The sequence below is a fragment of the Ruania rhizosphaerae genome (assembly GCF_009805705.1).
In the GTDB taxonomy this organism is placed as follows: Bacteria; Actinomycetota; Actinomycetes; order Actinomycetales; family Beutenbergiaceae; genus Ruania; species Ruania rhizosphaerae.
Map to the genome: position 1 here is coordinate 1 of NZ_VSMB01000007.1, position 112,976 is coordinate 112,976.

Sequence of the window (112,976 nt, forward strand, 5' to 3'; positions counted from 1 at the left end):
GCCATCACGACCTCCCACGATCACCACTTGTCGCAACGACCGTATGAATCCACCGGCGTGGTTTCGACACCCAGGCCACCCTCGTGGGTGCTGGCTGGGGCGTCGTCACCCTCCGCGGGCCGTCGTCCTGAGCCGTTCGCTGCCTGCTCTCCAGGGGCCGCCCAGCCTCCAGGGGCCGAACTTTCGACCCCTGAACCGTTCAAGGGTCGAATGTTCGGCCCCCGAGGCGGTCAATCACCCACCGAGGTGCGGCCCCACGATCACTCCACCTCGAGCACCACGGGCACGTGATCGGAGGGGCCCTTGCCCTTGCGCTCGTCCCGGTCGATCCTCACGCCCCGCACCCGGTCGGCGAACGCCTCGGACGCCCAGGCGAAGTCGATCCGCATCCCCTCGTTCTTCGGGAACCGCAGCCGCTGGTAGTCCCAGTAGGTGTAGGCCTGCGGCACGTGCTCGCGCGTGACCTCGCGATACCCCGCGCTCTCGAAGGCCGCGAAGGCCTCGCGCTCGGCGGACGAGACGTGTGTGGCGCCGTCGAAGACGTCGATGTCCCAGACGTCGGTGTCCTGGGGTGCCACATTCCAGTCACCGAGCAGCCCGACCGGTGACCCGTCGCCGGCCCATGCACCCGCAGCCTCGCGCAGTGCCGCCAACCACTGGAGCTTGTAGGCGTAGTGGGGATCGTCCAGCGTGCGCCCGTTCGGCACGTACACACTCCAGAGCCGGATCCCGGCGCACGTGGCTCCGATGGCGCGAGCCTCGACATGGTCCTTCCACTCGGGCTGGCCCGCGAAGGAACGCTCGACGTCCTCCAGGCCCACCCGTGAGCAGATCCCGACGCCGTTCCACTGGTTCACGCCATGGTGGGCCACCTCGTAGCCCGCCGCCTCGAACGGCAGGTACGGGAACGCCTCGTCCTTGACCTTCGTCTCCTGCATGAGCAGGACGTCGACATCAGCGCGTTCCAGCCAGGCGACGACCCGCTCGGCTCGGGCACGGATGGAGTTCACGTTCCAGCTGGCGATACGCACGCCGGATACCGTAACCCGTCGCGAGGGGTCTGCTCCCACCGGACCGCCCACAGGCCCTTGGGCCTTTGCCGAGCGCTGAGTTGTTCGGCGTTGAGGCGCCGGACGCCGAACAACTCAGCGCTCGCCGGCGAAGCCCCCGGCGGTCTCGGCCGAGCAGCCGGGATGAGGGCGCTACCCTGACGGCCGTGACCACCAACGCATCCAGCCCCGCCCAGCGTCTCGCCGAACTCGTCAACACCCACGCCGTCGTCCACGGGCGTGTCACTCTCAGCAGCGGCAAGGAGGCCGACTACTACGTCGACATGCGGCGGGTGACCTTGCAGCACGAAGCGGCCCCGCTCATCGGGCACCTCCTGCTGGACCGGCTCGAAGAGGCGGGCTATGGCCCGGGGGAGATCGACGCCGTCGGGGGACTCACCCTCGGTGCGGACCCCGTGGTGTGCGCTGTGCAGCATGCCGCCGCCAGCCGCGGCCTGGACCTCGATGCCTTTCTCGTGCGCAAGGAAGCCAAGGGCCACGGGATGAAGCGACAGGTCGAGGGCCCCGACGTCGCCGGCAAGCGCGTGGTGATTCTCGAAGACACCTCCACCACCGGCGGCAGTGCGCTCACTGCGGTCGAGGCGGTACGCAACGCTGGTGCCGAGGTGGCCGCCGTGGCCTCGGTCGTGGACCGGGACACCGGCGCACGTGAAGCAGTGGAAGGGGCAGAACTCCCCTACCTGTGGGTGCTCTCCGCTGCTGACCTGGGCCTGGCTCCCCAGTAGGCTCGAACCGGACCGGGGCCACGCATGCCCCACCCGGGGAGGGAGACACCCGCCCGGAACGAGGAAGAACGGAGGTGCGCGATGGATGTCGGCATCGTGATCCTGCTCATCGTCCTGGCGCTCGTGGTGATCGTCCTGATCTGGGCGGTGGCAACGTACAACGGCTTCGTGAAGCTGCGGAACCTGGTGCAGGAGGCGTGGCGTCAGATCGACGTCGAGCTGCACCGGCGCTATGACCTGATCCCCAACCTGATCGAGACCGTCAAGGGGTATGCCGCGCATGAGCGGGCCGTCTTCGACGAGGTCACCCGGGCGCGTGCCCAGGCCGCCCAACCGGGATCCACACCGGCTCAGCAGGCGGCGCAGGAGGACGCGCTCTCCGGTGCGATCGGCCGGTTGTTCGCCGTCGCGGAGAACTATCCGCAGCTGCGGTCGGTGCAGAGCTTCACCCAACTGCAGGCAGAGCTGACGAACACCGAGGACCGGATCGCCGCCGGACGCCGGTTCTACAACGCCAACGTGCGCTCACTCAACACCAAGGTGGAGACGTTCCCGCCGAGCATCATCGCCGGGATGTTCAACTTCTCCCGGGCCGAGTACTTCGAGGTCACCGACCCGGCGGTGCGCACAGCGCCGCAGGTGTCGTTCCAGGATCAGGCCGGCCACGTGGGGGTCTACAACCAGCAGCAGCCCACCCGTGCACCGATGCCGACCGACTCGCCGGTGCAGCCGGGCACGCAGCCGCAGGGGTACCAGCCGCCACCGAGCGGGTACGGTCAGCAGCCACCGCAGCAGCCCTGAGAGTTCCGCTTCGCGGAGCCCATGGACGGCGCAGGGCCGGGTTCGTTGTGAACGAACCCGGCCCTTGGCGCGTCTGGGTCTGCGTGAGTGGGGATCTGGGCGAGCATGGCGTCGGCGGCTCGCAGGTGATCAGCCGTCGAGAAGGTCCAGCAGGTCGCCGATCCCGTCGACCACGTAGGAGGGCCGGTACGGGTAGTCCTCGACCTGATCGGCCTTGGTGGAGCCGCTGAGCACGAGGTAGGTGCGCAGCCCGGCTTCCATCCCGGCGACGACGTCGGTGTCCATCCGGTCGCCGATCATGGCGGTGTTCTCGGAGTGGGCATCGATCCGGTTCAGGGCGGTGCGGATCATCACCGGGTTCGGCTTGCCGACGAAGTAGGGTTTGCGGCCTGTGGCGGCGGTGATCATCGCCGCGACCGCGCCTGTGGCTGGTAGTGGCCCGTCGGAGGAGGGGCCCGTGACGTCCGGGTTGGTGGCGATGAAGCGTGCCCCACCGGCCACGAACCGGATGGCCTTCGTGATCGCGGAGAAGGAGTAGGTGCGGGTCTCGCCGAGCACCACGTAGTCCGGGTCGGAACTGGTGAGGGTGTAGCCCTGCTCGTACAGCGCCGTCGTCAACCCTGCCTCGCCAATCACGAAGGCACTGCCCTGGGGCACCTGGTCGGAGAGGAAGGTGGCCGTGGCCAGGGCCGAGGTCCAGATGAAGGACTCGTCCACGTCGATGCCGGAGCCGCGCAGTCGGGCGGCGAGATCGCGCGGAGTGAAGATGGAGTTGTTCGTGAGGATCTGGAACGGGATCTCCTTCTCACGCAACGCCGCGACGAACTCGGCCGCGCCCGGGAGTGCCTCTTCCTCGTGCACCAGCACGCCGTCCATATCGGTGAGCCAGTTCGTGATCTCGGGCATCGTGTTCTCCGGCACTGGTGGTGGGTGAGAGGGGTCTATGGCTCCAGTATGGCGCCCGGGTGTGATCAGCTCACCGCTGTTCTCGGGTCTGAAACTCGGGGTCAACCCGGAGATGGGGCCGAACTTTCGGCCCCTGAGGGGTTCAGGGGTCGATTATTCGGCCCGCGAAGGCGCCTGACAGGACCGGCGATACTGGTCCGATGGAACCCGAGGTGGGCGTCGGCCCGTGGCCAGGCGGGCCGGATCACTGGCCCGACGATCCCCGGCTGGACCCAGAGTTGTTGGCCACCGGCGACCGGCGCAACGTTGCCGACCAGTACCGGTACTGGCGGCTGGAGGCGATCGTGGCCGACCTCGACGCGCGCCGGCACCCGCTGCACGTGGCGATCGAGAACTGGGGCCGTGACTTCAACATCGGGTCGGTGGTGCGTACTGCCAACGCGTTCAACGTCACCCGGGTGCACATCATCGGCCGACGGCGCTGGAACCGGCGCGGTGCCATGGTCACCGACCGCTACCTTCACGTCGAGCATTGGGACGACGTCGCCACCTTCTCCGACTGGTGCGCCGAGTCGGGGCTGCCGTTGCTCGGTGTGGACAACGTGCCCGGCTCGGTGCCGATCGAGGGGCGGGCTCTCCCGGCCGAGTGCGCGATGCTGTTCGGTGAGGAGTCCCAGGGGCTGACCGCCGAGGCCCGGCAGGCGAGTGCGGAGATTCTGCACATCAGCCAGTTCGGCTCAACCCGCTCGATCAACGCCGGCGCTGCGGCGGCGATCGCCATGCATGCCTGGGTGGTCCAGCATGCGTCCATCCGGGGTACCGGAGCGCCGCGGGCCTGATCCGCTGACGAGCCCAGGCTGTAGGTGCCAATCGTCGTCGCCCCGGTCGTGCGGTACCGACGAGCGGTGGCACCTACAGCCGGCCCGATGCGCGGTGGGTGCCACTGGTTGTCGCTCCAATGCCCGGGAACCGACATCTCTCGGCACCTACCGGTGCCGTATCAGGCGGTCGATCGCTCTGGGACCTGCACGTGCGTCGGCTGCTCTCTCCGGTGGGCCAGGACCGTTCGGACGCCCGCCGCCACGCACGCCCCGGCGGCTGCGGCATACGCGGCCCAACGGACGCCGTCGGGAATCGGGACCGCGCCCGCGAGCGAGTGCAGATTCGTGAGCACGATCAGCCCGCCTGCCGCGGTGCCGAGCACGCGCGCCGGGATCAGGCGCACGAGCCAGGCCGCCAGGGGAGCGGCCACCACGCCGCCCGCGAGCAGGGCGAGCGCCCAAGCCGGGTTGATGCCGGCGGTGCCGATGCCGAGCAGGAAGCCGGCGCTGGCAGCGACCGCCACGAAGAATTCGCTTGCGGAGATCGAGCCGACGACCCGGCGTGGCTCGAGTCGGCCGCTCGCGAGCAGCGCCGGGGTGCCGACCGGGCCCCAGCCGCCTCCACCGACGGCGCTGACCGTCCCGGCCACGAATCCGAGTGGCGTGAGGAAGCGGCGCTGCAGCGGAGTGCCGATCCGGTCGGCCCGCATTCCACGCACTGAGAAGCGCACGAGCACGTAGCAACCCAGCGTCAGCAGCAGGCCGGCCATCACCGGGGCCGCGATCGCCACAGGAAGGCGGGAGAGCGCGGTGGCGCCGAGGAACGCGCCGAGGGCGCCCGGTAGCGCCAGCCGGCGCACCACCGTCCAGTCGACATTCCCGAAGCGTCGATGGGCCAGTCCAGAGGCCAACGTGGTGCCGATCTGTGCCAGGTGCACCGTGGCCGAGGCCGACGCCGGCTGCAGGCCGATCGCGAGCAGCAGCGTGGTTGACGTGATCCCGTGCCCCATCCCGAGGCTGCCGTCCACGAGCTGGGCTCCGAGCCCGATGAGGGCGAGCAGCACGAGCGTGATCACGAGGCTCCTCGGATGGGTGGACGGACGATCGCGACGATATCCGAGTGATCCAGTCGGATTAGATGGGTATTCGGAAGTGTCCAGATGGCGGTCATGCGGAGGGACTGCCCCGACCTGTCTGACACGGCAGCGTCGGTGCGGGGCAGCATTGCCCCGCACTCCACGTATCTGTGTCGCTCCTGTCACGGTCCCAGCCCGGCCTGACCCCCAACCGGTCCCGAATCCAGCAGAGGTCGAACCCAGTCGAGCCCGAACCTAGCCGCGACGTTGCCTGTGCTCAGGGGTTGCGCCAGGCGTCCTCGTCTGCGGTCAACTCCGCCACGAGCGCCGGTATGTGCCCGGCAGCCAGGTCTGCCAGCGTGACCTGCTCGAGCACAGCCCGCACGTTCGCCCGCAGTGCCACCCATACCTGCGGTAGCAGTGCAGCGGCACCCTGGTACGCGATCTCGCCGGGCCGTTCGTCCCGGACGAACACGAGCGGACCCTCGACCGCGCGGATCACGTCGGCGATCGTCACCCGCTCCGCCGGCCGGGCCAGCAGGTGGCCGCCGCCTGCGCCGCGACGACTGAGCACGAGCCCCTCACGCCGCAGATCCGTGAGGATTCCCTCGAGGAAGCGGTGTGGCACACCGGCCGCACGCGCCAACGCCTCGGCCGGCATCGGGGTCTCGCCTCCGGTGGCGAGCTCGGCTGCCGCCCTGACGGCGTACTCCGCCTTCGCCGAGATCCTCATCCGCCTACCTCATCGTTGCCGTGCGTGATCGTCTCCTCGCCTGCGTAGGGGCCGGACCCGAGCCATGGCCGGCCCGGTCGGGCTCGCTAGTGCCCGCTCACCCCGAACCCTATCGACGGCGCCCGCCGCCTCGGCCGCGCCCCATCCCTTCGGCGGAGTGACAGTGGTCCCTGATCCGCCCTGCGGCCGATGTGCCAGCAGCCGGTCGCGGGCTAGTGTCGCCGGACCGCACCCATCTCCCGAGAGGTTCCCGTGGCGTCCACGACCGCCCCACCCGAGCAAACGCCTTCGCCGGAGCAGGCCCCGAGCGACCCCGCCGAGCGCCCTGCCTCCATCCGTCGCCTGTGGTTCTATGCCCGCAGCCATCTGCGGATCCTCCTCGTCGGTGGGGTCCTCACGTTCCTCGGGGGCATCGTCGGCCTGGTCCAGCCGCTGATCGCGATGTCGATCATCGAGGCGCTCGGCGCCGGTGACTCGCTCGGTGACCTGTTGTGGATCCTCAGCGGCGCCGTCCTGGTCGGGGCCGTGCTGGAGGCGTTCGGGCCCTACCTGATGCAGCGCACCGGGCAGAACATCATCCTCACGGTGCGCCGCCGCCTGGTCAGCCAGCTCGTTCATCTCACGGTGGCCGAGGTCGACCGGCTCAAGTCCGGTGACCTCGTCTCGCGTCTGACGTCCGACACCAACCTGCTGCGCACCGTCGCCTCCACCACGGTGATCGGTGGATTCACGGCGGTCTTCATGCTCATCGGCGGCCTTGCTGTGATGGCGTGGATCGACATCGTGCTCTTCGGGGTCACGCTCGCGATGGCAGCGGTGGTCACCGTGGTGATGCTGGTGGTGATGCCCCGGATCGGTGCGGCCACGCGGGAGTCGCAGACCGCCCTCGGTGACATGGGCGCCATCCTCGAGCGGGCGCTCGGCGCATTCCGCACCGTCAAAGCCTCCGGTGCCGAGGACGCCGAGATCGCCTCGCTGGACCGGGCGGCCGTCGAAGCCCGTGACAAGGGCGTGACCGTCGCCGTCTGGGAGGCGCTCGCAGGCGTGCTGGCGTTCCTGCCGGTGAACATCGCTTTCCTCGTGGTCCTCGGACTCGGCGGGGCGCGGGTGGCTGACGAGGCGATGACGATCGGATCGCTCATCGGGTTCCTGCTGATGCTCTTCTATCTCATGGGCCCGATCGGTTCGCTCGTGCAGGCACTCTCCCAACTGCAGACCGGCCTGGCCGCCGTGGCACGGGTCGAGCAGGTGGACCACCTGGAATCGGAGGACCTCAGCGCGGGCACGGCCTCCCCGACGGCGTCCCTCACCTCCGCGGGGCCACGGCCTGCCGCTCGGGTCGAGTTCGACCGCGTCGAGTTCCGCTACGAGGCAGACCTCGCCCCCGTGCACCGTGGGGTCACATTCACCGCCAGTGGCACCGGCCTGACCGCACTCGTCGGCCCGTCCGGAGCGGGTAAGACGACGATCTTCTCCCTCATCGAAGGGTTCTACCCGGCCACCGCGGGTGAGGTGCGCGTCGAGGGGGTGGCCGTCCAGGACTGGTCGCTGCGTGAGCTGCGTTCCATGATCGGATACGTCGAGCAGGACGCCCCGGTGCTCAGTGGGAGCCTTCGTGACAATCTCACCCTCGCTGCCCCGGACGCCACGGATGACGACGTCGCCGCGGTCGTCGCGCAGGCCCGGCTGAGCGAGATGGTGGCGAGGCTCCCTGACGGGCTGGACTCCGCCGTCGGGCCCCGGGGGGTGACCCTCTCGGGAGGGGAGCGGCAACGGGTGGCCATCGCCCGTGCGCTGCTGCGGCGGCCGCGCCTGCTGCTCCTCGACGAGGCGACGTCCCAGCTCGATGCGGCGAACGAGGCCGCGTTGCGGCAGGTGATGCTCGAGGCTGCCGAGCGCACCAACGTGATCGTGGTGGCGCATCGTCTGTCCACCGTCACCAGCGCCGACCAGATCGTGGTGCTCGATGCGGGCCGGGTGCGTGCGGTCGGTACCCACGCCGAGCTCCTGCGTGCCGACGGCCTCTATCGCGATCTGGCGACCGAGCAGCTGCTGACGGCCGAGAACTGACAGTCAGGGACACCGACCCGGGACTTCATGGGACACTGGGCCCCGACATCACTCATCCCAGGCACAGGAGAGATTCATGGGTATTGCTACCCCTGAGGTTTACCAGGAGATGATCGACCGGGCGAAGGAGCGTTCATTCGCTTACCCGGCAGTCAACGTCACCTCCTCCCAGACCCTCACCGCCGCACTACGCGGCTTCGCCGAGGCCGAGAGCGACGGGATCATCCAGGTCTCCGTCGGCGGCTCCGAGTACGCCTCCGGCTCCACCATCAAGGACCGCGTCGCCGGATCGTTGGGTCTGGCCGCATACGCCGCCGAGGTGGCCAAGAACTACCCCGTGACCATCGCCCTGCACACCGACCACTGCGCGAAGGAGAACCTGGACAGCTGGGTTCGCCCGCTGCTGGCGCACGAAGCCGAGCAGGTGAAGAACGGCGGGCTGCCGTCCTTCCAGTCGCACATGTGGGACGGCTCGGCCGTGCCGCTGGACGAGAACCTCCAGATCGCTGAGGAGCTGCTCGAGCTCTCCCAGGCCGCCAAGACCATTCTCGAGATCGAGGTCGGCGTGGTCGGTGGCGAAGAGGACGGCGTCTCCCACGAGATCAACGACAAGTTGTACACGACCGTCGAGGACGGCCTGGCCACTGTGCGTGCGCTCGGCACCGGCGAGAAGGGCCGCTACCTCACGGCTCTGACCTTCGGCAACGTGCACGGCGTGTACAAGCCGGGTGCGGTCAAGCTCCGCCCGGAGATCCTCGGTGAGATCCAGCAGGCCGTCGGCGCCGAGGTCGGCAAGGACAAGCCGTTCGACCTGGTCTTCCACGGAGGATCCGGTTCCACCGCCGACGAGGTCGCGCTCGCGGTGGACAACGGTGTCATCAAGATGAACATCGACACCGACACCCAGTACGCCTTCACCCGCCCCGTGGTGGACCACATCTTCCGCAACTACGACGGTGTGCTGAAGGTCGACGGCGAGGTCGGTAACAAGAAGGCCTACGACCCGCGCGCCTGGGGCAAGTCGGCCGAGGCCGGTATGGCTCAGCGGATCGCGGAGGCCTGCCAGTGGCTGCGCTCCGCGGGCCAGAAGATGGGCTGACCTGGTCAACGCCTAGCGCAGTACCTCGCGGGACCAGCCCGCACACAAAATCCCTCGTCGATCTGGTCACCAGATCGACGAGGGATTTTGTATCGGGGCGTCAGCCCGCCAGGTGCCCCCAGTCCTGACGCAGCTCCCGCCACGGCCCGACGGCGGCCACCTCACCCTCGCGCAGCACAACCACCCGGTCGGCCAGGGCCAGTGCGGCCCGCTTCGAGGTCGCGCCGATCACGGTGGTGCTGCGCTCACGCAGGGCCGCCCACAGCTCCAGCTCGGTGCTGGCGTCCAGGGCGCTGGAGACGTCGTCGGCGAGCAGCAGGTCCGTGTCCGTGGCCAAGGCCCGAGCCAACGCCAGGCGCTGCACCTGACCACCGGAGAGTCGCACCCCGCGGTGCCCGACCAGGGCCTCCACCCCGCCGGCCTCCCGTACGTCCTGACCGAGGCGGGCATCGGCTACCGGGCGGTCGAGATCACGCTCGTGACCGAGGCGGATGTTGTCGGCGAAAGTGCCCGAGAGCACCCGTGGAACCTGTGCCACGTGCGCCACCTGCCCGGGTCGCAGGAAGGTCTCCGCATCCTCGATCTCCTGGCCGTTCCACCGGATGGCCCCCTCGTGTGAGACCAGACCGGCCAGGGCACTGAGCAGACTGGACTTGCCGGAGCCGACCTGGCCGACGAGCAGCACCAGTTCCCCGGCTCGGACCTCCAGATCGACACCGGAGATGCCGATCGTGCCGTCATCGTGCACGGCCGTGACGTTCTCGAGTCGCAGCCGTTCCAGTCGCTCCCGAGTGGGTGGATCTGCTGCCGGAGCAGCGCCGGTGAGCAGATCCACGCCCTCGGGCAGGTGCATCAGGTCCACACCTCCGGCGAACGAGGCCGTGGCCTTCTGCCAGGCGCGGGTGCCCGGAGCTTCCGTGACCACGGCGCCGGCCACCCGGCCGAACCAGTCGAAGCCGCCCACGGCGTTGGCGACGAGCAGCGCTGTCGCGAGCCCCCACCAGTTCCACAGCACCCCTGCCCACGCGGTGACCACTCCTGCTTGTACGAGCACCACCGGTACGCCATCGAGCACCGCCTGTACCCGGTGCTCGCGCACCGCCTTGCCGACGCGTTCGTCGTCGACCGTGCTCAGGTGCGCATGCACGTCCGGGGTGGCGCCGGCGAGCTTGACCGTCCGGGCCGACTCCAGCACCGAGACCAATGATCGGCCGAACCAGGCCCGCGCCTGCGATGCCGCCGCGGCCGAGCGCCCGGCGATGGGGCGGCCGATACTCGAGGCCAGTGCGGAGAACACCATCACCGCGAGGAGCACGGCACCGGCCAGCCACGTGCCGGCCAGGGCCGCCGTCACGGCTGCGATCACCAGGCCGTTGATGAAGTCGACCCAGCGGTCGGCATACCGGGCGTACCGGTCGGCGTCCATACTGCGTGCCACGACCTCCCCGGGTGGCGTACGGGGGAGGCGGCGCTGCATGGTCTGGCCGCGCAGCACTGACATCCGGGTCCGAAGCAGCACTTCCACCCACCAGCGCGGGTACCGCCAGATCGCGTCACCGAAGATCAGCGGGAACGCGAGCAGTCCGATCACCAGTGCGGCGAGCAGCCACCCCACCGAGGAGCCGCTCTGCACCGCTTCCACCAGGCGCCCCCACCAGAACCCCGTCAGCGCCCCGTGGGCGCCGAGCAGCGCCGAGACCAGAAACCCGATCGCACCCCCGACACCCCACGCCTTGCGGGCCATGAGCGCACTGAGCACGCCTCGCGCCAGGCTCGGACCTGTTCCCACATCCTCACGTTCCGGTGGTAGGACCGTGCGGCGCCGGTGCCCAAGCTGCGTTGCCGCCGTCGCGGGACCGTCGCTGCTGTGGTCACCGTCGTGGTCGCTCCGGTCATCACCGCTGCCGGAGTCACCTGCCTCCAACAGGTCCCGGAACGGGCCCGCTTCCGCGGCGAGGACGGGCCGCGGACCATGCTGGACCACCTGGCCATGGTCGAGCACCGCCACCGACTCCGCCCGAGCGGTCGTGCTCAGCCGGTGGGCGATGAGGATTCCTGTGCGCCCGCGCAGCAGCCGGTCCGAAGCAGCCACCACGCGACGCTCGGTCAATGGGTCCATCCGTGCCGTTGCCTCGTCCAGGATGACGATCTGCACATCCCGCACCAGCAGCCGCGCAAAGGCGACGAGTTGCTCCTCACCAGCGGAGAGGGTCGTCCCGCTCGCCCCCAGCAGGGTGTCGAGTCCGTCGGAGAGCCCGGCCACCCAGTCGGTCAGGCCCAGCTCGATCACCGCTGCCTCCACCCGCGCGCGCGGCACGTCGGAGAACAGCGTGATGTTCTGTGCCAGTGTCCCTGCCAGGATGTCGGTGCGCTGGCTCACCACCCCGACGGCGGCACGCAACTCCTGCAGGTCGAGCTCGGTCACATCCATGCCACCCAGAAAGACCGAGCCCGGCTCGGGTTCGACCGCCCGGGAGAGCAGCGCCGCCAGCGTCGACTTGCCCGAGCCGGTCCGCCCGACCAGCGCGATCGTCTCCCCGGCGGGCACGTGCAGGGTGATACCGCTGAGGGCGAAGGAGCCTTCCGGGTAGGCGAAGTGCAAGTTGCGTACCTCCACCCCGAGACGTCCCTCGGGAACGGAAGCTCCGCCGTCGGGCTCGGGCGGGGAGGCGAACATCTGCCTGATGCGCACCAGGGCACCCAGGCCCGCCTGCAGATCGGGCAGCTGCTCGGCCATGTGCGAGACCAGGCCGACGAACTGGGCCGTCACCAGGAACAGTGTCACCAGCCGGGCCACGGAGAGATCGCCGCCGATCGCCAGTGCCACCCCGGTGACCGCGACGGCGGCAAGCAGGCTGTGGAGCACTATGCCCGCACGTCGGATGAGGCGGGATTCCAGCACGATCACGCGGGCGAACTTCTCGTGCACAGCAGCCGAGAGGCGAGCCAGGCGCCGCACCACGTACGCCTGCCCGAGGCTGGTTCGCAGGTCGTCGCGACCGGCGATCCCTTCCTCGAGCACGGCCGCATGGTCCGTCCAGGCCATCTCCTCGATCACCTTGCGCTCGGCGATCGGGGCGAGCAACGGCCGCACCACCAGGCCCGTGATCACCGCGAGCACCGGGAACAGCGCGAATGCCGGCCACCACGTCCACCCGGCCACCAACCACATCGGCACCACCAGGAAGAGGGTGCGCAGGATGCCCCACCCCTGCATCCGGACGAGAGTCCCGACGTCGTGGGTGTCGTCGTCGACCCGGTCGAGGATCTCGCCCACGGCCTGCTCGGAGAGCGTCGCCAGCGGCTGGTGCAGGGCCGCCGTCAGCAGGTCGCCGCGTAGCCGCCCCTCGGCCCGGTCCACGACGGTCGACCAGATCACCCGGCCCGCGGTGTCCAGCAGCGCTGCTCCCAGCACGCACAAGGCCAGCAGCATCACACCGGTCGCCACCGGGTTCTCGGCGAGCCGGCCCGCGATCACGGTCCCGAATGTCTGCGAGACCGCTGAGACCATGCTGATCAGCAGTGCGAGCACGGTCGCTGGGCGGCGCAGGCGTCGCCAATCGACCCGGCGAGCCGGATCTTCCGGCACGGTCGGGCGCGTTGTGGTGTGGCTCTCTGCCGGAGCCCGCGGGGCGGTCGTGGTCATAGCGTGTCAACTGTAGGAACGACCTCCGACATCGGTCATCGTCTTTTCCGGCCACCGCGAGTGTTGAAGGCCACACGCAGGAGCGGATCTGCCATCATGCGCGCATGGGGGCGTTCTGGCGGGTCGGTGTGATGGTATTGCTCGTGGGGGTGCTGGTGGCGGCCCAGTTCCTGCGTGCCGACCATTGGTACCCGCTGGGAAGTCTGGGGCAGTACGCCTACCCCCGTGACCCGGACGGCGACGTGATCAACACCTACGTCATGGGCGTCACGACCACCGGCGACGAGGTGCGTGTGGGCCTGACGCCCGGCTCGGCCGGCATCTCGCGCGTCGAGTTTGAGGTCCAGCTCCCTGAGTTCCAGGCCGATCCTGACCTGCTGGGTGACATCGTCGAGGCCTGGCAGGACAGCCACCCTCCGCACGTGCTCACCTCGGTCACGGTGTACGAGAACATCTCCCCGATGTCCGCAGGTGCCCTGGCATCCGAGCCGTACGACACAGTTGTGCTCACCTGGGAGGTCCCGTGACGGCGGCCCTCGCCCTGGCGCGCCGCGTGCTGGCTTGGCTCGTACCCGCGCTGCCCCGGGCACGGGTGGCGTGGGTGCGCACGGCCCTGGCGGTCATGGCGGTGCTGGACGTGCGCTACTTCCTGAACTCCACCGGGGAGCGGGGCGCGACCCCGGACCTGTTCGCCCCGGTGCTCGTGGCCGAGTGGCTGCACCTGCCCCCGGTCACCGACGGCGTGGCGCAGATGTTGTTCGTCGGCGTGCACCTGGGGGCGGCTGCCGTGGCGCTCGGTGGTTTCACTCGCGTGCCTGCCGCTGTGCAGCACGCCGGTGGACTGGTGCTCGGTGGCTCGTATCTGCTCTGGGTGCTGTGGGCGATGAGCTACGGCTACGTCTCCCACGACCACATGGCGATCGTGATCGGCATGCTGGTACTGCCCACCGCAGGGACGTCCCGCTACGGCGGGGGACCGGCGGCGGACTCCGTGGCAGGGTGGCCGTTGCGGATGATCCAGCTCTTCACCGTTCTCACCTACCTCGGGTCGGTGCTGGCGAAATACGTCTTCAGCGGCGGCTCGCTGCTGCGCTGGGCCACCTCCGGCACGCTCGCGTGGGCGTTCATCCGCAGGCCCAACGATGTGAACCAGTTGCTGGTGCAGCATGCGCTGCTGCTGCGAGCGGCACAGTGGGGAGCGTTGCTGCTGGAGATCGTCTCACCGGCGGTGTTCGCGCTACGGGGGCGGTGGCTGGCGCTCGCGATCGGGGCCTTCATGTCCTTCCACCTGGCCACCTTCGTGCTGCTGGGCATCCACTTCCTGCCCACGGTGGTCTGCTGGTCGGCGTTCGTCCCGTGGGAGCGACTCCCTGCCTGGTGGCGGGCACGTCGCCGGACGGCGGCCCTCGCCCCTGCCTGACGCCTCGCCCGGGCGCTCAGTTCGCCGGGTCGTGCTCGACGACGTCCACCAGATCCCCGATGTGTGTCGCCTCCAGCAGGAACCGGACGACGTCCGGCGGCCGGATCAGCAACGGTCGTCCGGGCGTATGGCTGGCGAGCCGGGCCAGCAGTGCGATGCCGGCCGAGTCCATGAACTCCACGTGCCGCACGTCCACTTTGACGGGCAGACCAGCCTTCTCCGCTTCGGTGACAGCCTCGGTGAGCTCGTCGGACATGGCCACGTCGATCTCGCCGGAGAGCACCAGCCTGGTGCAGTCGTCTTCGAGCAGTGTCTGCACGATCCCGGTGCTGCCGTCGCCGCTGTCCGGGTTGCGGGGTGGCACGGCATCGCTGGGTGCGTCGGGCACGGAGCCTCCTGTGGGGGACGGGCCGGAGCGCGCATATGGCGAGCCCTTCAGTACTGACACGGTAGACGATTCGTGCAGGCCACACGTAGCGGTTCAGCGCGTGTCACGGGACGGGTGCGTCCCACCGCAACCATCACGGTCGGTTCCTGAGTGGAGCATCCCGGATGCCAGACTGGGGTCATGCATGCGAACCTGCTTGGCCCGGAACCGACCCGGCTGCCCGAGGATCACCCGGATATGGCGGCGCGCGCCGCGATCGGCGAGGGGACGTCGCTGCGCGATGTTGCCGCCCGTTACCCGGCGGCGAGCTACGCCTGGGGGATGCTGGCACGGGAGAGCCTCGCGGCCGAGGACCCAGTGGCCGCCTACGCCTTCGCCCGCACCGGCTACCACCGTGGCCTGGACGCCCTGCGCCGGGCCGGTTGGCGCGGTGCTGGCCCGATCCCGGCTGAGCACGTCCCGAACCAGGGGTTCCTCATCGCTCTGCTTGCGCTTGCAGACGCCGCCGAGGCGATCGGTGAAGCGGAAGAAGCCGAGCGGTGCCGGTCCTTCGCCGACGATTCGGACCCGGCGGCACGGTCGCTGTGATCACCGGTAGGCTGCACTGGGCCTGAACAGGTCTCGCAGACCGGAAGGAAACGCATGCCAGCCGTGGTGGTCCTCGGTGCCCAGTGGGGCGACGAAGGCAAGGGGAAGGCGACCGACCAGCTCGGTTCTCGCGTCGACTACGTGGTGAAGTTCAACGGCGGTAACAACGCCGGGCACACCGTGGTGGTCGGGGATGAGAAGTACGCGCTCCACCTGCTGCCCTCCGGGATCCTCTCCGAAGGATGCACGCCGGTGATCGGCAACGGCGTGGTGGTCGATCTTGAGGTGCTCTTCGATGAGCTGGACGGCCTCACGGCGCGTGGTGTGGACGTGTCCAAGCTACTCATCTCCTCCAGCGCCCACGTCATCCCCAGCTACAACCGGACGCTGGACAAGGTCACTGAGCGTTTCCTCGGCAAGCGGCAGATCGGCACCACTGGCCGCGGGATCGGCCCCACCTACGCGGACAAGATGAGCCGTGTGGGCATCCGCATCTCCGATCTGTTCGACGAGGGCATCCTGCGGGAAAAGGTCGAGGGTGCGCTCGAGCAGAAGAACCAGATCCTCGTCAAGATCTACAACCGGCGCGCGGCCGACATCGATGCCGTGACCGACGAGCTGCTCTCCTACGCTGACCGGGTCCGCCCCATGGTCGCCGACACCTCCCTGGTGCTGAACCAGGCGCTCGATGCCGGCAAGACCGTCGTCTACGAGGCGGGGCAGGCCACGATGCTCGACGTCGACCATGGAACCTATCCGTTCGTGACGTCGTCCTCCGCCACGGCCGGCGGTGCAGCGACAGGATCCGGGATCGGCCCCACGCGGCTCGATCGGGTGGTCGGTGTGATCAAGGCCTACACCACGCGTGTGGGCGAAGGTCCGTTCCCCACCGAGCTCAACGACGACGACGGGGAGTCGCTGCGTAAGGCGGGTGGCGAGTTCGGTGTCACCACCGGGCGGCCCCGTCGCTGCGGCTGGTACGACGCAGTCGTGGCCCGTTACGCGGGCCGCGTGAATGGACTCACTGACCTCGTGCTCACCAAGTTGGACGTGCTCACGGGCTGGGAGAAGGTCCCGGTGTGCGTGGCCTACGACGTGGACGGCGTCCGCCACGACGAGATGCCCGTGGACCAGACCGCCTTCCACCACGCCACCCCGATCTACGAGTACCTCGACGGGTGGTGGGAGGACATCTCCGGCTGCCGGACCTTCGAGGACCTCCCCGTGAACGCCCAGCGCTATGTGCTCGCGCTGGAGGAGATGTCCGGTACCCGGATCTCCTCGATCGGAGTGGGACCGGACCGGGCCGCGACCATCGTGCGTCACGACCTGCTGGACTGACCCGTCCGTCGCGATGACGGGACCCGTTTGGGCCGGTCGTGTCATCCCGATGTCAGTGCTGTACCGGCTCTCGGTCAAACGTTCGCCTGGAAATTCTCACGAACTTCGCTACGGTGGATTGTTTGTCGGGAGGTATAGCCCTACCGACGCGCGCATACGGAACCGAGGAGAGGGAGACGATGACAGCCGAGGTGAAGGAGAAAGCACCGCCGCCACCAGAGGATCCCGACCGTTCCGGGCCCTGGTACACCTCCGTCAGGCCGGGGGTCTTCTGGCCGTCGATGGTGGTGATCGCCGCCTTCGTGATCGCAGCCATCGCCGGCGGGTCAGCGTTCGGTGATGCGATCGGCGTGGTCAGCGGTGGAATCGTCACGGCCTTCGGGTGGTACTACATCGTGCTCGTGACGGCCTTCGTCGGCTTCGCGGTCTGGGTGGGCGTGAGCCACTACGGCGACATCGTCCTGGGAGACGAGGACGAGCCGGCCGAATTCAAGATGGGGCCGTGGCTGGCGATGCTGTTCGCTGCCGGTATGGGAATCGGTCTGATGTTCTGGGGTGTGGCGGAGCCACTGCACCACTTCGCCGGCATCCCGAACAGGTCCACCGGGATCGCAGAGATGGACGCCGCCGGGGCGGAAGAGTCCTTGGTGACCACCTTCCTGCACTGGGGTCTGCACCCCTGGGCGATTTACGTCGTCGTGGGTCTGGCCATCGCCTATGCCGTGCACGTGCGCAAGCGCCCGGTCTCCATCCGCTGGTCGCTGGAATCCCTGCTCGGCAAGCGCACCGACAGCTGGATCGGGAACGTCATCGACGTCATCGCCGTGGTCGGGACCGTCTTCGGCGTGGCGACCTCGCTCGGTCTCGGAGTATCTCAGGTCGCCTCCGGCCTGAGCTTCCTGGACATCATCGATGAGCCGACGAACCTCATCATGGTGGTCCTCATCGGGCTGATCACACTGGCCGCGCTGGTCTCGGTGGTCACCGGGGTGAAGAAGGGCATCAAGTACCTGTCCAACGGGAACATGATCCTGGCCATCGCTCTGATGGTTTTCGTGCTCATCGCGGGACCGACCATGTTCCTGTTGCGCGAGTACATCGAAGCCACCGGTCTGTACTTCCAGGAGTTCCTCAACAACGCCTTCCGTACGACCGCCTTCGCCGGTGAGGACGGCACCGCCTGGCAGGGCTGGTGGACCGCCTTCTACTGGGGCTGGTGGGTCTCCTGGGCGCCCTTCGTCGGCGTCTTCATCGCCCGGATCTCGCGAGGCCGGACCGTACGCGAGTTCGTCGTCGGTGTGCTGGTGCTGCCGACCGCGTTCTCCTTCCTGTGGTTCACCGTCTTCGGCGGCACGGCCCTGTACCGTCAGCTCTTCGGTGAGGGCGGTCTGGTCACCGAGGGTGGACCCGACGACAGTGTCGGACCGGAAGGGCTGACCGTCGATGGCACCGGCTCGCTGTTCACCTTGCTGGACGGTCTGGTCGGCGAACCCGGCAGCGGGATCGGGAAGGTGCTCGTCGGTCTGGCGGTGCTGTTGGTGATCATCTTCTTCGTCACCTCCTCCGACTCCGGCTCGCTCGTGATCGACATGCTTGCCTCCGGCGGTGACCCCGACCCGCCGAAGTGGAGCCGCGTGCTGTGGGCCACACTTGAGGGCTTGGTCGCGGCTGCCCTGCTGCTCGCGGGTGGAAGTGCTGTGCTGGGGGCGTTGCAGAGTGTGGCGATCTCCATCGCGCTGCCGTTCAGCATCATCATGATCTTCATGTGCGTGGCGCTCATCAAGCAGTTCCGTTCGCAGCGGGCTCGGATGTTGCGGGCCCAGCGCCGCATCGCGCGGGATGAGCTGACCGATCACGTCTCGACCTCGTTCATCGAGGACGGGCTGCTCGATCCGCCGCCCGCCGTGAAGCGGAAGCTGTTCAACCGCAAGAAGAAGCAGCAGCAGGACGCGGCGTCTCAGTCGGACTCGGTGCAGGTCTGACCTGACTCACAGCAGTCCTCACGAACGCACCCGGGTGCGGGCACCGAGCCCGCACCCGGGTGCGTTCTCGTTTGGGACGCCACGGTAGGCTCGGGCACCGTGAAGATCCTTCTCATCGGCTCCGGTGCCCGTGAACACGCCCTCGCCCGCTCGCTCGCGGCCGACCCACTGACGACGTCGCTGGTGGTGGCCCCCGGTAACCCCGGCACGGCGCGGATCGCGGCGAACGTGACCAATACCGACGTCGATGCGAACTCGCCGGACGCCGTCGCGGCATTGGCGCAGGAGTTGCAGGCCGACCTGGTGGTCGTCGGCCCCGAGGCGCCTCTGGTGGCAGGGGTGGCCGACGCCGTCCGTGCAGCGGGCATCCCCGTCTTCGGGCCGAACGGGGACGCCGCCACACTCGAGGGGTCGAAGGCGTTCGCCAAAGACGTGATGGCTGCGGCGAACGTGCCCACCGCGATGGCGCACGTGTGCCGCACGATGGACGAGGTGACCGAGGCACTGGATGCCTTCGGCCCGCCCTACGTCGTCAAGGACGATGGCCTCGCTGCCGGCAAGGGTGTGGTGGTGACCGAGGACCGGCAGGCGGCACTCGATCACGCGGCCGCGTGTGTGAACCGCGATCGGCGCTCCAGCGTGGTCATCGAGGAGTACCTCGACGGCCCGGAGATCTCGCTGTTCTGCCTCGCCGACGGCGAACGCGTGGTCCCGCTCGCCCCAGCGCAGGACTTCAAGAGGCTCGCTGACGGCGATGCGGGCCCGAACACCGGTGGCATGGGCGCCTACTCGCCGCTGCCGTGGGCGCCCGAGGGTCTCGTCGACGACGTGGTCGAGCGGGTGGCGCTGCCGACGGTGCAGGAGCTGGCGCGGCGCGGCACCCCCTTCGTCGGCCTGCTGTACTGCGGCCTGGCACTGACCTCTCGCGGGTTGCGAGTGGTGGAGTTCAACGCGCGCTTCGGCGACCCGGAGACGCAGGTGGTGCTCGCCCGGCTGGAGTCCTCCCTCGCCGCCGCCCTGCACGCTGCCGCGACCGGAACCCTTGACCAGCTGCCGGACCTGCGCTGGACCTCCGATGCCGCCGTCACCGTGGTGCTGGCTGCGTCCGGGTATCCCGGGCAGGTGCGCCAGGGCGACGTGATCACCGGGGTCGAAGCCGCCGAGGATCTGCCGGGCGTGCATGTCTTGCACGCCGGTACGGCCACCGACGACGGCGGAGCGCTGGTGGCCGCCGGAGGTCGCGTCCTCTCCGTGGTCGGGCTGGGAGAGGACATCGCGGCCGCACGCAGCGCCGCCTACGCCGGGGTGGAGCGGATCAGCCTCGACGGCGGCCAGTTCCGGACGGATATCGCCGCTCAGGTCTGACCGGGTCGTCTGACCGGTCCGCTGCCCGGGATTCTCAGGCCATCCGGGCGAACACGGCCGTAGTGCGCGCCGGCTCGAATCCGACTGAGGCGTAGAGAGCCCCGGCGCCCTGCGGGTTGGCGGAGTCCACATCCAACTCGACCACATCGAACTCGCCGGACTCGACTGCGGCGGCCAGCGTGGCGTTGAGAACGGCCCGGGCCAGCCCCTGGCCCCGGGCGGCCTCCCGCGTGCCCACCAGGCCGATGTAGAGCTCGCGGTCCACCCACTGCTGGGTCATCGCGTACGCCTGCACCTCACCACCTGCCACCGCCACCCGGGAGTACGCCGGACGGAAGGGGCGGCCCTGCACGAACTCCTGCCAGTGCTCGGCAGTGGTCGGACCGCTGCCCCAGTGGCTGGCGAAGGCGTCGTTGTGGGCCAGGCGCGTGGCCTCGCTCAGCTCGGCCGTGAACGGCACCACCCGCGGGTCCGCATCCGCGAGGTCGGCACCCAGCAGCGGCCTCTTCATCGCGGTGAAGTAGCGTACCGGCTCGTATCCGCGTTCGGTCAGCAACGGCCGCACCGGGTCGGTCTCCAGTCCGCCACCCGAGCGCAGCTGGACCGGTGCTCCAGGGTGCCGCTCGCGGGCGAGGGCGATGCCGCGCGGCTCCATCCGGTCGAACATCTCGGTGGCGATGCCGCGGCCCCGGTAGTCCGGGTGGACTCCACCACCGATCGACACCCGGGCCCACCCTTCGGCGTGCGTGAGTGAGTTCGGGACGCGCAGCTGGGCATAGGCGACGAGTGCCTCCCCGTCCCACACGGCGAGCGAGTCCGTCTCCGGGGTGAACCCGTGCTCGGTCAATTCCTCGGCGAGGTCCTCGGCATCGTAGAACTCCTCGGTGCCGTCCACGCGCGCGAGCAGGTTCGTCAGCGCGGACCAGTCCTCGACCGCGCTCTCATCCAGTGTTGCCCACCGCAATGCCATCCCATGTCCTTCTCTCGTAGGGCTCCACCCTTGCCGACGGCGGCCGCTCACCTCAAGCGGAATTCGTCTCCTCGGCCTCAGGCTGCTCGGGGTTCGCCTTGGTGGCCTTGGCGGTCCGGCTGGCCCCGGTTGCCGCAGAAGCCGTGGTGTCGTTCTGGTTCAACGCCCGCTTCGCCTGCGTATCGGTCACTAGGAAGGCGTTGATCCACCGCGCCTCCGGGTGGGCGTCGACGAGTCCGGCCTTGGCGGCCAGTGTGAGCGGCACTGCGAGGATTGCACCCAACGGGCCGACCACCACAGTCCAGAACGTGAGCGAGAGGAACGAGACCGCGGGGCTCAGGCCCACGGCGTCCCCGACGACCTTCGGTTGGATGATGGTCTGGATGGTGAAGTTCAGCACCGAGTACGTCACGATCACGGCGACCATATCGGTGACGCCGCCCTCCAGCAGAGCGATCAGCGCAGGCGGGATCAGACCGATCACGAACCCCACATTCGGGATGTAGTTGGTCACGAACGCCAGCACACCCCACACCAGAGCCAGTGGCACGCCGATGATCCACAACGCGATCACGTCCAGCGCGGCCACGATGAGACCGAAGACGGTGCAGACGACCCAGTACTTGCGCACACCCGCGAAGAATGCCCGCAGTGAGGTGGCCAGCTCTGGGCGGCTCGCCGTCAGCAACTGCCAGCGCGAGCGCACCGACGTGGAATCGATCGCCAGGAAGAACATCACCACCAGGATCACCAGTGCCTGCCCGCCTGCCGAGGTGGTGCCCTGCACCACGGCGCCGAGCAGATCGGCCACCCGGTTGAGGTCGATCGAGCTCGCGTACTGGGCCAGGGCGGCATCGTCCACGCCGAACTGCTCCAGCCAGTTGAGGGTGTCCAGATAGATCATCTGCAGGTCACGGGTGTAGCGGGGCAGCTCCAGAGCGGCCTGCGTGAGGGAGGCGATGGTGGCGATCACGAGTGCGGTCAGCACCACGTACAACCCCAGCAGCACCAGCACCGCGGCCACGATCCTTGGCGCCCCCGCCCGCTCCAGTAGCCGCTGCAACGGCCGCGCCGAGACGAACAGCGTGAACGCGAAGAACGCCGGCGCCACGATCGAAGCCGTGAAGTACAGGCCCACCGCCCCCACGGTCAGGCCGGCGATCACGACGGCGGCGCTCGCCAAAGACGGGCGGAATCTCGTTGCGCTCGGCTCACCCAAGGTACTCACCCCCTCATTCTTACCTGTTCCCGGGGACACCCCGGTTGGCGAGCTCGTCGGCGCGTTCGTTCCCCGGGTCTCCGGAGTGGCCCTTGACCCACACCCACTGCACCGAGTGCCGGGCGACCTGCTCGTCGAGGGCGCGCCACAGGTCCTCGTTCTTGACCGGCTTCTTCGCCGCCGTCTTCCAGCCGTTCCGCTTCCAGCCGGGTAACCAGGACTTCATCCCGTTCATCACATAGGAGGAGTCCACGTGCAGGGTGACCTCGCAGGAGGTGGTCAGGGCCTTCAGGCCCTCGATCACCGCGGTCAGCTCCATCCGGTTGTTGGTGGTGGACTCCTCACCGCCGAACAGTTCACGCTCGTGCGGCCCCGAGCGCATCCATGCACCCCAGCCACCGGGACCGGGGTTTCCCTTACAGGCCCCGTCGGTCCACATCTGGACGACGGGCTGGTCGGAGGGGTCGCGGGGAGTCGGCCCGTGCGGAAGGGGAGCCTCGGCCTCAGGGGGCATCAGGCGGAGGCGAGCAACGCCGTCAGGGCGGACCGGAAGAAGCCCAGCCCGTCCGTTCCGGGCCCGAACCCGTCCTCGACGGCGTGCTCCGGGTGCGGCATCAGCCCCACCACGTTGCCGCGGGCGTTGGTGATACCGGCGATGTCGCGGCGGGAGCCGTTCGGGTTCCCCACGTAGCGGAACACCACCCGCCCCTCGCCTTCGAGCTCGTCAAGAGTGGGCTCGTCGGCGATGAACTGACCGTCCTGGTTCTTCAGCGGGATCAGGATCTCCTGCCCCTGCGCGAACTGGTTCGACCACGCCGTCTGCGCGTTCTCGACCCGCAGCACCTGGTCGGTGCACAGGAACGTCAACTGGGTGTTCTTCACCATCGCCCCGGCGAGCAGGTGCGACTCACACAGGATCTGGAAGCCGTTGCAGATCCCCAGCACCGGCACCCCGGCGTTCGCGGCGTCCACCACGCTGCCCATAATCGGCGCGAAGCGGGAGATCGCCCCGGCGCGCAGGTAGTCGCCGTAGGAGAAACCGCCCGGCAGCACCACCGCGTCCACCCCGGCAAGAGAGTCCTCGGCGTGCCAGAGCCGGACCGGCTCGGCACCGGCGAGACGCACCGCACGCGCCGCGTCGCGGTCGTCGAGGCTCCCCGGGAAGGTCACCACACCGATGCGGGCCATCAGGACTCCCGGGCCCAGTGCACGGAGACGACGTCCTCGATCACGGGGTTGGAGAGCACCTCGCTGGCAGCCTTGCGCGCCTGCTCCAGCACCTCCTCGTTCGGCTCCCCCTCGACATCGAGTTCGAAGCGCTTGCCCTGACGGACGGCGGCGAACTCGGTGAATCCGAGTCGGGGAAGGGCACCGGCGACGGCCTTGCCCTGGGGGTCGAGGATCTCCGGCTTCGGCATGACCTCCACGACGATGCGTGCCATCAGTGCGCAACTCCTCTGCAGGGGGATGAACACGGCGATCCTACCGGCCGAACGCCGATGCGCTGGTCGCCCCCGGGGTCAGTGCCGCCGCCAGCACGAGGCGCAGCGGGCGTGGTGTGCGATCGGGGCCGAGTGCGTGTACGAGTTCGGCGGCGTAGGCGATCTTCCGCCCGCCCTGGGTGCCGAGGAATCGGTGCAGCTGTGCGGTCACGTCCCGGTCCCGTTGGGCCGGCTGGCGGGTGAAGGTGTGGAATGCCTGCAGGTCCCCGGTGCGCTCGAGCACCTTCATCATCCCGGCGGTGCCCAAGGCGCTCAGCAGCTCGTCCTCGAGGTCCTGCTCGCACACGAAGAACCCCGCGTCCTCCAGTTCCTGCCTGCTCAGGTGCGCTGCGCCGTCGTAGGCTGCCACGGCACGGCTGTAGTAGCGCTCCTCACCCACGTCGCACATACCCCCCACGTACGGTCCCTCCCGACGGCGGAGCGCCCCGTCCGTACGTGCCTCACCCGGCGTGCGGGGCGGGCCGACCAGGGCGGCGAGGGCGCGGCGGATGTTGGTGGCGCCGCCGATGGGGCGGATCTGGACCGAGGCGGCATGCAGGTCGACGTCGAGCAGCTCGGCGAGCGTGTGCAGGGCAGCCTGGTCGCTACGACCCTCGACCAGCACCACCGACCGCATCGTCGATCAGGCGCGGAACGTCCGGCCGGTGAGGCGTTCGTAGGCCTCCACGTACCGGTCCCGAGTGCGGGCGACGACGTCTTCCGGCAGCGGCGGTGGGGGAGTGTCCGAGGCGCGGTCCCAGCCGGAGCCGGGGGAGGTGAGCCAGTCGCGGACGAACTGCTTGTCGAAACTGGGCTGGGCCCGGCCGGGCTGCCACTGGTCCGCCGGCCAGTAGCGGGAGGAGTCCGGGGTGAGAACCTCGTCGCCGAGCACGAGGGCGCCGTCGGGCGTGGTGCCGAACTCGAGCTTGGTGTCGGCCAGGATCACCCCGCGCTCGGCTGCGGTGCGCTCGGCGAAGGAGTAGATCTCCAGGGTGACCTGGCGCAGGCGGGTGGCGGCGTCGGCACCGATCCGGGCGGCGACCTCGGCGAAGCTGACGTTCTCGTCGTGCTCGCCGACCTCCGCCTTGGTCGCAGGAGTGAAGATCGGCTCTGGCAGCCGGGAACCGTCCGCGAGGCCGTCGGGCAGCGGGACCCCGCACACGGCACCTCCGGCGCGGTACTCGGCCAGTCCGGACCCGGTGAGGTAGCCGCGGGCGACGCACTCCACCGGGTACATCTGCAGGCGGCGGCAGATCATGGCCCGGCCGCGGACGGCGTCGGGTACGTCGAGGGAGACGACGTGATTGGCCACTAGTGGCTCGAGCTTCTCGAACCACCACAGGCTCAGTGCCGTGAGCACGGCGCCCTTGTCCGGGATCGGCGTGGGCAGCACGTGGTCGTAGGCGCTGATCCGGTCGCTGGCGACGACGAGGACGAGATCGCCAGCCGAGCTGTCACTGGGCTCGTACAGGTCGCGTACCTTGCCCGAGTAGACGTGCGTCCAGCCGGGCAGGGTCGGTGGCTGAGTGCTCTGGTCGCTCACGGGATCAGTGTTCCATGGCGGGCGCGACGCGTGCGGACGTCGCACTGCACCGGGCCGTCCCGCCGTCGCTCGGGCCGGATGCGACGTGTGCGGACACCATCGACGGCCGACAGCGATCTCGTGCCCGTAGTGGCACGGTGTGGCTGTGAGCCGTCGGTTCGGTACGCACGTCAGGTCGGACCCGGCATAATCGGCCCCGATGGACGATCTCGCCACCCACCCGATCGTCGCGCAGGTCGCTGCGGCGCTGCTCGACGCCGCCGGTGCGGATGCCGCGGCAGTCCATCTGGAGTGGTCGCAGGCGGGGACGCAGCACTCCGGCCGTGCCTATGCCGTGACCGGCGAGCGCTCACGCTGGGTCGAGGTCCCAGCCGAGGTGGGACCTGCGCTGCGAGAGCTGCGCGCCGCGACCGCGCAGCCGGGGTCCGGTGCCTGGTTGTCGGTGGTGATCCTCGCGCGCCGGGGCGCTGGCACCGAGGTGGTCGCGAACTACGACCAGCGCCCGTACTGGAATTCGACGGCAGCCTCGATGCTGGACGCCCCGGCGGGTGCGCCGGTGCCCGATGACCGGCGATGGGCGGCGGACCTGCGCCGCTTCCCTCGTGGCCGCGAGCACGTACCGGAGTGGCTGACTCCCGACGAGATCGCCGGTGAAGCAGTCGAGCAGCTACGGCGTGGCCTCGACGGGCGTGGCATCCCGCGGGCGGCGGTGGTGCTGCCCGGAGAACTCGATGACGTACGTGGTGTGGATGAGTCCGGTGAGGCCCATCTGCCCTTCGAGGGGACCGTCGAGGTGGTGCGTTATGGTGCCCGGCACTACGGCCTGCAGATCGCCGACTACGGTCAGCATGCGCTGCTGGGCGAGTACTACAGCGAACGCGCGGCGTGCGACGCGGCGTGGGCGTATCTGGCCGCGCCGATGCCGGCTCCGGTACCGATCGGTCAGGCTGAGCTGGCGGCGCGGGTACAGCACGCGCAGCCGAGCATGGCCGAACTGCACCGCCGCGTGAGGGCAGCCGGGCCGGGCGGCATCGTCACCAATCTCGCCACTGGTGTGCCCTATGACCGGATCGGCACCGTGGACGGTCTGTACTTCTTCGTCGGCGGTACGTCCTGGGAGCAGCGCTCGCTGCCGCCGTCGGCGCGTGGCCCCGGCGCCCAGGTGGAGACCTTCGTGGCCACCCGGCCGGTGGAGGTCCAGGCCGAGATCGCCCCAGCGTGGTTCGGGCAGCCCGGTGGGGGACTGCGCTTCCACGTCGAACTGCCCGCGCGGAGTGTGCGGGAACTGATCCGGTTGGGCGTGCTGCAGCAGGTGGCCGTCACGGGGTAGCCCCCGTCGCGCTCGAATCCCGCGACGGCGTTCGAATCCCGATGCAGGTGCCTCCAACGGGATTCGAACGGGGCGACGGGATTCCATAGAGGTCGCGCGGATAGGGCTGCCGTCGCGAGCGACGCAGCCAGTGCGTGCATCGCAAGGCGGAGGAGGGAGGCGTGGCGGAGCCACGTCGAGGCGACGACAACGCAGCGAGGTGCGTGCTGGGCCGACGCGTAGCAGGCTTCGCCTATCCGTGCGATCTCTTAGCGAGGTGGCGTGTGGTGCGGATGCGTGCGGGACTCCGCACACCCTCGGCATGGGGACACAGCAGGGGGCAGAACTACAGCACACTATGATGAGAATGGTTCTGATTACTGGTACGGTTTCGATCGGTTGCCCGACTCGTCCCACCCCCCCGACCCGGAAAGGAGTGGGCCGCATCCCTGACGCGGCCCGATCTCGCATGACCCTCACCTCTCGTCCCCGCGCCCGCTACCTGGCGCTTCTCGGCGTTCTCCCGCTGGCGCTCGCCGCATGCTCCTCCAGCGGTGACCCAGCCGACTCCACGCCGTCCACTTCGGCCTCCGAATCTGCCGAGGACACGGCACCCACGGAGCAAGCGACCGTCACGCCCCGCATCGTCATCACCTACGACGGTGGCCTCCAGGTCCTCGACGCCACCACCCTCGACGTGGTCTCCGACATCCCGCTCGAGGGCTTCAACCGGATCAACCCCGCCGGTGACGGCCGGCACGTCCTTGTCTCCACCACCGGCGGGTTTCAGGTGCTCGACGCCGGAACCTGGGGCGAACCGCACGGCGATCACGCCCACTACTACACCGCCGACCCGGCGCTCACCGATCTCGTCTACGAGGCCGACAAGCCCGGCCACGCCGTGGTCCATGCCGGGCGCACTGCGCTGTTCGACGACGGCACCGGCGAGATCGTGATCGTCGACTCCACCGAGATTGCCGACGGCGTCACGGACCATGCCCGTGAGCTCACCCTGCCCGCGGCACACCACGGGGTAGCGGTCGAGCTTTCCGATGGCACCCTGCTGGTGACCGACGGCACTGAGGATGAACGCTCCGGCGTCCGCGTGCTCGACGCCGACGGTGAGGAGATCGCCGCCATCGACGACTGCCCGGGCGTCCACGGCGAGGCCACCGCGGCGGATGAGCATGTGGTGATCGGGTGCGAAGACGGTGTGGTGCTCTACGCCGATGGTGAGCTGACCAAGATCGACAGCCCCGATGACTACGGCCGCATCGGCAACCAGGCCGGCTCCGAGGAGTCCGCGATCGTGCTCGGTGACTACAAGAGCGACCCCGACGCCGAGCTCGAGCGCCCGACCCGGATCTCCCTCATCAACACCGAGACCGGCGAACTGCAGCTCGTCGACCTGCCCTCCTCCTACACCTTCCGCTCCATCGCCCGCGGCGATGACGGCGAGGCACTCGTGCTGGGAACCGATGGGTCCCTCCACGTGATCGACGCCGAGAGCGGCGAGCTCACGCGCTCAATCGAGATCATGGACGCGTGGGAGGAGCCGCTGGACTGGCAGCAGCCCCGGCCCGCGATCCGGGTGCTCGACGGCACTGCCTACGTGAGTGACCCAGCCACCAACGAGATCCATGCCGTCGACATCGAGACCGGCGAGGTCTGGAACACCGCCACGCTCGAGGTCGCCCCGAACGAGATCACCCTCGTCTCCGGTGACGCACCGACCACCCACGATGAGGAAGGCGCTCACGAGGGTCACGACCATGGCGTTGAGGAAGAAGCCGACGGTCACGAGAGTGAGGCTGACGGTCACGATCACGACGCCGAGGCTGACGGCCATGACCACGAGGCTGAAGCCGAGGGGCACGACCACGACACGGAGGGTGACGGTCATGACCACGAGCGCGAGAACGAGTGACGTTGCCTGAGTTCTCCGGACGGCGACGGCCGGTTCGCAGGGTGCGGGCCGCCGTCGCCGGCCTCGTGGTGCTTCCTCTCACCCTCGCCGCGTGCGCGGCGCCCGAACAGCCCGACGAGGTGAGCGTGCTGACTGCCTTCTACCCGCTGCAGTTCGTGGCCGAGCGGGTGGGTGGCGAGGAGGTGGAGGTCACCAGCCTCACCCCGCCCGGCGCCGATCCGCACAGCCTCGAGCTGGCGCCGTCGCAGGTGGTCGAGCTCGGGGAAGCCGATGTGGTGCTCTACACCTCGGGCCTGCAGGCCGCCGTGGATGATGCGATCGACAGCCAGCCCCCGCAGCGGGTGATCGACGCGTGGCAGGCGGCCGGGATCGAGGCCGACCTGCTCACCGAGGATCCGCACTTCTGGCTCGACCCGACGTTGCTGGCGCCGGTCGGTCTGGCCGTGGCAGAGGAACTGGGAGCAGCCGACCCTGACCACGCCGAGGAGTACACCGCGCGGGCCGAGGAGCTGACAGCCGAACTAGAATCGCTCGACGCCGCCTACACCGACGGCCTCGACGGCTGCGGCGGCGCGCTGCTCGTTACCGCCCACGAAGCCTTCGGGTACCTTGCCGATCGCTACAACCTGCGGCAGGAAGGCATTGCCGGGATCGACCCGGAGAGGGAGGCCTCGCCGGCGCGCATGCGCGAGGTGGCGGCGCTGGTGGAGGAGTACGGGGTACAGACGCTGTACTTCGAGACCATCACCGCACCGGATGTCACCCTGGCACTGGCCGAGGAGGCCGGTGTCGAGACGGCCGTGCTCGACCCGTTGGAGAGCCCCCCGGATGAAGGTGACTACCTGAGCACCATGCGGGCCAACCTCGATGCGCTCGAGAGCGGCCTGGTGTGCGAGTGACGTTCGGCCACTGACGCCTCCGAGGGGTAGGGGCTGGTGCCGTCGAGGCGCCAGCCCCGTCGTCGCTGCGGACTTGTGCAGCGCGGTCGGTGCGGACCGGCAGCAATGAACCCGTGACAGGCAGGCGGTATCGTCCCGCTCGACCGAGGAGCGGACCATCTGCGCCGCGCCGCCGTTCGATCCACGGAGTTCCCATGACCCGCCAGCCTGGTCCGCCGGATGAGGCCACGCTCCGCGCGTGGCTCGCGATCGCCGTCGAGGAAGCCCGCACCGGGCTGGCCGAAGGTGGGGTGCCGATCGGCGCCGCGCTGATATCCGCCGAGGGTGAGGTGCTCGGCCGCGGCCACAACCGGCGTGTGCAGGACGGCGACCCCTCGTCGCACGGTGAGACCGACGCCTTCCGCAATGCGGGCCGGCAGCGCAGCTACCGCGGCACCACGATGGTCACCACGCTCTCGCCCTGCTGGTACTGCACCGGCCTGATCCGGCAGTTCGGGATCTCCCGGGTGGTGGTGGGCGAGTCCACCACCTTCACCGGCGGTCACGCCGAGCTCGAGGCGCTCGGCGTTGAGGTGATCGTGCTCGAGGACGCCGAGTGCATCGCGATGATGCGCGGGTTCATCGCCGACCACCCTGACATCTGGAACGAGGACATCGGCGAATGAGCGAGCCCGCTCGCTGTTGTCGACGGTAGTGGCGGGGCAGCTGGTGGAGGGAACCGCGCTGCGGTAGGTGCCATTGGTCGTCGCTGTGGTCACGCTGAGTCGACGAGAAGTGGCGCCTACCGTCGGTTCACGCGGCGTGAGGGACGCCGTCGTTGGCCTCGTCAGCCCTGGCGTGCCTTCAGTCGCGGGTTCTTCTTGTTGATGACGTAGGTCTTGCCGCGGCGGCGGACCACGATGGAGCCGGGCTGATTCTTGAGCGAGCGCAGCGAGGCGCGGACCTTCATGAGTACTCCGTATGTTGTGACGCGGTCGGGGAGACCGGATCTGGCTGCCAGGTAGCTCTGAGCGATGGAGCCTTCAGGGCTACCAGCTGGACTTGGTGATTCCGGGCAGTTCGCCGCGCAGGGCCATCTCCCGCAATCGGACGCGGGAGAGGCCGAACTTGCGTAGGTGCCCGCGCGGGCGGCCGTCGGCCACGTCGCGGTTGCGCACGCGGGTGGGACTGGCATCACGCGGGAGCTTGTGCAGGGCGCGCATGGCGGCCTCGCGCTCCTCGTCGCTGCGGTGGGGGTCCACCGAGGCCTTCTTCAGCTCGGCGCGCACGGCGGCGTACCGGGCCACGGTCTCCTTGCGCTGCTCGTTCTTGGCCACCTTCGAGGACTTGGCCATCAGCGGGTCTCCTCGAACTCGACGTGGCGGCGGATCTTCGGGTCGTACTTCGTGAGCACGAGCCGATCGGGGTTGTTGCGGCGGTTCTTCTCGGTGATGTACCGCACGCCGGTGCCGGCGGTCGATTCGATCACGACCTTCGGGCGCACATCGCTGGACTTCTTGGCCATCAGATGCGCTCCCCTCGTGCCTGAATGCGGGAGATAGCGGACTCGATGCCGATCGCGTCGATGGTCTTGATCGCGCGGGCGCTCAGCCGCAATGTGACCTTCCGGCGCAGGCTCGGCACCCAGTAGGTGCGCTTCTGGATGTTCGGGTTGAAGCGGCGTGAGGTGCGCCGGTGGGAGTGGGAGATCGTGTTGCCGAATCTCGGCACCGCTCCGGTGAGTTGGCAGTGTGCAGACATGAGACCATAATAGGAATCATTCTCATCCTTGTCCATCTCCCGTTCCCAGCAAGGAGTCCCATGTCAGCGTCGGTACGCCCCGTGGCCGTGCTCGCCACGATCGATCCCGTCGACCGGGAGGTCGCCCTGCTCAGCGCGCTCGCTGACCGGCCGGACGTGCCGGCGCTCGTCCACGACATCGATATCGAGGGTGACCAGGCCCGGCTGCGTCGCCGGGTGCTGCGCGGTCAGGACGTCGTCGAGGACGAGTGGGTGGAGTTGGAGCACGTCTGCCCCTCCTGCGCGGTTCGTGAGGATGCCGGACCAACCGTTGCCCGGCTCGTGCGCGCCGACGGCGTCGCGGGCGTTCTGCTCGCGCTACCACCCGGGGCGGAACTGCTCCCCGCCACCGCTGGGTTGACGGCCTCCCTTGCCGAGGCGGATGCACCGGGGGTGGTGGCCGCCGGCATCTGCTGCGTTGCGGCCGGGGTGCTTCCTGCCGCGCTGCTCGGTGAGGAGCAAGTCGCGGACCGGCAGATCGCGATCGCTCCCGACGACGATCGTGCAGTGGCCGAGGTGGTGCTCGGCCAGCTGCCGCCTGCCGATCTGGTGATCCTCGACGGCGGAGCCCAGGGTCAGGGCCGTGACCTCGCCGATGCCTTGCGTCGCCACGGCAGCGAGCTGGTCACCGACATGCACGCCGACTGGCTCACCAGCGCGCTCTCGCTCCGACATGACCTCACCCACGCCGAGGCGCACCTGCATGCCACCAGCGCCAGCCCCGGTGTCGGTGCGGGGAACGCGCGGGTGGACGACCACGGATGGGTGAGCGAGTCCTCGGACGTGTGGACTCTCGACCTGCACACCCCGGTGGCGCTGCACCCGGGCAGGCTGCTGCAGCAGATCGACGCCGTCGCGAATGGGCCCCGGGTGATCTGGGGCCGGTTCTGGGTGCCGAATAGGCCCGACTCCGTGTGCGGGCTCTACGGTGGCGGGCGGCAGATCTCGGTCGGCATCGCCGATGCCTGGGGCAACCAGGAGTGCAGCACCCGATGGTTGGTCGTGGGTGCCGGGCCGGGCCGGGACGAGGTGCTCGCCGCCTTCGAGCGCGCCGTCCTCACCTCCGAGGAGGAGGCGGCCGGGTTGCTGCCGTGGTTGGACCGGGCCGACCCCCTCGAGCCCTACCTCGGGGCGCGCTCTGCATGAGGGCGACGCATGTTCCGGCCGGCCGCCGGCTCCACCCGAGCGCTCCCCGAGACAGACATCGCGTCCTGGGGCGTCAGGAGACTGTCTACGCGGTTGCGGGCAGTCACGTCACGACTGCTCGCAACCGCACAGTGCCACGTCCGAAGCGCGGCTCAGGGCAGCGGCGTGAGGGCGCCATGGAAATGACGCTTCCCGGATTGCTCGTTCCACCCGGCGTACTGCATCGACCCGCCCTCACGCCGCAGCGACAGGGCGACGGTCGAGGGCAATAGCACCGGCTTGCCGAAGCTGACGTCCCACGTGAACGCCTCCGACGGGCTCACACGTGCCGCATCGACCGCGGCCAGCGCCCGTGCTGCCGTGTACATCCCGTGCGCGATCGCCCGCGGGAAGCCGAACGCCTTCGCCGTCAACGCGCTCAGGTGGATCGGGTTCCGGTCCCCGGAGACCTGCGCGTACCGGCGGCCGGTATCCCGCGCCAGGCGCCACCGGACGGCGGGCTCACCGTAGCCCTCCGGCCACGGGTCGCTCGACGTCGCCGAGTCCGTCTCCAGTAGCGCCAGGCCCGGCAGCGTCTGCCCCTTGGCGAGATAGGTCGAGCGCCCGGTCCACGCCGGGTCGACGTCCTCGGAGCGGGTGACCTCCACCACCAGATCCACCTGCGTGCCGGAGCGGTGCGCCCGCAGTCGCTCCGCCCACGCCCGGACGGTCAGCTCGTCGCCTATCCGCACCGGCTCCCGCTGACGCACCGAATTCGCCACGTGCACCATCCCCAGCAGCGGCAGCGGGAAGTCATCCCGGGCCATCACCGCCATCGCCAGCCCGAACCCGGTCACGTGCACGAAGCCGGCGGGCAGCACATCACTGGCCGGCTCACCGAGCAGGTGCTGGTAGGCGGTCAGCTGTTCAGCGTCCGGTCGCACGCCGTCCACGCGGTAGGTGACCTGCGGCGTCGTGGTCGGACCACGACCGGGCGCGCGCACCATCAGCCTGGCGGACTTCGCCAGGGCGTTCGCATACAGGCCGCCGAGGCCAGGGACCGCGGAGAGCAGCTTCTCGGTGGCCGGTGCGCTCATGGTGTCCTCCAGGCCACGGTGCGGGGTGAGCCGCGTCGGCTACCGTCCTCGACTGCGCCGAGACCGAGCATCACTGGCCCACCAGGTTCTGCCCGCACACCCGCAGCACCTCGCCGTTGATCCCACCCGCCTGCGGGGAGAGCAGGAACGCGATCGTCTCGGCCACGTCCACCGGTAGCCCGCCCTGCTGCAGCGAGTTCGCACGCCGGGCGATCTGGCGCGGAACCGGCGGGATCTTCGCCGTCATCTCGGTCTCGATGAAACCGGGCGCCACTGCGTTCGCGGTCCCGCCCTGCTCGGCGAGCCGTGGTGCCAGCGCGCGGGTCATCCCGATCACCGCCGCCTTCGTGTACCCGTAGTTCGTCTGCCCACGGTTGCCGGCGATGCCCGACGTCGAGGCGAGTGAGACCAGCCGCAGCCCCTCCGGTCCGAGGTCGTCTGCCGCCAGCAGTTGCTCGTTGATCCGCAGCTGCGCGGCGATGTTCACCGCCACGACCGCATCCCACTTCTCGGGTGTCATATTCGCGAGCATCTTGTCGCGCAGGATCCCGGCGTTGTGCACGACGGCGTCCAGTCGCCCGTGCCGGGAGCGCGCCAGTTCCAGGATCCGCTGACCTGCGTCCTCGGACGTGATGTCGAGCTGCAACGCCGTCCCGTGCACCGTGTTCATCACCTCGGCAAGCTGCTCACCCGAGGCCGGCATGTCCACCCCGATCACGTGCGCGCCGTCCCGCGCGAGCACCTGTGCGATCGCCGCACCGATGCCGCGGGCGGCACCTGTCACGACGGCGACCCTCCCCTCCAGGGGACGTGTCCAGTCCGCTGGGGTTGCGCCGTCGGGCGTGGTCACGTGGATGAACTGACCCGAGACGAAGGCCGACCGGGCCGAGAGCAGGAAGCGCAGTGCCCCGGCGACGCTCGGGGAGTCGGAAGGGACGCCGTCGGAGATCACGATCCCGTTGCCGGTGCCACCGGCCCGCAACTCCTTGGCCACCGACCGCAGGAATCCATCCACGCCGTGGCGGGCGGCCGCGACCTGCGGCTCGGCTCCCTCGGCGGGCCGGGAGATGGTGACCACCCGGCCGCTGGGAGCCAGTGAACGCAGCGCACCGCCGAGGGCGAGGGCGAAGTCGCTCATCTGCTCCGGGTGCTCGAGTTCGGTCAGCACCAGCACGAGTGCCCCGACCTCATGCTGCGGGAGCGTGCGGTGCACGTCCAGATCCCAGCTGAGCAGCGCCTCGGCCGTGGCGTCGGCCTGTGCCCCGGTACCCAGGAGCAGGACCGGTCCGGGCAGGAGCGGGTGGTCCACGGCGTCGGTGTTGGTGCGGCGCAGCCGGGCGGGCCGGGGCAGGCCGAGCGTCTTCGCCACCTGTTGGGTGGCTCCGGAATTGACGAGGTCGAGGTAGGTGTCGCTCATCACGCCTCCAGGATCATCGCGACGGCCTGGCCGCCGGCAGCGCACACGGAGATCAGCCCGCGCACGGGGACTGATGGTGCCGCGCCGTCGTTCAGCTTCTTCTGGTGCAGCAGTGCTGCGAGGGTTCCCACGATCCGGGCGCCGGTCGCGGCGAACGGGTGGCCCGCGGCCAGCGAGGAGCCGGCGACGTTCAGGCGGGATCTGTCGACCTCGCCCAGGGCCGGCAGGCCGACCTTCGAAGACATGAACTCCTCGTCGGCCCAGGCGGCCATGGTGGTGAGCACGGTGGAGGCGAATGCCTCGTGGATCTCGATGAAGTCGAAGTCCGCCAGTCCGAGCCCCTGTCGTGCCAGCAACCGCGGCACGGCGTAGGCACCAGCCATCAGCAGACCCTCCTCGCCGCGGGCGAAGTCCACGGCCGCCGACTCGGCGTCGACCACGTGGGCCAGCACCGGCAGGCCGCGCTCGGCGGCCCAGGCGTCGGTGCCCAGCAGCACGGTCGCGGCGCCGTCGGAGAGGGGGGTGGCATTGCCTGCCGTGATGGACGCATCTGCGGCGTTGGCGCCGTTGGTCCCGAACACCGGCTTCAGCTTGGCCAGTTTCTCGGCCGTGGTGTCGGCGCGCAGCGACTCGTCCCGCAGCAGCCCGCGGTAGGGGGTGATCAGGTCGTCGAAGAGACCGTCGTCGTACGCCGCGGCGAGATTGCGGTGGGAGGCGAGCGCGATCTCGTCCTGAGCCTCGCGGGTGATGCCCCAACGGCGGGTGGTGATCGCCTGGTGCTCGCCCATCGACAGTCCGGTGCGCGGCTCGTTGACATTCGGTGCCACCGGGGCCAGATCGCCGGGCCGCAGGGCTGTGAGAAGCCCGAGGCGCTGCTGGATCGTCTTAGCGCGGCTCAGGCGCAGCAGGGTCTTGCGCAGCCGGTCACTGACCACGATCGGGGCGTCGGAGGTGGTGTCCACGCCGCCGGCGATGCCGGAGGAGATCTGCCCGAGGGCGATCTTGTTGGCGATCGCCCACACCGTCTCCACGCTCGTTCCGCAGGCGCGCTGCACGTCGAAGGCGGGAGTGTGGGGGTCCAGTCCGGAGCCGAGCACTGCCTCGCGGGTGAGGTTGAAGTCGCGGGAGTGCTTGAGGACGGCCCCGGCGGAGACGTCGCCGAGGCGTTCGTCCTGGAGGCCGAACCGGGCCACCAGTCCGCTGAGTGCGGCGGTGAGCATGTCCAGGTTCGAGGCGGAGCGGTAGGCCCCGCCCGCCTTGCCGAACGGAATCCGGTTGGAGCCGATGACGGCGGCCCGTGGGTTGGTCTGTTCCGGTACCGCCGGGGTGGTGTTCTCGGGCGTCGATGCCATGGGTGGTCCTCGCAGTCGTGTGTGGATGCCTGAAGAGGTGCCGAGGGTGAGGTTCCTGCCTCGATCCTTCCCCATCTCCGCGGCCGGAGCAGGAGATAGATGTCTAGAACTGATAGTACCTGATACTCTGAGTACGTGAACAGCGTCACAGCGAGGTCGGTGCCCGAGCCGGACCCGGTCGAACGCCCTGACCCGGCCGATGGTGGAGCGGACGGCCGTTCCCGCCGGTGGGATGCCCACCGTGCCGAACGTCGTCGCGCCCTGGCCCGGGCGGCGCGCCGTGCGGTTCACCACGGCGGGCCGGACCTGTCGATGGATGAGCTCGCGGTTGCGATGGAGACCTCGAAATCGATCGTCTACCGCTACTTCGCCGACAAGGCCGGATTGCAGAGCGCTGTCGGCAATCTCGTGCTGGAGGAGATGGCCGAGGCCTTCGACGCTGCCGCTCACGCCGACTCCGACCCCCGCGACCGGCTGCGCGCCATGGTCGGCGTGTACGCGACCATGATCGACAAGTCCCCGCACGTCTACCGTTTCATCACCCGCTCGGGCGATGGCGACGAGGGTGCCTCCCTCTCTCGATTCCAGGCCACCATCTCCGCCTCGGTGGAGATCCCGCTGCGGGATCGGCTCGCTGCCTCCGGATCCGACCCGCGCCTGGCTGCCGCCTGGGCTGCCGGAATCGTCGGCTTCGTGCGCGGCGTCGGTGACCTGTGGCTCAGCGACACCTCCGACGATCATCCGCCGGCCCACGCCATGGCCGACCTCATGACCGACTGGCTCTGGCGCGGCGCCGGAGCCTTCCACACCCCGACCTCATCCTGACGGGAGCACCGATGACCACAACTGCGGACCGCACCGCTGCGTCCGACCTGACCCTCAACACCAGCGCCGTGGCCGACCTGGTCGACGGACGGTGGGGCGAGCACCGCCGTCGGGTGCGCGATCTCATGCTCGACGAGCGTCTGCGCCGCGAGGACAGCCTGACTGTGGCCGAGCATCGCGCCCGCGTGCTCGAGCAGTCGCGCTACCTGGTCGAGCTCGAGGTCGTGAACCGGGCCTTCCCGGAACGGCTCGGCGGGTATGACGACCCGGGCGGCAACATCGCAGGCTTCGAAGAGCTCGCCGTGGCCGATCCGTCATTGCAGATCAAGGGTGGTGTGCAGTGGGGTCTGTTCGGCGCGGCCATCCTCCACCTGGGCACCGAGGACCACCACGACCGGCTCCTGCCGGGGGCGATGGACCTGACCGTGCCCGGCTGCTTCGCGATGACTGAGACCGGGCACGGCTCCGACGTGGCAGCCATCGGCACCACGGCCACCTATGACCCGCAGGCCGAGGAGTTCGAGATCCACACCCCCTTCCGAGGTGCCTGGAAGGACTACATCGGCAACGCCGCCGACCACGGGACCGCTGCCGTGGTGTTCGCCCAGCTGATCACCGCCGGGGTGAACCACGGGGTGCATGCCTTCTACGTGCCGATCCGCGAGACTGCGCCGGACGGGTCCGCCGGCGACTTCCTGCCAGGGGTCGGCGGTGAGGACGACGGGCCCAAGGGTGGCCTGAACGGCGTCGACAACGGACGCTTGCACTTCGACCGCGTGCGCATCCCTCGGGAGAACCTCCTCAACCGGTACGGCGACGTCGCCCCCGACGGCACCTACAGTTCACCGATCGACAGCCCCGGGCGGCGCTTCTTCACCATGCTCGGCACGTTGGTGCAGGGCCGGGTCTCTCTCGGCGGGTCCGCCGTCGTCGTCTCCAAGATGGCGCTCGCGACCGCGATCCGGTACGCCAACGAGCGGCGCCAGTTCACCGGAGCCGACGAGGACGTCGAGACCGTGCTGATGGACTACCAGCAGCACCAGCGCCGGCTGCTGCCCCTGCTCGCGCGCACCTATGCCGCCCAGTTCATGCACAACCAGCTCGGGCAGCGCTTCCACGAGGTCTTCTCCGGTGAGCACGACACCGACGGCGACCGGCAGGACCTGGAGACCCTCGCCGCAGCGTCGAAGCCCTTGAGTACCTGGCTCGCGCTGGAGACGATCCAGACCTGCCGGGAGGCGTGCGGCGGGGCCGGATACCTGACCGAGAACAAGTTCGTCACCTGGCACCAGGACATGGATGTCTACGTCACTTTCGAGGGCGACAACCACGTGCTCCTGCAGCTGGTGGGCAAGCGACTGCTCACCGACTACGGGCGCGAGATGGCGAAGATGGACGTGGCCGGTGCGGTGCGCTGGGTGGCTGATCGCGCCGTCGATATGACGCTGCACCGCACGCCGCTGCGGCGCGCGGCACAGTCCATCCAGGACGGCGGGTCGCGGGCCCGTTCGGCCGGGGAGATCCGCGATCCCGACGCACAGCGCGAGCTGCTCGAGGACCGGGTGGAGTCCATGGTGGAGGAGATCGCCCTCGCACTCCGCGCCGCCAAGGGCGCGCCGGCGGATGTGGCGCAAGCGCTGTTCAACTCCCACCAGCACGACCTCATCGAGGCCGCGCGCGCACACGGAGAGCTGCTGCAGTGGGAGGCCTTCACCGAGGCGGTCGCCAGTATCCGTGACGATGACACCCGCAAGGTGATGACCTGGCTGCGGGATCTGTTCGGGCTGGTCACGATCGAGAACAACCTCTCCTGGTACCTCATCAACGGCCGGATCTCCGCTCAGCGGGCGCGCACGGTCACGTCCTACATCAACCGGCTGCTGCCGCGCCTGCGTCACCACGCGCAGGATCTGGTCGAGGCGTTCGGGTACTCCGATAAGCACATCGGCGCCGTGATCGGTACCGGGGTGGAGGGGCGGCGCCAGCGGGAGGCGCGCGACTACTACCGGCGCCGCCGGGCAGCCGGAGATGAGCCGGTGAGTGAGAAGAGTCAGAAGAAGGGCTGAGGCGGGCGCTCGCTGACCGGATCGACACTCAGGCGTTGAGCCGCGTCACCACAGTCCCAGGTTCGACGCATGCCGGTCGTGTGCGTCAGCGAGCCCGCCGCAGATTCGCCTCATGCGCCTCCAGCAGCCAGTCGTGGGCGTGGGCCAGGCGTGGGTCGGCACCGCTCATGTCATCCAGGTAGCGGCGGTCGGCCGCCAGGCGTGCGCGCGGTGAATCGGCAGTGCCCGCTCGGGCGACGGTGCCATGCCCCGGGATGAGGATCTTCGCCTGCTCCACCAACGGGGCGAGCAGCTCGAGCCCCGCGCGGTACTGCGCGAGAGTGCTGCCCTCCAGCAGCGGGATCTCCACGTCCGAGAGCATGTCCCCGGCGATCAGTACCCGGGGGCCGGCTAGCCACAGGGCGGTGTGTCCGGGGGAGTGGGCGTGGTGAGTCAGGATCTGGGCGACGGGTCCCTGCCAGGGCAGCCGGTCGCCGTCGTGGGCTGCGATCTCACCTGCCAGGGAGAGGAGATCGGGCGGCATGTCCAGTGCCGCACGCAGCTGACTCAGGTGCGCGGCCGCGTCCTGGGCGGCGGCCGGGCTCGCCAGCCGCGGCGGAGTGCCGAGGCCGGGGTGCCAGAGCACATGGTCGTGGTGGGCGTGGGTGGCCCAGCCGAGCACCGGGATCAGGCCGCGGGAGGTGAGCAGGTCCGCCAGGCTCGCTAGCTCATCGGCGTGCCAGGCCGGATCCACCACGACGGCGCAGCTCCCCTCGTGCAGGACCGTGGTCGTGGTGTGCATGGTGCGGGAGGTGAGCACCAGGACGCCGTCGGTGATGTCCACCGCACGAGTGTGGCATCGGCCACGTTGGTTGGGCTATCCGGCGATGATGGTTAGGCTTACCTTAGAGATGGTGGCATTCGTGTGCTGCCCGTCGATGTGGTGAGGAGGGCCTCGTGCCCAAGGGAGTGGCGCAGCGCGCCGAGGTCGTCAGCAGCGAGCGGATCACCCCGCACATGGTTCGGGTGGTGTTCTCCGCGCCGGGCGGTGGGCCGCTGGACGTGGACCCGGCCGGCTACACCGACACCTATGTGAAGGTGCTGCTGCCGCGGCCCGGTACCGGCGTGAGTGAGCCGTTCGACCTCGAGGAGGTCAAGGAGCGGATTCCCGCTGAGGACTGGCCGGTGATGCGCACCTACACCATCCGTGCATGGGATCCCGAGTCCGGGCACGCGACCATCGACTTCGTGGTGCACGGCGACGAGGGTATTGCCGGGCCCTGGGCGGCTGCGGCGCGGCCCGGTGACCAGGTGCAACTGTTCGGGCCGGGGCGCGGGTACGCACCGAATCCCGAGGTTGACTGGCACTTGCTCGCCGGCGATGAGAGTGCGTTGCCCGCGATCGCTGCCACGCTGGAGGCCATGCCGGAGGAGGCGGTGGTGCGGGCGATCATCGAGGTGGCCGATCCGGCCGAGGAGCAACCGCTGCTCACCGTTGCCGGGGCCGAGGTGCAGTGGATCCACCGCTCTGCCTCGAGCACGAATGCCGAGCCGGGCGAGGCGCTCGTGGAGGCCGTGCGCGAGCTGGACCGTCCGGCAGGGCGCGTGCACGCGTTCGTCCATGGCGACGCCGACGTGGTCAAGCAGCTGCGTTCGCTGCTGCGGTTCGAGTGGGATGTGCCGAAGGAGGATCTCTCGGCCTCCGGGTACTGGAAGCGCGGCACCAACGACGACCAGTGGCGCACCATGAAGCGCCAGTGGGTGGCGCAGATGGAAGCCGAGGAGGCGCGCCGCTCGGCGTAGGGTGCGGGTGGCGAGTCTCCCGAGGGGGTGCCGCCCCTCCAGGGGCCGAACTTTCGGCCCCTTCTCGGGTTTCACCCCGAGTTTCGGGCCCCTGAGAGGAGTGACCGGTCCGATCGATCAGCCGAGCGCTGACTTGCTCGGCGTTCGCGCCGTAGATGCCGAGCAAGTCAGCGATCGCGCACGGTGATGCAGCGGTTGGCGTGATCTGGTCGGCGGATGCCAGGTGTGTCGAAGCCACCCACCATCGTCGAATGTATGTTCGACTGTTGGTATGCGATGGGAAGCCCAGCAAGCCACGGACGCCGGAGCGCTGCTGCCGCTGCGCGGACTGATCCGCAGTGTGACGACGCCCGAGTTCGCGGGCGTGACGTTCCATGAGGTGCTATGCAAGAGCGCGCTGAACCGCGTACCCGGTGGGTCGCGGATGCCGTTCGCGTGGACGATCAACCCCACGCGTGGATGCCTTCACCAGTGCGTGTACTGCCTGAGCCCGGACACGCTCGTGCTGATGGCTGATGGGCGTCAGAAGCCGATCGGCGAGCTTGACGTCGGGGACCGCATCGTGGGGACGCGGCTGGAAGGACAGGACCGGCGATACGTCGAGACGACGGTGCTTGCGTCGTGGCGAACCCGCAAGCGTGCGTACCGGACAACCCTTCGCGATGGCACCGAGATCGTAGCGAGCGGCGACCACCGATTCCTGACGGCCCGTGGCTGGAAGTATGTGGCCCCGGGTGCTCCCGGCCAGGGTCGGCGTGCCTACTTGACGATCAACAATTCGCTGATGGGGTTCGGTCTCGGTTCCGGCAGTGGCAACGGTCTTGGCCCTCGAGTTGGTCCAGCCATCACCCGCAAACTCGCCATCATCGGCGAGGCAGTGAAGACCTCAGCAGACCTCGGCGTCGCGAGCGTCGAAGACCTCGGTGCAGAGCGCCGGTTGGTTGACATCACGACCGGGACCGGGGACTTCATCGCCAACGGCGTCATTAGCCACAACTGCTTCGCGCGCAAGACCCACGAGTACCTGGACCTGGACTCCGGTGCCGACTTCGATACCCAGATCGTGGTCAAGACCAACGTGGCCGAGGTGCTGCGCGCCGAACTCGCGAAGCCGTCCTGGAAGCGTGAGCACGTGGCGCTCGGCACCAACTCCGACCCGTACATGCGGGCAGAAGGGCGCTACCGGCTGATGCCGGGCATCATCGAGGCCCTGACGGCGTCACGCACCCCGTTCTCCATCCTCACCAAGGGTCCGCTACTGCGCCGTGACCTGCCACTGTTGCAGCGGGCGGCCGAACGAGTGGACGTCGGTGTGGGAATCTCCCTGGCCTTCACCGACCCCGAACTGCAGCAACGCGTGGAACCGGGCACACCCACCCCGCAGGCGCGACTGGGTCTGATCCGAGCCGTTGCCGACGCCGGTCTGCGCCCGACGGTGATGGCGATGCCGATCCTGCCCTGGCTCACCGACTCCGAGCAGCATCTCGACGAGCTGTTCGGCGCGATCCGCGAGGCCGGCGGTGCCTGGGTGACCGCCGGGCCGCTGCACCTGCGGCCCGGTGCTCGGGAGTGGTTCATGGCCTGGCTGGCTCGTGAGTACCCGGCGCTCGTGCCCAAGTACCGGGCGCTCTTCGGGCGCGGCTCCTACACCACGAATGAGTACCGCGACTGGCTCGCCGGCAGAGTGCGCACGCTGCGCCGTCGGCACGGCTTCGTGCGGGACGACGCCGAGCGTGGGGCGAGGTGGACACTACGGACGGATCCGGACGCCGTCGGGGATCCGGCGCTGCCGGCGGCGGCGCAGGTCGATCCTCGACCGGTGCAGGCGGTGCTGTTCTGAACTCGGAGGACGGGGCCGGCGAGTGCGGTGCGTTCACGCCGCGATCGCCCTCCCGCTCGCGCCTGCGTCCGGGCGTGCGGCGATGTCGGTGCCTCTCTCTACGCTGAGAACTATGGACTCCCTCATCACCGGAACCGACGGGCGCATCCGCTGTGGCTGGGTCGGCTCGGACGCCGACTACGAGCGCTATCACGACCAGGAGTGGGGCTTCCCGCTGCGGGGCGACCGGGCCCTCTTCGAGAAGATGGCACTGGAGGGGTTCCAGGCCGGTCTGTCCTGGATCACCATCCTGCGCAAACGGCCACGCTTCCGTGAGGTGTTCGCCGGCTTCGTCCCTGAAGAGGTGGCGCAGTTCGGCGACGACGACATCGAACGACTCATGGGCGATGCCGGCATCATCCGCAACCGGGCGAAGATCGTGGCCACCATCGAGAACGCGCGGCTCGTGCAGGAGATGGCCGAGGGGGAGCTGGATGCGTTGATGTGGTCCTTCGCCCCGGCACCAGCCGCGCGACCGCAGACGTTCGACGACGTCCCGGCCGTCACGGCGGAGTCGACTGCCATGAGCAAGACGCTGCGTAAGCGGGGATTCCGGTTCGTCGGTCCGACCACGATGTACGCGCTGATGCAGTCGGCGGGGATGGTCGACGATCACATCGAGGGGTGCTGGCGGGTGGAGTGACCGGGGCGACAGCCGGCGTGGCACACTCCGACGGGGCCCGAGGGCCGAGGTGGCCGAGTCGCGCAGGGGCCCGGGGACAGGCCGATCCGCGGGCAGGCGACATAGCCCCTGAGTGACCGGCGTAGGCTCGGGCATCGTGCCCCGACTGTTCGCCGACACCGCGCCGCTGCGCGTCGGTGCGTTCCGCCGGCTGTGGTGGGGGCTCGGGATATCCAACCTCGGCACCCAGTTGACCACCGTGGCTGTGGGACTGCAGGTGTACGCGATCACCGCGTCCACACTCGCGGTGGGCATCCTCGGGATCTTCGCACTGGTGCCGCTGGTGGTGCTCGGGTTGTACGGCGGGGCGCTCGTGGACCAGTTCGACCGCCGACGAGTGGCGCTGACCGCCTCCACCGTGTTGTTCGTGGTGACAGCGATGCTCGCCCTGCAAGCCTGGTTGTCGCTGGATTCGGTCTGGCTGCTCTACGTGCTGGTAGCGCTGCAGTCGGCCGCCAGTGCCGTCAACAATCCGGCACGGTCGGCGATCATCCCGCGGCTGATACCGATCAGCCAGCTCGCCGCCGCGAATGCGCTGCAGACACTGGCATGGAATGTGGCGCTCACGCTCGGGCCGCTGCTCGGCGCGGTGCTCGTGGCGTGGCAGGGATTCAGGGTGGCCTACACCCTCGACCTGTTGCTGTTCACCGCATCGCTCTATGCGCTGTGGCGACTGCCGGACATCCCGCCCGAGCACGACGGTCGGGATGACGCACGCCCGCGAGTGGCCGGATGGCGGTCGGTGATGGATGGCCTGCGCTACCTGGGCACGCGACCGAACCTGCGGATGACGTTCCTGCTCGACTTGAGCGCGATGATCCTGGCCATGCCTCGGGTACTGTTCCCCGCCGTCGGGGTGGTCCTCATCGGAGGAGGGGAGACCACCACCGGTGTGCTCACGGCAGCGATCGCCGTCGGGGCCGTGCTGGCCAGCATGCTCTCCGGTGGCCTGACCGGTGTGCGAGCGCAAGGGAAGGCGATCGTGGCCGCGATCGCTGTGTTCGCGCTCGCGGTGATCGGGTTCGGGGTGGTGCTGCTGCTGGTCGGGCGGACCTCACCGGAGGGGGTGATCGTGTGGGCGCTGGTGGCGGCGTGTGTGCTGCTCGCGGTTGCCGGTGCGGCGGACTCGATCTCCTCGATCTTCCGCCAGACGATCCTGCAGGCGGCGACCCCCGATGCGATGCGTGGGCGGCTGCAGGGGGTGTTCGTGGTGGTCGTGGCCGGTGGGCCACGGCTCGGCGACCTGGCGGTGGGTACCGAAGCGTCGTGGTTCGGGGAGGGGCTCGCCGCCGTGATCGGCGGGGCGCTGTGCCTGGTGGCGATCACCGTGCTGGCCCTGGCGCAGCGCAGGTTCCTGGCCTACGACGGCGACCGGCCGGCTCCGTAGCCCGCTCGAGTGTCGTTGATGCTCAGCCAGTTCTACTGTGGCTGGGGAGCCTGATGAGGGCTGCTCGGAGGTTGTCGACGTCAGGGGGTGTGATGCTGGCCGGCCTGCTGGACCGCGTGCGCACACCCGAGTTCGTCACGGACGCGCTGCAGATCGTCAAGTGCGTGATCGCGGCGACGGTGGCTTGGTGGCTTTCGGTGAACGTGCTCGAGTCTCAGTTGCCGTTCCTGGCTCCGTGGACGGCGTTGCTGGCCGTGCATGCGACGGTGTACCGGTCACTCACGCGCGGGGTGCAGACGACCGTGGCCACGACGATCGGCGTCGGGCTGTCGTTCCTGGTCGGGGGCCTGATCGGGGTGAGCGTGTGGACCTTTGCGCTGGCCGTGCTGGTCGGGCTCGCGGGCTCGCGGATCACCGGGCTGCGCAGCGAGGGGATCGCGATCGCGACCACGGCTGTGTTCGTGCTCGGCAGTGGGTTCGGTGAGCAGGCGCCGCTGCTTGCTGACCGGTTGATCGAGGTGAGTGTCGGCGTCGGGGTGGGGGTCGCCGTCAACGTGCTGTTCGTGCCGCCGCTGCGGGATCGGCAGGCAGAGCGCTACGTGGCCAGTCTCAACCACCGGATCGGTGCGGTGCTCATCGAGATGGGCGATGAGCTGGCCGGTTCGTGGAGCAGTGACCGGGCCGAGGTGTGGGTGGCCGAGACCGAGTCGATCGATGAGGAGGTCGCGCAGGGCTGGCAGACCATGCGTTTCGCACGCGAGAGCCGGAAGGTCAATCCGCGCCGGTATGTGCCGACGTCGCTGCGCTCGGCTCGCGTCCGGGCCCGCCCCACGGGTGAGGTGGAGTACGAGGGGATCCTCCTGCGCCTCGACGAGGGCGTCTCGCATTTGCGTCACCTGGCTCGGCTCCTGCGGGAGTCCACCTACGCCGAGGCGCCGTGGGACGAGGAGTTCCGGCGCGAATGGGTGCTGATCGTCCGTGACCTCGGGCGCAGGCTTCAGGGCGAGGGCGAGGGCGAGGGCGAGGGCATCGGGGAGCGGATCGATGCACTCGCGCGGAGGTTCTCCGGGCCGGATGGGGTGCCGGCGGGGGACCTGTGGCCGGTCTACGGCGCGTTGCTGACCAGTGTGCGGCACCTGCTCGTGATCGTCGACGACGTCACCACCGCACGGGAAGGGACGTCAGGGGCGTAGGCCGATCCGCCGTCCTCGCACGCCTCTTCCCAACCCTTGGACCCAAGATGTCCGCTGGGCCGATCCCCGCACGCGGGGAGATGACGGAGCGAGCGTCAGGAGGCCGCAGCCGTAGGCCGACTCATCCCCGCACGCGGGGAGATGTCACTAGGTTACCGTCTGCTCCTACACGGACCTTCGGCGATTCGGCTTCGGTGACTCGCATAGCGCGGGCACCCAGATACCCTGCCCACCATGAAGGTCGCCCACCGCGCAGGAGTCCCGCCCTTCGAGGTGATGTCCATCCTCGACCGGATCGCCGAACTGCGCGCCGCAGGGCGGGACGTCATCTCTCTGTGCGCGGGTGAACCCGCCGGCGGAGCGCCCCCGGACGTCGCCGCCCGCGCGGCTGCACTGCACGAGGCCAACGACCTCGGCTACACCTCGGCTCTCGGGCCGCGCCCGCTGCGCGACGCCATCGCCTCCCACTACGCCCGCTGGTACGGCCTCGATCTGGTCGCCGACGACGTCGCCGTCACCACCGGCTCCTCCGGCGCCTTCGTGCTCGCCTTCCTCGCTGCCTTCGACCCGGGCGACCGGGTGGCGCTCGCCAGCCCGGGATACCCCGCCTATCGCAACATCCTCACCGCGCTCGGCTGCGACGTGGTCGACATCCCGTGCGGGCCCGAGCATCGCTTCCAGCCCACTCCCGAGCTCCTGGACGCAGCCGCTGCTGACGGCCCGCTGCACGGCCTCGTGGTCGCCTCCCCGGCCAACCCGACCGGCACGATGCTCACCCGCACCGAACTGGCCGCCCTGACCGCCTGGTGCGACGCCCACGACGTGCGCCTGGTCAGCGACGAGATCTACCACGGCATCACCTACCCGGCCCCGGGCGCCGCCGACCCGCGCGGCGTCAGCGCCTGGGAGACCTCCCGCACCGGGGTGGTGGTCTCCTCCTTCTCCAAGTACTGGGGCATGACCGGCTGGCGCATCGGCTGGGCGCTCGTGCCCGCAGACCTGCGCTCCGCCGTCGACGCCCTCGCCGGCAACGTGGCCCTGTGCCCGCCGGCTCCCGCCGCCTACGCCGCCGTTGAGGCGTTCACCGAAGCCTCCTATGCCGCCGCGGACGCCCGGGTCGCGGACTTCGCCCGCACCCGCGCTAGTCTTCTCGACGCCGTCGGTTCGCTCGGGTGGGGCCCGATCGCCCCCGCCGACGGCGCCTTCTACCTCTACGCCGACCTCGCCTCCACCCTGGGTCACTTCGCCGATGCCACCGCCTGGGCGCAGGCGCTGCTGGAGGAGGAAGGCGTGGCCGTGGTGCCCGGGATCGACTTCGACCCCTCGCACGGCGGGCGCTATGTGCGGCTCTCGTTCGCGGCCGGGCATGACGCCGTAGTGGAGGCGGTCGCCCGGATCCGCGCGTTCATCAGCTGAGCGACGGGGGTGGCCTGAGTGTCGAATTCTCGGCCAGTTTTCGACACCCAGGCCACCCTCGTGGGCCCGGCGTCGGCGCTCGTGGTCGATTCCCGCTCCCGCGCACCCTCGCGGGGTGGCTCGCCGGTGAGGAACCCCGGCGATACGCTTGTCGCCCGTGAGCGACGAAGCCCGGATCCTGGAACCATCTGTCTCATCCGCGTACTGGCGCGGCGCCGTCGGCTGGGTGCCCGACGGTTCCTGGTGGCACCCCTGGCGGCTGCCCCCGGAACGAGCCGACCGCGCCCATTCTGATGCGCTGCTCTTCCCGGCGCGCATGGCGGCCGGGGTTCGTGTGGAACTGCGCACCGACGCCTCCGCGCTGAGCCTCCCGCTGAACTATGACGAGAACGAGGAACCCTGGCCCCTCGATGTCACCGTCGACGGCGACCTCCACCAGCGCATCGAGGTCGGCCTGGGCGAGCAGGTGCTCGAGGTGGGCCTGCCCGACGGTGAGCACGACGTGGCGGTGTGGCTCCCGCAGCGGGGGCGCTCGGCCGTCGGACCCCTGGGTGTGGAGGGCGCAAGTGTGCTGCGGCCCCTACCGCAGCGGCCGCGGTGGACCACCTACGGCAGCTCCATCACGCAGTGCAGTGCTGCGGCGGGGCCGAGCGAGACCTGGCCGGCCATCGTGGCCGACCGGCTCGGGTGGGATCTGACCTGCCTCGGATTCGGCGGGCAGTGCCACCTGGACCCCATCGCCGAGCACGCCATCGCCCAGACCCCTGCGGACGTGATCTCGCTGTGCCTGGGGATCAACATCCACGGGCAGGGTTCGTTCACAGGGCGGTCGTTTGCGCCGCAGATCTCCGGCTTTGTGGAGCGTGTGCGGGCGGCCCACCCGCAGGCACGGCTCGCGGTGATCACCCCGATCGGCAGCCCGGACCGGGAGGAGAGCCCGAGCGCGGGCGGGTTGACGTTGGTGCAGATGCGCGAGGCGATCGAAGAGGTGGTGGCAGCGCTGAATGCGCACGGTGCCGAGATCACGCTGATCGACGGGCTCAGCATCCTCGGGCTCGACGAGGCGGACCTGCTGCACGATCGCCTGCACCCGGGTCCGGAGGGATACCGGCTGATGGGCGAGCGGCTCACCGCGGCTCTCGGCCGAGCAGCACGCTGATCGCTTCCACTGATTCCCTGGATCGGCCCGTGGCACATCGGCGCGCGCGGGGACTGGCCGGCTCTCATTGGAATCCCCGTGCTGCGTTCGAATCCCGCTGCGGCCACCCGCAGCGGGATTCCTATGCCGGACCAGGATTCGAACGGTCAGGGTGTGGTGAAGTAAGGGGAGTGGTGAGGCGCCCGGGTGTCGTGGCCGGGTGCCAGGTGCGTCGGGTGCAGGCCCGGGTGCCTCAGAACATCCGACGGCGGAACTTGGCCCGCAGCGCGCACGCCACCGACGTGGCCACCACGGCGCCGAGCACCTGCCCGCCGATGACGGCGAGGTTCAGATCGAATGCGGGCTTCCAGGTCACCTCGCCGTCGCGGATCACATAGGCGCCGGCGGGCCAGGCGCACAGCCCCACACCCCCGCCGCCCCCGGAGCCCTCGGCATTCGGGCCCTCGGACGCGGCCTGCGGGTCGCGCCCACTACCCATCCCGTACCCCATACCGGAACCACCCATCACCCGGGCCACAGGGATCACGGTTGTCTCGCCCACGGTGTAGGCCTCCCCGAACACGCGGCGCACGGTCAGTGCCTCGCGCAGGGTCTCGATCGGCAGGTTCGGGTCACCGGTGCTGCGGCTCATGGAGTCCTCCTCGGATAGGCGTGCCACCCATCATGCCCCCACAGCTCGATCAGGCCGCGATCAATGTTGTCACGGCCATTCCCACCGCCGCGGCAACCAGGGTCGCCACCATCGTCAGCACGAGATTCAGCACGCACCGCCGCCGGTCTCCCGCCCGCCACAGCCGGGCCGATTCCACCATCGCGGTCGAGAACGTCGTGAACCCTCCGCACAGTCCCACGCTCAGCACCGCCACCGGCCCAGGCCCGAGAACACCGGCCGGAAGCAGTCCCGCGAGCACACCGATCACCAGTGACCCGGCCGTGTTGATCATCATCGTCGCCACCGGCAGCGCCGGCTGCCATCGAGACCGGATGGCCCCGTCCGTCCAGAACCGCAGGGCTGCCCCCAGGCCGCCCCCGACGGCGATCAGCAGCACTGTCATCGATCCTCACCCCGCGAGGACTCACCTGGGGAGCCGCCATCGTGCGGTCCGTACTGTCCGCCCAGCCCGTGCGGACCACCCGGCCGGCCGTCACCGCGCCCACGTGGCCGGCCGTCACCCTTCCCGGCCGGCCGGCTCGCCACCGCGATCCCCGCCAGCGCTGCCAGCAACCCCAGCACCAGGCTCACCAGCATGTACATGCTCGCGATCCCTACCTCGCCATCGACGAGCAGCCGTTCGGTCTCCAGTGCCAGGCTGGAGAAGGTCGTGAAACCGCCCAGTAGCCCAGTCCCCAGTCCCAGCCGCACTGCCCGGCGCACCCGATTCTCCTCTCCGGCGCGGGCCAGCGCCTCCAGCAGGACCCCCAACAGGAAGGACCCGAGCAGGTTCGCCGTCAACGTGGCCCACGGGACGCCGTCGGGGGTGGGCAGTGACTCGGCGAGCCCGAACCGGGCGAGGGTGCCGATGGCTCCACCCAGTGCGACCAGCAAGCCGAGCCGGAAGCTCACCGCTGCTCCGGCAGCGGCACCACCAGCACCGGGATCTCGTGGGCGTGCACGAGGTGGCCGGCCACCGAGCCACCGATCACCTCGTTCATCCAGCCCGAGAAGCCCGGTTTGCGCGCTCCGACCACGATCATCGGCGCCTCGTACTCGGCCGCCACCTGTGCCAGTCCCCGCGCCACCTCACCGGCGCTGTGGACGAAACGCCACGCCACTGCCGACGGCGTGAGCTCGCCCTCGACGAGTTCGTGCAGTTCCTGCTCGGCGTGGCTGGGGGTGTCGCCCGGGTCGTCGGGGTCGACCGGCACCATGGTCATCACCCCGGCCGCATCGCCGGGTACGAGCACGTGCGCGGGATCCACCCAGACCACCACCAGCCCGGTGCCGTAGACCTGCGCCGTGGCCGCCGCGTGCCGCACGACGCGCAGGTCTTGACCGGGCTCGACGCCGACGACAACCGGCCGGGAGGCGGGTTCGCCGTGCCACGGACGGGCGTGCGTGGTGCTCATGGTGACCTCCCGGAACCGGACGTTGCTGTGCAAGAGCACGTTACGCCGTCGGGTGTGCCAACGGTGATGTCTGCTCCCATACTCCGAGCTTGTCGGGGTTGCGGACCGCCCAGATGCGGTCGATCGTCTCCGCTCCGGAGGTGCTGAAGCTGATGACTGCGAGTGTGCGGCCGCTGTGATCGTTCGCGATGAGTCCGGGTTCGCCGTTCACGAGTCCGTCCCGGATACCCAGGCCGGGTTGTCGGTCGAGCACGTTGAGGAAGAAGCGTGCGATCGCGTCGGGGCCGCGGAGCGGGTCGAGCGACGCGGACACCAGTCCGCCACCATCGGTGATCGCGGTTGCGTCGGGATCGAGTATTGCGATCAGGGCTGCGAGGTCACCGGTCTGCCAGGCGGTCTTGAACGATCGCACGAGGTGCGCATGCTCGCTGGGCGCGACCGGCGTGCGCCGTTCCTGCCGCACACGACGCCGCGCAGATGTCGCGAGCTGACGGCATGCTACGGGTGACCGGCCGACAATCTCAGCGATCTCGGGGAAGGTGTAGGCGAAGACGTCATGCAGGGTGAAGCAGACACGCTCCGCAGGGGTCATGGCCTCCAGCACGACCAGCAGCGCCATGGAGACGGACTCATCGACGCTCACGCTGTCAGCGGGGTCAGCCGCGGTGGCACTCCCTGCGTTGCTGTGCCACACGCCCGGCGTCGGTACGGGTTCGGGCAGCCACTGGCCCACATACCGCTCGCGACGCGCGCGTGCCGAGCCCAGCAGGTCAAGGGCGATCCGGCTGGTGGTCTTGATGAGCCAAGCGCGCGGTGAGGCGATCGCCTCCCGCTCGCGATCGGTGAGCCGGTACCAGCGCAGGTAGCCCTCCTGCACGACGTCCTCGGCGTCAGCGAACGAGCCCAGCATGCGGTAGGTCAGACCGAGAAGCACAGGCCGTTGCCGTGCGAGGACGCCATGGCGGGATTGCTCGCTGAACTCCTGGGCGTTCTTGGTCATCGTGCTACTTCCTCAGCGGTTCGCGCGCGAGATGAAGACCCGCGGATCCGTGCCGGCCCACGTCCCTCGCACTGGTGGCCTCAACTCACAGACGAGACAGCGCCCCGGAGTGTGAGCCGACGCCCTCGGTGGCAGAACGTGACCGCACTCCATCCTCTCCGGCAGCGCGCCGGCCGACAACAGGCGCCGGGGCGTAGGCAGCCACGTCATGCGAGCGGCGTGGTCGCGGCAGTGCCGCCGCTCGCCGAGGCGTCCACCCGCCTCACACTCCAGCGCGTTACGTCGTCTTCCTCGGTAGGACGGCCTGCACGGTCGCCCTTCCGAGGCCCACGCGGGCCCGGGAGTACCCGCAACGAGGAGGAGCGCAGATGTCGAACCCCGTCACGTTCGTCAACGTCATTGACGTGGAACCGTCCCAGCAGCCGGAGCTGATCGACCTTCTGAAGGAAGGCACCGAGCGTGTCATCTCGCAGCGGCCGGGTCTCATCTCGGTGACATTGTTCGCCAGTGCGGACAAGCGCCGCGTTCTCAACGTGGCCCGCTGGGAAAGCGCTGCGGATGTCGAGGCAACGCAGGCCGATCCGGCCGCCGCGGGGTACACCCGACGCGTCGCGGCCATCGCCACAGCTCGGCCAGGGCTGTACACGGTGGTCGGTGAGTACGCGCCACAGTAGCCACGCGCGATCCTGGCGCTGATCCTGGATCTGCGTGGACACGTCAGTCCGCGGCGCCTCGCACTCGGCACGGGGTCATCGGGGCCGTCGGTGTCCTCGCGCAGTGACGGGAATGGCAAGCCGGACCAGTAGAGTTGGATCGCTTCCTGAGCGCCGCGACGAGCCAGCCCGCCGGCGCCGCCCGCATCGCGTGAGGATCCAGATGACCACCGCTCCAGCCGGTACCCCCGACACGGTCGAGAACGCCACCGCCACTCCCGGCGCCGAGCTCCCCTACGCCGAGCTCGGACTCAAGGAGGACGAGTACGCGCGGATCGTGGACATCCTCGGCCGGCGCCCCACCGCCGCTGAACTGGCGATGTACTCGGTGATGTGGTCCGAGCACTGCTCCTACAAGTCCTCCAAGCGCCATCTCGGCCAGTTCGGCGACAAGACGACCGAGGAGATGCGCGAGCACCTGCTCGTCGGGATCGGGCAGAACGCCGGAGTCGTCGACATCGGCGACGGTTGGGCGGTCACCTTCAAGGTCGAGTCCCACAATCACCCCAGCTACGTCGAGCCCTACCAGGGCGCCGCTACCGGTGTGGGCGGCATCGTCCGCGACATCATCTCCATGGGCGCGCGCCCGGTGGCGGTGATGGACCAGCTGCGATTCGGCGCCATCGACCATCCGGACACAGCACGCGTGGTGCACGGCGTGGTCTCCGGCGTGGGCGGCTACGGGAACTCGCTCGGCTTGCCGAACATCGGCGGCGAGACCGAGTTCGACGCCTCCTACCAGCGCAACCCGCTCGTGAATGCCCTGTGCGTGGGGGTGCTCCGGCACGAGGACATCCACCTCGCCAACGCCGAAGGCGCGGGGAACAAGGTGGTGCTGTTCGGCGCCCGCACCGGCGGTGACGGCATCGGCGGCGCCTCGATCCTCGCTTCCGAGACCTTCGACGAGGACAAGCCCTCCAAGCGCCCCAGTGTGCAGGTGGGCGACCCGTTCATGGAGAAGGTGCTCATCGAGTGCTGTCTGGAGCTCTTCGCCGCTCGCGTCGTGGAGGGCATCCAGGACCTCGGTGCCGCCGGTATCTCCTGCGCCACCAGCGAGCTCGCCTCCAACGGTGACGGCGGCATGCACGTGGACCTGGAGAACGTGCTGCTGCGCGATCCCACCCTGACGGCCGGCGAGATCCTGATGAGCGAATCCCAGGAACGCATGATGGCGGTCGTCGCGCCGGACAAGCTCGAGGAGTTCCTCGCGATCACCGGCCGATGGGATGTGGAGACCTCGGTGATCGGTGAGGTCACCGGTACGGGACGGCTCACCATTGACCACTACGGGCAGCGGATCGTGGACGTCGACCCGAAGACGGTCGCCCACGAGGGTCCCGTCTACGACCGTCCGTATGCCAAGCCCGCCTGGCAGGATGCCCTCAACGCCGACGACGCAGCTCGCCTTCCGCGGCCGGCCTCGCCGGAGGACGTGCGAACCCAGGCATTGACCGTGCTCGCCTCGCCGAACCTCGCCTCGAAGTCCTGGATCACCGATCAGTACGACCGGTACGTGCAGGGCAACACGGCCATGTCCCAGCCCGACGACGCCGGGGTGATCCGCGTGGACGAGACCAGTGGCCTCGGGGTTGCGATCGCCACCGACGCCAACGGGCGCTTCACTAAGCTCGACCCCTACACCGGGGCCCGGCAGGCGCTCGCGGAGGCCTACCGCAACGTCGCCACCGTGGGCGCGCGGCCGCTGGCCGTGACCGACTGCCTGAACTTCGGTTCCCCGGAGGATCCGGACGCGATGTGGCAGCTCGTGCAGGCGATCACCGGCCTGGCCGATGCCTGCGCCGAACTGGGCGTGCCGGTCACCGGTGGCAATGTCTCGCTCTACAACTCCACCCTCGCCGGTGAGGTCGGCAAGGGCCACATCGATGCCTCGATCAACCCCACCCCCGTGGTGGGCGTCCTGGGTGTGCTGGATGACGTGACGCACGCGACGCCGTCGGGGTGGTCCGAATCCGGGCGTGAGGTGTTCCTGCTCGGGACCACCCGCACCGAGTTCTCCGGATCGGTGTGGGCCGGAGTCATCCACGAGCACCTGGGCGGCCGCCCGCCGGTGGTGGACCTGGACGCGGAGCGGAGCCTGGCCCGGGTGCTCATCGACGCCGCCTCGGGCGGGGTGGCGCACGCCGCGCACGATCTTGCCGCCGGCGGGTTGCTGCAGAGCCTGACCGATGCGGTACTCCGGCACGGCGTGGGTGCGGACCTGGACCTGACGGGCCTGCTCGAGCGGGACGGCATCGACCTCGCGACGGTGCTCTTCGCCGAGTCGGGGGCGCGCGCCCTGGTGGCGGCGAACCCCGACCGCGGGAACGATCTGGTGGCTCTGGCCGAGAGCCACAGCGTCCCTGTGCTGCGGCTGGGCACCACCTCCGACGGCGACCTCGACCTGGGTGGTGGTCTCACCTTCACCGTCGCCGAGCTGCGCGAGGCGCACGAGGGTGTCCTGCCGGCACGCTTCGCCTGACCGCCCATGGCGAAATCGCACGTCGAATTGGCGGCGGTTCGGTCGCCAAATCGACGTGCGATTGCCGATGGGGACGTGGGCTGGACCGCCAGATCGACGTGTGATTTCTGGGTGAGCCAGCCAATTCGACGATTGATTCTGATGAGGAGTACCAGCCCATGACGATCACCGACGACACACTGCACCGACTCGGTGGGCTCGGTGAGCACACGCTCACCCTCGGTGGCCAGCAGGCCGCGATCACCCGGGCCGGGGCTGGGCTGCGCGAGTACACGCTGAACGGCACGCCGATCGTCGCGGGATTCGACGCCGGCGAACTCTGCCCGAGCGGTCGTGGCCAATGGCTGGTTCCCTGGCCGAACCGGATCCGCGACGGCAAGTACGCCTATGCCGGCACCCAACAGCAGCTGCCCATCAAAGAGGCCGACCCGCGCAACGCGATCCACGGTTTCGCCCGGTGGGTGCAGTTCGAGCTGCTCGAGCGCACCGAATCACGGGTCGACCTGGGTGCCGTACTGCCCGCCCGTCCCGGCTACCCCTGGACGCTGGCGATGACCGTGCGCTGGGAGCTGACCGAGGCAGGCCTTCGTAGCAGGCTGAGCGTGCGTAATCTCGCCGACCAGACGGCTCCGTTCGGTGCCGGCACTCACCCGTATCTCACTGTGGGCCCGCCCGCCGCGGGCTCCCATGGCGATCGCGGCACAGGTGGCTCAGACGGCACAGGTGGCTCAGACAGTTCCGACGGCTCCGACGCCACCGCGCTGGTGGACGCCTGCACCGTCACCGTGCCCGGGGCGACCCGCCTCACGGGTGAGGGAGGCCTCATGACGGAACGCTCCGCCGTCGGGACTGAGGACGACTGCCGGACCGGGCGGCCGATCGGAACCAGCCAGCTGGGTTTGTACACCGATCTGACCCGGGACTCCGGCGGGATCGCGCACACCGTGCTGTCCCGCCCCGACGGGCTGCGCATCGACCTGTGGCAGGACGAGGCGTGGCCGTTCGTGCTGCTCTACACCGCCGACGGTGTCAGTGACGCCGAGGGTAAGCGCGCCTCGCTCGCGATCGAGCCGATGACCTGCGCGGTGGACGCGTTCAACTCCGGCGACGGGTTGATCGAGCTCGCTGCAGGCGAGGAGTTCACCGGGGTGTGGGGCATCACCGCGGGCTGAGTGCCATTCATCGTCGCTTTCGGCTCGTCATGGCAACGATGAATGGCACCTACTGCCGGCCCCGGCGCGCCCGGGATCACTCGGCAGCCTTACCGCGCGCCCGCTGATCCACCACCGCGACGATCAGCGCCAGCAGCAGTACTCCCAGCACCACCCGCAGGCCCACGCTCATCGCATGCCCGTAGTCGCCGGTAGCCGCGAGCGTCGCGAAGAACATCGACGCCGACGCTGCCACCCCGACCGAGGTTCCCACCCGCTGCCCGGTCTGCAAGGCGCCGCCGGCCACCCCGGCCCGGTGCACCGGAACATCGGCCAGGGTGAGCGCCTGGTTCGGCGAGATGACGATCCCGTTGCCGAAGCCGGAGATCACCAGCACTCCCGCCAGCCACCAGGCGGCGGCCGGACCGTCGACCACCGAGACCAGCACATCGGCGATGACCACGCCGGTGATCATCAGCGCGGCCCCGGCGATCACCAGGCGGCGTCCGGCACGTGCCACCCATCGCCCGCTCCACCAGGACGAGGCCGCTCCCGCGAGTGCGAACGGCGTCAGCACCAGCCCGGCCTGCCAGGGCGCAAGACCGAGCCCGGACTGCAGGTACAGCGTGGCGAGCAGGAAGATGCCGGTGAAGCCGGCGAAGTAGAGCATGCCCACCGTGGCGCCGCGGGTGTAGGAAGGAGTACGCAACAGATCGCGAGTGATCACGGGATGTCCGCCGGCCTTCTCGTAGCGTCGCTCCCACCAGAGGAACGCGGTACCGGCGACCGCGCTCACCGCGAGCAGCCACCACGGAGCCCCGGCGGCACCACCGCCCTCGGAGGACTCTACGAACGGAAGCATGAACGCCAGTACCGTGATGCCCAGCAACACCAGCCCGGCCACGTCGATGCCGACCTTGCGCCCGGTGGGCTGGATCCTCGGCAACAGTCGCCACGCCAGGATCAGCACCACCGCTCCCACCGGTACGTTCACCCAGAAGACGGCGCGCCAGCCCTCCTCAGCACCGAACAAGGCGATGAGCGCGCCACCCAGGAGAGGGCCGATCGCGGTGGAGATCCCGACGGTGGCTCCGAACATTCCGAACGCCCGGGCTCGTTCAGGGCCGCGGAACAGCTCCTGGATGAGCGCGATGACCTGCGGGTTCAACGTTCCGGCCGCGACGCCCTGCAGCACCCGCGCCAGAGCCAACATCTCGGCGCTCTGGGCAGCCCCACAGAACGCCGAGGTGAGCGCGAACAGAGTGACTCCGATCAGGAACATCCGACGGCGGCCGAACAGATCGCCGAGACGGCCGGCCGGCACCAGCACCAGACCGAAGGCGAGGGTGTAGCCGGCGACGATCCATTGCACCTCCGCAGGGTCGGCACTCAGGGCGCGGTCGATCGAGGGCAGTGCGACGTTCACGATGGAGACGTCGAGCAGGGTCAGGAAGCCGGCGGCGAGACACACCGCGAATGCGGACCAGCGCTGGCGGGAGGATTCGTCCTCTGACGGTGTGGGGGGCTCGGGCGGCACGGCATCAGGTCTATCACGCGTGTGAGAGCGCCTGCGGCGCGCTTTCGTGCGGCAGAATGCCAGGAGACCGCGGAGTGCGGACATCTGGTGCGCGACGGCGCGCACCGATCGACGGAAGGTTCCAGGCAGCACATGACTTCACCCAGCGTCAGCTACTCGATCACGGTCCGGCTGGAGATGCCGGCGCAGCCCGCAGCGGTGAGCACCATCACCACGACCGTTGAGCGGGCCGGTGGTGTCGTGACGGCCGTGGACGTCTCCGCCTCGGGGGTGGACCGGTTGCAGGTGGACGTCACCTGCGCCACCGGCGGGGAGGACGACGCGAAGCGGATCGTCGATGCGCTCGGTGACATCGCGGGCGTGAGCATCGGCAGGGTGTCCGACCGGACGTTCCTGGCGCACCTCGGCGGGAAGATCGAGGTCCAGCCGAAGATGCAGATCCGCCATCGTGATGACCTGTCGCTGATCTACACCCCGGGCGTGGGTCGTGTGAGCCAGCAGCTGGCCGCCCACCCGGAGGATGCCGTACGGCTGACCATCAAGCGCAACACGGTCGCCGTGGTCACCGACGGCTCTGCGGTCCTCGGCCTGGGCAACATCGGCCCGACGGCGGCCCTTCCGGTCATGGAGGGCAAGGCCGCCCTGTTCAAGAGGTTCTCCGGCATCGACGCGTTCCCGATCTGCCTCGACACGCAGGACGTCGACGAGATCGTGCGAACGGTCAAGATCATCGCCCCCGTTTTCGCCGGCATCAATCTCGAGGACATCTCGGCACCACGGTGCTTCGAGATCGAGGCGCGGCTGCGGGACGAGCTCGACATCCCCGTCTTCCACGACGACCAGCACGGCACGGCGATCGTGGCCGTGGCGGCATTGCGCAACGCGCTCAAGGTCGTGGGCAAGCGGATCGAGGATGTGCGGATCGTGCAGTCCGGGGCCGGTGCGGCTGGCTCGGCGATCCTGCGCCTGATGCTGGCGGCTGGAGCGAAGCACGTGGTCGTCTCCGACATCGACGGCGTCATCCGGCCGGGACGGCCGGGCCTCGTGCCGTCGCTGGAGTGGATCGCCGCGGCGACCGAGGGTGATGAGTACCCGGGTACGTTGCGGGACGCGATCGTGGGCGCCGACGTGTTCATCGGCGTCTCCGCCCCGAATCTGCTCACCGAGGCCGATGTGGCCGCGATGGCGCAGGACTCCATCGTCTTCGCGATGGCGAACCCGCTACCCGAGATCGATCCGGCGATCGCGACCCGTCACGCGGCGGTGGTGGCCACCGGGCGCAGCGACTTCGCCAATCAGATCAACAACGTGCTCGCCTTCCCCGGGGTCTTCCGCGGCCTGCTGGACGGGCGCTCGACGCGGATCACCGACGAGATGCTGCTGGCCGCTGCCACGGCGCTCGCGGATGTGGTCACGCCGGAGGAGCTGAATGCCACCTATATCGTGCCCAGCGTGTTCCACCCGCAGCTGCACGGTGCGGTCGCCTCCGCCGTCCAGGCGGCAGCGGAGGCCGACAGCGAATCCCGGTCGTCGGTCACGCGCAGCTGATCGCCCGCCGGGCTCGGCCGGACGAGCCCGCAGCTGGGCCGGCGTGCTCGAATCCACGAGCGCCAGAGCGGGAGTTCGAACGGTGGGGACCCGAGTCCCGCCGCCGGCGGCGCGGATGACCAGCAGGTAACGAGCAGGGGAAATCTTTCGATGGGTGCCTGATTCCGGCCCGCAGTGTCGGTGATCGGGGTTAGGTTGCGAACGCCCCCGAGACTCGAAGGAACCCCCATGCCCTTGTCCCGCCACCTCGCTCGCCCGCTGGCAGCGCTGACGTCTGCGGCCGTACTCGGCCTCGGCGTCATCGCGCCGGCCGCGGCGGTCAGTGCCGTGCCCGGACCGGCTCCGCGCCTGGTCAGCACCGGCGACATCATCATCAGCGAGATCCACTACGACAATGACGGTGCCGACACCGGAGAGGCAATCGAGGTGCAGGCGCCCGCCGGTACCGACCTCACCGGGTGGAGCCTGGTGCTCTACAACGGCAGCGGTGGAAGTTCGTACGCCACCTTGCCGCTGACCGGCGCGGTCACCTCCGGCGACGCCGACCTTGGTGTGCTCGTCGCCGAGCACGCTGGTATCCAGAACGGCGCTCCTGACGGCGTCGCGCTCGTTGACCCGAGTGGCGCGGCCGTGGAGTTCCTCTCCTATGAAGGAACCTTCACCGGCGTGGGCGGACCGGCGGACGGGATCGACAGCACCGACATCGGTGTCGCCGAGGGGAGCAGCACCCCGATCGGCCACTCGCTGCAGCGAATCGACGGTGTGTGGACCGGCCCGGCCGAGAACAGCTTCGGTGCCGTGAACACCGCCGACAGTGACCCGGACCCGGATCCAGACCCGCCTGCCGAGGACACCCACACCATCGCCGAGATCCAGGGCCCGGGTGAGGAGAGTCCGGTCGACGGGCAGACGGTCACAACCTCCGGCATCGTCACCGCCGCGTACCCGACGGGCGGTTTCAACGGCTACTACATCCAGACTCCCGGCACCGGGGGTGCGATCGACCCGGCCGAGCTGACGGCCTCGCACGGCCTGTTCGTCTACTCCTCGGCCACCGTGGGCGACGTCGCGATCGGCGACTACGTGCGGGTCACCGGTGAGGTGACCGAGTACTTCGGCCTTACCGAGATCACCGTCGGCGCCGGCAACATGAGCATCTTGGATGTCGACGCCGAGCCGGTCGAGCCGATCGTCGACTTCACCCTCGGCGCCACCGACGCCGAGCGTGAGCTGGTCGAAGGCATGCTCGTGGCACCGGTCAGCGACTACGTCGTCTCCGACACCTACGCCCTGGGCGGCTGGGGGTCGGCCGCCTACGGCACCGTCGGTCTCGGACTGGACGGCCCGCTGCTGCAGGAGACGGACGTCGCGCCGCTCGGTTCCGCCGAGTACGACGCCGCGGTCGCCGACAACGAGGCACGTGCGGTCACTCTGGATGACGGCCAGTCCGCGGCGACCGCCACCAGTGCCGAGGTTCCCTACCTGACCGGCACGCCCGACCTGCGCACCGGCGTCAGCGTGGAGTTCAACGAGCCGGTGATCGTGGACTACCGGTTCCAGTGGAACTTCCAGCCCACCGAGCCGGTCACCGGCAACGCCGATGACATCGTCTCCTTCGCCGGCGGCAACACGCAGGCAGCCAATGCCGCACCAGCCGAGGTCGGTGGCGACCTGGTGCTCGCGAGCTTCAACGTGCTCAACTACTTCACCACCCTTGGTGAGGACGTCCCCGGGTGCGAGGCCTACACCGACCGTGAGGGCAACCCGCTCACCGTCCGTCGGGGCTGCGACCCGCGTGGTGCCTGGGACGAGACGAGCTTCGAGCGGCAGCAGGACAAGATCGTCGAGGCGATCAACGGCCTCGGCGCCGATGTCGTCTCCCTGGAGGAGATCGAGAACTCGGTGAAGTTCGGCGACGACCGGGACGCCTCCCTCGCCGCGCTGGTGGACGCACTGAACGCGGACGCCGGTGAGGACCTCTGGGCCTATGCCGCCTCACCGTCCGAGCTGCCGGCCCTGGCCGACCAGGACGTGATCCGCAACGCCTTCATCTACACCCCGGCCACGGTCGAGGTGGCGGGCGACTCGGTGGTCCTCACCGGTGACCCGGCCTTCGACAACGCTCGCGAGCCGCTCGCACAGGTGTTCACCGCAGCTGGGACGGACTACTCCTTCCTCGCGGTGACCAACCACTTCAAGTCCAAGGGCGGAGACTGTGGTGACCTCCCGCAGGGCTGCTTCGAGTCCGACCGGGTGGACCAGGCGGAGTCGCTGTCGGCCTTCTCCGCTGACGTTGCCGCCGATGCTGGTGTGGACGACATCTTCCTGCTCGGTGACTTCAACTCCTACAGTGCCGAGCTCCCGGCCCTGGCCATCGAGGACGCCGGGTACAGCAACCTCAACAACGGTGAGACCACCTACGTCTTCGACGGCAAGGTCGGGTCCCTCGACCACGTCTATGCCAACGACACCGCCGCGGAACGGGTCACCGGTGTCGACATCTGGAGCATCAACTCCGCCGAGTCGGTCCTCGCCGAGTACTCCCGTTACAACTACTTCGCGAGCGAGCACTTCCAGCCCGGTACCCAGTACCGCGCATCCGATCACGACCCGATCCTGGTCGGTATCGACGTGCCGGATGTCGCGCCGGAGCCGTTGGGTTCACTGACCGACGATCTCAACCGCGCTGCGGACAGTACGCGAGTGCCGGGGACCAACCTTGGTGGGGAGTCGACACTGGGTAACACCGTCGCCGACGCTCAGGTCTGGGTCGGGCAGTTGCTCGGGTACGAGCCGCAGATCGGCCTGGTGAGCACGAGCGTGCTCACTGCCGACCTGGCCAGCGGCGACGTCTACGCCGACGATGTGCTTGCCGCGATCCCGCCGGAGGAGGTGGCGGTCGTGGGGATCACCGGGGCGCAGTTGCGAACGGTCCTTGAGCAGCAGTGGCACGCTGATGGAGAGCGTCAGCAGCTCAGTGTCTCGGGTGGCTTTGCCTACCTCTTCGACCCCTCCGCCCCGATCGGTGAGCGCATCGTGGCCATGACGCTGGACGGTGAAGCGATCGACGAGAGCGAGACCTACTCGATCGTCACGACGGCCGCGCTCGCAGCGGGTGGCGACGGGTTCTCCGCTCTCGCGGAGGGAACGAGCGAGTCGACCGGTGCGCTCCTGCCCGATGCTGTGGGTGGCTACATCGCCGAGCTCGAGGTCGTCTCGCCCGACTACGTCCAGCGTTCGGTAGGCATCACCTGGGTCTCCGACCCGACGGCGGTGTACGTCCCAGGCGACCAGATCGCCGTGGACGTCTCCTCGTTCGTCTTCTCCACCGGGGAGCCGGTGCCCGACCAGCTTGAGACGTCTCTCGGTGACGTGGCCACCGAGCCGGCCGCGCTGGACGCGACGGCAGTCGATGGAACGGACCAGATCGGTCGCGCCGAGGTGCGCGTCACGGTACCCGAGGTCTTCGGAGTGACCGGCGGCCAGGGTGAGCGCCAAGCCACCGGAGGTTCCGGCGTCGGCATGGTGGATCTCGTGGTGACGGACCCGGTCAACGGCACCGAGTTGGTGCTCGAGGTGCTGGTCGGATCAACCGGCTCCGATGGCGAGGGTGACGGCTCCGGTGGAGGGGGCGACGGCTCCGGCGGCGGCGACCTTCCGGAGACCGGTGCGAACAACGTGTGGACGCTCGTGCTCATCGCTCTCGGCCTGGCGCTTGCCGGTGGCGTGGTCATGATCGTCCGGCGCAAGGCGTCCGGCAGGTCCTGACCGGCTCCGCATCAAGCAGATGCCCCGGACCCCTCACTGGGGTCCGGGGCATCTGCCGTTCAGCTCAGCGGCCGTTGTGGCCAGGGCTCGGCCGGCGGTCAGCGGTACTGAGCCACCAGCGGGCAGGTGAACGTGTCCTTGGCCCCCAGGCCGACCACGTTGAGGTGCCGCACCACGATCCCGTAGGAGCGCCACAGGGTGGTCTGCGTGTAGGTGACCTTGTGGTCGGCGCAGAACTGGCGGACCAACGGTGCCACCCGGCGAAGGTGCGGGCGGGGCATGTTGGGGAAGAGGTGGTGTTCCACCTGGAAGTTCAGGCCTCCCATGGCGGTGTCGACCCAACGACCACCCGAGATGTTGCGGCTCATCAGGGTCTGCCGGCGGAGGAAGTCCAGGCGCATGTCCTTCGGAACGATCGGCATGCCCACGTGGTTCGGGGCGAAGGAGGCGCCCATGTACACACCGAAGACGGCCAGCTGAACGCCGAGGAATGCTCCGGCGATTCCCGGCGAGAGCACGAGGAACAGGAAAGCCGGGAAGGCGACCAGCCGGATCGCCAGGAAGACGATCTCGATCGTGCGCCGCTTCAGGGGTGCCCGGCCGAAGACCCGTTTGGTGCTCGTCACGTGCAGGTCGAGGCCTTCGAGCAGCAGCATCGGGAAGAAGAACCATCCCTGGCGCTTCAGGAACCAGTCGATCGCCGGGTGGCGGCGGCGTTCGTCGGCCTGCTCGGGTGTGAAGGTCACGTAGGGCAGGTCGATGTCCGGGTCCGAGCCGCGCTTGTTGGGGTTGGCATGGTGGCGGGAGTGCTTGCTCTGCCACCATCCGTGGCTCAGTCCGACGAAGAGGTTGGCCAGCACCAGCGCCGTCCAGTCGTTCCACTTCGGTGAGTTGAAGATCTGCTTGTGCGCGGCGTCATGGCCCAGGAAGGCGATCTGCGTCATCACAGCACCCATGACGACGGCGAGGGCCATCAGCCACCAGCTGCTGCCGATGAGCACGATCGCGGCGATGATCGCCCCGAGTGCGAGGGCAGCGCCGATCAGGCGAGGCCAGTAGTAGTCATAGCGGCGCTGCAGCAGCCCGCTGTCACGAACCTGCCGTGTCAGTGCACTGAACTGGCTGATGTAGGCATCTCGTGGGCGTTCGGCGGTGGCGGTCATCGCGCACCTCTTTCGCGTGAAGGTTGGGCGCGCGGGCACCCTGGTTCGGGGGCGTGGCCGATGCTGCGTCGGCAGACCGGCTGAGAAATGCGACCGGCCGCCGTCGGGCGTACCAACGGCGGCCGGTCGAGCAAGCCAGTTCGCTCCGTGCTGGAGCGGCCTGCGTCAGTGTCAGAGCGGGCGGATGTTCGATGCCTGCGGGCCCTTCGGGCCCTGGGTCACCTCGAACTCGACGCGCTGGTTGTCCTCGAGGGAGCGGTAGCCGTCAGCCTGGATGGCCGAGTAGTGCGCGAACACATCGGCGGTGCCGTCCTCGGGGGCGATGAAGCCGAACCCCTTCTCAGAGTTGAACCACTTCACGGTGCCTACGGTCATGCGTTTCTCCATCATTCAGAGTTCGGGCCCGACTGTCGGGTCCGAATCAGCCACGGTGCCGGCGTCAGCTCTTCCTGGTGAAGAAAAAACGCCCCGAGCCTTTCAAGGCTGGGGCGTCCGACGTGCGATTCACTGCAACCAAGTTTAACCCTACCGCACAACGGCCGGTTTGTGGGGTGTGGGTTGTGACTCATCGATTTCGCGTGTCCCCAGCCGGCTCCGCATGTGCACAGCGCCGGGTGGTTGTCCGAGTCGACACGTATGCGTGGGCCTGTGCGTCATGGTGCCGCGCTCCGCGCATCTGCGTCAGTTCGGACACGCCCAGCGATCGATGGGCAGGGAGGGCGCGCTGCGGATCACACCCGCGTACCGGTTGTCGCGGTGATGAGCTACCTGGGGGTAGCTGCGCGGTCGGTAGGCTCTCCTGCCGTGACCCGACGACGTATCGACCCCAGCGAGGGTGAGTCTGCTGTGGGTGTGTGGCTGGCAGGGGAGGCGGACCGGCGGTCGGTGGCCACCGCCGTCCGCTACGCCCTGCAGACTCTCACCGACCGCGCCCCTGGTCATTCGGTCGAGGTGCGCGTGCCTCCAGCGGGCGTGACGCAGGTGATCGAGGGGCCGCGGCACACCCGCGGCACTCCGCCCAACGTGATCGAGACCGACGCTGAGACCTTCCTCGCACTCGCCACCGGGCGCCTAACCTGGGATGAGGCTGTCGCCTCGGGTTCGGTGGCGGCCTCCGGCCAGCGCGCTGACCTCGGCGCGCTGCTGCCGCTGTGGGGCACTCCGGTTGGTTGAGCCTGCCGTCGGCCGCGCATGCCGGGTCGCCGCTGCGGCACCCCGGCTCGAGGCGGACTCTCGGCCCGAGGCGCAGCGCAGAATTGCGAACTCCCCGCTACTACAGTGGACCGGTGAGCACCGATGACCCGACCGATCGCGACGGCGTCGCTGGTCCAGGCCGTGCGGCCTCCGATCAGCCCGAGGAGACCGGGGTGAGCGTGCCGGAGGCCGCGGCCGAGCCGGACGAGGTGAGCGACGCCGTCGGGCAGGGTGATCAGGCCACGGCGAGCGGATCCGCCGATGGAGGCGCCGCCGTCGGGGATGAGCCTGGTACGAGTGCTTCGTCAGATCCCCTGGAAGCTGCCGGTGGCGAACCCGGAGAGGAACGCCGCATCGCCGATGCCGTTGACCGCAGTCAGGTGCGCCGCGCACCGCGCTACCGGAACTTCGCCGTGCTCGGTGGTCTGCTCGGAGTGCTGATCGCCGCGATCGCGACCCCGTTCGCCGACGAGACCGAGTATCTCGGCCACGGCGGACTCTTCCTGGTGGTGGCACTGACCCTGGCCCCGGTCGGGATCCTGCTGGCCTGCCTGCTGGCCCTGCTGCTCGACCGGAGGTCGCGATGACCACGTCCGCCCAGCGTCGGCGCGTCCGGCTCTCACCCGCAGCCGAGCACGCCGTCCACCCGTTGCTGGAACGAATCCGCACCGAGCAGGGGGTCCCTGGGTCGTTCTCCGATGAGGCCCTCGCCGAGGCCGAGGCCGCTGCCGAGGAACCGGTCACCGGTGGACTCGACCTGACCGATGTACCGTTCCTGACGATTGACCCGCCCGGGGCGCGCGATCTCGATCAGGCCATGCACATCGCCCGCGACGGCGCGGGCTACGTGGTGCAGTACGCCATCGCCGACCCTGCCTCGTTCGTGCAAGCCGGAGGTGCGCTCGATACCGAGCTCGCCGACCGTGGCGTCACGTTCTACGGACCGGACGGCTCGATCACCCTCCACCCGGAGGTGATTTCCGAGGCTGCGGCAAGCCTGCTCGAGGGACAGACCCGTCCCGCCTGCGTCTGGCAGATCCGGCTCGACGGCGACGGGGGAGTGCTGGAGGCGGGCGTCCAGCGCGCGCAGGTACGTAGCCGCGCCCAGCTCGACTACGACGATGCCGCGCGGCGGATCGAGGGCGCCGGGGACGAACCGGCCGGTGAACTCGACCAGGTGCTGGTCCTGCTGCGCGAAGTCGGGCGGCTGCGCGCCGCGCAGGAGCGAGCCCGAGGTGGGGCGTCGCTGGCGATCCGGGAGCAGGAGGTGGTGGCCGATGACGGTGGTTACCGTCTGGTCCAGCGGGCACAGCTCGACGTGGAGGATTGGAACGCCCAGATCTCCCTGCTCACCGGGATGGTGGCGGCCGATCTGATGCGTCAGGCCCGGGTGGGGGTGTTGCGGACCCTGCCACCGGCCGACCCCCGCGATGTCGACCGGGTGCGACGGGCCGCGCACGGGCTCGGGATCGACTGGCCACAGGGCCGGCCCTACGGTGAGGTGCTCTCGGGCCTGGACTCCGCCGATCCGGCGCACGCTGCGTTCCTGCAGGAGGCTACGAGCCTGTTCCGCGGCGCTGGGTATCTCACGTTTGACGGTGAGCTGCCGGCTCACTCTCCCCACGCGGCGATCGCCTCCGAGTACGCGCACGTCACCGCACCCTTGCGGCGCTTGGTCGACCGGTATGGGCTGGAGATCTGCCTGGCTGCGACTGCGGGCACCGAGGTCCCCGGTTGGGTGCGAGAGGCGCTCAAGGACCTGCCGGGCATCATGGGCCGGGCCGGTCAGCGTTCGTCCGCCTATGAGCGTGCTTGCGTCGACGCCGTCGAGGCTGTGCTGCTGCGTGGCCGGATCGGGCAACGCTTCGAGGGCGTCATCGTGGAGGTGGACACCCCCGACGGCGGCTCTTCCGCCGAGCAGGACGGTTCACCTCGGACCGAGGAACAGCGGGGCACCGTGGTCCTGGCCGAACCTGCCGTACGGGCGCAGATCACCGGCTCCGGCTTGCCCCTGGGGGAGTGGGTGCAGGTCCGAGTGGCGCACGTGGACGTCGACGAGCGCAAGGTGAGATTCGCGCTCGCCTAGTGGCGCCCTGTCGTCGTCACTCTGACTCCACCATCACCCTCCATCATCACCGGGGGTGAAGTTGACGTCGATGATCGGCCCATAACCGACGTCAACTTCACCCCCGGTGATGATGGCGCCGCTAGGTGATCGCGGTGCCGTGGTGATTGGGCAGCCGGTGCCCGGTGTGGGACCATGGTGGTGTGGTACGCGGAGATGGTCGTCTCACTCATGAGCTCCTTCCCGGCGAGAAGGGCCCGCAGGATGCCTGCGGTGTCTTCGGCGTCTGGGCCCCCGGCGAGGAGGTGGCGAAGCTCACCTATTTCGGGCTGTACGCGCTGCAGCATCGGGGTCAGGAGTCGGCGGGGATCGCCACCAGCAATGGTGAGCAGATACTCGTCTACAAGGATATGGGCCTGGTCTCCCAGGTCTTCGACGATATGGCGTTGCGCTCCCTGACCGGCCACATCGCCCTTGGGCACACGCGTTACTCCACCACGGGCGCGAGCACCTGGGAGAATGCGCAGCCCACGCTGGGCCCGACGTCCTCGGGAACCATTGCGCTCGGTCACAACGGCAACCTCACCAACACCGGCGAGCTGATCGATCTGGTGCGCGAGCGTTACGGGAGCACCGTGCGCGACCGTGCCCTCGACGATTGCGCCTCCGACACCACCGTGCTGACTGCGCTGCTGTCCGGAGACCCTGACCACTCACTCGAAGAGACCGCCATCGAGGTGCTCCCGCGGGTGCGTGGGGCGTTCTCGCTGGCGTTCATGAGCGAGACCACCTTGTATGCAGCTCGTGACCCTCAGGGAATCCGCCCACTGGTGTTGGGACGGCTCGAGCGCGGCTGGGTGGTCGCGTCCGAGACGGCTGCGCTCGACATCGTGGGCGCCGCATTCGTGCGCGAGATCGAACCTGGTGAGCTGATCACGATCGACGCCGACGGTTTGCGAACCCGCCGGTTCGCCGAGGCTCAGCCGAAGGGGTGCGTCTTCGAGTACGTCTACCTCGCCCGCCCTGACACCACGATCAGCGGACGGTCGGTCAACGCCGCGCGGGTGGAGATGGGTCGTGCACTCGCGCGTGAGCACCCGGCCGAGGCCGACCTGGTGATCCCGGTGCCGGAGTCCGGCACACCGGCGGCGATCGGGTACGCGACCGAGTCGGGAATCCCGTTCGCGCAGGGGTTGACGAAGAATGCTTACGTGGGCCGGACGTTCATCCAACCCAGCCAGACCATCCGTCAACTCGGCATCCGCCTCAAGCTGAACCCGTTGCGTGAGGTGATCCGAGGCAAGCGGCTCGTGGTGGTGGACGACTCGATCGTGCGCGGCAACACCCAGCGCGCACTGATCCGGATGCTTCGCGAGGCCGGTGCCGCGGAGGTGCATGTGCGGATCTCCTCGCCACCAGTGAAATGGCCCTGCTTCTACGGCATTGACTTCGCGACCCGCGCCGAGTTGATCGCCAACGGCCTCAGCGCCGACGAGATCGGGCAGGGGCTCGGGGCGGACACGCTCGGCTACATCTCCACCGAGGGCATGATCGCAGCGACCGAGCGACCGGCCAGTGAGTTGTGCGCGGCCTGCTTCACCGGCGAATACCCCGTGATGATCGACGGTCGGGAGGCTGCCGAGCAACTCGGTGATCAGGACGAACTTCCGCTCGGTCAGCCTGAGGACGGATTGCGCTCGCTGAGCGTCTCCGCCGGCGGGTCTGGAGCGCTGGTCCACCCGTGAGCGAGCCCATCACCTACGCCTCGGCCGGAGTGGACACCGAGGCGGGAGACAAGGCAGTCGAACTGATGAAGGACGCGGTCCGTGCCACCCACGGGCCGCAGGTGCTGGGAGGCGTCGGCGGGTTCGCCGGCCTCTACGATGCCACGGCCCTGACCCGCTACCGCAAACCGCTGCTGGCCACCTCCACCGACGGCGTCGGGACGAAGGTCGCGCTCGCTCAGGCGATGGATGTGCACGACACGATCGGATTCGATCTGGTCGGCATGGTCGTCGACGACATCGTCGTGGTGGGCGCCGAGCCCCTGTTCATGACCGACTACATCGCGTGCGGATCGGTGGTTCCGGAGCGGATCGCCGACATCGTGCGCGGGATCGCCTCGGCCTGCTCGGCCGCCGGTACGGCACTCGTGGGCGGGGAGACCGCGGAGCACCCCGGCCTGCTGGATCCGGACGAGTACGACGTGGCCGGTGCCGCGACCGGCGTGGTCGAGGCCGACGCTGTCCTGGGCCCGGAGCGGGTGCAGGCGGGCGACGTCCTCCTCGCCATGGGCTCGAGCGGACTGCACTCGAACGGCTACTCGCTGGTGCGCCGGGTGATCTCGGTGGCCGGCTGGGAGCTCGACCGTGACGTTCCCGAGTTCGGCCGGTCCCTCGGTGCGGAGCTGCTGGAACCGACCCGGGTGTACGCCGCCGACTGTCTCGCTCTCGCGCGGGACGAGCAGATCGGGGTACATGCCTTCACCCACGTCACCGGTGGGGGGCTCGCGGCGAACCTGGCCCGGGTGCTGCCCGCTGGTCTGGTGGCGGACGTGGACCGGTCGTCCTGGGTCGTACCGCCGGTCTTCGACGTAGTGCGACGCCTGGGGTCGGTGCCGTGGTCGGACCTGCAGAACACCCTGAACCTCGGCATCGGCATGGTGGCTGTGCTTCCGCAGGCAGGTGTGGACGCCGCGATTCGAATGTGCGCCGAACGCGGTATGCCCGCCTGGGTGCTCGGGCACGTGCACTCGGCTGAGGACTCTGACGGCTCCGACGTCATCAGTGGCACCAAGGGCGTGCAGGGTGGCGGCGTGCGGCTGCTGGGGGAGTACCGCACGTCCTGAGCGCTGTGTGAAGCGACCACGGCACGGCGGGTGGCTGCGGACGGGCCCTACCGGCCGCTCGGGGCGGCATGCGATTCCGCGATGCTCCGGTTCCCACGAGGTGCCGATCGGCGACTCGGACCGGGGACCTGCGGGTCACGCTGGCTGCACATGCGCAACGACCTCACCCGACGAGTGACGTCGTCCGGTGAGGTCGTGCAGTGACGGACCAGGTCAGTCCGTCAAGGGCGGTGCGGGGGAGCCTGCCATTCGTCGTCAACGTCCTCAGCAGGCGGTACGTCGTACCGATCTGCGAGGTCCGTCTGAGTCGACGACGAGGACAGCTCGCGCTCGAGCGCCTGGTAGTCAGTCTCGGGGCTGTAGTACTTCAGCTTCCGAGCGACCTTCGTCTGCTTTGCCTTCTGACGGCCGCGCCCCATGGCGTGACCCCCTCCACCGGTAAGTGCCGGAACCACACCGTCAAGAGACGTAGTGACCCCGGGATATGGTCATGTGTCGTGTAACAACCGTATCGCGCGGATGTGCCCGTCGGCCAACTGGCAGAGCCCATCCGCGCCGTACTGCGAGGAGATTCATCTCACGCAGTGGGATGAATCACTTCTTGCGGCGACTCAACGAGAGGCCAACGATCGCAAGGACCGCCGCCGCTGCTGCACCGGCGATACCGATGGCCTTGGGGTCGCCGCTCTTGAGTCCCTCGACGAAGGACGTCACTCCGGCCTGGGCCTTCTCCTTGGCCTCCTGCGCCTGGCGTCGCGGGTCGACCCGTTGCGAGAGCTGGTCGACGGTGTGGGTCAGCTCCTCGCGGGTGGCAGCCAGGTCGGCTTCGATCTCCGCTGCGGTGCGCTTGCGCTTCTGCTCGCTCTCGCCGCTCACTTGCCCACTCCCTGCTTGATCGCCTCGACGTCCTTCATCACGCTTTCCTTGGGCTGCGGGGTGGGGCCCTTCGCGATCTGCGTCTTGCCCAGTAGTGCGAGGATCGCTGCGATCACTAGCAGAGCGCCCGCCACGATCAGCGCCGCCGCCCACTCCGGTAGTGCAGTGCCAGCGAGAGCGAAGTAGGCAGTGAAGAGCAGCCACCCGAAGCCGAACAGGCCGAACACGGCCGCCCCGGCGAACAGGACCGCCCCGGCACGCACGGACTTGCCCTTCTCTGCAATCTGAGCCTGCACCAGCTGCAACTCGTCGCGGATCAGCCTGGAGAAGGTCTCCGAGAGCCTCCCGACGAGGGAACCGATGGACGGCTCTCCGGCCGCCCCTGAGGTCGTCCTGCTCTCACTCACCGTTTCTCACCTCTCGCTTGCCTGCTGCCTGCACGCGCGACGCACTCGAGCGCTCACGCCTCTACCCAACCGTGCCGGTCACGCATCGGCAACACGCAGTCTACGGATGAACCGGGGTGCTGGGGGCTGGGCGCGGTACGCGAGGGGTACTTCACGCGGTCCGTGCCTGAGAATCGACAGGATCTGGCCGGGGTGGCCCGACCTCAGGGGCGCGTGACTGAACCGTCCCGCCGCCTGAGGAGCGCCCACCGGTCGTGCTCGAGCGGCTTGGGTGAAGGGTGCCGAGCCGCCGCAGCCTCATCGAAGTCGATACCTAGGCCCGGTTGGTCCGACGGCACAAGCATGCCGTCGGTGGCCACCAACGTCCCAGGGAACACCTCCCGGGTAGCCTCGCTGAACCGGGTGTACTCCTGCACCCCGAAGTTCGGTGCAGTGACATCGATCGCGACGTTGGCCGCGTGGGCGAGTGGCCCGACGTCGCCGGGGCCGTGCAGCGCGGTGCGGACGCCGTAGAACTCGCACAGCCCGATGAGCTTGCGAGCGACCGTGATGCCACCCACGCAGCCGATTCTGATGCGAGCAAAGTCGATCAGTCGGCGCTGGGCGAGCGCGACGAACTTGGCTGGGTCGTTGATGAGCTCACCCACGGCCAGTGGGACCACGGTGGCCTGCCGCAGCTCCGCGAACCACTCCAGGTCCTCGGGGGCCAGCACGTCCTCGAGGAAGAACAGGTCGTAGGGCTCGAGCTCCCGCGCGAAACGGATCGCCTGTACCGGGGTGAGTCGCTCATGGGCGTCGTGCAGTAGCTTGACCTCCGGTCCCACCGCCTCTCGCAGCCTCGCGAACATCTCAGGCACGATCTGGAGATATCCAGTTTCATCCCACGGAAGGTCTCGGGTGCGCTGACGCAGTCGCGCTTGCTCCGTTCCGGTCTTGCTGCCGTAGGTGTCGACCCCGGGTGCGGCAACCTGGGCCCGTACGTGCTCGAAACCCTCGGCCTGGTACGCACGCACCTGGTCGATGACCTCATCGATCTCGCTACCGTGCGCGTGTCCATAGAGCGCCGCGCCCGTGCGCACACGACCGCCGAAGAGCTCATAGAGCGGCAGGCCGGCGTCCTTACCCTTGATGTCCCACAGGGCGATGTCCACAGCACCCACGGCGTGGTTGGTCACGGACCCGTTGCGCCAGTATCCACTGAGCTGCAGCAGTTGCTGGATGTCTGTGATGTCCGCAGGGTCCCGCCCAATCAGCAGGGGACCGAGGTAGTCGTCCAGCACTGTGCGTACCGCGTGGGTTCGCTGGGGGTCCGAGACGCATCCGAGTCCGTACAGGCCCGGCTGGTTGGTCTCGATCCGGACGACGCAGTAGGGGATGCCGTTCTCCGGTGCAGTCAGGAACGTGCGCACTGCGGTGATGTGCGTGCCACGTCGACTTGGCCACGGGGCCCTCGCCAGGACCGGTGCTGCCTCGGACATGTTCCGCTCTCCTTCGGTTGACGAATTCATCTCGGCGCCGTGGCCGATGCTGCTTCTGCGAGATCTGGCCACATGTCGCGCCAGTCGTGCTCGGGCACGAAGCCGAGGACGTGTTCGGCCCGTCGAGTGTCGATGAGCCCCTGGGGCCCGGTCAGCGCCGTCCTGATCTGCGTGTCCGGGTGGAACTGGGCCAACAGTTCGTTCGTGTCCGTCTCGACTGTGGTGGTCGGTGCAGCGACGTTCAGTGCGTGGTAGCCATGCACCGGCACGGTCAGGGCGCGGTGGAAGGCGCGCGCTGCATCCCGCGCGTCGAGCCAACCCCAGAGTTCCTTCGCTCCCACGCCACCGGGCTCGGCCTGGTCGAGCTGGATGCGCTGACGCAGGGTTTCCCCCGAGTTGGTGAAGGGCATGCGCAGGCACACGAGGTCCATGCCGTGGCGTCGATGCATCATCGCGGCCATGGACTCATCGGTCTGCTTGGTCACCGCGTAGGGGTCATGCGGGCGCTGTGGGTGTCCTTCGTCCAATGGCACGTACTCCGGCGAGAACCTATGTGGTGTCCAGGCCATGCCGTAGATCGACATGCTCGACGAGACGGCTACTCGTGTGATTCCTGCCTCAGCGGCCGCGTGCAGGGTGGCGAAGGTGGAGAGCACGTTCGTAGCCACCATGTTCAGTGGATCCTCGTCCTGCGGGTGCGGCACCGCGGCTAAGTGCGCGACGGCGTCGCTTCCGTCCATCACCTGCTCCAGCAGGCGCTCATCGTCGGCGCCTCCCTGGCGCCATTGCAAGCAAGGGTGGCCGTTGAGTACCTCGGGGCACGCCTGACGATCGACGGCACGTACCCGTATCCCCTGCCGCAGCAGTTCCTGGGTCACGTGCAGGCCGACGTTGCCCGCCGCCCCGGTGACTACGACTCGCATGTTTCTGTCTCCGCGTCTGTCAACGTCAGCCTCACTTGAGCGCACCTCCGATCGCCCCAGCCACGATGTGCTTCTGAAGCGCCGCGTACAGCAGCACGAGTGGCGCTGCCACCATCAGCGTCGCTGCGGCCAGCTGCGCAGATTGGTTGCCGTAAGTGCCGAAGAACGCGAACAGGCCACGGCTGATCGGGAACCTCGCAGGGTCAGCCAGCACCACGGTCGCGATGATGATGTCGTTCCAGACGTTGATCGCCTGGAAGATGAAGACGGTGACCAGCACAGGCTTGGCCAGCGGCGCGATGATGGTGAACAAGTACCGGAAGTACCCGCAGCCGTCCATGCCGGCGGCCTCGTCGAGGTCTGTCGGGACCGATCGCAGGTATCCGGTGATGAGGAACGGGCCTAGTCCGAACCCGGCGGTCATGAGCAACACGTATGCGATCCGGGTGTCATACAGGCCCAGCCAGAGGATGAGCTGGAACTGGGTGACCAGAGCGTTCGGCAGGAACATCGAGATGACGAACAGTCGATACCAGGCGTCGCTCCAACGGATGTATCGGCGCGCGATCGGGAACGCAATCAGCAGGGACAGCACGACCATGACGGTTGCCGAGAGCAGCACGTAGCCAATGCTGTTCAGTACATAGGTACTGAACCCACCCGTCTGCCACGCTTGCACGAAGCTGTCGAGAGAGACCGTACTGGCCAGCCCCGTCGGGTCAGCGAGGAACTCGTCCTGCGACTTGAAGGCGGTGTTGACCAGATAGAGGAGCGGCACCAGCCAGACCAGGGCTGTCAGCACCAGCACCACATAGGCGCCGGTGCGGCCCAGGCGGGAGCCGGTGCGCCGCCGATTGGCTCGGGCGTTGGCTCGGGCGCGGAGTTGGATCGTGGTCACAGTTGCACCTCCCGTCGACGCAGGAATCGCAGCGCGACCATGGACACGATGAGCACCAGGAAGAACTGCAGCATCGACAGTGCTGCCGCGTAGCCCTGCCGTGTGCTTCCTCCTCCGGAGCCGTCCCCACCGAAGGCCTCGGTGAACACCTCGAGCGCCAGCACCGAGGTTTCGAAGCGACCGCCAGTCAGCACATAGATCAGTTGGTACGTCTGCATCGAGCCGATGATGGCGATGAGCGTGTTGACCGTGATCGCCGGGGCGATCATGGGCCAGGTCACGTGCCGAAAGCGGGTCCAGGCTCCGGCTCCATCACAACGTGCGGCCTCGTAGAGCTCGCCCGGGATGGTCTGCAACCCGGCGAGCAGGATCATCATCGCGTAGCCCATGCCGGTCCACATCTGCACACCGATGACCAGGGCGAAACTGATATTCGGATCGCCGAAGAACGCGGTGCTGACGCCGAATGACTCGACGATCGACGCCGCGGGCCCGCGGTTGGGCTGGAAGAACAGTGAGAACGTCAGTGCGATGACCACGACGCCCAGCACCGTGGGCAGGAACACCAGGGACCGGACGATCGTACGGCCGCGAAGTCTGCCGTTCAGTAGCACCGCGATCCCCAGTGCGATCGCGGACTGGACGACGGACAGGACCAGCACGAACTGCAGCGTCCGCATCAATACCCGGGCGTTGTCGTCCCACTGTCCGAGGAAAAAGCGGCGGTAGTTGTCGAGCCCGACCCACTCCCAGGGGACGTTCGGCGTCCCCGACAGATTGGTGAGGCTGACCACTGCGATGGCGATCGCCGGTCCGAGTACGAAAACGGTGAAGATGCCGATACCCGGCACGAAGCCGACCCACGGCATGACCTTGCCTGCCCGACCTGCGCCGAGCGGGGATCGTACGACTGACGGCTTCCGCTGCTTCGTAGGTGCTCGAGGGGGCTGGTACGGGGTGGTCCCCGGAGCCAGCCCCGCCGGAGTGGACGGGTTCGACATCTGCTCAGCTGACCCCGGCCGCTTCCAGCCCTGCGGTCCAGTCGTCGTAGATGCGTTGGGCGAGCTCATCCGGGTCGTCGAACCGGCCCATGGGCGCCAGGCCCTCGAAGTAGAAGGGTGTGTACTCCCCGGCCAGCTCGTTGCCATGGTGGAAGGTCTCCCACTGAGGCGTCATCCGTTCCAGCTCGTCGCCCAGACCAGCCACGAACGCCGTCGACTCGACGTCCGGCTGCAACGGCAGGAAGCCGCTGGCCTCGATGAAGGCGGCATAGTTGTCGGGTCGGCTGTAGAACTCCAACCACTGGGTGGCCAGCTCGGTGTTCTCGGCGTTCGAGGGCACTGAGAAGACGAACTCCGGCTTGTACCCGAAGACGTTCTGAGCCGGGTTCTCGCTGCCTGGCAAAGGGAAGTAGCCGAACTCGAAGTCGGGCCCAGCATCCTCGATGACCGGTGCAGTCCAGGAACCGTCCGGGAGCATGGCCGCGTTGCCGGCGGCGAACTCGGCGGGCAAGGTCTCGTAGGAGACACCGGCGAAGTTGTCCTGCGCGAGGCTGTAGAGCGCACGCAGCTTCTCCAGCACTGAGATCGCTTCGTCCTCCAGGAGTACCTCAGGGTTGGTCCAGAGGGCCTCGTCCAACTCGGCCAGGTCCGGGTAGGTGCTATGGATCAGCCCGAGGTTGGGCAGCCCCACCGGCCAGCGCTCGCTGCCGCCCAGCAGCAGCGGCGTCACGCCGGCATCCTGGAGGGTCTCGCCAGCGGCGACGAACTCGCTCCAGGTCCTGGGGACGTCGATACCGTGCTCGTCGAACAGGTCGATGTTGTAGTAGATCCCGTTGACCACGGTGGAGCCGGTGGGGACAGCCCAAGTGCTGTCCTCAATCTGCATGTCCTCGATCGTGTCGGGGAAGAACCGGTCCAGCCATTCCTGGTCCGTCAGGTCTACGTAGTTCCCGGCCTGGACGCCTTCCACGAAGGAGTGCTCAGGCACCCCCTCGATGTAGCCGGGCATTGGCTGGACGGTGTCGCCCTCGACGATGTCGGCCGCACCGGCCGCCATCCGTGAGTTCAGAGTTGTCGTGTACTGGTCCGTCGGTACCGTGTCCAGGCGCACGGTCACGCCGGGGTTCTCTGCCTCGAAGTCCCTGTTGATCTGCTCCAGCACGGCATCGGTGGGGGCGTTGCTGTGGACCAGGATCACCAGTTCAGCGTCACTGCTGCTCTCGCCGCCATCCCCGCTGCCGCAGGCTGCCAATGTCGCAGCCGCAATGCCGGTGACCAAGAGTGCGGTCGTCCGTCGTCGTCGTCGTCCGATGATCATCTCTTCCTCGCATTTCTGACCCCGCGGGGGATCTCCTGCCGCCATCGACGGCGTGATCATGTCGTCACCATCAGCGGCGACGGATCTGTTCACCGTGTTCATGATTGTTCACGGCGATCGTTCATAGTGTGGTCGGCGTTCAACGCGGTGTCAACCGAGCTGGCTCGGCGATACCGGACTGCGGGTTCTGAGCGAGCAGTCAGTGCGCGAGGCCGCCTGTTCGCGGCAGGGTCAGACCTGCGTGCGACCAGGGCGCGCCGGACCTGTTCATGAACAGTGGTTGTACTGATCGCGGCCGAAGTTATCGCACCGCTCAGACGCGCGGCGACAGAGTCAGGCTGGCGGTGTGGCTACGGAGGCCCTGTTGACGAGCTCGACCGGGGTCATGATGGTGACCGGCGCCGCCGTCGGGTTATCGCGCCGGTACTGCAGTCGCCGCACGGCCTCCGCGCCCATCGCCTGCTTGTCCAGTCGGACAGTGGTCAACGGAGGCGCCATGACCGCTCCGAGCTCGTCGTCGCATCCCACCACCGAGACGTCGCGTGGAACCTCCAAGCCGGCCTCGGCGAGGGCGCGCAGTACACCGGAGGCTGTCGGGTCATTCGCGCAGAACACCGCGCTGAAGTGCTGGTCCGCGTGCAGCAGGCGTCGCATGGCCTGGTAGCCACCGTCTGGGGTGAGGTCACAGGCCTCGGTGATCTGCGGCCGAAAGGGAACACCGAACTGCGCGAGTGCGTTCCGGTAGCCGACTGCCCGCAACTCCACGGTGGAAACCGCGTGCCGGATGCCGCCCTGCTGCTGTAGCGGGCCGCCCACGAAGGCGATGTCCCGGTGCCCGTACTCGAGCAGGACGGTCACCGCGAGCTCGCTGCCGTAGGCGTAGTTGGCGAGGATCGAGTCCACCGCCAGTGTCGGCAGGTAGTTGTCCACCAGAACGAGTGGTAGCCCGGAAGAGAGCATGGAGCGAACCAGTTCGGGTGGTGCCGAGCCAGTCAGCAACGCGCTGCCGAAGCGTCGCGGCCCCTCTTCTCGCTGGGGGAGTGCTCGTGCGTCCCCGGGCAGAGCCTCGTACGTCACGCTGGCCCCAGAGCGGTGGGCTTCGGCTTGGGCGCCCTGCAAGATGTGCGCCCAGAACGGCGACATGAGTCCGCCGTCCTGGTGAGCCAGGTAGGGGAGGGAAAGCAGGAACCCGATCTCGTGGACGCGCTCGCCGCTTCGCTGGCTCCGTACCCGGCCCGCCCGGTCGGTGGCGTATCCAGTTTCCCGGACTGCGGCCAGCACGCGATCGCGCAGGGGGCCTGCGACGTTCTCGTGCCCGTTCAGCACTCGCGAAACAGTGCCAGCCGACACCCCTGCCCGCTGCGCCACATCGCGCATCGTCACGGTCTCCACCATGGGCCCCACTCATCCCGTCCGTTTCATGAACTCTTGAACGCAGGCTACCGCGCGTGCCGTGCACCGTCAGTCGACGCGACGGCGGTACGGCACCCCGTGCGACGGAGAAAACCCCGTCCGCTACGAGATTCACGCAGCAGGAGCCGTCGCAGACGGCTTGTCCAGAGGCCGTGCGGACGCCCGTCCTCCTGAGCCGGGACCTTGACATCGCTCACTGTCCAGCACCACACTCCACTGTACAACGGCGTCATGAACGTTCAGCAATGTTCATGATCATCTCTGATCAGTACACACGGCCCTATGGGTCGGAGGGAGCGCAAGGATGCGTCTGCAGCACAACACCCCGAGCGCATCGGAGCACCTGCCCCGATGCGCTGGTTCCCCATGGCGCGATCCCTGGCGTCACGTCGTATCGATAGTGGCCACTGGGCTGCTGGTGCTTGGGGTCATGCACGGCATGACCATGCCGGCAAGCGCAGCGCCTGGTGCGAGCAGCCCGGGGGTCACGCTGAGCAGCGCTGACTCCCTGGAGGATTGGGAGACCGGATGGGGGAACGTACTGAGCCTGAATACCGACGAGTATCAGGAGGGCTCGGCCAGTATCGAGCTGACCGACGGTGGCAACGAAGTGCAGTTCATGCTCAACCTGGACCCCGTGGACACGGGCCTCAGCCGTGATGAGGCGGTGCTGGAGTTCTGGTATTGGGTCGAGGATGTCTCCGCACTCGGTGACGGTGAGGGACGAGTCGAACTCACCAGCTCCGGTGGCCCCGACTCTGACCAGTATGAGTGGCGCATGATCGACCTGATCCCCAACCTCAATGACGGGTGGAACCTGGTCAGCCTAGACCTGGCCAATGCTGGCGTTGCCGGCGATCCGGACCTCAGTGCGATCAACTTCTTCCGGCTCTTCAACTTTTCCCCGGAACCTATCAGCGTGCGCATCGATGACCTGCGGCTGCGGCAGCAACCGGAGCCACAGGCCCGGCTCATGCCGGTGAGCCTAGGCAGTCATGACGTACCGATCGCTGAGTATGACGTGCGTGACTTCGGTGCGCATCCCGACGACGGCGTCGACGACACGCACGCGCTCCAGTCCGCCATGAACGCCGCGCATGCGAACGGGGGAGGCACAGTGTTCGCACCAGTCGGCCAGTTCGACATCCACGGCACCTTGGACGTCCCTGCGGCCGTGACGTTGCGCGGAGACTGGGCCAGCCCGGACGAGGGCGGAATAGGCGAGGGCACCGTGCTCGCAGCCTATTCTGGTCGCGGCCAGGGAGATGGAACCGCCTTCCTCACCACCCGCAGTGGCTCGACCATCCGCGACCTGAGCATCTGGTATCCCGAGCAGGACGACCCGACGAACGTCGTCGCCTATCCATGGACCATTCAGAACGCCGACGGGCGCAACGACAACGGATACTACGGGCCGAACCTGACCAACCTCACGTTCGTCAACTCCTACCGAGGCGTCAACGTTGCCGTGGCGGCCCGCCATTTCGTGCGGAACGTCCACGGCACATTCCTGGACGAGGGCATGGCCTTCGATGGGATCTACGACATCGGTCAGGTCCAGCACGTACATATGGGACCGCGCTACTGGGCGGAATGGCCTGGAGGTCCCGCCTCCGAGGACGTCGCTGCACACCTGCGAGCGAACGCCGTCGGCATCACGGCCTACAAGTACGACTGGTTCTACTTTTCTACGCTCTCCTTCGACAGCTACGCCGCGGCACTGCGTACCGCACGTAGCGAACACGGTCTGGCCAATGGGCAGGTGTGGGACCTGACCATCACCAACGGCGCGGTCGGCCTCGACCTGGTCGAGGCCAGTCCGATCGGTGTCGTGGTGACAGACGCCACCATCCACACGCCCGGCGGTATCGGGGTGCACGCCAGCAGCGGCCTGAGCGATCCACAGACGATCTCCCTGGCGCAGACCACGTTCGAGGCCCCGCAGGGCCAGCCGGTTCTGCTTGAGGGTGATGGGTCCGTGGTTGTCACCGAGTCGGAGTTTGTTTCGTGGGATCAGCACGCGGTAACCGCCATGGCCGGTACTGTCCAGCTCACCGGGAACGCATTCACTGCCGCCAGTCCCGCAGTCCTGCTCTCCGACGAGGTGAGCTCTGCTGCGATCCTCGGCAACGAGTTCGCAACTGACGCGGATGCCGTGACAGACGAGACAGCTGACACCGCGGATGTGCAGATCGACACCGGCACCTGGGCGCCGGCCGATCTGCCAAGCATCCCCGACCTGACCGATGCCGCGCCTCCAGTGGATCGCTATCCGGATCCGGGCAGCGACACCGTGGTGCTGGTGACCGACCACGGCGCCCGCGGCAACGGAGCGCACGACGACACCGCGGCCTTCCAGGCAGCTCTTCAGGACGCTGGCTCGGCCGGGGGAGGCACCGTCTATGCACCGGCGGGTCGCTACCGCATCACCCAACCGCTCCAGGTACCTGACGGCGTCGAGCTGCGAGGAAGTTGGGAGGGCCCGCATCATTACGGGAACGCACCACGTGGGACCGTGCTGGTGGCTTATGCCAGTGAAGGGCAATCCAGTCCTGCCCTCCTCGACCTCGCCGACGGCGCGGGGGTGCGAGGGCTGAGCGTCTTCTACCCGTTCCAGGATCATGTCGACCCGATCGACTATCCGGTCACTATCAGCGCCCGGGGTGATGATTCGTGGGTCGTGGACGTGACGCTACCGAATTCGCGGCAAGGCATCGAGGTCACCGGGCAGGATGTCGTGGTGGACTATGCCTCCGGGATGGGACTCGATACTTTCATCACTCACTCCGGCACTGGCGGCTACGTCGCGAACGTACTGAACTCCGTCGGAGACTGGCAGGACGGGGAGCGAGAGTACAACTCGCCGCCGCCGGACTGGTGGATGCAAACGCCACCAAGCCAGGCCACCGGGCTGCGGATGGACGGGGCGACTGCAGTGACGATGGTCAACAACTTCAGTTTCGGCATGGCCGATGGGCTGGTGCTCGCGGGTACCAGTTCCGACCTACTCGTGCTCGGTCATGGTGTCGACAATTCCGAACGGGCCATCGTCGCCACCGGTAGCGGGTCCGGTCTCGTGCTGGTCAACTCCGAGCTGGTGGCGATCGATCTCTCGGATGACCCGGGAGACAAGCGCTACCTGGACGTGTCTGAGGACTTCACAGGTAGCCTGCAACTCCACCAAACCCTCGCCTGGGCTGCCCGGGGTGGCAGCAATCTGCACGGCAGCGGTGAGGTCACGGTCAGCCAGTGGATCTCTTCCGAGGGCGCATTCGACGTGACCGGCGGATCCCTGCATCTGAGTGCTTCCTACCTGCACGACGACGCGCCTCAGGTCCGGCTCGGCCCCGACGCTGCGCAAGCCCTGGTCATCGCGAACGTCGGCAATGCGCAGACGTTTGAGGTATCCGGAGACGATGGAGATCCCCACTGCGCCGCGTGGAACGTGCGTAAGGACCACGGGGACCCGGGCACTGGCAGCCTGCCTCAGGACGGATGTAGCCCGGATGCGCCGATTGACCCTGAGCCGATCGACCCTGAGCCGACGGACCCTGAGCCGATCGACCCTGAGCCGACGGACCGCGACGGTGACGCATCCGAGGCCGAGGGGTCGGGCGCTGGCCCCACCCAAGCGGGCCCACCATCGACGCGCGACGGCGAGTCCCTTCCGGGTGCGCTAGCCGACTCTGGCGCCTCGATAGCAATAGCCATGCTCGTGGTGACACTGCTCGTGAGCGTGGGCCTGATCGTTCGGCGCCGGGTTGGTGAGCGCTGAGTCTGCCCGCGCACGAGTGACCACCTTGGCCGGCGTCGAGCAAGAGGCTGACGTCGGCCAAGGTATGGCTCCGACCGGCGTCGATCCGGTGACCTTTCGATTTTCAGTCGAACGCGCTCGACAGCGAGGATCATTGACCTCGCCAGTGAACGCGACTACCGGTCGGATGAAGGCGGCTCTTGTCACTCAGGCGCTCCTACGTGGCCAGCTGGGTGCAGCGCTCAGGGGCGAACGGCTGGTAGTCCTGACCGTCGCCGGTGGCGACGGCGGGGGAATCCCAGGTCGGGGAGGGTCCAGGCCCTCACGCACGATCGACGCATGCGGACGAAGTCGGCAGCGCGGCGCGCTGTGCGGCGGTCGCATCGGAGCCTGGCGTGTCCCGCAACGTTGTGTCAAGATCGCACTCGTGTTCTTTGGCTGATCCGAGTCTTCACGTCCCGCGCACGTGCACTGGATTTGCCCCAGAATCTGTGCCAGGCCAGTTCGCCAATCGCCTGTGGTCATGAGCCGCGGGACGGTTGCCCTCCTCGCCGGAAGGATCCCCATGCACGACGACCACCGATCTTCTCAACACCCAGGTGGAGTCACATCTGCGTGGACTCGCCGCACGGCCGTGACAGTGCTATTGGCGCTCGTCCTCGCGGGGCTCACAGTCGTGGGAGGGCTCGCGCCAACCCAGTCGGCGCAGGCGGCACCGACGTGTGCTCCAGGAACCCTCTATCTCAACACCGGATCTGCCTCGTCGCCGGTGATCAACCAGTACTCGACCACTGGCGACCTCAACGAGAGTGTTGACGCCGCGCGCATCTATACCGATATCGCCTTTTCGAGCGACGGCCTCGAACTCTACGGCATATCTCCCGGCAGGGCTCCCGACGAGCCTTTGACGTCAACGCTTTACACCATCGACCCTGATACGGGCGAGGAGACGGACACGGTCGAGATCTCTGGCCTCCCATCGAGCGACTACTTCGCGAACGCACTGAGTGCACTCGCAGACGGCTCGCTCCTCGTCGGTTCTGCAGATACGGGCGACACGGCTGGGCAGCAGATCCTCCAGATCGATCCGCAGACTGGAGTCGCGACACCCTATCCCGCAGAATTCCCGGATGGTTTCGCATCTGCGGGCGACTTTCTCTCGCTCCCAGATGGAGATGTCCTCGCCGTAGGCTCTGGGCCGAGTGGCAACGCACTCTTCCGGATCGCTCCCGACAACTCGATGACTCAAGTCGGGACTGTTCCTGAGTCATACGGCGCAGCGCAGAGCGGCGGACGGGTCTACCTCGCCGGATCGAACGGAACCATCTACGAGATCGCCTCCGTTCCCTCGGAGCCATCGACGGACCCGGTGGAGACCACGACTGTCGCAACGACCGGGCTCCCGTTCTACGGTGCCACCTCGCCACAGGACAGCGGCCTGTGCTCCGACCTGACGATTGCGAAGTCCTCTGATCCCGCGTCGGGCACCCCGGTGGCGCTTGGTCAGACCGTGTTGTACTCGATCACTCTGGCGAACATCGAGGGAACGGCGCCTGCCGAGGTCGACCTGACAGATGATCTGTCGTCCGTGGCTGACGACGCGACAGTCGTCAGCCAACCCGCCGTCTCATCCGGTGACCCTCTCACGATCGACCCCATCGCCAACGGGTCCTTCCGGATCAGCGGCACCCTCACCGAGGGGGGACAGTCGACGATCACCTATGCAGTGACCATCAACGACCCAGCGACAGGCGATCACCAGCTTTCGAATTTCGTCGTTCCGACCGGGACGACACCGCCGACGTCGTGCGAGCCGGCGGAAACTGCGTGCACCACCAACCCCATCTCCGACCTGACGATCGTGAAGTCGGTGGATACGGCGGGTGAGTCGCCTGCTGAGGCGGGTGAGGAGCTGACGTATTCGTTCTTGGTGACGAACACGGGCAACGTGACGTTGACGGATGTGACGGTGAACGAGGGTGAGTTCACTGGTTCGGGTGAGCTTGGGTCGCTCACGCCGGGGTCGGTGGCGACGCTGGAGCCGGAGGATTCGACGACGTTCACAGCGACGTACACGCTGACGCAGGCGGATGTTGATCGGGGCAGCACGGTGAATACTGCGACGGCTGTGGGTGTTCCGCCGACGGGGCCTCCGATTGAGTCGCCGCCGTCCACGGTTGAGGTGTCCTCGGAGCCGGCACCTGGTATCTCGGTCATCAAGACTGCGGACGTCGAGGAGGTGACTCAGGTTGGACAGGTCATCACCTACTCGTTCCAGGTGACGAACACGGGCAACGTGACGTTGACGGATGTGACGGTGAACGAGGGCGAGTTCACGGGGACGGGGACGCTTTCAGCGACATCCTGCCCAGATGGCGTCGCATCCCTGGCACCCGGTGCGGAGATCTCCTGCACCGCTACGTATGAGGTTACACAGGCTGACCTCGACGCTGGGTCGATCAGCAACACGGCCACTGTTGTGGGGGCCCCTCCAACCGGGCCGTCGATCGAATCGACGCCGTCCACGGCTACAGTGCTGACGCCGGGTTCGGAACTCGCCGCGACCGGGGTGGATGCTGCCCCGTGGGGCATCGCAGCAGCCGTTCTTCTGGTTCTTGGCGGCGGATTGGTCGTCGGCCGCGGCGCTCGGGTAGCCAAGGCCTAGCGCCTCGATGTAGGCCGTCGGGGGAGGGACCAGTAGGGCCCTCCGCCGACGGCCTACGAGCATGCACGGGCGATTCGACTGCCGAGATGGTCTGGTGGTCTGGCTGATCGCGTTGGTGACGCGTGGGTACAGGCGTGAGGCTGAGGGGTGGTCCCTGACGGTGGGCAGCGACGGCCGACATGGGCCGCACAGCGCTGTGTGGCGAGTTGAACGGTTCCTCGTCGTGAAAGGGCGCGCTACGTACGCCGCCTCCGTGAGTTGTCGGTGGCTGGAGACAACTCAGCCCCGCTCCGGGAGTGCCGGGCGGGGCTAGGTCGTTCTGCTGGTGCTACTTCTTCGGTGGCTCCGACCGGCGTCGATCCGGTGACCTTTCGATTTTCAGTCGAACGCTCTACCAACTGAGCTACAGAGCCTTGACACAATCGCCCGGTCATGGTGGTGACCGGGCGATTGAACCGCGACCCCGACCGGACTTGAACCGGCGGCCTCCGCCGTGACAGGGCGGCGCTCTAACCAACTGAGCTACGGGGCCTCGCGTGTCTTGCTATGAAATTGTGCCGTACCCCCAACGGGATTCGAACCCGTGCTACCGCCGTGAAAGGGCGGGGTCCTAGGCCGCTAGACGATGGGGGCCCGGTTGCCCGTGACGCCGTCCGACGCCCCAGAACCTCGGAAATCATACGACACCGGAGTGCGCCGGGGCAAAACGGGTCAGAGTGACGTGGAGCACGCTGGTGAGGGACGCCGTCGTGGGCCTTCGTGAGCCCCTTCCCGAGCCCCAGGACGGCGGAGTCCGGCACGCGTACGGACCTGACCTCAGGCACGGGTCGCTTCGTCGAGAACCTGGCCCTCGTCGCCGTAGAACGTCAGGCGCTCACCCTCGACGACCAGCCAGGCCGCCTGCGCCATCGGGGCGCCGAAGTCGTGCCCCTCGCAGCCGATGAGCGTCTGCGCACCGGAAACGGTCAGGAGGCTGCCGTCGGTCACCATCGCCCAGCGGCCGCCGACATGGTTGCAGCCGTCGGATCCGGACCACGCGCCGTCCTCGGACAACTCCAGATACGGCTCGGTCGAGTACTCCTCCGTCGGGACCCACCGCCCCAGCACGTCCTCGCCGGTGGCAGGTTCCGCGCCGTCGGGCAGGGGCTCCGGAGTGGCATCGGTCTCGGCACGCTGCTCCTCGGTGAGCTCGGGCTGCTCGCGGAGCTCATCGGGGACGTCCGGGTTCGGTGGTGGGGTGCCGTCGACCGTCAGCCGTGCCGTCTCTTGGCCGGCACCATCCGTCAGGATGACGTCCTGGCCGGAGGTCGTGAATCGGGTCGCGTTCTCGAGCCAGGGGGTCTCCGGGCCGTCGCACGTCCCGGACCAGGAGTCGACCTGCGTGAGCAGTGTGCCGGCACGAGCCCGCCACATCCCGGTTTGCGTGCAGTCCTGACTCCAGACTGTCAGGCTCATCGGCGAGAACGAGGAGCCGACCTGCACCCAGGTGTCAGCCTCCAGGTCGTCAGCTTCGACCCGCCAGAGCCCGACGAGTTCAGAGGCGGCTGGTTCGCCGTCGGGCGCGGTAGCGGACGGCTGGTCGCCGGAGATAGCGCCGCCGCAGCCGGACAGCGCCATCGCGGTGCACAGTAGCGTCGTGATGGTGGTGAGACGTCTGCTCATACCGCTCCTGTGTCGGACGTGGCTGCCGTGTTGCGTCCGACCGGTGGAGGTCGCTGGGTGGGGGTGAACTTTCCAGGCGAGGCGATGGTGGCGAGGTGGGCAGCACCCGACGTTACTCGGGGGACGCTACCGACACTCAGGGCACGTCACCGACGCCCCTGATGAGAGACTGGCCGATGTGATCGAGATGTCCCGGGAAGACTTCGAGGAGGCGGTCGGCGAGGGCCTGGACCTCGTGCCGCCGGAGCTCGCCCAGCACATCGACAACGTGGTGGTGCTGGTCGAGGACGAGCCCCCGCCCGAGGCCGAGGATCCGGGCCTGCTCGGACTATACGAGGGCACCCCGCTGACTGAACGCGGGGAGTGGTGGGCTGCAGGATCGCTACCCGACCGCATCACGATCTATCGCAACCCCACGCTGCGGTTCTGTGAGTCGGTCGACGAGGTCGCCGAAGAGGTGGCCGTCACCGTCATTCACGAGATCGCCCACCACTTCGGCATCGACGACCAGCGTCTGCACGAACTCGGCTGGGGTTGAGCGCCACGTCTGACCCACCACCGGCAGTCTGACCCACCTTCCGCAGGAGCCGGCGGCAGGTCAGACTGCCGAACCTCTGTCATACGGTGTGGCCCTCAGGCGCCGGCGGCCTGGCGCGCCGTCCACGCGCTGGCGACCATCTCCTCCAGCGTGTGCGTCATCCGCCACCCCAGGTCACGTGCCGCGGCCTCACCGGATGCGACGATTCGTGCCGGGTCGCCAGGACGGCGCTCCACCAGCTCAGGTTCGAAGTCGATCCCGGTCACCGCCGCGATCGTGTCCATGATCTGCCGCACCGAGACACCGTCGCCGCTGCCGAGGTTGTACACGGGCTGCAGCCGCTGGCCCTGGGCCAGCGCCTTGGCGGCGTTCACGTGGGCCTCGGCGAGATCGCTGACGTGGATGTAGTCCCGCACGCACGTGCCGTCCGGGGTGTCGTAGTCGGTGCCCATGATCTTCGGGGTGCGGCCCTCGGCCAGCGCATCCATCACCAGCGGGAACAGGTTGTGGGGTGAGGCATCCCGCAGCTCCGGCGAACCGGACCCGACCACGTTGAAGTACCGCAGCGACGTGTGCAGCAGCCCGGTGGCCCGGGCTTGGTCGGCGAGCAGCCATTCGCCGATCAGCTTGGACTCCCCGTAGGGCGACTCCGGTGTGGTGGCGGTCTCCTCCGTGACCAGGTCCACACTCGGCGTGCCGTAGGTGGCAGCGGAGGAGGAGAACACGATTGAACCCACCCCGGCCGCGGCCATCGCTTCGAGCACGCTGATGGTGCCGGTGACGTTCTGGCTGTAGGTGTGCAGGGGGCGCTGCACGCTGACGCCCGCGTACTTGAACCCGGCCACGTGCACCACGCCCTGGCAGTCATGCTCACGCAGCACCTGGGTGAGCCGCTCGGTGTCCAGGATGGAGATCTGCTCGAACGGGACTCCCTCCGGTACGAAGGACTCGATACCGCTGGCGAGGTTGTCCACCACCACGACGTCGATCCCGGCCCTGGTGAACGCACGCACCACGTGCGCCCCGATATAGCCGGCGCCGCCGGTCACCAACCATGTCATCGCATGACCTCCTGAGTATCGAATCCGGGCATCGTCGCGGCGCTCTCGTCGTGGATGTGGGAGCGCAGCAGGGTCGCGGTCGCCCAGCCCTGCGCCAGCAAGCCGGCGTCGGAGTCCGCAGCGAAGGTGACGTCGTCGCTGGAGAAGGGGCGGAACAGCATGCTCGTCACCTGGCGTTCCCGTTCGCCGTCCTCCAGAGTGAATCGGGCCGGCTGCGCCGTGCGCAGCCCATGCAGGTCCGCCTTCGGTACGTCCGGGATGTTGATGTTGAGCACGCGCCCGTCCTGCGGGTGACTGGTGACCCACTCGAACGCCGTCGAGACCACCGCGGTCGCCGTCTCGGAATGGACGATCTCGCGGCCGGTGATCGAGAACGCCACCGCCGCGATGCCCTGGGCGGCCGCGGCCAGTGCCGCGCCGACCGTGCCGGAGTGCAAGATCGCGGGGCCCACGTTGGGACCGAGGTTGATACCAGAGAGCACCAGGTCGGGGCGCGGGCCGAGCCCGCCCATCCCGGCCACGACGGAGATGAGCGCGGGGCTACCGTGGACCCCGATCGCCTCGATCTCCTGCCGCAGCCCGGGTGGGCGCCCGGGGCTTTGGCGCAGGTTGCCCGACTCCTCCTGTTCGCCCTGGAGTCCGGCGGAGAAGCCGGAGTACTCCTTGTTCGGGGCCGCGACGAGCACCTCGTGCCCGGCGTCGGCGGCCACGTGCGCCAGGATTGTCAGCCCTGGGGAGTCGATTCCGTCGTCGTTCGTGATGAGCACACGCATGGGTGAGGCACTCTCCAAGGGGTAGTCCGGCTGCCGGATCTATTCTGCCCCCTCCTCGGACCTCGTTCCCCGCCGCCACCGGGAATTCCTCGTCGATCTGGCGGTTGACCGTCACGGGGCCACCGCCAGATCGACGAGCGATTTCGGGTGGGGCCCGCGAGGGCCGGATCGACGGCAGACTCCAGTAGCCGGTGGGAGGATGGAGACCATGTACGAGGTAAGCAAGTCCGAGGACGAATGGCGCGCCGAGCTGAACCCGATGGAGTTCACGGTGCTACGCCAAGCGGGCACGGAGCGGGCCGGCACCGGGGAACTGCTGCACGAGAACCGGGAAGGCGTCTACCGCTGCCGTGCCTGCGGGAACGAGCTCTTCCGCTCCACCACGAAGTTCGACTCCCACTGCGGCTGGCCCAGCTTCTATGCCCCGCAGGACTCCGACGCCGTCGAGCTGATCGAGGACCGCAGCCACGGCATGGTGCGCACCGAGGTGCGGTGCGCCCGGTGTGGCTCCCACCTCGGTCACGTGTTCGAGGATGCCCCGCAGACCCCCACCGGCGACCGGTACTGCATGAACTCGGTCTCCCTGACCTTCGACACTGCGGGCGAGACCGACCAGGCGTGAGGTTTCAGGCCCTCACCCTCAACCTCCAGCGTGGTCTGAATGGCTCGACGGCGCAGCCCACCGACGCCGCCACGCTCGCCTCCGCAGTGGCCGGGATCGAGGCGGACGTGGTCGCGCTGCAGGAGGTCGACCGCGGGCAGCCTCGCAGCGGAAGGCAGGACCAGGCGGGGATCGTCGCTGATGCGCTTGGCCTTCCACATGTGCGCTACGCAGCCACCCTCACCGGGGACGTGCGCTCCCGAACGAGGCACAGTCCGGCCCGCTCAGGAGACCATCCCGGCCCCGCCTACGGCCTGGCGTTGCTCTCGCGCCACCCGATCCTCGCGTGGTTCGTGCTGCACCATCCACGCGTCCCCGTGCCGTTGCCTTCGTGGCACTCCGGGACGATCGCCCGCTGGGAGGACGAGCCCCGGGCAGCGCTCGCAGCCGTGCTCAGTACTCCCGCTGGGTTGGTGGCGGTGTGTTCCACTCACCTGTCGCTGTTCGCCCCGATGGCGGCCGCCCAGCTCTCGCGACTGATCCGCGCGATGGACGGGCTCGTCCCCGATGGGCCGGGTCTCATCTGCGGTGACCTGAACCTCGATCCCTGGGCCGTGAGCCCGTTCGCCCGTGGCTACCACTTTCCCCGTGCGCTCACCTTCCCCGCACACGAGCCGCGCCGTCAGCTCGACCACGTCCTCGTGCGCAACGCGCAGGTTGCCCAGGTCAACGCCCGGCGCCTGCGCATCTCCGACCACCGCCCCCTGGCGGTGACCCTGACGTGGTGACCTCGCGCCTGGACCGCGTCCCGGCCCCCGCACTGTTCCTGACCGCCGGCGTCAGCCAGTACCTCGGTGCGGCGCTCGCCGTCGGGCTGTACGCCACGATCCCGGCACCCTCCGTGGCCTGGGCGAGGGGCGCCGTCGGGGCACTCGTGCTGCTGCTCGTGGTGCGCCCCTGGCGGTGGCCGTGGACCCGCCGCACGGTCGGGCAGACTGCCCTGTTCGGGTTGGTTCTGCTCGGCATGAACATCCTGTTCTACATCGCCATCGATCATCTGCCGCTCGGGGCGGCGGTGGCGCTTGAGTTCGCCGGTCCGGTGGTCGTCGCCGCCGTGGGTGGACGCGGGCTGCGGCACCGGCTCGCCGTGGTGCTGGCGGCGCTCGGGGTGCTCGCGATCTCCCTCGTCGGGCTTGACTGGGCCGGGCATCCCGCGACGGCGGAGCTCGCCTTGGGACTGGCCGCCGCCCTCGGAGCCGGGGTGCTCTGGGCGGGCTACATGGTGATCGGTGGCCGGATCGTGAGCCGTCGCAGCGGCAGCGCCTCGCTCGCGCTCGGTCTCACGGTCGCCTCCGTCCTCTACGCCCCCTTCCTCGCCGGCGGCACACTGACCGAGCTGACCTGGCCGATCGGGCTCCTGCTCCTCGGTGTGGGGCTGCTCTCGACGGTGATCCCGTACTCGCTCGACCAGGTGACCTTGAAGCGGCTCGGTACGGCCACCTTCGCCCTGCTGAACGCGCTGCTGCCGGTCTCTGCCACGGTGATCGGGGTCGTCGTGCTGCGGCAGGTCCCCACCTGGGGTGAGGTGGTGGGCACGCTCGCGGTGAGTGCCGCCGTCTGGATCTCGGCGCCGAAGAAGCGACCGGGACCGAAGTGACGTCCCTGAGCGATGCCGTGCCACATGCGGCATGGAATCGCTGAGGGTCGTCAGTTTCGTCCGTCAGCGAGGGTCCGGATCACGCAGGGTCCGGATCACGGAGGTGGCTGTCAGGGCGACGGCCGGGTCCCGATCGTGGCTGAGCTCGGTCAGCACGGGGATCGCCTGCTGCGGTGGTAGTTCCGCCAGCGCCTGCGCGATCCGGCGGCGTGAGCCGGAATCGGCGTCCGCCACGGCGGTGGACAGGCGAGTCGCGATCTCGTGTGCACCCTCGCGCGCCAGCACGGCGAGCGCCTCTGCGGCTTCGACGTCGTTCGGACCGTCCAGCACCATCGCGATCAGTGTGTCCGTCGCGGCCGGCACCCCGCGCGCGCCCACGGTCAGGGCGGCGTGCTGGCGCACGTCGGCATCCGGATCGGCCACCGCCCGCACCAGCAGCGCGGCGGCGCGGTCGTCGGGTAGTGCCGCCAACGCCCGGACCGCTCGCCGACGCACCTCGACATCGGGGGAGTCGAGACCGGAGGCCAGGTGGGCAACAGCCTCCGGGCCGCTGCGGGCGAGCGCCCAGCGCAACGCACCGGCCGTGTTCAGCTCGCCCTCGGTGAGCACGGCGGCCGCGAGCGTGGCGGGTGTGCCGCCATCGGCGAGGGCGGCCCGCTGCCGCTTGGTCGGGTGACGGGAGGTCAGGGCACCCAGGAGCGCCACGATCTGCAACGCGTCCTCCCAAGCGGGCGAGTCCCGGTGCTGTACGGCACGGAGCCGGTCCAGTAGTTCTTGTTCCCGGACCAGTCGTTGCTCGGCCTGCTCGATCAGCTCGCCGACCAGTGCTGACGGCGTGGCGCCGGGATCCTGCAAGACGCGTTCGATCTGGCGCAGGGACAGGCCAAGGGATCGCAGCCCCTCCACGTGCAGGATGCGCTCGAAGTCCTCGGCGGAGTACTCCCGGTATCCGCTGCTGGTGCGCCCCGTGGGGCGCACCAGGCCGAGGGTGTCGTAGTGCCGGAGCATCCGGGCGCTCACCCCCGAGCGGCGGGAGACCTCACCGATCAGCATGCGGCGATCCTGCCAGGGCGCGGACCTTCCGCGCGTGATCGATCGCGAATCCGGCGTCCGGATCGGCCCACAGGAGCTGCGTGGCCGCCGCATGGTCACTCATGGCCGGGTGGCTGGCGGCGGTGCGTAGCACTTCATCCAGGGTGCTCTCGGCGGAGTCGGCCAGCGCGATCAGCGCCCGGCTCAGGCTCAGCTGCATGTCCGTGTCACCACGGCCTAGCTGAGTAGCCAGCGTCTCGATCGTCTCGTCCCGGGCGTGCGCAGGGGCCACGACGGCGGCCGCTCGCCAGGCGCTTCGGGCCACCTCGTCGTCGTGGTCGTTCAGGAGACCACGCACGGCCGGCCAGGTGCGCGCGGCACCGATCTTGGAGAGTGTGTGCAGTGCCTGGCTGCGCGCCTGCGGCTGCGGTGCTTCCAGCTGCGCCAGCAGCCGCGGCACGGTCAGGTGCTCAGGCTGCCGGGTCAGGGCCCAGGTGAGCATGTCGCGCACGAAGAAGTCCGGCTCCACGGCGCACCGCGTGATGAGGGGATCGACGTGCTTGCGCGCCGGGTAGGTTCCGGCGAGCATGGCGGCGCGCTGCCGGATCGAGGGGTCTGGTGCGGCGAGAGCGCGGTGGATCCGGGTAGTGGCGTCGGGCTGTGGTGCGGTCATGGTGTGTACCTCCTGCAGTCATCACAGGGGTTGTCACCGTGTGAAGGTCAAGTGCCGCCAATGGTGAGCCCGGTCGCGCTCGGCGCGGGCCCGTTCGACCGGCGAGATGCGGCGCGCTGTGGCACGCTGAACGCGCGCGGCGAGCGCCCGCGCGCCGCCCTTGAGCGGCTGAGAGAACGGACGGACGCACATGGGTGAAGTCATCGGCCTCATCGTCTTCGGCGCCATCGTCGGTGTGCTGGCGCGACTCTTCAAGCCGGGTGAGCAGAAGATCGGGGTGCTCTGGACGATCCTCGTCGGGATCGCCGGCGCACTGATCGGGTACCTCGTCGCAGGCTGGCTCGGCGTGGACAACACGTCGGGTATCGATTGGATCCGTCTGGCCATCTCGGTGGTGGCGGCGATCGTCTTGCTCGGAGTGTTCATGGGTGTGACAGGCAGGAAGAAGTCCTAGAGCCCGTCCCGTGAGCAGGGCCCCGTGGTGGCAACGTCCATCACGGGGCCCTGCTATGTCCGAGTGTCGGTGTTCTGTGAGACTGGGCCCATGGAACTGATCATTCAGCCCGGACCTGCCGAGAGTGCGCGGATCGTCGCCGATGCCATCGTGGCTTTGCTCAAGCGGAAGCCGGACGCCGTACTAGGACTGGCCACCGGCTCTTCACCCCTCGCTGTCTACGACGAGCTCGTCCGTCGTCACGAGCAGGGTGAGGTGAGTTTCGCCAGGGCCCGGGCCTTCCTGCTGGACGAGTACGTGGGCCTGCCGGCGGATCATCCGCAGCGCTATCGGAACGTGATCGAGACCGAGTTGGTGGGGCGCGTCGACTTCGCCGATGGTGCCGTGCAGGGACCGGACGGTCTCGCGCAGGACATCCCGGCGGCCTGCGCGGCCTACGAGGAGGCGATCGCCGCGGCCGGTGGTGTGGACCTGCAGATCCTCGGGATCGGTACCGACGGGCACATCGCGTTCAATGAGCCCGGCTCGTCGCTGGCCTCGCGCACCCGGATCAAGACCCTCACGCGGCAGACCCGGGTGGACAATGCCCGCTTCTTCGACGATCAGATCGACAAGGTCCCCACCCACTGCCTGACCCAGGGGCTGGCGACCATCCAGGCCGCGCGTCACCTGGTGCTCGTGGCCACCGGGCGGCACAAGGCTGAGGCGATCCACCAGATGGTCGAGGGACCCGTCTCGGCGATGTGGCCGGCGTCGGTGCTGCAGCACCACCCGCATGTCTCGGTCCTCGTCGATCCGGCGGCCGCCGCCCGGCTCCAGTTGGCGGACTACTATCGCGAGACCTATGAGACCAAGCCCGCGTGGCAGGGCCTGTAGATCAGCCGTTACGCGATGTTCACGAATTCTGGTCTTGACCGGTCGTATAGGGAACGGGCAGAGTAGTGCCATCGCCCACGGGCGAACGGCATGATTTCCGTTATGTCGTCCGAAAAATGAGAGAAGGAGACTCTTCATGCTGGACACCATTCTCGGACTCATCGAGCCCGTCCTCTCCATCGTTCTCGGCCTCCTGGGCGGCCTTGGCCTCTGAGGTAGGTGACTGAGCGCACCACCTCCTGCGGTGCGCTCACGTCTGGGGTACGTCGGCCGGGCTCATGCCGTGGGCCCGGCCGACGTGGTCGGCCCGCGGTCGATCATCGGAATCCTCAACGCACGAGTTCTCGGTGCGCGTTGATAGCACATTCGTGTCACCACTGCACCGAGAATACGCAGGCATTGTGCACAGATTACCTGAGTTGATCCTGCGCGCTTAGATTCTCTTGTTCTCGCGTCATCGGATATGTCGATGGCGCGCCCGCATTTTCGTGGCGAGAGCACTGTTCCGGCCCGATTTGTGGGATGATTTCGCACATGACGATGTTCAGCGTGTACGGAACGGCCACCCGGTCTCGTCCTCCGGAGCGGGCGCAGTTGCGCCTGCACGTCACGTTCGAGGGCCGGGACCGCGGCGCCGTGCTGACGCGCACGATCGAGGTGCACCGTCAGGTGACAGAGCAGGCGCGGCGTCATCAGGAGTCCGGTGCCGCCACCTGGTGGGGCGCCGACCGCGTCCAGGCCTCGCCCTTCAAGGAGTACCGCAAGGACTCCGATACGACGATCACCAAGTTCCGCAGCTCGGCGTCGGTGACCGTCCGCTTCCAGGACTTCGACATCTTGTCCGCCTGGGTCACCGAGATCGGAGCCCTCGAGGGGATCTCGGTAGCGGGCATCAGCTGGGAGCTGACGCAGGCCACCCGCCGCGCCGCGGAGAAGACGACGCGACAGGACGCGGTGCGGGACGCCGTCGTGCGGGCGCGCGACTACGCTGCCGCGCTCGGACTGGGCGAGCCCCGCCTGGAGGCCGTATTCGAACCCGGCCTGCGCCCCCATGCGTCCGGAGGTGCGGCGACGCAGGCCTTCGCGTCCCGCGCGGGAGCGCCCGCCTCGCAGGCACCGGACCTGAAGGCGGGCGATGTGGACGTCACGGCCGAAGTGAGTGCGGACTTCGTCAGCGACTGACGATTGCGGGTCTGCGTTGGCTGGATATCGTGGACGCATGGCAACGACGGGGGCGATGGGGATGGATCCAGGCAGGTGGCGGCTCGGGGCGGCTGTCGTGGGAATCGGGCTGCTGCTCGGCGGCTGTGCGGATGATCCCGGTGAGGTCACGCTGGCCGAGCCGCTGACGTTCGCGCCGGCCGATGATGTGGCCGGGCCGGATTGCGACGAGGGCTATGTGCCCGGTCCGGACCACTCCGAGTGTTTCGCACTCGGTGAGGGCTTCGAGGTAACCGCCGTGCAGGAGATCGAGCTCGGGAGCGCAGTCAGCGACGCCGGGCAGATCACCGACGAGACCGTGGTCACCATCGCCCTCCTGCCGGACGATGCGGCCGCATTCGCAGATCTCACCGAGGCGCTGGCGGCTGCAGAGGATCGGGAGAGACTGGCGATGGTCGTCGCTGGTGAGGTCGTCTCCGCGCCCGTGGTGGTGGAGCGTGTCCCCACGGGGGAACTGACCATCAGGGGTTGGCATGAGGCGCACGCGCGTGCCTTCGTGGACGGCGCCGGCTGAGCGGTGCGGGGCGAGTTGACGCCCCTGCCCGGAGGCGATTGCCTTGAGCCGTGACCTCATCTGGCCCACTCGTGACCGCCTGGCGGCCGCTCCTCGACCCTGACGCGCTCGCAGGGATACTCGCGCCGGCGTTGCCGGGCCCTACGGCCGGCTGGACCGGCCCCGTGTCCGCCGCGCTCGCCGACCAGGCCGCGCGCGAGAGCGGCACGCCGTGGCCCTCGCCGCAGGCCTCCCACTACGCCCGCTTCCATCGTGACGGCATCCGGACCGCACACGAAGACCTGGTGCGGGCGCGGCAAGCTCGTCTCACCCGCGCCGTGGTGCGGGCCGCCGCAGCCCTCGACGGCGACCGGTTGCCACTGCTGGACGAGGTCGCGGACGGCGTCCTGCTGCTGTGCGAGCAGACGTCCTGGTGCTGGGTTGCACACGACCCTGGCCCTGAGCGCCGTGGCAGCGTGGTCCCGCCGGTCGAGCCGTGGCTGGATCTGGGCGCCGGGGAGATCGCCGCCCAGCTCGCCTGGGTGGACAGGCTGCTCGGTGACGATCTGGACGATGCGTTCCCGGGGCTACGGGAGCGGGTGCGGGCAGAGAGCAGCCGGCGGGTGCTCGAACCGTTCCTGGACCGGGACTGGCACTGGCTGACCAGTGAGATGAACAACTGGTGCCCGTGGATCTGCGGCAATGTGCTCGCTGCTGCGATTCAGCTCCTCCCGGCCGGACCGCGCCGCACCGCCACGGTGGCCAGGGCGATCGGCGGACTGGACCGATACCTGGTGAGCATCCCTGAGGACGGCTCGGTCGACGAGGGCTACGGGTACTGGTGGGAGGGTGTGGGTCGCGCCCTGGAAGCGCTCGATGTGCTCGAGCGCGTGACCGGCGGTCGGTTGAGTGCGGCGGAGATACCGGCGATCCGGGCATCCATCGCCTTCCCGCACCGGATGCATCTCGGCGGCCCGTGGCACGTGAACGTTGCCGATGCCGCGGCCCGGCCGCAGGCGAACGTGCCCTGGGACGTGCTGCTGCGTTGGGCGCACCGGATCGGCGACGACGATGCCAGGCGGTACGCACTCAGCCAGTGGGCGCCGTCGGAGTTGTCGGCCGAGTGGCCGATGAACCTCGCCCGGGTGGTCGGCGGTCTGGAGGCGCTCGGTAGCGGTGCGGCCGGCTCGGCCGATCCGCCGTTGGTGGGGCAGGTGTGGCTTCCGGATGTGCAGATCGGGCTCGTACGTGAACACCCGGGGCGCGCCGAGGGCCTGGTGGCCGTGCTCAAGGGCGGGCACAATGCCGAGAGCCACAACCACAACGATGTCGGGTCGGTCATCGTGGCCTCCGACGGCGTCCCCGTCCTCGTCGATCCCGGTCGCCTGACGTACAGCGCCGGGATGTTCGGACCGGAGCGGTATGAGTTCTGGGCCATGCAGAGCCGGTGGCACAACGTGCCCGTGGTCGCCGGGCACGAGCAGACACCCGGGCGTGCCCGCCGGGCCCGTGGCTTCTCTCATGCTCTGGACGGCGACACGGTGACGATGAGCCTCGACCTCGCCGCGGCCTACCCCGACACCGGGCTCGACCACTGGGTGAGAACCCTCGCGCTGAACGCGGACGGGTCATGCATCGTCGAGGACGACTGGGCGTTCACCGAGCCGGTGCACGCCGAGTCCTGCCTGCACTGGATGATCGCCGGTGAGGTCACCCGCGTGGGGCACGGGCGCATCGACGTGGTGCCGCTCGCGGGCGGTGCGCCGGTCCGGATCGTCTGGACCGGGGACGTCGACGGTGTGAACCTGACCGAACGGCACCTGGAGGACCCGATGCTCACCAGCGTCTGGGGAACCGCGCTCACTCGGCTGGAGCTGCGACTGGGGCGCCGTACCCGCGGATCGGTCGCGCTTCGCGTCGAGCGTCGGTGACGTCCCTGAGTCTCGGCCTGCCAGGCTGCCGGCCGGGGACCGCCGAGTGGGACATCCGGCGCGACTCCTGATCAGGCGTATCACGCCGCCCCCCATCCCCTCATGGAGAGGTACGAGCACCTCTCACCGAGATTGGGGAACGTCATGTCCGTGCAAGCCATGGGGCCCACCTACGCCGGAGGCACCGAACCCATCGTCAGCGGTGGGTACGACGTGCTGTATCTGCCCGACGTCAACAACCGCGAGCTGATCCGCCAGGGCGAGTCGCCGGTCTTCTACTACATCCCGAACCTGGTGCGGATGGCCCGCAAGGACGGGCCGGATTCGGGCGACTACCTGTTCAACCTGGTGCGCTTCGCCGGCACTGGCGGGGAGGCCGTGATCGGATCGCCCGGCGAGGTGGCCGGCGGTGTGCTGACGTTCTCGGTCACCGGCGCCATCCCCGAGCACGTGCGCCGGCAGTCCGAGTCGCAGATCACCGCCAAGTACGCCGAGAGCGAGGACGTTTTCTGGGGGCTGAAGGGCCGCCGCAAGGAACCCACCTTCCGCCCGGCGATCATCACCGAGAACATCACATCGGTCTCCAACGTCTCGCCCACTTCCCGCGGTCTGCCGACACTGCCGAGCCCCGGCGGCTCCCGGTTCGCCTATCGCGGCACCGCCGGGCGGCCCCAGTTGACCCGCACCCGCGACGAGTCCGGCCCGCCGCCCGTCGCCGAAGACGGCAGCCCGGTGCTCACCGGCGGCAGCGGCTCCAACCTCGACCCCTGGTACTGGCAGATGCACGGCAACGGCAAGGGGTCGATCGTGCCCACCGGCACGCACGCCTTCAGCGGGCTCATCGGTGCCTACCCGGCCGCGATCTGCTGGGAGGCCTTCCACGGCACTGCGTCCCCGTTGATCGTGATCCAGAACTACAAGCTCAAGGTGTGGTCGCCGGTGGTGACGCTGAGCATCGTCGGCAACTGGGACCGCGTGTTCGAGCACTTCTCGGCCGCCGCCTCCGGCCGCGCGTTCTGGGCCTCGGCGGATATCCAGACCGAGTTCAACAACATGCGCACCAACGGCACCATCGAGGTGGACCTCAAGGTCGACACCACGTTGCCCGGCTCGGAGGAGATCGCCCGTCGTCTGGACGAGAAGTCCAACCTCGTCTACGAGAAGTTCATGGAGCAGGCCAAGGGCATGATCTTCGATCCGCCGCCGCCCGAAGTCGAGGCCGCGGAAGCTGATAGTGGCTCCTTCACACCGTGGGGAGTGGGCGTCGCGCTGAAGTACCGCCGCGACACCACCCGACTGAACCTCGAGTACCACGAGACCCAGCAGTTCGCCTACCTGCAGGACCACACCATCTCCAGCTCGATGGCCGGCATGTTCGACGAGATCAAGGACGACCCGGAGGCTGAGCGCAAATACTTCCTCACCGTCTATCTCGATGACTGGCCCCGCAAGCTCGCCCGCGTGGTGCGCCCGGTGGCCGCCTGGGAGGACGGCAATGTCGAGTTCCTCAGCGTGCAGGTCGGCTATCCCAACACCAGCGGTGAGATCCAGTGGGAGGGACACAGCTTCGCCGGACTGGAGGGCGAGGACGGATCCTGGAAGTACCAGACGGCGCAGAAGGTCGCCTCCGATGTGGCGAACGCCCCCGAGGACTGGTCCCCGGACAAGACCTTCGTCAAGCGCAAGGTGCACCTGGCCGAACCACCCAGCGAGGCCTCCGACCCGTACCGCCGCGTGCAGATCGACAACAACGTCATCGATCTCGACCCCGAACCCAACGGGCAGCTGCTCAACGACACCACGCTGGAGGTGCGCGCCGATACGGCAGGGCGCCTCGCCGTCGGGCCGGTCGAGCTGGGCGTGGTCCTCACCGACAACACCCAGAAGGTGGAGGCCGAGTTCGAGCCCGTCGATCCCGACACCCGCGAACCCCTCGGCCGCCCCTCGGTGCGCTTCTCCTGGGGTGAGGACGATCTGGACACCGACCGGTTCTGGACCGTGTTCACCTCCGACCCCGAGTTCCGCCCGTTCTACCGCTATCGCGTGCACGTGACCGTCAAAGGCACGCTGTTCGAGCCCGGGCGTTCGTGGTCCGGCGACTGGGAGTACAGCAGCGGCAACGGCCCGCTTGTGGTCAACGTGCCCCAGCCCGATCCCGAGCGCGGCGTGCGCTACGTCCCGGAGGAGCGCATCGCGCGGCTGCGGGGGATGATTCCCGACGGCGCAGGTTCTGCTGGTCCTGAGAGTTCCGCCGGTGCAGGTGGTCCCGACCATGCGGCCGGCGCGCGGACCGGCGTTCGTACCGGCCCGCCCGCCCGGTACCTCGACTACAGCCTCTGAGGCAGTCATGGCCACGCTCACCGTGCACGAGCACCCGCCCGGTTCGCCGGACCTGTCCGCGACCTTCGTCCTGAGCCGCACCCCGGCCCCGGCCGACCGCCTGACCGATCTGGTCACCTCGGCCACCCTGGCCCTGACAGCACAGCTGGGATCCGACCCGGATGCGGCCGGGCACACGGCACAGACCGTCAGGTCCGTCCAGCTCGAGCTGCTCGGCGACGGCGAAGAGATCCTCGCCGAGCAGCTCACCACCGATCCATTCGGGCTGGTCGCCCTCAGCGTCACCCTCACCGGGGCCGACGCCGTGGCGACGATGGAGTCCGTGCTCGCCGGCGCGCCAACCCTGCGCCTGCGAGCACGCGTCGAAGCCAACCCTGGCGACCCGGCACCGCCCGTCCCGCCCCTGACGGCGCACCTCGCCCTGGTGTGGGACACGCTCAGCGGGCAGGGCTTGGCCGAGTTCCGCTACGACGACCTGCTGGCCGCCGTCTCGGCCCTGCGGGAGGCGGGAGCGATCAGTGGCGGCGGTGACGAGGACTGGTTGGTGGTCGAGACCCTGCTGCTCGCCGCACGCTGGGTGCTGGAGCTCACCGATGACGGCGGCTGGCGGCTCGCCGCCACCAGACCACCGGAGATGACGGTCACCAAGGCGCTGCCCGTCTCGCGCGCAGGCAACCCGCGCGGGCAGGGACAAGCCGGATCTGGGACCGGCCCGGAGACTGGGTCGGGCGCAATCCGACCGCCGAATGAGGGGAACGCATCTGCGACCCAGGTACTCACTCGACCCCTGACCGAGCTGGTCGCCGAGGCCGGCGGACCGGACGCCGTCGCGCATGTCGTGGTGATGGACCGCGGTCAGCTTCGCCCGCTGGCTCCGGTGCGCCGCACGCGTGGAACGCGTGGTCCGGGGCTCGCAGCCACGATGAAGATCGCTGCGTTCTCGCAGGGGGACAACCAGGTGAGCGCGCAGAGCATCACCGCCGCGCTGCGTCCGACTGCCGCCGCTCGCCCGTCGGTGTCGGCGATCTCGGCCGTGGCTGTGCGCCCCGAACTGACTCTCGCCCCGCTCGGCCTGGCCGAGGTGACGCCCACTCGCCGCCCGGGACCCGACGTCGGCAGTGGTCAGTCCGTCGAGAACGGGGATTGGTGGAAGGACCGGTGGGACCTCGGCACGCGCTGGTATGCCCCCCGGCACCGACTCGCGATGCCGGCGGTGGTCGCTGACCCGGCCCAGAGCCCGTTCCGGTTCGAGATCACCTCCGAACCTGGGCACGGGCTCGACGGCCGGCCCGCGATCGCCGCCACGGTCACCGTCGAACTCGAGCGCGGTCCGTCCGCGGAGGCATCCGAGACCACCGACGAGCTCGAGCTGGTGCCCGAGGCCGAGACGACCTACCGGCTCTCGGTGCCCTTCCTGGACGAGGAAGGCCGCGCACGGCAGGAGTTGTTCACTGCGGAATCGGCGTCGTCGATCCCCGAGGGTGTGCGGCTGACGTTCCGGCTGCGGGACACGTGGGCACGCCTGGCCTACGGCGCCCTGAGTACCCCCGGCTTTCAAGCCGACCCGCCGCAGATCGTGGCCACCACCACCTTCGGAGGCTGGCGTCGCACCCCGCAGGTGACGCTCACGGCGGCCGCTCTCGCCGGGCTGCCGAAGATCGCGAGTCTGGCGAAGAAGCGCTCGGCTCGCGCGAGAAGTCGAAACCTACCCGCTGCTCTTCCTACTCTGCACACTCTCGCCGGCGCGACCCTGCGGCCACCACTGCAACTGCGCGAGGACATGAGCATCATGCCCGTCCGCGAGGTCTGGGAGCAGATGGTCACGATCGACCGGCTCGACCTTGTCGTCCCCTGCGCCACCTACGGCGACGTCTACCGCTCCGCGGTGGACAGGGAGTCCACCGCTATCGGTTGCCAGCCGGCGATGCAGCTCGGGCAGATCGAGTACACAACCTACGAACCGGTCGAGGTCGCCGCCGCCGAAGGGTGGGCTCAGGTACTGCGCTCGCTGCGCACACCTGGCACGTTCCTGATCGTCCCGGATCGCTACACCGTCGGCTGGAGCGAACCGGACGCACCCCGCCCCTACACCCCACAGCTGCTCGTGCAGTCCACGATCGACATCGACAACCCCACCCAGATGCGATGCATCGTCGCGATCGGCCTCCAGGGCGACGTCCCACGCTACGTCCGGGCCCGGATCCTCGCTGAACTGCGCGATCTGCACCCCGAGCCGAGGCTGGAGCGCCCCGAGGACACCCACTACGCCCCGGATCTGACCCTGGTCGCGCCCGGCAGCGTGAGCGTCGACTGGGCGGCCACCTCCACCGGCTTCGACATCGTCTGCGAAACCGACATCGCCGGGCTGATGGCCCTCAAGGCGCTGCTGGACCGCGACGGCCTGCGTGGCAACGCCACCTGGCCGCTCCCCGGGAATGTGCGCGCCCGGGCGGACGTGATCGTCTCGACGGCGACCATCGCCGGCCCCTACGAGGCAGGGCCCGTGAACGTGAGACCGGACCGAGGATCCCAGCACCTCACCAATGCGGTGGCCGTTCCGGTCGCGGTGACCGGGCTGGAACGGGACGGCACCCCCGTGACTGCCGTGGACGCCGTCGTGGATCCGGGCCAGGAACTGACCGTGGCGAGCGAGGACTCCGACCCTGGGCTGCTCCCTGTCTACTCCCTCTCCTCCGCGGGGCAGCCGATCGAGGAGGTGCGCGCCTACATCGAGGACCTCGAGCTCGGCCTGGTCTTCGTGGCCACGGCCAAACCCTCGACGGCGGAGCTCACCGGCCTCGAGATCACCTCCCGCTTCGACGGGCGAGAGCTGGCACCGGTCACCCTCACCGACTCCGCCCGGCAGGCGGAGGTGCGCCTGCACCTGCCGTTGACCAGCTACGTCGCGGACCCCGAGATCAGCTTCGAGATCCACCGCATCACCGACGAGGGCCGCATGACCGGACCCACGCAGACCTGGAAGGTGCGCACCCAGGGTGCTCTCGTCCCGGTCGACCCGGCACACAACTAGAGAAGGGAACCATCATGTCCGGATACTCCGTGCACATCGGCCTCAACTACGTCGACCCGAACGCCTACGGCGGCTGGGACGGCGAGCTCGCCGGGTGCATCAACGACGCGACCGCGATGGAACAGATCGCGCTCTCCCACGGCTACCAGACCTCCTCGTTGATCGACTCCCAGGCCACCAGCCAGGCGATCATCGGCGAACTGGGGCGGCTGGCCCGCACCGCCCAGCCGGGCGACATGTGCCTGGTCACCTACGCCGGCCACGGCGCACAGATGCCCGATACGACCGGCGACGAAGACGACGGCCAGGACGAGACCTGGGTGGCGTGGGACCGGCAGATCGTCGACGACGAGCTGCACCAGATGTACTCCCAGTTCAGCCCGGGCGTGCGGGTGCTCGTGATCAGCGACTCCTGCCATTCCGGCACCGTGGCGCGGATGATGGCCGCTCCCGAGCAGTCCCGGCAGCTGCGGCTGGTAGAACAGTGGCAGCCGCGTGCCAAGACCCGGCGGATGCCGATGGACGTGCAGATGCGCGACTACGAGGCGCGTCGCGGGACCTATGAGTTCGTGAAGAACCTCTCCGGTCCCAGCGAGAGCCGGTCCATGGCAGCCGAGCTGATCCTCATCAGCGGATGCCAGGACAACCAGGTCTCCGCCGACGGGGATGTGAACGGGCTGTTCACCGAAAAGCTGCTGCAGGTCTACGCCGATGGTGGCTTCAGCGGGGACTACCCGACGTTCCATCGCCGGATCGTCGATCTGATGCCTCCGGACCAGACGCCGAACTACTTCCTGCTCGGAGCCTCGGCCGGCTACCAGGCTCAGGAGCCGTTCACCGTGACGACGCCCACTGGCGGGGGCGGCGGTGGCGGCGCTGGGGGAGGCACTGGCGGAGGAGGCGGTGCGGGTGGGGGCAGCGCCGGCGGTGGAGGTAGTGGAACCACGACGCGGCCGACCGTGCGGTTGTGGTCGCGCGGGGAGGATGTGACCTACCTGCAGCAACGGCTGGATGCGCTCGGCCACTCGGTCGCCGTGGACGGGATCTTCGGCTACGGCACCCAGAACGCGGTGCGTGAGTTCCAGCAGGCACAGGGCCTGACCGCGGACGGTGTGGTCGGTCCAGCGACGTGGGCGGCGCTGGAGGGTCAGCCGTCGCAGCCGGGTGGGCCTGCTCAACCCGGCGGACCGTCACAGCCTGGCGGGCCTGCTCAGCCAGGTGGACCCACGCAACCCGGTGGGCCGGGCCAGCCGTCCCAGCCCAGTGGCGGGCAACCGCAGTCACGCCCCACGCTCCGCTACGGAGACAAGGGTGAGCACGTGGTCTACCTGCAGGAGCGGCTCATCGCCTGGGGTCAGAACATGACGGCCGACGGCCATTTCGGGCCGCGCACCCAGTCGGCGGTACGCAGCTTCCAGAGCAGCAACGGGCTGACTGCGGACGGCGTGGTCGGTCCGGCGACCTGGGCGGAGCTGGGGTAGGTCAGGTACGCCAGCGGATCGGCCGAGCCCGGCACAGGCGAGTTGCGATCGTGCCGTGCCCTCAGAAGTTCCGCAAAGACCGGGGGACTGGGGAAGGCCCGGCGACCCTGACCGCAGGCCCGAAACTGCGATCAGGGTTGCCGGGCGCTGTCGTGGTCGCGCGCCGTCGTTGCTCGCAGGCGAGGCACGGCTTTGGACCGACCTCCGCGAGGGGCACGACGGTGGGACGGGTGCTCGGTCTTCGAGGCGGCGCCCGGCTACGCGTCGTGCGCTGTGCGGGAGCCGCGCCGGGAGCGGAGCGGCACGTCCTGGTAGCCGCCATCGGCGAGTCCGGCCTGTCGCTCGAAGAAGCACCGTGCCGCCCTGTCCCCGGTGCGGATCCACGACCACGCCATCGCCAGGCCGTACAGCGGTAGGAACAGCAGGCCCAGGCAGTAGGCCCACTGGCGGCTGTGGATCTCTTCGTGCCGTAGCACCCGGGGGTGCCGCTGTTGCAGACGACCGATGGTGGAGCGAGTGATCACGACGTCGCCGACGGTGAAGGCGCCGCCGGTCGGGAACGGCCACCGATAGCCTTCGGCGAGGGTCAGGAGCATGGGCCCGGGACGCCGTCGAGTTCCTCCGGCCCGGGCCACGGCCAAGCCGAGTGGTGTGGAGAGGTTGATCCAGTTCAACACGTGCCGCAGGCGCACTGCCGGGGGTGCGGAACTGAACCGGACGGTCGCCATGGACCCGAGCGTAGCCTCGCGCGCGGCCGGCGTGCGTGGAAGAATGGCGGCATGAGTAACCAGCTTGGTCAAGCGGGTGCGGGGCGGGCGTTGACGCGCTTCTTCATCGGGTTCGCCATGATCGAGGGCGCGATCCTCGTGGCCATTCTGCTCGCCATGGTGTTCGAGGTCATCACGAACGACCAGATGGTGATGGCGATGGTGGCCGTGGTGCTGATCGGTGGACTGGTGCTGTCGTTCCGGCTGATGAGCCTGGCTCGTGAGCAACGCAACCGAGCGGCGCGGGCTCGTCCGGGAATCGTCGGCCAGGGCGCCCACCTCACCGGTCATCAGTCCGAAGTCAGCGACTCCGACCGCTCTGGGATCAACAAGCTCGGCGATTCGGACCCGATGTCGAAGTACCGGGACCCCAACTCCTGACCGCCCGTCTCGAGGACCCACCACCCCAGGGGCCTAGTGTTCGGCCCCCGAACTGCTCAGGCGCCGAATACTAGGCCCCTGGAGCCGCGGTGGTTCGGCCGAGTGGTGGGTCGGTGTCGCCTTATCCACAACCCCCGCCGAGGCAGGACGCCGGTGGCAGGGCCCGAGGCCACGGTTGGTGGCATGCGCGAGCCTGAACTGGGCATCTACTCCCGTGCCGATCTGATCGCACGCGGACTCACCGATAAGGAGATCCGACGTCGGTGCACGTCCGGGCGGCTACGCCAGATAGCCCGCGGTTGGTACGCGACAGCCGATGCCGACGCAGCCGCAGTGGCTGCCCTGGCGAAGGGTGGGCGGCTGACCTGCGTCTCGGCGGCCCGTGTGCGCGGGTTGTGGGTACCGGATGTGCGCGAGACTCATGCGTACGCGCGGCGTGGGCACGAGCTGCGCAGCATGGTTCCTCATGGACCGTACATCGACGCCTGGCCAGAGCCGGACCCGGTGGCCACGTTGCCGCTCGCCCTCACCCATGCGGCTCGCTGCCTCAGCTCGGAATACACGGCTGTGCTGGTCGAGTCAGCACTCGCGAAAGAAGCGCTAACGCCGGCCGCGGTGCGGGAAATCCTGTGCGGCTTGCCGGGCCGGACACGCCGCGACCTCGGGGTGATCTCACGGCGTTCGCAGTCGGGGTCGGAGACGAGACTGGCGCGCTGGTTTCGCTCGCGGGGAGTCCGCGTGCAGCAACAGGTGCAGATTCCCGGGGTCGGCTGGGTGGACATGCTGGTGGGCGAACGGTGGATCATCGAGGCCGACAGTGCCGCGCACCACACATCCCGCCGTGACTACGAGAATGACCGGGCCAGGGACCTGATGGCTGATCGCCTCGGGTACGTCACAACCCGGCTGAGCTTTGTGCAGATCTGGGTGTTGTGGGAGCAAACGACGGCGTCCCTCGCCAGTCGCCTGGCTACCGGGGAGCACCGCCGGCTGCCAATGGCCGGAAGAGCCGGATGAAATCGACGGGAATACTGCCACGTGTTGGCTATATCGTCCTCGTTGGCAGTATTACCGTCGATTTCGTCCGCCCCGACGCTCGCCCAGGGTGGAGAAGGCGCCCGCGGCCACCGCGAGGTAGCCGATCGTCAGGCAGATGGCGCCCAGACCGGGGCGGTCGGGCAGCGCCACCTCGACCACGGCGTGTGTGTTCCACACCGCACCGGCGAGTGCCGCGACGCCCGCGACCACCCCAACCGCGCTGCGGCGGTCGGCGAAGAAGAACAGACCGGCGAGGACCAGGGCACCGGCCACCGCATACCCGGCTACCGTGCCGACCTCCGCGGGCGGGTTGCCCGACCACGCGCTGTACCCCAGATATCCGCCCGCGGCTAGGTAGGCGAGTCCCGCCACCACCCGGAGCAGCTTGGCCCGCAGTGGCAGTAGCACGCTCAACGCGGTCACGGCGATCAGCACGAGCAGGTGCCCCTCGCCCAGGTAGTACTCCGGACTCACCTGCGCTTGCAAATCCTGGGGAACCAGATCGCCGACGCTGCGGATCTGCACCAACGGGTCCGCGGAGCCCGACTCCACGTTCCCCCACCCGAAGACGGCGGCACCCGCCCACACGAGCACCAGCCCGCCCCAGACCAGCAGCAGCACACGCATCTTCATCAGTACAACCTCCTGTGCCAATTCTCCCATCGAATCCCCACCATCTGGTGGCGCAGGAGATGGGGCCCTGATCGGTGGCGCTACAGATCGGTGGCGTTACAGCGCAGTGGCGAGTTCGGCCGGTCGGCGGAACTCCTGCGGGCTCACACCGAAGTGCCGTTTGAACGCGCTGCTGAACGAGAACGCCGTTGCGTACCCGACCTGACGGGCTACGGCAGTGAGGGTGTGCTCACTGCCGCGGAGGAGATCAGCGGCCAGGGTGAGCCGCCATCCGGTGAGGTAGGTCATCGGGGGCTCGCCGACCAGTTCGGTGAACCGCCTCGCCAGAGTCGCGCGTGAGACACCGACGGTGCGTGCCAGGGCGTCGATCGTCCACGAGTGTGCGGGATTCGCCTGGAGAGCTCGGATCGCGGGACCCACCACGGGATCGACGGTGGCTGCCCACCACTGCGGAGCGTCCGAGCTCGGGTCGGAGAGCCACGCGCGCAGCGTCTGCACCAGGACCAGGTCGACGATCCGGTCCAGCACGAGCTGCTGCCCGAGCGCCTCCTTGTCAACCTCCGTATGCAGCATCGACATCAGGGCAGGATCCCCGTCGGAGGCCGGGATGCGCACGACGCGGGGCAGTGCGCCCAGCAGCCGCGGCGTCACCTGACCGCGCAGGTCGTAGCAGGCGACGACGAATGCTGTCTCACCTGGGAAGTCGTTGCCGCATGTGCGCACGCCGAGCAGCATCTGGTTGATGATCGAGGCGCCGGAGGCGTCCCTGCAGATCTCGTCGGTGCCGACGAAGACATCCGCGGCGCGCCCCGGGATGTCGGAGAGCGTGTAGGGATCGGGCCCCTTGACCAGCGCCACATCGCCGGGCGTGAGTTCGAGCGGATCCGCGCCGTCGAAAGTCAGGTACGCCTGGCCCCGAGCCACGGCCACCAGGGCAAGTGGCGCCTCGTCAGCGACGCGGATCGACCAGGGATGCGTCAGCAGGCAGCGCAGCACATAGGTGTCACGGGTGCGGGGTCCGTCGAGCAGGGCTGACAGCGCGTCCATCCTCCGACGATAGACGATCGCGTATGTTCTTGACCCTCTCGACGATGGATCGTCTCGGTGCGGGCCGGTGAGATGGACCCATGACCACAACACTGAGCACTCCAGCCCCCATCCTCGTCACCGGCGCCAACGGTAAGACCGGGCGCCGTGTCACCGACCGCCTGACCGACGCCGGGCACGCCGTCCGGCGTGCCTCCCGCTCGGGCGACCACCCCTTCGACTGGACCGACCCCGCGACCTGGACGGCCGCCGTCGATGGGGTGGGTGCCGCCTACCTGACCTACCAACCTGACCTTGCGCTACCCGGCGCACGGGACGCCGTCACGGGTGTGGCGGCGGCCCTTGCCGGACAGGGGGTCCAGCGGGTGGTGCTCCTCTCCGGACGCGGCGAGGCGCTTGCGCAGGACTGCGAGCGCGCCTTCCTCGAGCTGATCCCGACCGGCACTGTGGTGCGGTGCGCCTTCTTCGATCAGAACTTCACCGAGGGCCCGTTCGCCGGTGCGGTGATCGACGGGATGCTGGCGCTTCCCGGCGCGGCCGAGATCACCGAGCCGTTCCTCGACGCCGACGACATCGCGGATGTGGTGGTGGCAGCACTGCTGGCGGAGGGCGTCGAGCACGAGGGGCGGGTGCTTGAGCTCACTGGACCCCGTTCCGTATCGCTCGCGGAGACCGCCGAGATCCTCGGCCAGGCTGCCGGGCACCCGGTGATCTACCAGCAGGTGAGCGCAGCCGACTTCGCCGCCCATGCACAGGCGGCCGGCCTCCCGGCCGAGGAAGCCCACGGGTTGGCGGAGCTGTTCGTGGGGCTGCTCGACGGTCATAACAGTGCCACGACCACCACTGTGGCCGACGTGCTCGGGCACCCCGCCCGATCGCTCGAGGACTTCGCATCCGCGGCCGCAGCGGCCGGGGCGTGGCGTCGCCCGTGAGCCAGCCGATACTCGTGAATCAGCCCATGTCGTCCATACCCTCGATCATCTCGCCCTCGGGGGACACGACGTACCAGACGTCGTTGACGCCCTGACCGGTGGTGTCGCCGGGGGCGGAATCCTGCACCCAGTAGTACAGCGGCCAGTCGTTGTAGGTCGCCTGCACGGTGCCGTCGGAGCGTTCGATGCTGCCGAGCAGGGCAGCGTCCACACCGTCACCCGCCTCCGGTTCGCCTTCCAGTGCCGGCCAGTTCTCGATGCACTCGCCCTCACAGTTGCTCACACCCGGTTCGTCGTTGGTGAACAGGTAGAGCGTCATACCCTCGCCGTCGACCAGGATCGTGCCGAGGTCGGTTTCAGCGGTGGCGACAGTCCCTGCCATCATGTCGCCGTCGTCCATGTCCTCTTCGGACATGTCGTCGGTCTCCTCATCGGTCATGTCCTCGTCAGCCATATCCTCGGCCGTGGTCTCATCCTCGGCCGGGTCGGTCCCGCCCTCATCGGCGCACCCTGCCAGAAGCAGACCCGCGCCCATCAGGGTCGCCGTCAGGGCCAGTCGTGTCCGTCGCATCGTCGTCTCCGTTCCTCGTGGCCGGCCGAAGTGCCGGATACCAGTAGTACGAGCGGCGCGCCCCGCAGAGATTGCCCGGAGTCCCACCCAATCCCTCCCGCCTGCCCAGCCGTATGGTGAGGTATGGACGCCATCTCCCGAGCCGATCGGGCGGACGACGCCGCCCTCCTGGCAGGGCTGGCGCTGGACGATCCGAGCGTCTCGGCGGCGTTCGTGCGACGGTTCCAGCGGGCGGTGTACGGCATGGCGGTGAGCATCACCAGGGATCCTGCGCTCGCGGAAGACGTGAGCCAGGAGGTCTTCTTGCGTGCCTGGGGCGCGGCCGGCGGCTACGACCCACGACGCGCCTCGGTACTGACCTGGATCCTCACGATCGCCCGCAATGCGGCCATCGACGCGGTTCGCGCCCGCCGCAGTACCCCCACCGACGACGGCATCCTGCACCAGTTGCTGCACGAGACCACCAGCACCGCACCCGACCTGGAGGAGACCGCGATGCACCGGATCGAGGCCGATCGTGCGGTGCGCAGGTTGCACCATCTCTCGCCGGAGCAGGCGCGCGCGGTCGTGCTGGCCGTGCTCGCCGGTTGCACGGCGGCCGAGGTCAGCCAGGTCGAGAACATCCCGCTCGGTACCGCCAAGACGCGCATCCGCGACGGTTTACGCCGGCTGCGCCGCGAGGTCCAGGAAGGAGGTCGAGCATGAACCCCGACGGCGGCACCCACCCTGACGACGACCGGCACTCTGGCCCAGGGGGCCCGCCCGGCGACTGGCACCCCGATGAGGACCAGCTGCTCGAGGTGGCGCTCGACCACGCCGACTCCGATCTCCGTGCGCGGGTCAGTGCTCACCTTCCGCACTGTGGTGTGTGTCGTCGCGAGTACGACGAACATGCGGACGTGATCGAACAGCTCCTGCCCGCCGTGCCCCGGCACTCGCCCTCTCCGGAGTTCGAGGCGCGCGTCCTGGCACGGTTGCGCGACGATCCGGCGACCGAGCCGGAGCCGGAGCCGGGGGAGGTGACCACTGCTGATGGTGACCGCATCGCTCGAGGGTGGGGGCGCCGTCGGGCGCTGCTGGCCGTGGCGGCGGCGTGGGTGCTGGGTCTGGTGCTCGGGGGCGCCATGGTGCAGTTCCTTGAGCAGGACGCGCCACCTGCTGTGACCGTCGCGAGCGCTCCGCTGATGACCTCCGACGGCGACCGGATCGGGCAGGTCGCGCGGAGCGACAGCTCCGACGGCCCGATGCTGGTGATTGAGGTGGCGCAGGGCCCGCCTGGGATGGTCTATACGTGCATGGTCGAGTATGCCGACGGCAGCACAGCTGAGATGGGGCAGTGGTCGGTGCAGGCGGACGGTCCGAACAGGTGGATCGTGGCCGATGACGGCGTCATGGCGGTCGAGCTGGTGGGCGAGTCCGGGTACGTGTGGTCCAGTGCCCGCTTCTGAGCGGCGGGGCCAGATTCGCACGGATCGAGGCAATCCCTGCGCACCTCTCGTGCGTATCACCAGGTATGGACATCACCGTGGACCGCCCTCGTGCCCTGGCCCTCGTGGTGGGAGTACTGCTCCTGCTGGTCGGATGCAGTTCGGGTACGGACCCGGGCGAGTCAGATGCGGGACCTGAGCCCGAGCCGGACGGCACCACCCTGGTGATCTCCGATTTCACCTATCAGGTGCCTGAGGGCCTCAGCGCCGGTGAGACGATCACGGTCCGCAATGAGGACTCGGTCGGGCACACGGTCACCTCCGACGAGGAGGGCATCTTCGACGTGTCCGTCGGGCCGGGTGAGGAAGTCGCCTTCACCGTGCCCGACGCGGCGGGGGAGTACCCGTTCCACTGCACCCCGCACCCGAACATGACCGCCACGCTGACGGTGGAGTCCTGATGTCCCGGGCGCCGGAGATCGGACTCCGGGTGCTGGTGGTGGCCGGCCTCGCGGTGGACGCCGTCGTTCACTACCGGCTGGCTGAGCAGATGGGGATCGCCGCCCCGGGTGGGATCGGCGGCGACACCCTGTTCCGGGTGCAGGCCACAGCGGCCGTGCTGGCTGGGGTGTTCCTGCTGGTCAGGGGGTCACGCCTCGCCTATGCGCTCGCCGGGCTGGTGGCGCTCTCGGCGCTCGGCGCGGTGCTGCTGTACAGCGTGGTGAACGTGCCGGCTCTCGGCCCAGTGCCCTCGATGTATGACCCGTTCTGGTACCCGGAGAAGACGCTCAGCGCGGTCGCCGAAGGGGTTGCGGTGCTGGGCTCGATCGTCGGGCTGCGGGTGGCGCGTCGGAGGCGGCACATGCCGACCGGCCAGTGACGGGCAGTGGGCCCCCCGGGGCTCGAACCCGGAACCTACGGATTAAAAGTCCGCAGCTCTGCCAATTGAGCTAGAGGCCCGTGCCGCGAGGAGCGGCGGCGTCTAGCCTACGCCAGCGTGGTGCGCTCTCGGGTATCGGGCACCGACCTACCGGGCACCGACCGTCCGGGCGCCGCGCCGGCAGTGACCTCGCCGGCGCTGGTAGGTCCGACTGCAGTGAGCGTGTCAGTCGGTGCCCGCCCGACCCCTGGTACCGGGTGAGCCCTTGCGCGCTCCCTCGTCCTCGCTGCTCGCTGCCTGGTTCACGCCGGCTTCGTCCACGCCCGGTCGATCCTTGTCGGTCTCCTGCTGCCCGCGTAGTACGAGCCATGTCGCCACCGCCAGGCCCAGCCCGCCGATCACTGCCACCGTGGCCCCGGTGCCCGAGGGAAGCACATCCGCGAGCAGCTGCCGGCTGGGGGAATCCGGATCAACGAGCACCACGGTCGAGAACACGAGTACCAGTCCCGCCGCGATCCCGCGCGGGAGGATCGGACGGATCCGCTCGACCCGGTTCACCAGCACCTGGCCCGAGCGCAGGATCCGCCGCACTCCCAGCACGCGCAGCGCCGCCACCACCCGCACCAGCCGCAGGATCTGCACCGGCCCCAGCGCCAGCACCACGCTGATCAG

Annotated in this window: 104 protein-coding genes and 5 tRNA genes (1 of these 109 running past the window's edge); 56 read left to right on the top strand and 53 right to left on the bottom strand. The window is 68.8% G+C overall.

Annotated elements, in window-relative coordinates:
* Window positions 1–260: 260 nt before the first annotated feature.
* Window positions 261–1,031, bottom strand: a complete 771-nt coding sequence (locus FV560_RS10935; RefSeq protein ID WP_159621581.1) for an exodeoxyribonuclease III — start codon at window positions 1,029–1,031, stop codon at window positions 261–263.
* Window positions 1,032–1,216: 185 nt separating this feature from the next.
* On the opposite strand from FV560_RS10935, the gene pyrE reads away from it, so the two are divergent.
* Both pyrE and FV560_RS10945 read left to right on the top strand, forming a co-directional pair.
* On the top strand, window positions 1,217–1,795 hold the full coding sequence (gene pyrE, locus FV560_RS10940) for an orotate phosphoribosyltransferase (protein WP_159621582.1): 579 nt from the start codon (window positions 1,217–1,219) through the stop codon (window positions 1,793–1,795).
* Window positions 1,796–1,876: 81 nt separating this feature from the next.
* A complete protein-coding gene (locus FV560_RS10945; protein ID WP_159621583.1) occupies window positions 1,877–2,596 on the top strand; it encodes a LemA family protein in 720 nt (239 codons plus the stop codon).
* 129 nt (window positions 2,597–2,725) lie between these two features.
* On the opposite strand, the gene FV560_RS10950 is transcribed toward FV560_RS10945, so the two are convergent.
* Window positions 2,726–3,502, bottom strand: a complete 777-nt coding sequence (locus FV560_RS10950) for an HAD-IIA family hydrolase (protein WP_159621584.1) — start codon at window positions 3,500–3,502, stop codon at window positions 2,726–2,728.
* Between the two features lie 200 nt (window positions 3,503–3,702).
* Between FV560_RS10950 and FV560_RS10955 the strand changes: the two genes are divergently transcribed.
* Complete coding sequence (locus FV560_RS10955; protein WP_159621585.1) at window positions 3,703–4,341, top strand: TrmH family RNA methyltransferase; 639 nt, start codon at window positions 3,703–3,705, stop codon at window positions 4,339–4,341.
* Window positions 4,342–4,502: 161 nt separating this feature from the next.
* Here FV560_RS10955 and FV560_RS10960 read toward each other — a convergent pair whose 3' ends face one another.
* Together FV560_RS10960 and FV560_RS10965 are read right to left on the bottom strand one after the other, a co-directional pair.
* Window positions 4,503–5,399 carry a sulfite exporter TauE/SafE family protein gene (locus FV560_RS10960; RefSeq protein WP_159621586.1) on the bottom strand — a complete coding sequence of 299 codons (897 nt, stop codon included), beginning with the start codon at window positions 5,397–5,399 and terminating at the stop codon, window positions 4,503–4,505.
* A gap of 277 nt (window positions 5,400–5,676) precedes the next feature.
* Complete coding sequence (locus FV560_RS10965) at window positions 5,677–6,132, bottom strand: RrF2 family transcriptional regulator (RefSeq protein WP_159621587.1); 456 nt, start codon at window positions 6,130–6,132, stop codon at window positions 5,677–5,679.
* A gap of 252 nt (window positions 6,133–6,384) precedes the next feature.
* Here FV560_RS10965 and FV560_RS10970 point away from each other — a divergent pair, with 252 nt between their 5' ends.
* Entirely contained in the window at window positions 6,385–8,202 is a 1,818-nt protein-coding gene (locus FV560_RS10970) for an ABC transporter ATP-binding protein (protein ID WP_200837629.1), read from the top strand.
* Between the two features lie 76 nt (window positions 8,203–8,278).
* Window positions 8,279–9,301: a class II fructose-bisphosphate aldolase gene (fbaA, locus tag FV560_RS10975; RefSeq protein WP_159621588.1), complete on the top strand. Its 1,023-nt coding sequence runs from the start codon at window positions 8,279–8,281 to the stop codon at window positions 9,299–9,301.
* Window positions 9,302–9,401: 100 nt separating this feature from the next.
* On the opposite strand, the gene FV560_RS10980 is transcribed toward fbaA, so the two are convergent.
* Window positions 9,402–12,947, bottom strand: a complete 3,546-nt coding sequence (locus tag FV560_RS10980; RefSeq protein WP_159621589.1) for an ATP-binding cassette domain-containing protein — start codon at window positions 12,945–12,947, stop codon at window positions 9,402–9,404.
* Window positions 12,948–13,051: 104 nt separating this feature from the next.
* Between FV560_RS10980 and FV560_RS10985 the strand changes: the two genes are divergently transcribed.
* On the top strand, window positions 13,052–13,474 hold the full coding sequence (locus FV560_RS10985; protein WP_159621590.1) for a hypothetical protein: 423 nt from the start codon (window positions 13,052–13,054) through the stop codon (window positions 13,472–13,474).
* Window positions 13,471–14,367, top strand: a complete 897-nt coding sequence (locus FV560_RS10990; RefSeq protein ID WP_159621591.1) for a hypothetical protein — start codon at window positions 13,471–13,473, stop codon at window positions 14,365–14,367. The genes FV560_RS10985 and FV560_RS10990 overlap by 4 nt, the downstream gene beginning before the upstream one ends.
* Before the next feature lie 16 nt (window positions 14,368–14,383).
* Here FV560_RS10990 and FV560_RS10995 read toward each other — a convergent pair whose 3' ends face one another.
* Entirely contained in the window at window positions 14,384–14,755 is a 372-nt protein-coding gene (locus FV560_RS10995; protein ID WP_235020069.1) for an STAS domain-containing protein, read from the bottom strand.
* A 180-nt stretch (window positions 14,756–14,935) separates the two neighbouring features.
* Between FV560_RS10995 and FV560_RS11000 the strand changes: the two genes are divergently transcribed.
* The 4 genes from FV560_RS11000 to purD all read left to right on the top strand — a co-directional run bounded on the left by FV560_RS11000 (window position 14,936) and on the right by purD (window position 20,031).
* Window positions 14,936–15,343 (top strand): DUF3151 domain-containing protein, encoded by a 408-nt coding sequence (locus FV560_RS11000; protein WP_159621592.1) that lies wholly within the window; start codon window positions 14,936–14,938, stop codon window positions 15,341–15,343.
* Window positions 15,344–15,397: 54 nt separating this feature from the next.
* Window positions 15,398–16,684 (top strand): adenylosuccinate synthase, encoded by a 1,287-nt coding sequence (locus FV560_RS11005; protein WP_159621593.1) that lies wholly within the window; start codon window positions 15,398–15,400, stop codon window positions 16,682–16,684.
* Between the two features lie 179 nt (window positions 16,685–16,863).
* Window positions 16,864–18,666: a BCCT family transporter gene (locus FV560_RS11010; RefSeq protein ID WP_159621594.1), complete on the top strand. Its 1,803-nt coding sequence runs from the start codon at window positions 16,864–16,866 to the stop codon at window positions 18,664–18,666.
* A gap of 99 nt (window positions 18,667–18,765) precedes the next feature.
* On the top strand, window positions 18,766–20,031 hold the full coding sequence (gene purD, locus FV560_RS11015) for a phosphoribosylamine--glycine ligase (protein ID WP_159621595.1): 1,266 nt from the start codon (window positions 18,766–18,768) through the stop codon (window positions 20,029–20,031).
* A 34-nt stretch (window positions 20,032–20,065) separates the two neighbouring features.
* On the opposite strand, the gene FV560_RS11020 is transcribed toward purD, so the two are convergent.
* The 7 genes from FV560_RS11020 to FV560_RS11050 are packed head-to-tail and all read right to left on the bottom strand — an operon-like array spanning window position 20,066 to window position 25,244.
* The gene (locus FV560_RS11020; protein ID WP_159621596.1) at window positions 20,066–21,001 is read right to left on the bottom strand and encodes a GNAT family N-acetyltransferase; all 936 of its coding nucleotides are present in this window, start codon (window positions 20,999–21,001) and stop codon (window positions 20,066–20,068) included.
* A gap of 52 nt (window positions 21,002–21,053) precedes the next feature.
* Entirely contained in the window at window positions 21,054–22,229 is a 1,176-nt protein-coding gene (locus FV560_RS11025; protein WP_159621597.1) for an AI-2E family transporter, read from the bottom strand.
* 10 nt (window positions 22,230–22,239) lie between these two features.
* Window positions 22,240–22,734: a ribonuclease HI gene (rnhA, locus tag FV560_RS11030; protein WP_476748639.1), complete on the bottom strand. Its 495-nt coding sequence runs from the start codon at window positions 22,732–22,734 to the stop codon at window positions 22,240–22,242.
* Window positions 22,734–23,408, bottom strand: a complete 675-nt coding sequence (gene purQ / locus FV560_RS11035; RefSeq protein WP_159621598.1) for a phosphoribosylformylglycinamidine synthase subunit PurQ — start codon at window positions 23,406–23,408, stop codon at window positions 22,734–22,736. Before purQ ends, rnhA begins: the two co-directional genes overlap by 1 nt.
* Window positions 23,408–23,662 carry a phosphoribosylformylglycinamidine synthase subunit PurS gene (purS, locus tag FV560_RS11040; RefSeq protein ID WP_159621599.1) on the bottom strand — a complete coding sequence of 85 codons (255 nt, stop codon included), beginning with the start codon at window positions 23,660–23,662 and terminating at the stop codon, window positions 23,408–23,410. Before purS ends, purQ begins: the two co-directional genes overlap by 1 nt.
* Window positions 23,663–23,702: 40 nt before the next feature.
* Window positions 23,703–24,329 (bottom strand): TOPRIM nucleotidyl transferase/hydrolase domain-containing protein, encoded by a 627-nt coding sequence (locus FV560_RS11045; protein WP_420853364.1) that lies wholly within the window; start codon window positions 24,327–24,329, stop codon window positions 23,703–23,705.
* A 15-nt stretch (window positions 24,330–24,344) separates the two neighbouring features.
* Entirely contained in the window at window positions 24,345–25,244 is a 900-nt protein-coding gene (locus FV560_RS11050) for a phosphoribosylaminoimidazolesuccinocarboxamide synthase (protein ID WP_159621601.1), read from the bottom strand.
* Between the two features lie 199 nt (window positions 25,245–25,443).
* Here FV560_RS11050 and FV560_RS11055 point away from each other — a divergent pair, with 199 nt between their 5' ends.
* From FV560_RS11055 to FV560_RS11070, 4 genes are all read left to right on the top strand, one after another.
* On the top strand, window positions 25,444–26,574 hold the full coding sequence (locus FV560_RS11055; protein ID WP_159621602.1) for a TNT domain-containing protein: 1,131 nt from the start codon (window positions 25,444–25,446) through the stop codon (window positions 26,572–26,574).
* 448 nt (window positions 26,575–27,022) lie between these two features.
* A complete protein-coding gene (gene aztD, locus FV560_RS11060) occupies window positions 27,023–28,480 on the top strand; it encodes a zinc metallochaperone AztD (RefSeq protein ID WP_159621603.1) in 1,458 nt (485 codons plus the stop codon).
* A gap of 2 nt (window positions 28,481–28,482) precedes the next feature.
* Window positions 28,483–29,379, top strand: coding sequence for a metal ABC transporter substrate-binding protein (locus FV560_RS11065; RefSeq protein ID WP_159621604.1), 897 nt, complete (start codon window positions 28,483–28,485; stop codon window positions 29,377–29,379).
* 194 nt (window positions 29,380–29,573) lie between these two features.
* Window positions 29,574–30,044: a nucleoside deaminase gene (locus tag FV560_RS11070; RefSeq protein ID WP_159621605.1), complete on the top strand. Its 471-nt coding sequence runs from the start codon at window positions 29,574–29,576 to the stop codon at window positions 30,042–30,044.
* 161 nt (window positions 30,045–30,205) lie between these two features.
* Here the strand turns inward: FV560_RS11070 and ykgO are convergent, their stop codons facing one another.
* The 4 genes from ykgO to rpmB all read right to left on the bottom strand — a co-directional run bounded on the left by ykgO (window position 30,206) and on the right by rpmB (window position 31,119).
* A complete protein-coding gene (gene ykgO / locus FV560_RS11075; RefSeq protein ID WP_089773214.1) occupies window positions 30,206–30,328 on the bottom strand; it encodes a type B 50S ribosomal protein L36 in 123 nt (40 codons plus the stop codon).
* Window positions 30,329–30,407: 79 nt separating this feature from the next.
* Complete coding sequence (rpsN, locus tag FV560_RS11080; RefSeq protein WP_159621606.1) at window positions 30,408–30,713, bottom strand: 30S ribosomal protein S14; 306 nt, start codon at window positions 30,711–30,713, stop codon at window positions 30,408–30,410.
* Entirely contained in the window at window positions 30,713–30,883 is a 171-nt protein-coding gene (rpmG, locus tag FV560_RS11085) for a 50S ribosomal protein L33 (RefSeq protein ID WP_159621607.1), read from the bottom strand. Before rpmG ends, rpsN begins: the two co-directional genes overlap by 1 nt.
* Window positions 30,883–31,119: a 50S ribosomal protein L28 gene (gene rpmB / locus FV560_RS11090; RefSeq protein ID WP_159621608.1), complete on the bottom strand. Its 237-nt coding sequence runs from the start codon at window positions 31,117–31,119 to the stop codon at window positions 30,883–30,885. The genes rpmG and rpmB overlap by 1 nt, the downstream gene beginning before the upstream one ends.
* A 60-nt stretch (window positions 31,120–31,179) precedes the next feature.
* Here rpmB and FV560_RS11095 point away from each other — a divergent pair, with 60 nt between their 5' ends.
* Entirely contained in the window at window positions 31,180–32,304 is a 1,125-nt protein-coding gene (locus FV560_RS11095) for a CobW family GTP-binding protein (RefSeq protein WP_159621609.1), read from the top strand.
* 152 nt (window positions 32,305–32,456) lie between these two features.
* On the opposite strand, the gene FV560_RS11100 is transcribed toward FV560_RS11095, so the two are convergent.
* The 3 genes from FV560_RS11100 to FV560_RS11110 all read right to left on the bottom strand — a co-directional run bounded on the left by FV560_RS11100 (window position 32,457) and on the right by FV560_RS11110 (window position 36,149).
* On the bottom strand, window positions 32,457–33,380 hold the full coding sequence (locus FV560_RS11100; RefSeq protein ID WP_159621610.1) for a MaoC/PaaZ C-terminal domain-containing protein: 924 nt from the start codon (window positions 33,378–33,380) through the stop codon (window positions 32,457–32,459).
* A 70-nt stretch (window positions 33,381–33,450) separates the two neighbouring features.
* Window positions 33,451–34,797: a 3-oxoacyl-ACP reductase gene (locus FV560_RS11105; RefSeq protein ID WP_159621611.1), complete on the bottom strand. Its 1,347-nt coding sequence runs from the start codon at window positions 34,795–34,797 to the stop codon at window positions 33,451–33,453.
* A complete protein-coding gene (locus FV560_RS11110; RefSeq protein WP_159621612.1) occupies window positions 34,797–36,149 on the bottom strand; it encodes an acetyl-CoA C-acetyltransferase in 1,353 nt (450 codons plus the stop codon). The genes FV560_RS11105 and FV560_RS11110 overlap by 1 nt, the downstream gene beginning before the upstream one ends.
* Window positions 36,150–36,284: 135 nt before the next feature.
* Between FV560_RS11110 and FV560_RS11115 the strand changes: the two genes are divergently transcribed.
* Complete coding sequence (locus FV560_RS11115) at window positions 36,285–36,974, top strand: TetR/AcrR family transcriptional regulator (RefSeq protein WP_159621613.1); 690 nt, start codon at window positions 36,285–36,287, stop codon at window positions 36,972–36,974.
* 11 nt (window positions 36,975–36,985) lie between these two features.
* Window positions 36,986–39,040, top strand: coding sequence for an acyl-CoA dehydrogenase family protein (locus FV560_RS11120; RefSeq protein WP_159621614.1), 2,055 nt, complete (start codon window positions 36,986–36,988; stop codon window positions 39,038–39,040).
* An 85-nt stretch (window positions 39,041–39,125) separates the two neighbouring features.
* Here the strand turns inward: FV560_RS11120 and FV560_RS11125 are convergent, their stop codons facing one another.
* Entirely contained in the window at window positions 39,126–39,863 is a 738-nt protein-coding gene (locus tag FV560_RS11125; RefSeq protein ID WP_159621615.1) for an MBL fold metallo-hydrolase, read from the bottom strand.
* Window positions 39,864–39,976: 113 nt separating this feature from the next.
* Between FV560_RS11125 and FV560_RS11130 the strand changes: the two genes are divergently transcribed.
* From FV560_RS11130 to FV560_RS11160, 7 genes are all read left to right on the top strand, one after another.
* Window positions 39,977–40,822, top strand: a complete 846-nt coding sequence (locus tag FV560_RS11130; protein ID WP_235020070.1) for a siderophore-interacting protein — start codon at window positions 39,977–39,979, stop codon at window positions 40,820–40,822.
* Between the two features lie 271 nt (window positions 40,823–41,093).
* Window positions 41,094–42,662, top strand: coding sequence for an Rv2578c family radical SAM protein (locus FV560_RS11135; protein WP_159621616.1), 1,569 nt, complete (start codon window positions 41,094–41,096; stop codon window positions 42,660–42,662).
* A 112-nt stretch (window positions 42,663–42,774) separates the two neighbouring features.
* Window positions 42,775–43,344, top strand: a complete 570-nt coding sequence (locus tag FV560_RS11140; protein ID WP_159621617.1) for a DNA-3-methyladenine glycosylase I — start codon at window positions 42,775–42,777, stop codon at window positions 43,342–43,344.
* 136 nt (window positions 43,345–43,480) lie between these two features.
* Window positions 43,481–44,770 (top strand): MFS transporter, encoded by a 1,290-nt coding sequence (locus tag FV560_RS11145; protein ID WP_159621618.1) that lies wholly within the window; start codon window positions 43,481–43,483, stop codon window positions 44,768–44,770.
* Between the two features lie 53 nt (window positions 44,771–44,823).
* A complete protein-coding gene (locus FV560_RS11150) occupies window positions 44,824–45,963 on the top strand; it encodes an FUSC family protein (RefSeq protein WP_235020071.1) in 1,140 nt (379 codons plus the stop codon).
* A gap of 234 nt (window positions 45,964–46,197) precedes the next feature.
* Complete coding sequence (locus tag FV560_RS11155; protein ID WP_159621619.1) at window positions 46,198–47,379, top strand: aminotransferase class I/II-fold pyridoxal phosphate-dependent enzyme; 1,182 nt, start codon at window positions 46,198–46,200, stop codon at window positions 47,377–47,379.
* Window positions 47,380–47,536: 157 nt separating this feature from the next.
* Window positions 47,537–48,538: a GDSL-type esterase/lipase family protein gene (locus FV560_RS11160; protein WP_159621620.1), complete on the top strand. Its 1,002-nt coding sequence runs from the start codon at window positions 47,537–47,539 to the stop codon at window positions 48,536–48,538.
* Window positions 48,539–48,770: 232 nt separating this feature from the next.
* On the opposite strand, the gene FV560_RS11165 is transcribed toward FV560_RS11160, so the two are convergent.
* The 5 genes from FV560_RS11165 to sigJ are packed head-to-tail and all read right to left on the bottom strand — an operon-like array spanning window position 48,771 to window position 51,605.
* Window positions 48,771–49,169: a spore germination protein GerW family protein gene (locus FV560_RS11165; protein ID WP_159621621.1), complete on the bottom strand. Its 399-nt coding sequence runs from the start codon at window positions 49,167–49,169 to the stop codon at window positions 48,771–48,773.
* A 49-nt stretch (window positions 49,170–49,218) separates the two neighbouring features.
* Complete coding sequence (locus FV560_RS11170) at window positions 49,219–49,593, bottom strand: fluoride efflux transporter FluC (RefSeq protein ID WP_159621622.1); 375 nt, start codon at window positions 49,591–49,593, stop codon at window positions 49,219–49,221.
* Window positions 49,590–50,102: a CrcB family protein gene (locus FV560_RS11175; RefSeq protein WP_159621623.1), complete on the bottom strand. Its 513-nt coding sequence runs from the start codon at window positions 50,100–50,102 to the stop codon at window positions 49,590–49,592. Before FV560_RS11175 ends, FV560_RS11170 begins: the two co-directional genes overlap by 4 nt.
* Window positions 50,099–50,605 (bottom strand): universal stress protein, encoded by a 507-nt coding sequence (locus FV560_RS11180; protein ID WP_159621624.1) that lies wholly within the window; start codon window positions 50,603–50,605, stop codon window positions 50,099–50,101. The genes FV560_RS11175 and FV560_RS11180 overlap by 4 nt, the downstream gene beginning before the upstream one ends.
* A 40-nt stretch (window positions 50,606–50,645) precedes the next feature.
* Window positions 50,646–51,605 carry an RNA polymerase sigma factor SigJ gene (gene sigJ, locus FV560_RS11185; RefSeq protein WP_159621625.1) on the bottom strand — a complete coding sequence of 320 codons (960 nt, stop codon included), beginning with the start codon at window positions 51,603–51,605 and terminating at the stop codon, window positions 50,646–50,648.
* Between the two features lie 368 nt (window positions 51,606–51,973).
* Here sigJ and FV560_RS11190 point away from each other — a divergent pair, with 368 nt between their 5' ends.
* From FV560_RS11190 to FV560_RS11200, 3 genes are all read left to right on the top strand, one after another.
* Entirely contained in the window at window positions 51,974–52,279 is a 306-nt protein-coding gene (locus FV560_RS11190; RefSeq protein WP_159621626.1) for an antibiotic biosynthesis monooxygenase, read from the top strand.
* 202 nt (window positions 52,280–52,481) lie between these two features.
* The gene (purL, locus tag FV560_RS11195) at window positions 52,482–54,797 is read left to right on the top strand and encodes a phosphoribosylformylglycinamidine synthase subunit PurL (RefSeq protein ID WP_159621627.1); all 2,316 of its coding nucleotides are present in this window, start codon (window positions 52,482–52,484) and stop codon (window positions 54,795–54,797) included.
* Window positions 54,798–54,955: 158 nt separating this feature from the next.
* Window positions 54,956–55,969 (top strand): aldose 1-epimerase family protein, encoded by a 1,014-nt coding sequence (locus FV560_RS11200; RefSeq protein WP_159621628.1) that lies wholly within the window; start codon window positions 54,956–54,958, stop codon window positions 55,967–55,969.
* Between the two features lie 76 nt (window positions 55,970–56,045).
* On the opposite strand, the gene FV560_RS11205 is transcribed toward FV560_RS11200, so the two are convergent.
* Window positions 56,046–57,485 carry an MFS transporter gene (locus FV560_RS11205; protein ID WP_235020072.1) on the bottom strand — a complete coding sequence of 480 codons (1,440 nt, stop codon included), beginning with the start codon at window positions 57,483–57,485 and terminating at the stop codon, window positions 56,046–56,048.
* A gap of 132 nt (window positions 57,486–57,617) precedes the next feature.
* On the opposite strand from FV560_RS11205, the gene FV560_RS11210 reads away from it, so the two are divergent.
* Both FV560_RS11210 and FV560_RS11215 read left to right on the top strand, forming a co-directional pair.
* Entirely contained in the window at window positions 57,618–59,033 is a 1,416-nt protein-coding gene (locus FV560_RS11210) for an NAD-dependent malic enzyme (RefSeq protein WP_159621629.1), read from the top strand.
* Between the two features lie 228 nt (window positions 59,034–59,261).
* On the top strand, window positions 59,262–62,801 hold the full coding sequence (locus tag FV560_RS11215) for an ExeM/NucH family extracellular endonuclease (RefSeq protein WP_159621630.1): 3,540 nt from the start codon (window positions 59,262–59,264) through the stop codon (window positions 62,799–62,801).
* A gap of 98 nt (window positions 62,802–62,899) precedes the next feature.
* Here FV560_RS11215 and FV560_RS11220 read toward each other — a convergent pair whose 3' ends face one another.
* Both FV560_RS11220 and FV560_RS11225 read right to left on the bottom strand, forming a co-directional pair.
* A complete protein-coding gene (locus FV560_RS11220; protein ID WP_159621631.1) occupies window positions 62,900–63,964 on the bottom strand; it encodes a fatty acid desaturase family protein in 1,065 nt (354 codons plus the stop codon).
* A 171-nt stretch (window positions 63,965–64,135) separates the two neighbouring features.
* Window positions 64,136–64,339 (bottom strand): cold-shock protein, encoded by a 204-nt coding sequence (locus FV560_RS11225; protein ID WP_159621632.1) that lies wholly within the window; start codon window positions 64,337–64,339, stop codon window positions 64,136–64,138.
* A 384-nt stretch (window positions 64,340–64,723) separates the two neighbouring features.
* Between FV560_RS11225 and FV560_RS11230 the strand changes: the two genes are divergently transcribed.
* From FV560_RS11230 to purM, 5 genes are all read left to right on the top strand, one after another.
* Window positions 64,724–65,137, top strand: a complete 414-nt coding sequence (locus FV560_RS11230; RefSeq protein WP_159621751.1) for a sterol carrier family protein — start codon at window positions 64,724–64,726, stop codon at window positions 65,135–65,137.
* 113 nt (window positions 65,138–65,250) lie between these two features.
* Window positions 65,251–65,745 (top strand): hypothetical protein, encoded by a 495-nt coding sequence (locus tag FV560_RS11235; protein WP_159621633.1) that lies wholly within the window; start codon window positions 65,251–65,253, stop codon window positions 65,743–65,745.
* Window positions 65,742–67,244 carry an RNB domain-containing ribonuclease gene (locus FV560_RS11240; RefSeq protein ID WP_159621634.1) on the top strand — a complete coding sequence of 501 codons (1,503 nt, stop codon included), beginning with the start codon at window positions 65,742–65,744 and terminating at the stop codon, window positions 67,242–67,244. Before FV560_RS11235 ends, FV560_RS11240 begins: the two co-directional genes overlap by 4 nt.
* A 182-nt stretch (window positions 67,245–67,426) precedes the next feature.
* Window positions 67,427–68,968 carry an amidophosphoribosyltransferase gene (purF, locus tag FV560_RS11245; protein WP_159621635.1) on the top strand — a complete coding sequence of 514 codons (1,542 nt, stop codon included), beginning with the start codon at window positions 67,427–67,429 and terminating at the stop codon, window positions 68,966–68,968.
* Window positions 68,965–70,071, top strand: a complete 1,107-nt coding sequence (purM, locus tag FV560_RS11250; protein WP_159621636.1) for a phosphoribosylformylglycinamidine cyclo-ligase — start codon at window positions 68,965–68,967, stop codon at window positions 70,069–70,071. The genes purF and purM overlap by 4 nt, the downstream gene beginning before the upstream one ends.
* Window positions 70,072–70,292: 221 nt before the next feature.
* Here purM and FV560_RS11255 read toward each other — a convergent pair whose 3' ends face one another.
* The 9 genes from FV560_RS11255 to FV560_RS11295 all read right to left on the bottom strand — a co-directional run bounded on the left by FV560_RS11255 (window position 70,293) and on the right by FV560_RS11295 (window position 78,349).
* The gene (locus FV560_RS11255; RefSeq protein WP_159621637.1) at window positions 70,293–70,490 is read right to left on the bottom strand and encodes a DUF3073 domain-containing protein; all 198 of its coding nucleotides are present in this window, start codon (window positions 70,488–70,490) and stop codon (window positions 70,293–70,295) included.
* 175 nt (window positions 70,491–70,665) lie between these two features.
* Complete coding sequence (locus FV560_RS11260; RefSeq protein ID WP_159621638.1) at window positions 70,666–70,947, bottom strand: DUF3618 domain-containing protein; 282 nt, start codon at window positions 70,945–70,947, stop codon at window positions 70,666–70,668.
* Window positions 70,944–71,354, bottom strand: a complete 411-nt coding sequence (locus tag FV560_RS11265) for a phage holin family protein (RefSeq protein WP_159621639.1) — start codon at window positions 71,352–71,354, stop codon at window positions 70,944–70,946. Before FV560_RS11265 ends, FV560_RS11260 begins: the two co-directional genes overlap by 4 nt.
* Before the next feature lie 203 nt (window positions 71,355–71,557).
* Window positions 71,558–72,832, bottom strand: coding sequence for an enolase C-terminal domain-like protein (locus FV560_RS11270; RefSeq protein WP_200837630.1), 1,275 nt, complete (start codon window positions 72,830–72,832; stop codon window positions 71,558–71,560).
* 26 nt (window positions 72,833–72,858) lie between these two features.
* Window positions 72,859–73,755: an NAD-dependent epimerase/dehydratase family protein gene (locus tag FV560_RS11275; protein WP_159621641.1), complete on the bottom strand. Its 897-nt coding sequence runs from the start codon at window positions 73,753–73,755 to the stop codon at window positions 72,859–72,861.
* 31 nt (window positions 73,756–73,786) lie between these two features.
* Window positions 73,787–74,653 (bottom strand): carbohydrate ABC transporter permease, encoded by an 867-nt coding sequence (locus tag FV560_RS11280; RefSeq protein WP_159621642.1) that lies wholly within the window; start codon window positions 74,651–74,653, stop codon window positions 73,787–73,789.
* On the bottom strand, window positions 74,650–75,522 hold the full coding sequence (locus FV560_RS11285; RefSeq protein WP_159621643.1) for a carbohydrate ABC transporter permease: 873 nt from the start codon (window positions 75,520–75,522) through the stop codon (window positions 74,650–74,652). The genes FV560_RS11280 and FV560_RS11285 overlap by 4 nt, the downstream gene beginning before the upstream one ends.
* A gap of 136 nt (window positions 75,523–75,658) precedes the next feature.
* The gene (locus tag FV560_RS11290; protein WP_159621644.1) at window positions 75,659–77,065 is read right to left on the bottom strand and encodes an ABC transporter substrate-binding protein; all 1,407 of its coding nucleotides are present in this window, start codon (window positions 77,063–77,065) and stop codon (window positions 75,659–75,661) included.
* Between the two features lie 240 nt (window positions 77,066–77,305).
* A complete protein-coding gene (locus FV560_RS11295; RefSeq protein WP_235020086.1) occupies window positions 77,306–78,349 on the bottom strand; it encodes a LacI family DNA-binding transcriptional regulator in 1,044 nt (347 codons plus the stop codon).
* Window positions 78,350–78,824: 475 nt separating this feature from the next.
* Here FV560_RS11295 and FV560_RS11300 point away from each other — a divergent pair, with 475 nt between their 5' ends.
* Entirely contained in the window at window positions 78,825–82,160 is a 3,336-nt protein-coding gene (locus FV560_RS11300; protein ID WP_159621646.1) for a glycosyl hydrolase family 28-related protein, read from the top strand.
* Window positions 82,161–82,225: 65 nt separating this feature from the next.
* On the opposite strand, the gene FV560_RS11305 is transcribed toward FV560_RS11300, so the two are convergent.
* A tRNA-Phe gene (locus FV560_RS11305) sits at window positions 82,226–82,316 on the bottom strand.
* Between the two features lie 457 nt (window positions 82,317–82,773).
* On the opposite strand from FV560_RS11305, the gene FV560_RS11310 reads away from it, so the two are divergent.
* Entirely contained in the window at window positions 82,774–84,804 is a 2,031-nt protein-coding gene (locus tag FV560_RS11310; RefSeq protein ID WP_159621647.1) for a DUF7507 domain-containing protein, read from the top strand.
* 340 nt (window positions 84,805–85,144) lie between these two features.
* Here FV560_RS11310 and FV560_RS11315 read toward each other — a convergent pair.
* From FV560_RS11315 to FV560_RS11330, 4 genes are all read right to left on the bottom strand, one after another.
* Window positions 85,145–85,217, bottom strand: a tRNA-Phe gene (locus FV560_RS11315).
* Between the two features lie 45 nt (window positions 85,218–85,262).
* Window positions 85,263–85,336: transfer RNA gene (locus FV560_RS11320), tRNA-Asp, on the bottom strand.
* Between the two features lie 28 nt (window positions 85,337–85,364).
* Window positions 85,365–85,437, bottom strand: a tRNA-Glu gene (locus tag FV560_RS11325).
* Window positions 85,438–85,620: 183 nt separating this feature from the next.
* Window positions 85,621–86,466 (bottom strand): META domain-containing protein, encoded by an 846-nt coding sequence (locus tag FV560_RS11330; protein WP_159621648.1) that lies wholly within the window; start codon window positions 86,464–86,466, stop codon window positions 85,621–85,623.
* 187 nt (window positions 86,467–86,653) lie between these two features.
* Between FV560_RS11330 and FV560_RS11335 the strand changes: the two genes are divergently transcribed.
* A complete protein-coding gene (locus FV560_RS11335; protein ID WP_200837633.1) occupies window positions 86,654–87,004 on the top strand; it encodes a metallopeptidase family protein in 351 nt (116 codons plus the stop codon).
* A gap of 95 nt (window positions 87,005–87,099) precedes the next feature.
* Here the strand turns inward: FV560_RS11335 and galE are convergent, their stop codons facing one another.
* Both galE and surE read right to left on the bottom strand, forming a co-directional pair.
* A complete protein-coding gene (gene galE, locus FV560_RS11340) occupies window positions 87,100–88,065 on the bottom strand; it encodes a UDP-glucose 4-epimerase GalE (RefSeq protein ID WP_159621650.1) in 966 nt (321 codons plus the stop codon).
* Window positions 88,062–88,838 (bottom strand): 5'/3'-nucleotidase SurE, encoded by a 777-nt coding sequence (surE, locus tag FV560_RS11345; RefSeq protein ID WP_159621651.1) that lies wholly within the window; start codon window positions 88,836–88,838, stop codon window positions 88,062–88,064. The genes galE and surE overlap by 4 nt, the downstream gene beginning before the upstream one ends.
* Before the next feature lie 208 nt (window positions 88,839–89,046).
* Here surE and msrB point away from each other — a divergent pair, with 208 nt between their 5' ends.
* From msrB to FV560_RS11360, 3 genes are read left to right on the top strand one after another with little or no spacing between them, the layout of a single operon-like run.
* Window positions 89,047–89,460 (top strand): peptide-methionine (R)-S-oxide reductase MsrB, encoded by a 414-nt coding sequence (msrB, locus tag FV560_RS11350; protein ID WP_193496887.1) that lies wholly within the window; start codon window positions 89,047–89,049, stop codon window positions 89,458–89,460.
* Entirely contained in the window at window positions 89,457–90,227 is a 771-nt protein-coding gene (locus FV560_RS11355) for an endonuclease/exonuclease/phosphatase family protein (protein ID WP_159621652.1), read from the top strand. Before msrB ends, FV560_RS11355 begins: the two co-directional genes overlap by 4 nt.
* Complete coding sequence (locus FV560_RS11360) at window positions 90,224–91,096, top strand: EamA family transporter (RefSeq protein WP_235020073.1); 873 nt, start codon at window positions 90,224–90,226, stop codon at window positions 91,094–91,096. The genes FV560_RS11355 and FV560_RS11360 overlap by 4 nt, the downstream gene beginning before the upstream one ends.
* A gap of 63 nt (window positions 91,097–91,159) precedes the next feature.
* Here the strand turns inward: FV560_RS11360 and FV560_RS11365 are convergent, their stop codons facing one another.
* Both FV560_RS11365 and FV560_RS11370 read right to left on the bottom strand, forming a co-directional pair.
* Window positions 91,160–92,149, bottom strand: coding sequence for a HEAT repeat domain-containing protein (locus tag FV560_RS11365; RefSeq protein ID WP_159621654.1), 990 nt, complete (start codon window positions 92,147–92,149; stop codon window positions 91,160–91,162).
* The gene (locus FV560_RS11370) at window positions 92,136–92,801 is read right to left on the bottom strand and encodes a HEAT repeat domain-containing protein (RefSeq protein ID WP_159621655.1); all 666 of its coding nucleotides are present in this window, start codon (window positions 92,799–92,801) and stop codon (window positions 92,136–92,138) included. Before FV560_RS11370 ends, FV560_RS11365 begins: the two co-directional genes overlap by 14 nt.
* Before the next feature lie 190 nt (window positions 92,802–92,991).
* Between FV560_RS11370 and FV560_RS11375 the strand changes: the two genes are divergently transcribed.
* From FV560_RS11375 to FV560_RS20130, 8 genes are all read left to right on the top strand, one after another.
* A complete protein-coding gene (locus FV560_RS11375; RefSeq protein ID WP_159621656.1) occupies window positions 92,992–93,255 on the top strand; it encodes a GlsB/YeaQ/YmgE family stress response membrane protein in 264 nt (87 codons plus the stop codon).
* 90 nt (window positions 93,256–93,345) lie between these two features.
* Complete coding sequence (gene nagB, locus FV560_RS11380) at window positions 93,346–94,131, top strand: glucosamine-6-phosphate deaminase (protein ID WP_159621657.1); 786 nt, start codon at window positions 93,346–93,348, stop codon at window positions 94,129–94,131.
* 534 nt (window positions 94,132–94,665) lie between these two features.
* Window positions 94,666–95,313 carry an SIMPL domain-containing protein gene (locus FV560_RS11385; RefSeq protein ID WP_159621658.1) on the top strand — a complete coding sequence of 216 codons (648 nt, stop codon included), beginning with the start codon at window positions 94,666–94,668 and terminating at the stop codon, window positions 95,311–95,313.
* 37 nt (window positions 95,314–95,350) lie between these two features.
* Window positions 95,351–95,866 (top strand): SecDF P1 head subdomain-containing protein, encoded by a 516-nt coding sequence (locus FV560_RS11390; RefSeq protein WP_159621659.1) that lies wholly within the window; start codon window positions 95,351–95,353, stop codon window positions 95,864–95,866.
* 50 nt (window positions 95,867–95,916) lie between these two features.
* Complete coding sequence (locus tag FV560_RS11395; protein ID WP_159621660.1) at window positions 95,917–97,776, top strand: heparinase II/III domain-containing protein; 1,860 nt, start codon at window positions 95,917–95,919, stop codon at window positions 97,774–97,776.
* 144 nt (window positions 97,777–97,920) lie between these two features.
* Complete coding sequence (locus FV560_RS11400; protein WP_159621661.1) at window positions 97,921–100,116, top strand: hypothetical protein; 2,196 nt, start codon at window positions 97,921–97,923, stop codon at window positions 100,114–100,116.
* 7 nt (window positions 100,117–100,123) lie between these two features.
* Complete coding sequence (locus tag FV560_RS11405) at window positions 100,124–103,147, top strand: hypothetical protein (protein WP_159621662.1); 3,024 nt, start codon at window positions 100,124–100,126, stop codon at window positions 103,145–103,147.
* 14 nt (window positions 103,148–103,161) lie between these two features.
* On the top strand, window positions 103,162–104,628 hold the full coding sequence (locus FV560_RS20130) for a peptidoglycan-binding protein (RefSeq protein ID WP_200837631.1): 1,467 nt from the start codon (window positions 103,162–103,164) through the stop codon (window positions 104,626–104,628).
* 257 nt (window positions 104,629–104,885) lie between these two features.
* Here the strand turns inward: FV560_RS20130 and FV560_RS11420 are convergent, their stop codons facing one another.
* Entirely contained in the window at window positions 104,886–105,356 is a 471-nt protein-coding gene (locus FV560_RS11420) for a hypothetical protein (RefSeq protein ID WP_159621663.1), read from the bottom strand.
* A 51-nt stretch (window positions 105,357–105,407) separates the two neighbouring features.
* Between FV560_RS11420 and FV560_RS11425 the strand changes: the two genes are divergently transcribed.
* Window positions 105,408–105,776 (top strand): hypothetical protein, encoded by a 369-nt coding sequence (locus FV560_RS11425; protein WP_159621664.1) that lies wholly within the window; start codon window positions 105,408–105,410, stop codon window positions 105,774–105,776.
* A 183-nt stretch (window positions 105,777–105,959) separates the two neighbouring features.
* On the top strand, window positions 105,960–106,793 hold the full coding sequence (locus tag FV560_RS11430; RefSeq protein WP_159621665.1) for a type IV toxin-antitoxin system AbiEi family antitoxin domain-containing protein: 834 nt from the start codon (window positions 105,960–105,962) through the stop codon (window positions 106,791–106,793).
* 51 nt (window positions 106,794–106,844) lie between these two features.
* Here the strand turns inward: FV560_RS11430 and FV560_RS11435 are convergent, their stop codons facing one another.
* Window positions 106,845–107,447, bottom strand: a complete 603-nt coding sequence (locus FV560_RS11435; RefSeq protein ID WP_159621666.1) for a hypothetical protein — start codon at window positions 107,445–107,447, stop codon at window positions 106,845–106,847.
* 96 nt (window positions 107,448–107,543) lie between these two features.
* On the bottom strand, window positions 107,544–108,494 hold the full coding sequence (locus tag FV560_RS11440) for an AraC family transcriptional regulator (protein WP_159621667.1): 951 nt from the start codon (window positions 108,492–108,494) through the stop codon (window positions 107,544–107,546).
* Window positions 108,495–108,574: 80 nt separating this feature from the next.
* Between FV560_RS11440 and FV560_RS11445 the strand changes: the two genes are divergently transcribed.
* A complete protein-coding gene (locus FV560_RS11445; RefSeq protein ID WP_159621668.1) occupies window positions 108,575–109,426 on the top strand; it encodes a Rossmann-fold NAD(P)-binding domain-containing protein in 852 nt (283 codons plus the stop codon).
* Between the two features lie 19 nt (window positions 109,427–109,445).
* Here the strand turns inward: FV560_RS11445 and FV560_RS11450 are convergent, their stop codons facing one another.
* The gene (locus tag FV560_RS11450) at window positions 109,446–109,997 is read right to left on the bottom strand and encodes a COG4315 family predicted lipoprotein (protein ID WP_159621669.1); all 552 of its coding nucleotides are present in this window, start codon (window positions 109,995–109,997) and stop codon (window positions 109,446–109,448) included.
* Between the two features lie 123 nt (window positions 109,998–110,120).
* On the opposite strand from FV560_RS11450, the gene FV560_RS11455 reads away from it, so the two are divergent.
* The 4 genes from FV560_RS11455 to FV560_RS11470 all read left to right on the top strand — a co-directional run bounded on the left by FV560_RS11455 (window position 110,121) and on the right by FV560_RS11470 (window position 112,304).
* Window positions 110,121–110,702, top strand: a complete 582-nt coding sequence (locus tag FV560_RS11455; protein WP_159621670.1) for an RNA polymerase sigma factor — start codon at window positions 110,121–110,123, stop codon at window positions 110,700–110,702.
* On the top strand, window positions 110,699–111,445 hold the full coding sequence (locus tag FV560_RS11460; protein WP_159621671.1) for an anti-sigma factor domain-containing protein: 747 nt from the start codon (window positions 110,699–110,701) through the stop codon (window positions 111,443–111,445). Before FV560_RS11455 ends, FV560_RS11460 begins: the two co-directional genes overlap by 4 nt.
* A 77-nt stretch (window positions 111,446–111,522) precedes the next feature.
* Window positions 111,523–111,885, top strand: a complete 363-nt coding sequence (locus tag FV560_RS11465; protein WP_159621672.1) for a cupredoxin domain-containing protein — start codon at window positions 111,523–111,525, stop codon at window positions 111,883–111,885.
* Window positions 111,885–112,304 carry a hypothetical protein gene (locus FV560_RS11470; RefSeq protein ID WP_159621673.1) on the top strand — a complete coding sequence of 140 codons (420 nt, stop codon included), beginning with the start codon at window positions 111,885–111,887 and terminating at the stop codon, window positions 112,302–112,304. Before FV560_RS11465 ends, FV560_RS11470 begins: the two co-directional genes overlap by 1 nt.
* Before the next feature lie 7 nt (window positions 112,305–112,311).
* Here the strand turns inward: FV560_RS11470 and FV560_RS11475 are convergent.
* Both FV560_RS11475 and FV560_RS11480 read right to left on the bottom strand, forming a co-directional pair.
* Window positions 112,312–112,384 (bottom strand) — tRNA-Lys (locus FV560_RS11475).
* Between the two features lie 145 nt (window positions 112,385–112,529).
* Window positions 112,530–112,976, bottom strand: the 3' portion of a protein-coding gene (locus tag FV560_RS11480) for a hypothetical protein (RefSeq protein ID WP_159621674.1). The gene runs 264 nt beyond the window's last position; only the last 447 of its 711 coding nucleotides appear in the window; its start codon lies off the right edge, out of view; it ends in the stop codon at window positions 112,530–112,532.

What these genes read in the sequence shown, in the direction of transcription:
- FV560_RS10945 (WP_159621583.1), top strand. Translation starts at nt 1,877, where the DNA reads ATGGATGTCGGCATCGTGATCCTGCTCATCGTCCTGGCGCTCGTGGTG.
- FV560_RS10950 (WP_159621584.1), bottom strand. Translation starts at nt 3,502, where the DNA reads ATGCCCGAGATCACGAACTGGCTCACCGATATGGACGGCGTGCTGGTG.
- FV560_RS10955 (WP_159621585.1), top strand. Translation starts at nt 3,703, where the DNA reads ATGGAACCCGAGGTGGGCGTCGGCCCGTGGCCAGGCGGGCCGGATCAC.
- FV560_RS10965 (WP_159621587.1), bottom strand. Translation starts at nt 6,132, where the DNA reads ATGAGGATCTCGGCGAAGGCGGAGTACGCCGTCAGGGCGGCAGCCGAG.
- fbaA (WP_159621588.1), top strand. Translation starts at nt 8,279, where the DNA reads ATGGGTATTGCTACCCCTGAGGTTTACCAGGAGATGATCGACCGGGCG.
- FV560_RS10980 (WP_159621589.1), bottom strand. Translation starts at nt 12,947, where the DNA reads ATGACCACGACCGCCCCGCGGGCTCCGGCAGAGAGCCACACCACAACG.
- FV560_RS10985 (WP_159621590.1), top strand. Translation starts at nt 13,052, where the DNA reads ATGGGGGCGTTCTGGCGGGTCGGTGTGATGGTATTGCTCGTGGGGGTG.
- FV560_RS11000 (WP_159621592.1), top strand. Translation starts at nt 14,936, where the DNA reads ATGCATGCGAACCTGCTTGGCCCGGAACCGACCCGGCTGCCCGAGGAT.
- FV560_RS11005 (WP_159621593.1), top strand. Translation starts at nt 15,398, where the DNA reads ATGCCAGCCGTGGTGGTCCTCGGTGCCCAGTGGGGCGACGAAGGCAAG.
- FV560_RS11010 (WP_159621594.1), top strand. Translation starts at nt 16,864, where the DNA reads ATGACAGCCGAGGTGAAGGAGAAAGCACCGCCGCCACCAGAGGATCCC.
- FV560_RS11020 (WP_159621596.1), bottom strand. Translation starts at nt 21,001, where the DNA reads ATGGCATTGCGGTGGGCAACACTGGATGAGAGCGCGGTCGAGGACTGG.
- rnhA (WP_476748639.1), bottom strand. Translation starts at nt 22,734, where the DNA reads ATGCCCCCTGAGGCCGAGGCTCCCCTTCCGCACGGGCCGACTCCCCGC.
- purQ (WP_159621598.1), bottom strand. Translation starts at nt 23,408, where the DNA reads ATGGCCCGCATCGGTGTGGTGACCTTCCCGGGGAGCCTCGACGACCGC.
- purS (WP_159621599.1), bottom strand. Translation starts at nt 23,662, where the DNA reads ATGGCACGCATCGTCGTGGAGGTCATGCCGAAGCCGGAGATCCTCGAC.
- FV560_RS11055 (WP_159621602.1), top strand. Translation starts at nt 25,444, where the DNA reads ATGGACGATCTCGCCACCCACCCGATCGTCGCGCAGGTCGCTGCGGCG.
- aztD (WP_159621603.1), top strand. Translation starts at nt 27,023, where the DNA reads ATGACCCTCACCTCTCGTCCCCGCGCCCGCTACCTGGCGCTTCTCGGC.
- FV560_RS11070 (WP_159621605.1), top strand. Translation starts at nt 29,574, where the DNA reads ATGACCCGCCAGCCTGGTCCGCCGGATGAGGCCACGCTCCGCGCGTGG.
- ykgO (WP_089773214.1), bottom strand. Translation starts at nt 30,328, where the DNA reads ATGAAGGTCCGCGCCTCGCTGCGCTCGCTCAAGAATCAGCCCGGCTCC.
- rpsN (WP_159621606.1), bottom strand. Translation starts at nt 30,713, where the DNA reads ATGGCCAAGTCCTCGAAGGTGGCCAAGAACGAGCAGCGCAAGGAGACC.
- rpmG (WP_159621607.1), bottom strand. Translation starts at nt 30,883, where the DNA reads ATGGCCAAGAAGTCCAGCGATGTGCGCCCGAAGGTCGTGATCGAATCG.
- rpmB (WP_159621608.1), bottom strand. Translation starts at nt 31,119, where the DNA reads ATGTCTGCACACTGCCAACTCACCGGAGCGGTGCCGAGATTCGGCAAC.
- FV560_RS11095 (WP_159621609.1), top strand. Translation starts at nt 31,180, where the DNA reads ATGTCAGCGTCGGTACGCCCCGTGGCCGTGCTCGCCACGATCGATCCC.
- FV560_RS11100 (WP_159621610.1), bottom strand. Translation starts at nt 33,380, where the DNA reads ATGAGCGCACCGGCCACCGAGAAGCTGCTCTCCGCGGTCCCTGGCCTC.
- FV560_RS11105 (WP_159621611.1), bottom strand. Translation starts at nt 34,797, where the DNA reads ATGAGCGACACCTACCTCGACCTCGTCAATTCCGGAGCCACCCAACAG.
- FV560_RS11110 (WP_159621612.1), bottom strand. Translation starts at nt 36,149, where the DNA reads ATGGCATCGACGCCCGAGAACACCACCCCGGCGGTACCGGAACAGACC.
- FV560_RS11120 (WP_159621614.1), top strand. Translation starts at nt 36,986, where the DNA reads ATGACCACAACTGCGGACCGCACCGCTGCGTCCGACCTGACCCTCAAC.
- FV560_RS11135 (WP_159621616.1), top strand. Translation starts at nt 41,094, where the DNA reads ATGCGATGGGAAGCCCAGCAAGCCACGGACGCCGGAGCGCTGCTGCCG.
- FV560_RS11140 (WP_159621617.1), top strand. Translation starts at nt 42,775, where the DNA reads ATGGACTCCCTCATCACCGGAACCGACGGGCGCATCCGCTGTGGCTGG.
- FV560_RS11150 (WP_235020071.1), top strand. Translation starts at nt 44,824, where the DNA reads ATGAGGGCTGCTCGGAGGTTGTCGACGTCAGGGGGTGTGATGCTGGCC.
- FV560_RS11155 (WP_159621619.1), top strand. Translation starts at nt 46,198, where the DNA reads ATGAAGGTCGCCCACCGCGCAGGAGTCCCGCCCTTCGAGGTGATGTCC.
- FV560_RS11165 (WP_159621621.1), bottom strand. Translation starts at nt 49,169, where the DNA reads ATGAGCCGCAGCACCGGTGACCCGAACCTGCCGATCGAGACCCTGCGC.
- FV560_RS11170 (WP_159621622.1), bottom strand. Translation starts at nt 49,593, where the DNA reads ATGACAGTGCTGCTGATCGCCGTCGGGGGCGGCCTGGGGGCAGCCCTG.
- FV560_RS11180 (WP_159621624.1), bottom strand. Translation starts at nt 50,605, where the DNA reads ATGAGCACCACGCACGCCCGTCCGTGGCACGGCGAACCCGCCTCCCGG.
- sigJ (WP_159621625.1), bottom strand. Translation starts at nt 51,605, where the DNA reads ATGACCAAGAACGCCCAGGAGTTCAGCGAGCAATCCCGCCATGGCGTC.
- FV560_RS11190 (WP_159621626.1), top strand. Translation starts at nt 51,974, where the DNA reads ATGTCGAACCCCGTCACGTTCGTCAACGTCATTGACGTGGAACCGTCC.
- purL (WP_159621627.1), top strand. Translation starts at nt 52,482, where the DNA reads ATGACCACCGCTCCAGCCGGTACCCCCGACACGGTCGAGAACGCCACC.
- FV560_RS11200 (WP_159621628.1), top strand. Translation starts at nt 54,956, where the DNA reads ATGACGATCACCGACGACACACTGCACCGACTCGGTGGGCTCGGTGAG.
- FV560_RS11210 (WP_159621629.1), top strand. Translation starts at nt 57,618, where the DNA reads ATGACTTCACCCAGCGTCAGCTACTCGATCACGGTCCGGCTGGAGATG.
- FV560_RS11215 (WP_159621630.1), top strand. Translation starts at nt 59,262, where the DNA reads ATGCCCTTGTCCCGCCACCTCGCTCGCCCGCTGGCAGCGCTGACGTCT.
- FV560_RS11220 (WP_159621631.1), bottom strand. Translation starts at nt 63,964, where the DNA reads ATGACCGCCACCGCCGAACGCCCACGAGATGCCTACATCAGCCAGTTC.
- FV560_RS11225 (WP_159621632.1), bottom strand. Translation starts at nt 64,339, where the DNA reads ATGACCGTAGGCACCGTGAAGTGGTTCAACTCTGAGAAGGGGTTCGGC.
- FV560_RS11230 (WP_159621751.1), top strand. Translation starts at nt 64,724, where the DNA reads ATGAGCTACCTGGGGGTAGCTGCGCGGTCGGTAGGCTCTCCTGCCGTG.
- FV560_RS11240 (WP_159621634.1), top strand. Translation starts at nt 65,742, where the DNA reads ATGACCACGTCCGCCCAGCGTCGGCGCGTCCGGCTCTCACCCGCAGCC.
- FV560_RS11255 (WP_159621637.1), bottom strand. Translation starts at nt 70,490, where the DNA reads ATGGGGCGCGGCCGTCAGAAGGCAAAGCAGACGAAGGTCGCTCGGAAG.
- FV560_RS11270 (WP_200837630.1), bottom strand. Translation starts at nt 72,832, where the DNA reads ATGTCCGAGGCAGCACCGGTCCTGGCGAGGGCCCCGTGGCCAAGTCGA.
- FV560_RS11275 (WP_159621641.1), bottom strand. Translation starts at nt 73,755, where the DNA reads ATGCGAGTCGTAGTCACCGGGGCGGCGGGCAACGTCGGCCTGCACGTG.
- FV560_RS11285 (WP_159621643.1), bottom strand. Translation starts at nt 75,522, where the DNA reads ATGCCGTGGGTCGGCTTCGTGCCGGGTATCGGCATCTTCACCGTTTTC.
- FV560_RS11295 (WP_235020086.1), bottom strand. Translation starts at nt 78,349, where the DNA reads ATGCGCGATGTGGCGCAGCGGGCAGGGGTGTCGGCTGGCACTGTTTCG.
- FV560_RS11300 (WP_159621646.1), top strand. Translation starts at nt 78,825, where the DNA reads ATGACCATGCCGGCAAGCGCAGCGCCTGGTGCGAGCAGCCCGGGGGTC.
- FV560_RS11330 (WP_159621648.1), bottom strand. Translation starts at nt 86,466, where the DNA reads ATGAGCAGACGTCTCACCACCATCACGACGCTACTGTGCACCGCGATG.
- FV560_RS11335 (WP_200837633.1), top strand. Translation starts at nt 86,654, where the DNA reads ATGTCCCGGGAAGACTTCGAGGAGGCGGTCGGCGAGGGCCTGGACCTC.
- galE (WP_159621650.1), bottom strand. Translation starts at nt 88,065, where the DNA reads ATGACATGGTTGGTGACCGGCGGCGCCGGCTATATCGGGGCGCACGTG.
- surE (WP_159621651.1), bottom strand. Translation starts at nt 88,838, where the DNA reads ATGCGTGTGCTCATCACGAACGACGACGGAATCGACTCCCCAGGGCTG.
- msrB (WP_193496887.1), top strand. Translation starts at nt 89,047, where the DNA reads ATGTACGAGGTAAGCAAGTCCGAGGACGAATGGCGCGCCGAGCTGAAC.
- FV560_RS11365 (WP_159621654.1), bottom strand. Translation starts at nt 92,149, where the DNA reads ATGCTGATCGGTGAGGTCTCCCGCCGCTCGGGGGTGAGCGCCCGGATG.
- FV560_RS11370 (WP_159621655.1), bottom strand. Translation starts at nt 92,801, where the DNA reads ATGACCGCACCACAGCCCGACGCCACTACCCGGATCCACCGCGCTCTC.
- FV560_RS11375 (WP_159621656.1), top strand. Translation starts at nt 92,992, where the DNA reads ATGGGTGAAGTCATCGGCCTCATCGTCTTCGGCGCCATCGTCGGTGTG.
- nagB (WP_159621657.1), top strand. Translation starts at nt 93,346, where the DNA reads ATGGAACTGATCATTCAGCCCGGACCTGCCGAGAGTGCGCGGATCGTC.
- FV560_RS11385 (WP_159621658.1), top strand. Translation starts at nt 94,666, where the DNA reads ATGACGATGTTCAGCGTGTACGGAACGGCCACCCGGTCTCGTCCTCCG.
- FV560_RS11390 (WP_159621659.1), top strand. Translation starts at nt 95,351, where the DNA reads ATGGCAACGACGGGGGCGATGGGGATGGATCCAGGCAGGTGGCGGCTC.
- FV560_RS11400 (WP_159621661.1), top strand. Translation starts at nt 97,921, where the DNA reads ATGTCCGTGCAAGCCATGGGGCCCACCTACGCCGGAGGCACCGAACCC.
- FV560_RS11405 (WP_159621662.1), top strand. Translation starts at nt 100,124, where the DNA reads ATGGCCACGCTCACCGTGCACGAGCACCCGCCCGGTTCGCCGGACCTG.
- FV560_RS20130 (WP_200837631.1), top strand. Translation starts at nt 103,162, where the DNA reads ATGTCCGGATACTCCGTGCACATCGGCCTCAACTACGTCGACCCGAAC.
- FV560_RS11420 (WP_159621663.1), bottom strand. Translation starts at nt 105,356, where the DNA reads ATGGCGACCGTCCGGTTCAGTTCCGCACCCCCGGCAGTGCGCCTGCGG.
- FV560_RS11425 (WP_159621664.1), top strand. Translation starts at nt 105,408, where the DNA reads ATGAGTAACCAGCTTGGTCAAGCGGGTGCGGGGCGGGCGTTGACGCGC.
- FV560_RS11430 (WP_159621665.1), top strand. Translation starts at nt 105,960, where the DNA reads ATGCGCGAGCCTGAACTGGGCATCTACTCCCGTGCCGATCTGATCGCA.
- FV560_RS11435 (WP_159621666.1), bottom strand. Translation starts at nt 107,447, where the DNA reads ATGAAGATGCGTGTGCTGCTGCTGGTCTGGGGCGGGCTGGTGCTCGTG.
- FV560_RS11440 (WP_159621667.1), bottom strand. Translation starts at nt 108,494, where the DNA reads ATGGACGCGCTGTCAGCCCTGCTCGACGGACCCCGCACCCGTGACACC.
- FV560_RS11445 (WP_159621668.1), top strand. Translation starts at nt 108,575, where the DNA reads ATGACCACAACACTGAGCACTCCAGCCCCCATCCTCGTCACCGGCGCC.
- FV560_RS11450 (WP_159621669.1), bottom strand. Translation starts at nt 109,997, where the DNA reads ATGCGACGGACACGACTGGCCCTGACGGCGACCCTGATGGGCGCGGGT.
- FV560_RS11455 (WP_159621670.1), top strand. Translation starts at nt 110,121, where the DNA reads ATGGACGCCATCTCCCGAGCCGATCGGGCGGACGACGCCGCCCTCCTG.
- FV560_RS11460 (WP_159621671.1), top strand. Translation starts at nt 110,699, where the DNA reads ATGAACCCCGACGGCGGCACCCACCCTGACGACGACCGGCACTCTGGC.
- FV560_RS11470 (WP_159621673.1), top strand. Translation starts at nt 111,885, where the DNA reads ATGTCCCGGGCGCCGGAGATCGGACTCCGGGTGCTGGTGGTGGCCGGC.